This is a genomic window from Sphingobium sp. B2D3C (assembly GCF_025961835.1).
In the GTDB taxonomy this organism is placed as follows: Bacteria; Pseudomonadota; Alphaproteobacteria; order Sphingomonadales; family Sphingomonadaceae; genus Sphingobium.
Genome location: NZ_JAOQOK010000001.1, coordinates 228,265 through 341,659, shown reverse-complemented (window position 1 = coordinate 341,659; position 113,395 = coordinate 228,265). Strand labels below are relative to the sequence as shown.

Sequence of the window (113,395 nt, the reverse complement as noted above, 5' to 3'; positions counted from 1 at the left end):
GCTCGCGATCGCCTGCGCGGAAGTCCAGAACCGCTTCATGTCGGGGCTCAGCCTTTGTCCTTCGGCGTCGCGAACGCGCGCGCCAGCATCCGGGGCACGATGAGAAACTGGATGAAGCCGACGGTGGAGACGATCACGCCCATCCACTTCGCCTTGTCGCCCTGCACCCAATCGAACCGCTCCAGCGAGATTGCCATGCCGAACAGCAGGATGAACGCGCCGGACAGCCGGAACAGGCTGATCGCATAGAAGCGCTGCTTGGCTGCCGCCGCTCGGCGGGTCTGCGCTGCGGCGTCGGACGGGTTCGGACCGGCGCTCTTGGATGTCGTCTCTGTCATGAAAGCCCGATATGGCGCGCCAGCTCGGCACTGTCCATGGCCACGGATGCAGCACCGGCTTCGATCAGCTCTTCGGCGCGATGATAACCCCAGGCCACGCCCAGCGCCTGGACCCCGGCCGCCCGTGCCATCAGCATATCGAAGCTGGTATCGCCGATCATCACGGCACTGGCCCGCTCGACGCCCGCTTCGGCAAGCGCCGCGCCGATCATCGCCGGGTCTGGCTTGGAGGGATTGCGATCCGCCGTCTGCAACGAAACGAAGCGCTTGGCCATGCCATGATGCTCGAGCAGCAACCGCAAGCCCCGCTCCGATTTGCCGGTGGCGATGGCGAGCAGCCAGCCCTGCGCTTCGAGCCGATCCAGCAGCTCGGCGATGCCCGGGTACAGCGGCTCGCGCAGCCCACCAGAGGCGCGCAGATGCTGGAAGCGCAGCTTATAATGGTCGCAAATCTCGTCGCGCAGCGCGTCGGAGCCATCGGGCACCAGCCGGGCAATCGCATAAGGCAAGGAGAGGCCCACGACCGAAAGGCACTGCTGGCGGTCGGGCGGCACCAGCGACACCGCACGAAACGCGCCATCCATGGCCTCGACGATGCTGTGCTGGCTGTCGACCAGCGTTCCATCGCAATCGAAAATGGCAAGACGCAGGCTCATGACAGGCGAGGCATCCGGATCAGGCGGGTGTGGCTGGACGGGCAAACCGTCCAGCCGCCCGTGCCAGACGCGCCCGAGGCACGCAAGGCCAGCGATTGCTGCCCTTGCGGGCACCGCGCACGCTCAACACAGCCGGTCAGTCCGCCTGACGCGGGTCCTTCTCGCCCAGCTCGGGGTAGAACAATGCCCGATTGTGGCGGGATTCGTTGAACACCGCGCGCTTGGAAAACAGCCATTTGCCGTCCTCCTTCACATAGTCCTCGATGACATGGCCGAAGTAGAGCACCTGCACATCGGTTTGCGGCGTATTGTTCGTCAGCGCGAACCAGTAGACCCGGCCCGACGCGGTCTTGCCGTCCGGGTTCACCGTGATGTCGTGGTTGAGCACATAATGCCGCGTGCGTGGCTGCGACTTGGCGTCCGCTGGAATCGTCGCCTTTTTCGCGATCTGGCCGCGCCATTCCTCGATGGCCTTGCGGATCGCTTCGCGCCCATGTTCCACCCCGCCGATCCAGTCCAGCACGCCGTCACTGGCGAAGCTCTCCGCATAGGTCTCGGCATCCCGCGCGTCGGACGCGATCATGAGCCGGTTCGACAGGTTGACGATCTCGGCGCGCGCGACCGCATAGTCCTCCGCCGAAAGGCTCTGCGCCTGGGCATTACCGGTCATGACCAGCCCCATCGCTACGGCCGTCAAAGTCAGGCACCGCAGTCTCGTCATGGCCATATCTCTCTCCTCCTGTTTTTGCAGCCTCAAGGGCCTCGCCCTCATCACGCATCGATGCCTCCTGCTTTTGGAAATGGCGCCAGTTCGTCCGGCCGAACCCAGATGCCGTGAACCTGCGGACCTGCGCGGAACGGCAGGATCACGCGGGCGATGTCGCCCTCCTCCAGCCGCTGCGCATCGGCAATGATCAGCTCGGAGCGCATCTCCGCATAATTGGAAGCCGTGCCGATTAGATAGCCGTCGCCCTCCGGCGCATCGGCACTGCGCGGAATGAAGGTGCATTCCTGCAGGCTGTGCGTATCGCCGGGGAAATAGCGATCGACCTTGTTCGTATGGAGATCGAACCGGGCATAGCTGTTCGTCACGCGCCCGCGCAGATTGCCCGCCCGCGCCTCGTCGAACGGCCGGGTCGGATCGGTGAAGCCCGTGAAGCAATAGCGGTTTTCCTGCGTCAGATAACGCGGATCGATCCGCCCCAGATCGCCGATGGGCAGCGGGAACAGGATCTCCTCCTCCCAGCTATCCTTCCTGGAGTTGAGGTCGAAGGTCAGGCGGCGCACATAGGCCTTGGCCCGCGTCGGGTCCCAGGGGGAGCCATCGACATTGGGGAAGAAGGGGAAGAAATTGGAATCGTAGAAGGGGGCGTAGAGCACGACCTTGTTGCCGATGGTCTGCGCGTTGAACGTGTGCATCATGCACCGCTCCGGGCCCTTGAACCAGCGGATGTCCTTGCCGTTGCCATCGCGCGGCATGATGCCGATGTAGCTGTCCTTGCTGCGGTCCCACCCCCAGTGAACCTTACCTTCGCGCAAGCGCTCCATGCTGGTGACATAACCACCGAACGGGAAGAGGATGTGCTTCTCCGTCAAGGCAATGTCATGCATCACCGAGACATAGGGCACCTCGAACCGCGTCTCGCGCGTCACCCGGCCCGCCTTGTCCATCGCGTAGACGAACACGTCCTTGGAGGCCGGCCCCGTCGCCTCATAACCATAAGCGATCATCTCGCCGGTGAACGGGTCGATCTTCGGGTGCGCCGTGAAGGTCTGGCTCTTATACTTGCCGTCGAAATCCCACGCGCCGATCGTGTCCAGCGTCACCGGATCGATCTGCTGCGGCAGCGAATCCTCCTTGAGCGTGAACAACTTTCCGCCATGGACCAGCGGCGTGGTGTTGGAGACGGTGCCGTCGATGCCCTGCACGCTGGGATCGTCGGTAAAGCGATTGCGATAATAGCCAAAGAGCTGCCGACCCGCCTTGAGATTGGCTTGGAAGCGCGGCGTGCGGACGAACTTGCCCTTGTAAGAGACGCGCCCATCCTTGAACCGGAAGGTGCTGACATAACCGTCGGTATGCAGCATCGCATCGTCCGGCTTGCTCGGCGGATAATACCATTCACCGCCCAAGCGCACGAAGGTGCCGACCAGATCGGCGGGCAGTGTGCCCTGCACTTCGCATTCGAGAATCTCGGCATCGTAGCGCTGCGGGGAAAAGAAGCCGCGCTTGGCCGGATCAGAAGAAAAATCGACCACTTGAACCTCCGGTCAAGGGCAGCCGCACATCTCGGCAGACCCGTTCAGACATAACAATTCACTCTGCGCAGCATCTCGTCCGACAGCGGCTCCACGCCCTCGCCGCTGCGGCACCCGCGCGGCGGATGCCAGGGCGCGGCGCGGCCGGTGCGGTCCAGCCACGGTTCGTTGGAATGGAAGGACAGCACGGCATCCATCCGGGTTGGTCCAGCCGCACGCGCCAGCACGGCGGAGCCGCCCGCGCCGATCAGCAAGGCGCCGACGCAGGCCCCGCGCAACATCTGGCGGCGGCTGGCCAGAAGCCCCAGTTCATGCGCCAACCGGGGACGATGCGCCCGATTGTCCGACTCCACCGACACGTGCTGCTCTCCTGCAATTGCACATGATCGTTAGAAGGGCCGGCCCCGCGGGGCTTTACTGGCGACGCATCGTGCTTTGCATTGCCGGGAACAAGCCGCCGGTGGGCAAACCGCCTTGCGCCACGTCCGGCAGCGGGCGGTCAGCCGAACCGGCGCAAGAGCTCGCAAAGCTGGGCGATCCGCTCCGGCCCGATCCGCGAATCGAAATGCGCTTCATAGGCATCGTGGCAACGCCGCAGCTCGGCCAGAAAATCCGTGCCCGCCGCTGTCATCCGCAGCAGGCGCACGCGACGATCCGCTTCGCACACCTCCCGCGCCACGAAGCCGCGCTTGACCAGATCGTCGAGAAGGCGCGTCATATTGTTGGAGGTGATGCCCATGATCTCAGAGAGGTCGCCGGGCGCGCAACCGGGATTGCTGTGGATCAGCAGGAGGACGGAATAAGCGCTCGGCGTCATGTCCGTGCCGGCGAAGAAGCGGTTGAACGTCGTCGAGGCATCGCGCCAGGCCGCATGGAGCAAAAAGCCGAAGGTGTGCTCCAGCCCGGCCAACTGGAAGCCCCTTTCTTTCAGCTGCTCTGTTCGTTCCACCGCCGCCTCGCTCATGTCCGCTCCAGCCTTGGCGCGGGCGATGCGCCCTGTCGACCCTCATGCGCGCGCGCCGGCCATCTTCGGCAGCCCAGTTCACCGGCAGACGAACAAGAGTTCCCTGTCCGCAAATTGCGAGCGGACCGGACTTCCTAGAATGAGGCGAACCAGAGGAGCCTGCCATGCCCGCTCACCCCGGCGTCAGCAGACGAACGGCATTGAAAGCCGTCTTTGCTGCGACGACCGCTCCCGCCATCATTCTGCCAAGGGCTTTTGCGATGACATCATCCGAACCGATTGCCGACACGCAATATGGGCGCCTGCGCGGCCGCCTCGAAGGCGATGTGATGGCGTTTCGCGGCATTCGCTATGCGCGGGCCGAGCGCTTCCGCCCGCCCGTCGCGCCGGAGGCCTGGACAGGCATTACCGATGCGCTCGCATTCGGGGCCAGCGCGCCGCAATCCAACCCCAATCCGCCGCCCGGCCCGCCTTATGTCATCCTTGCGCAACTGCCGCGCCCGGCCAATGCGCCGCCCCCACCCCCGCCGCTCCCGGAATCGGAGGACTGCCTGTTCCTGAACATCTGGACCAGCGGGTTGCGCGATGGCCGCAAGCGCCCGGTGCTGGTCTCGCTGCATGGCGGCTTCTTCTATGGCGGCTCAGGCTCGGCGGTGGACGGCAGCAAGCTCGCTGCGGGCGGCGATGTCGTATTCGTCAGTCTCAACCATCGCCTCAATGCCTTTGGCTACACCCACCTCGCCGGCCTGACGGAGAGCGACGAATTCGCGCATGCCGGCAATGCAGGGATGCAGGACATTATCGCCGCGCTCGGCTGGATCCGCGACAATATCGAGAATTTCGGCGGCGACCCGGCGCGCATCATGGTGTTCGGCACCTCCGGCGGCGGAATGAAGACCAGCTTCCTGATGAGCAGCCCCGCCGCACAGGGCCTCATCCACCGTGCCGGCGTGCAGAGCGGCCCGGCGCTGCGCTTCATGGAGCGGGACGGTGCGGCGGCCGCGACGGACCGGCTCCTGCACCGGCTGAACATCCCGCGCGACAACTGGCAGAGCCTGCTCACCCTGCCCGTGCAGACCCTGCTTGCAGGCTATCATGCGGTGGCGGACGATTTGAAGCCGCGCAACTTCACGCATCTGCCCTGTTTCGCGCCGGTGCTCGATCCGCTGTTGCTCCCGCAACACCCCTTCTCGCCCCGCGCGGCGCCGCTCACCAACGCCATCCCGATGCTCATCGGCTGCAACGCGCAGGAAATGAGCTTCTTCTGGGGCAATGATCCCGGCGCCTTCACGCTGGACGAGGCCGGCCTCGAGGCCCGCTCCCAGGCGTTTCTCGGCGACCGCACCGGCAGAGTCCTCAGCCGCTACCGGCAGGCCTATCCCGAGGCCACGCCGAGCCGGCTCTTCCTCCAGTTGTTCAGCGACTATTCCATCCAGGCACCGATCATCGCGCAGGCCGAGCGCAAGGAAGGCGCGCCGGCCTTCATGTACCGGCTCGATTATCAGAGCCCCGCGCTCGGCGGGAAGCTGGGCGCCCTTCACACCATGGAAACGCCGTTCATTCTGAATACGCCGCAGTCCGCCCGAGCCCTGCTGGGTGAAGGCGACGCCCCGCTCACGCTCGCGGCGACGATGAGCAGCGCCTGGGTCGCTTTCGCCACCAATGGCGATCCCAACGATCGGGCGAGCGGATTGCCGCACTGGCCCGCCTATCAGCGGAGCACCCGCGCGACGATGCTGTTCGATCAGTCCTGCCGCGTGGAGCCCGACGCAGGCCAGCTCGCGCGCGAGATCATGGGCGATCTGGTGGAAGGCTAGGCGCGCGGGGACCGCAAGGACATTCCCTCCGTTCGTCCTGAGTAGCCGCTGAGCTTGTCGAAGCGGCGTATCGAAGGGTCGGCCCTTCGATACGATGCTTCGATACGCCTCTTCGGTCCGCGCCTACTTCCCGTTGTCCGGCCCCCAGGGCGAGGTCGCATTATAGGGCGCCGTGATGAACGTGGCTTCCACCCCGGTAATCATGCCGCCCTGGATCTTGAACATTTCCAGCAGCGCCCAGCTATGCGGCTCACGGAAGATGGATCGACGCGGCGTGCCGTCGGTCAGGGTGTAATCGGCCAGAACGCCCTTGTGATCGATGAAGCCGCGGAACAAGGAAATGCCCCGCTCCTCATCGACGAGGATCGGCACCCGCCTGACCTTATTGTTGAAGGCATAGCGACCCAGTCGGAAATCCTTCTCGATGTCGCCGAAGATCATGCCGTTTTCGTAGCGGATCGCATCGGGCGCAAAGCGCGTGTTGCGGATTTCGCCGATGTTATTCTCCAGCGTCTGGAAATAGCCATCGCCCAGGCTCAGCAATTCCTCACGGCTGTTGCGGCGCGCCTGAGGCACCGGCGTTGCACGGTCGGCGGGGCGCACAAAATCCTTGGGCTCCGCAAACGGCGTCGGCGGCGAGCTCAGGTTGCGCTTGGTCGAGAGCATATGCTCGACCTCGGTAATCTTCCGGTTCTCGATCTTCAGCCGGACGGCGAGATAGCCGGGAATTTCGCTCTGGTTGATGGCCATGAACGCCGCGGCCTGCCCGGTCTGCGGGTCGGAGAGCGTCAGCGCCGTGCCGACTTCCTCCGTCACAGTATCCCAACTCGCATCGGGAAACGCCATCTCGATATTGTTTTCCGTGAAGCGCACATGATCGGCAAAGGGCGCAGCCGAGACATCATGGGCGAGATAGGCCGCCCGATATTGCCCCATAATCTCTTCCAGGCAGGCTTTGTCGCAGCCAGCCTCGGCCTGCACCGCGCCACTCGACATCGCCATCATCATCAATGCTCCCACACGCGCCAGAACCAACCGCATCACACCCTCCACTCGATCGGCTGTCAGCCTAGCATCGTCACGTCCCCGCGCTTGTCGGGGCGGACCTGCGCGTTTTGTCCGTGCGTGAACCGGCATCCAGCATCTGCGCGCGGTACGCCTTGGGGGCGGTGCCGAATTTTTCCCGGAAGGCGCGGCTGAAATGCGCGGAACTGCTAAAGCCGTTCTCGAAGGCGATCTGCGTCAGCGTCGTCTGCGCCGCCTTGGGCGACGCCAGCGCGGCGCGGCAGCTTTCAAGCCGCGTTCCCCAGATATACTCGCTGATCGTCTCATCGCCATTGAAGACCTTGTGCACATAGCGCTTCGAGCACTTCATCGCCTGGGCGATCATATCCACGGACAAAGCGGGATTGCCGACGTTCCGCCGCACAAACGCACGGATGCGGTCCTGGGTGAGTTCGCGCATCGGCGCCACGTCGCTGCCCAGCCGCTGCTCGTGCAGCAGCATGCGCATGAAATCGACCATCGTCTCGCCAAGATCGGCATCGAGCCGGTCGTCCGTCTCGGCGGTGGTGGTAATCGCGCTATGCAGGCAGGCCTGCAGCATCCGTGCGATACCGCCCCCGACCTGCAGCGCACCGGGCAGTCGGGCAATTGCGTCCTGCTCATGGCGCGCCAGCCGGCCGAGCGGTAGTTGCAGCGCCAGCTTGCGCGAGGCTTCCAGATGCGTCGCCACATAGGGATATCGCCCGTCGCTCACAGACCATTGCCCGGCCCGCACGATATGTTCGCCATGGCGGGTCGAGACGATTGTCGAGCCGCGGTGCTGAAACCAGATGCGGACATGCGGATCGCCTTCACCTGCGGCAATCAGGCGCCGCGTCCACGCCGCGCGATGCGGGGATGTGTCGAGCCGAAACACTTTGGTATCGCCGAGCGCCCGCCGGACGACGACGCCCTGAAAAACGTGGTCCTCGATCCGGTCGGCTTCTACCCCGCCGATAGCCGCGGCGCCGGCATTCCAGAACCCCAGCCGGTCGCGGTCTGGGATGTCCTCAGTCGAGACTCTGCGCGCTGCGCCCACTGCCCTCTCCCGTCCTCATGTCCGGGCCGCTCGCATCCTTCTTAGGACCGGCCGCCCGCATTATCTCTTTGCGAGAGATTGTTTCGTGAGACCGCTTCCAAGTCAAGCCGCTTACAGTGCAGCCACTGTTGCTTCCGTGCATCATGAAACAAGTCCGGGTGCACCATTGGAGAAGGCAAATGCCTTTGCCTGCCGTAATTTGGCGGCGGTCTGCCTGATCAGGGCCCTCGACCGGTCGGAAGAAAGAAACGGCCAGTCCCGATTTTGCGCTTCGCATCCTTAGATATCCCAATTATAGTAGGACAAAATAAATTACACACAGGGGAGATGTCATGAGAAAGTTCCGTTTTGCGCTCTTGTCGTCCGCGATCGCGCTGATCTCGTCGACCAATGCTTTTGCTCAGGATGCTGCGCCGCAGGCGGGCAATACGCAGGCCGCGAGCGACGGCGACATCATCGTTACCGCACAGTTTCGCGAGCAAAATCTGCAGGATACGCCTATCGCCATCACCGCGGTGAATGCGGCGATGCTGGAGGCACGCAGCCAGACCGATATCAGCCAGGTCGCCAACCAGGCCCCCTCTGTGACACTGAAGCCACAGGGCGCTGCCTTTGGCCCATCGCTCGGCGCCAATATCCGCGGTGTCGGACAATTCGATTTCAACCCGGCGGTCGAACCGGGCGTCGGTTTCTATGTGGACGACGTCTATTACGCCACGCTGACCGGCTCGATCCTCGATCTGCTCGACCTCGATCGGGTGGAAGTGCTGCGCGGCCCGCAGGGCACGCTGGCCGGCCGTAACTCCATCGGCGGCGCGGTGAAGCTCTATTCGCAGAAGCCGGAAGGCACGAACACCGGCTATGTCGCCGCAGCCTATGGCAGCCGCAACCGCATCGATCTGCGCGGCAGTGCCGACTTCAATCTGGCACAGGGCGTTGACATGCGCATTGCCGGCGTCGCCAAGAAGCAGGAAGGCTATGTCGATCGGCTCGACTTTGGCTGTATGTATCCCGCTGGCGGCACGGCGACCTTCACGCCGGCCTTCGCCACCGCAGCCAATCCCACCCGCGCTCCGCAGCTGATCAATCCCGTCGGCGGTGTGCCCGCGCGCACCAATCGTCCGGACTGCGTGCTCGCCAAGGAAGGAGAGGTCAACTACATCGCAGCGCGCGCGCAACTGCGCCTGCGCCCCAGCGACACGATCGATATCAATATTATCGGCGACTACACCGACGACGATCGCGTCGCGGCCGGCTCGGTGCTGCTGCTGCGCACTTATCCGGATGGCACGGTGGCCTCGCCGCGCTACCCGCTGCCGCTGACCCCGGCGCCCGGCTCCTCACCGGCGCAGAACTATGCGACCGCCTCCGCACAGCGGGACATCAACCCGTTCCCGATCGGCAATACCGCCAATGCCAACCAGTTGGCCTATGACAACCGCTTCATCTGCGGCAATTACTGCAACTTCGCGACCTATGACATGCCCGCGGACACCGCGATCGGTCAGAACGGCCAGCCGATCCTCGTCGGGGGTCAGCCGCTCACCTATCGCGCCGCCTCTGGCGACGGACGCGTGCGTTTCAAGGGTTGGGGTCTCTCCGGACAGATCGACTGGGAAATCTCGCCAAATTTCCAGCTTAACTCGATCACCGCCTATCGCGAATACACGTCCAACTTCTCCAACGACAACGACGTGTCGCCGATGGCCCACAGCCTCGGCTATGGCCCGCTGACTTTCCGCTTCTTCAGCCAGGAACTGCGCCTGAACGGAAAGGTCAACGACCAGATCAACTTCACCCTGGGCGGCTATTACAGCGACCAGAAGTCGGTCTACACATCCTTCCAGGACCTGCGCTCCTCTGGCCTGCAGTTCCAGCAGAGCGATCCGGTAGACGCAGACAGCAAGGCTGTGTTTGCTCACCTATCGTGGAACCCGGTCGAACAGCTGACCCTGACAGGCGGCATTCGCTACACCGAGGAGTCCAAGACCTACACCTATGTCCGCCAGCGGCCTTATCTGGATGCGACCTCGCTTGCGGCGAACGGCGTGTTGCCGCTGAACGGCACCGTGGGCAAGTATAGCGGAAATCGCGTCGACTATCGCGCCAACGTGCAATATGCCTTTACGCCGGACATCATGGCCTACGCCCAGTTCTCGACCGGGTTCAAAGGGGGCGGCGTGAATCCCCGTCCGTTCTTCGTCCAGCAGGCCCTGTCCTTCGGGCCGGAAACGCTGAGCGCGTACGAGCTTGGGTTCAAGACCGATCTTTTCGATCGCATGGTGCGCTTCAACGTGGCGGCTTTCCTTAGCAAGTATAAGGGTATCCAGCTTACCCTCAGCAATTGCACGGCGATCACCGGCGCTGGCTTCGGTGCGCCTTGCGCGCTTCCCGTCAACGCCGGCGATGCCGACATCAAGGGCTTGGAAGCGGAGATCACCATCCGCCCGGTCGAAGGCATGACGCTTGATGGATCGCTGAGCTACATCGACTTCGACTACAAGAAGTTCGGGACCTACACGTCCGGCACCTCCACGGTGGCCGTCGGTGGGCCGACCAACCTCAACGGCCCGCAGTTTGGCGATTATGCGCCTTACACGCCCAAGTGGAAGTGGAGCATCGGCGCGCAGTATCGCATTGATCTGGGTAATTCTGGTTCGCTGACGCCGCGCATCGACGCCTCGTACCAGAGCAAGGTCTATACGGTTTCTGCCAACCGCTCGAGTAACCGCATCGACGCCTATGGCGTGGCAAACGCTCGTCTGACCTGGCGTAATGCGGATGAGGATCTCGATGTCTCGCTCGAAGTGACCAACCTGCTCGACGAATATTATCTGCTGACCATCTATGACCAGACGGTCGGTGGCCAGGGTTACTCCAATGGCCAGCCCGGTCGTCCGCGCGAATGGGCTGTGAGCGTGAAGAAGAAGTTCTGATCTTTCTCACGACGATTTAAACGGAGGCCGCGGCCAGCTCATGCTGGTCGCGGCCTTCTTCATTCCTGAGCGCTGTGTCACCCGGCCCAAGATTCCAGAACAAAAACTGTGGCTTCCGGGCAACGCTGCCGGAGAGTTCCGAGCAACCCTTCAATCTCCAGCGTCAGACTGGTAGGACCGGCCCATCGACGCGCCACGAGCCGTCGACCATGGGAACCATATAGGGACCAGTGCTATGTTCGCGGAGGCCGACGCTCTCCTGCTGGCGCGTATCCAGTTCGCTTTCACGGTGAGCTTTCACTTCATCTTTCCGGCCTTCTCGATCGGCCTGGCCAGCTATCTTGCCGTTCTCGAAGGGCTGTGGCTCAAGACGGGCAAGTCGGTCTACATCGACCTGTTCCGCTACTGGCTGAAGATCTTCGCCATCGTCTTTGCGATGGGCGTCGTCTCGGGCATCGTCATGTCCTACCAGTTCGGCACCAACTGGTCGGTCTTCTCGGATGTCGCCGGGCCGGTCATCGGGCCGCTGATGGCCTATGAAGTCCTCACCGCCTTCTTTCTGGAGGCAGGCTTCCTCGGCGTCATGCTGTTCGGCATGAACCGCGTCGGCAAGAAGCTGCATTTCTTCGCGACGTTGATGGTTGCCATCGGCACGTTCGTCTCGGCCTTCTGGATTCTCTCGGTCAACAGCTGGATGCAGACCCCGCAAGGCCACATCTTGGGCGCGAACGGCCAGTTCCTGCCGGGTGACAGCTGGCTGCCGATCATCTTCAATCCCAGCTTCCCCTATCGCCTCGTCCACACCGTGACCGCTGCCTATCTCACCACGGCGCTGGTCGTCGGCGCGGTCGGCGCCTGGCATCTGCTGCGCGATCGCGCCAACGCCCATGCGCGCAAGATGTTCTCCATGGCCATGTGGATGATCGCGCTGGTCGCGCCCATCCAGATTTTCGTCGGCGACATGCACGGGCTGAACAGCTGGGAGCATCAGCGGCCCAAGGTGCTCGCCATGGAGGGCCATTATGAGAGCTATCCGGATGGCGCGCCGTTCATCCTCTTCGGCGTGCCGAACGCCAAGGAAGAGCGGGTCGATTATGCCGTGAAACTTCCCGGCATAACCTCCCTCATCCTGGAACACGACATCCACGCCCCGATCGAGGGCCTCAAGACCATTCCCGTTGACGAGCGCCCGCCGGTCGGCGTCGTTTTCTGGTCCTTCCGCATCATGGTGGGGCTGGGCATGCTCATGCTCGCGCTGGGCATGACCAGCCTGTTGGCGCGGTGGCGCAAGGGCCTGTACGACTGGTCGCTGCTCCACCGCTTCGCGCTGGTCATGGGGCCGGCGGGCTTCGTCGCCGTCATCGCCGGCTGGGTGACGACCGAAGTCGGCCGCCAGCCTTATGTGATCTATGGCCTGCTCCGCACTGCCGATGCGGCCTCGCCGCTCGCCGCGCCGGCCGTCGCCGCCTCGCTGCTGGCCTTCGTGGTCATTTACTTCGCGGTGTTCGGCGCAGGCACCTGGTATATCCTGCGGCTCATGAACATGCCGCCGCACCCGGGCGAGACAGGCGTGGAGGAGACCGAACGCGGTCCGATCCGCACCGCCGGGATCACACCCGGCCCGGCGCAAGGGGACCCCAGGTCGACGTCGCCAGTTCAGCCGACAGTTGAGGGGAGGGCCGACTCATGATCGATCTCACGGTCATCTGGGCGTTCATCATCGCCTTCGCCGTCTTCGCTTATGTGGTGATGGACGGGTTCGATCTGGGGATCGGCATCCTGTTCCCCACCATCACGGTCGGCCATGGGCGCAATCGCGCGATGAACTCCGTGGCGCCGGTGTGGGATGGCAACGAGACCTGGCTGGTGCTCGGCGGCGGTGGCCTGATGGCCGCCTTCCCGCTGGCTTATGCGATCATTCTGCCGGCCACCTACCCGCTGGTCATCGCCATGCTGCTGGGGCTGGTCTTTCGCGGCGTCGCCTTCGAGTTCCGCTGGCGCGATCCGGGCCACCGCGCCTTGTGGGACATGTGCTTCTTCGGCGGCTCGGTGGTCGCCGCGCTGGCGCAAGGCATGATCCTGGGCGCACTGCTGCAGGGCATCGACGTCACCGGGCGATCCTATGATGGCAGCTGGTGGGACTGGCTGACGCCCTATACCCTGCTCACCGGCGCCGGCGTGGTCGCCGGCTATGCCCTGCTCGGCGCCTGCTGGATGATCTGGAAGCTGGAGGGCGAGGTGCAGGAGCATGCCTATCGGCTCGCCTTCAAGGCGGCGATCGCCACGCTGCTGTTCATGGGTGCGGTGAGCGCCTATAATCTGCTGCTGCTGTCCGATTATCGCGCCCGCTGGCTGGAAATGCCGAACATCCTGTTCGCCAGCCAGGTGCCGCTCCTCACCGCCATCGTCGCCGGCGCGCTGTTCTACGCGCTCAAGACGCGGCGCGAACTGATGCCGTTCCTGCTGGCGCTGGCCCTGTTCCTGCTCGGCATGGCGGGTCTTGGCGTCACCATCTGGCCCTATGTCGTGCCGGATCAGATCACCATCTGGGATGCGGCCGCACCTGAGAAGAGCCAGATCTTCATGCTGGTCGGCGTCGCGATCACCCTCCCCCTCATCCTCGCTTATACCGGCTGGTCCTATTGGGTCTTCCGGGGCAAGGTTGGCCATGAGGGCTATCATTGACCCGCGCACCTGAAGAGGCACCGCTGTGGCAGCGCCTCGGCTGGATGGCGGGCATCTGGCTGGCGAGCGTGTGCGTGCTCGGCGTCGTGGCCTGGGTCCTGCGCCTCTGGATCGCCTGACACGCCGCCACGCCTAACCATCCGGCATGATAATAATCAGCCGGCGCGCCGGGGGCCAATCCGCCTCTCGCTCATTGTGCTCCTGCAACAGGAGCACGCCATGACTGCCAACCCCTTTTCAATGTGGTTCGATTTCGCGCAGACCTGCATTCGGGCGACCGAAACGATGGTGAGCACGCACAATGTCCTGCTCGCCCGCACACCCATCATCATGGCGGCATGGCAGTCCCCCTTCACCGCCGATGGCCGCGAGCTCAGCCTGATGGTGACGGAAAAGACCGACGCCTTCGGCAAGGCGGCCCGGGCGCAGGATCGCGGCGCCCGCCGCTTGCGCCAGACCGGCGCGGCCAACGCCCGCGACATGCAGCGCCTCGCCTCGGGCCAGCCCTTTTGGCCTCACGACTGGATGCGGCTGATGGAGCGCAATGTCGCGACGACCGTCGCCATGATGGCCCTGCCGGGCAAGATGCTGGCGCCTTATCACAGCGCCGTAACGGCCAACGACCGGCGTTTGCGCTAAGCGCTTATCGAGGCAGAGATCGTCGGGGGCAACCTGAGCCCCTCCTCTTCAGAGGAGGGGTTGGGGTGGTGCAACAACCCCGCAGTCATTCACAGCCTTCGCGATGCTCGCGCATCGCCACCACCCCCGCCCCCTCCTCTAAAGAGGAGGGGAGACCGGGTCGCAACGTCCTAAACCAGATCTTCAACCATATAATCGATCGGCCGAAAGCTCCCGCCATTGCTCGCATAAGCCGAGCAGGCCGTCAGGCCGATGATCAGATCCATCTCCGCCTTAAGGACAATCCGGTCGCCCGCCGCGCTCAGCGGCGGCAGAACGCTGATCTTGCCGTCCGCCCCCACCGGCACATTCATGAAGCAATTGAACGCAACCGGGATCATATCGGCCGTGATGCCATAAGGCGCCAACGCCGCTGCCAGATTGCCGAAACAGCCCGGAACGACCGGCTTGTCCGGATAAAAATGCAGGAAGGTATCGGTGCTGCACGGCGTCAGCAGAAAATCATGGCAGCCGACCGTATCCTGCTCTATCGTCAGCAGCACATTGGACCGGTTCGACCACAGGCGGTTGCCCGTCGTCAGCCGAATGGTCTCCTCATAATCGAGCGTGCGCCCATTGCTGAGCACCTCGCCGATGTCCGCGCGATTAAAGGCCAGCAGGTCCGCCACTTGGCACCCTTCCGGGTCGATCACGGTCAGATACTGGCCGGCAAGCATCTCGAACGCCACGCCCGAGCGGGGCGGAATACGCTCTGCCATCACGCGACCTCGCGGGGGTCATGGAACGGGCATTTCCAGTCCTCGCCGACATGCCGCCCGCTATACTGCGCGGCCTCGCTGCTCGTGCCGTGGCGTGCAAGCATCGGATTGGCCTCACCGGCAAGATCGACATCGCGGGCGATGATCGTCTCGCGGATCTTTTCGTAGCGCCCTTCCTGACGCAATTGCTCGAACTGATCGTGCAGGTTGAACACGATCACCGGCCGCTCGAAACGCCGCGCCGGCCGGCTCGCCGCCGGATGCAGGCCCACTGCGAAAAAGGCTTCCCCGCCAAAGCTCAGCGAGAAATGGGGATCGTCCGGATCGCGGCTCACCCGCTCATCATAGGGCAGGCCAAGCCACGCATCCTTGTCAGCCAGCGATTGCAGGCGGTCCCACATCGCCTGCTCATAGGCCTTCTCATCAAGCGGCGCCGCATGCGCGAAAATGATCGCGAGGCTGCGGAACAGCCCCGGATCGCTCGCATAGGATTGCGCCCATGCCATCAATTCGCCGTGCAGGCGCAAATCGTCCCAGCCGCTGTCGATGGACCAGCCCACGAGAATGTTGAGCGTCCCGCGCGAGAGAGCCGATTTTGCCCCCACGCACGGAAAACTCCGATCCATGATAAACGCCTCGAAAGAGGCGCGCAGCCGCGCTTCTTCCTCCTGTGAAATCAGCATCCGTCCTATATCCGCTATCTACTCAGTCTAATTCAGAAATCCTGCCCGGGGCATTCGTTCCAAATTGAGGCGGGTTCCCCGCACTAACAAAAAGCAAATCGCACGGATTGAGGCGGGATTACTGCGCAGGAACAGGGAAGCCCCGCTTGCGCAGCAGCGCATTCACATCCGGGTCGCGGCCGCGGAATGCCCGATAGGCTTCGGCCCGGTCGGTCTCGTTGCCGGTCGAGAGCAGCGCCTTGTTGAAGCGCGCGGCCAGCGCCGGGTCCCAGACGTTGCCGGTCTCCTCAAAGGCAGCCCAGCTGTCCGCATCCATCGTCTCGGACCACAGATAGCTGTAATATCCGGCCGAATAGGCATCGGACGAGAACAGGTGATTAAACTGCGGCAGGCGGTGCCGCATGATCATCTCCTTCGGCATCCCGATTTCCGCCAGCGTCTCGCGCTCGAACGCGTCGATATCGGTCGGCGCGTCGGGGCGATTGTGCAGCTTCATGTCGACGATGGCCGAGGAGAGATATTCGACCGTCGCAAAGCCCTGGTTGAAGGTGTCGCTGGCCTTGATCTTGTCGACCAGAGCCTTGGGGATTGGCGCGCCGGTCTGGAAATGGCGCGCATAGGTCTCGAGAATATAGGGGGTCAGCACCCAATTCTCATGAACCTGGCTCGGATATTCCACGAAGTCGCGCGGCGTCGTGCCCAGCCCCGGCCAGGTGATGTCATAGCTCAGATAATGCAGCGCGTGGCCGAACTCATGGAACAGCGTGGTCGCATCGTCGAGGCTGATCGTCGTCGGCACCCCGGCGCTGCCCTTGGCGAAATTGTTATTGTTGGACGCCAGCACATACTCGTTGCCGTTCAGATGATCCTGCCCCTTATAGGTGGTCATCCACGCCCCTGACCGCTTGCCGCTGCGCGCCCAGGTATCGAGGTAGAACAGCCCGACGACCTTGCCGCCGCGCGTCACCTCGAAGGTCCGCACATCGGGGTGGAAGACCGGCACGGCGCCCGTATTCTCGGTGAAGGTGAAGCCGTAGAGCCGGTTCGCCATGTCGAACATGGCCGAGACCATCTTGTCGAGCTGGAAATAGGGCTTCACCTCGTTCTGATCGAGGTCGTACTTCGCCTTGCGGACCTTCTCGGCGTAGAAGCGGTAGTCCCATGGCTCGATGGTGATCTTCGGCCCCTGCCCAGCCTTCGCCTCGGCATCGGCGATGGCCTGCATGTCCGCCACTTCCTCGCGCACGCGGGCGACGGCCGCCGGCCACACCTTCATCATCAGCGCCATCGCCTTGTCCGGCGTCTGCGCCATGGTGTCGCGCATGCGGTATTCGGCATGTGTCTTGAACCCGAGCAGCTTCGCCCGCTGGGCACGCAGCGCCACGATCCGCGCGATGGTCGCATTGGTGTCATTGGCATCGCCATTGTCGCCGCGATTGGCGAACGCCTCGAACACGCTCTTGCGAAGGTCGCGCCGTGTCGAGCTTTCGAGGAAGGGCTGCACATAGGAGCGGGTGTTGATCAGCAACCAGCCATTCACGCCCTTGTCCTGCGCCACGGACTTCATCGTCGCCACGAAATCGGCCGGCAGGCCTGCCAGATCGGCTTCGCTGGTGAAGGTGATGAACTTCTCCTCATCGGCCAGCACCTTGTTCTGGAAGCTGCTGAACTCCTGCGCCAGCGCCGTCTCGATGCCGATCAGCTCTTTCTTCTGCGCGGCATCCAGCATGGCGCCGTTGGCGACCAGATCCTCATAAGTGCGGGTCAGCAGCCGCATCTGCTTGGCGTCCAGACCCAGCGTCTCGCGTTTGTCGTAGAGCGCCTTCACCCGGGCGAAATAGCGCGGATCGAGCGTCAGTTCGTTGAAAAAGGCGCTGAGCTTCGGGCTCCACTCACCCTGAATGCGGCGGATGTCGTCATTGGAGAGATTGGAGACATACACGCCCCAGATCGGCATGACCCGGTCGGACAGCGTCTCCTTCTGAAGCGCGGTGATCGTATTGTCGAATGTCGGGGCGGCCTTATTGGCCAGCACGCCCTCGAACTGCGCCTTCACCGAGGCCATCACCGCCTCGAACGCGGCAGGGAATGCCGCCGGGTCCACCTTGTCCCATGCGGGCACGCCGCCATAGGGGCCGGTCCATGGCGCGGTGATGGTCTCCGCTTTTTGGGCGGCGAGCGGGGTGGACAGCGCGAGCGCGACGGCGCTCAACGGGGCAAGAACATGCTTTGAAGGCATTTGTCGGAAAACCTCAATCCTTGGGAAAACGCAGTGTCGCGTCACATGAGGCCAAACTTATCGGCTACCCGCTTGGTTTCAACCCCTTGCGGGCGACGCGACATGCACCGTCAGACGCGGACGTTACGGCGCGCGCCTATCCGGTCAGAAAATCGTCGTCACACCGATGTCGAAGCGCGTACGGCGGTAGGCGTAGAGCGCGATATTGCTCTCGTTGATCGTATGCGAGACGCCCACGCGCGGCGCGAACCGGCCAAGCGTCACCTTGCGATTGAGCGCGCTCACCCCAAGACTGTAGCTCGTGTCGCGCCGCGCCGCGCCGAACGCGGCAAACACGCCATCGAAGCGGCTGTAGGAAAAGCCGGGCTGCAGCGAGAGCGAGAAGCCCATCGGCAATTCGCGCGCGTAGATCGCGCCCGCCGTGTAGGAGGTCTGGGCAAAGGCGCGGTTGGCGGCGTCGTGGCGATTGATGCCGACGCGCAGATTGCCGAGGCTCTGTTTGTCCAGCGAGCGCGTGACGCCCAGCGACAGGCCGAGCAGCGCCCCATTTAGATGCGTGGCGCCCTCATGGCGCAGGTCGCTCGCGCTGGCTTGCAGGCTGATCGCCGTGCGGGTGCCCGGATAGTAAGCGACATCCGCCTGACCGCCGAGCATCCGGCTATAGGGCTGCCCCCCATACCAGCGGCGGGAGGCCGTGCCGGCGGTGGCCAGCGCGAACCGGCCCAGCGTCACGCGCGGGCCGAGATAGGCGCTCAGCACCATGTCGTCGAACTGCTGCCCCTGATAATCGCGCCGCGAGAGGAATGCGCCAAATCGCTGCCGAACCCGCGCGGACAGACGTGGCGCCCACTCCGCGCCGATCTGCCCATAGACCCCCACCCCGCTCGACCGGCGGGCTGCTTCCGACAGGTCAAACGGCAGGCCGTAGAGCTCGATCGTTTCCGCCGCCGTCGCCGCATTGATGTTGGTATCCGGCGCGAGCGCGAAGGAGGCGCTGAACGACCAGGATCGCATCTCGCGAATGGACTTGAGGTAGCGATCGACATTGGCGGAGACGATCGCGGGCAGATTGGCCGCGCCGGCCAGACGGAACTGCCGCTCGGCATTGGCATAATCCCGGGCGACATAATAAGCGCGCGCCAGCTCCAGCCGCACGCGCACCGCCTGCGGCTGATCTGCCAGTAAATGTCGGAACTGCCGGATCGCCTCGCGCGTCCGCCCCGCTTCCATCAGCGCCATGCCGAGGCGAAACCGCAGCTCGGGATTGGCCGGATTACGCGCGAGCCGTTCGGCATAGGCCTCTGCCGACACCGACACGACCGCCGCTGGCGCTGCCGCTTCCGGCGCGCTGCTGGCCGCCGCATCGGGATGCGCGGCGATGGCCGTTGGTGTCCCGGCCATCGCCATCGCCCCCACCTGGGACATCAGCATGAATGCTCCCACTGCAGACATGTGCTGCCGTCCCATTCGATCCGCTGCCCCCACCACGCCCTCGGCGCCCCACGCGCGGGCAGCGGATCGCCCCTCGGGTTACTGCTTGATTCCGGCGATCGTGCCGAGCGCCGTGTTCGTGCCGTCAGAGAGCGACCAGATCGCGCCAATCTCATCGGCTGCCGGCCCGTAGAAGCTGCCGCCGATCGTGCCGACCGCGCCGCTCTGCAGGGATGCCGCACCGCTCGGTGCGCTCGTCACCGCCGTGGTGCCCGAGAAGTCATTGCCGGAGAGCGAAGCCGTGAACGAGGCATCGTTCCACGCCGCCTGCTGCCAGTTGCCGTTCTTCTCGTAGCCAACCTGCATGTTGGACGTGGTGCCGGTCAGGCTGTTGGCGGCAAAGTTGACGCTGATCGCGGCATTGCCTTCCAGCTCACCGACATTGCGGGCACTGCCATCGACAAAGCTGACATAGCCCTCCACCTCGCCGGCATAGGTGGCGGTGCCGCTCGTCGGCATGCCGGCGCTCGGCGTTTCGTACCCGCCGATCAGCGGCGCATAAGTTCCAAGCTGGCCGTTCTGTCCAAAGACCGCCCATTCGCCGAAGCGCAGATAGCTCAGATCGCCATTATCCAGCTCGCCATCGAGCACGACCTCCAGCTTGCGACCGTTGGAGATGTTGGCCGAGTAGCAATCGTCGCAATCCTCGACGAGGGCCACATTGGTGATCCCGACCGCGGGGACATTGACGGTGAACTTCAAGCCCGATGAGTCCCGGCTGATCGTGACGCCATTGGCGTTGGCAGTCGCCGCGGCGGTGGGATTCCCCTGTGCGTCGAAATTCACCGCAAGCTGGCTGAGCGGAAAGCTAATCGTTCCCGACGTCTGGGTATCGAACGAGGCGCCATTGGTGGCCTGCACGGCCGGCGTCGCGTTGCTGCCCGGCCCGGCGACGATGTTGGCGATCGGCCCCGCAGCAGGCGTGGGAGTCGGCGTGGGGGTTGGCGTCGGGGTCGGCGTGGGTGTCGGTGATGGCGTGGGTGTCGGCGCAGGCGTGGGCGTGGGGGCAGGCGTGGGCGTCGGCGTCGAGTTCACGCCTTCGTCTCCGCAGGCAGACAGGGTGAGTGACAGCGCCGCTGCCGAAGCGAGCAGCAAGGCCCTGGAATAAGTCCGTGAAACTATCATGATGCACCCCCTGGCAAAGACATGGACCGGCTCGGGATTTCATCCGTTCGCCGCTACAGCCTGCGCCTGCCAGAAGGTGATCAACCCGGCATCTCCCAAACGGGATATGCGCGTGCATCCACAAGAAAGGGGCGCCCGGCCCGTGCCGAACGCCCCTTTCCAATCTTAACCGATACGCCGCGCTCAGGCCGCCTTCGCCTGCTCCTCTGCCGGCGCGAGGCGGATCAGATAATCGAAGGCGGAGAGCGCGGCGGTGGAGCCCTGCCCCATCGCGATCACGATCTGCTTGTAGGGCACGGTGGTGCAGTCGCCCGCCGCGAAAATGCCCTGCTGCGAGGTGTGCGCCCGCGCATCGATCTCGATCTCACCGCGATTGCTCAGCGCCACCGCATCGGTGAGGAATTCGGTGTTGGGCACCAGACCGATCTGGACGAAAATGCCTTCCAGCTCGACCAGATGCGATTCGTCGCTGTTGCGGTCGCGATAGGTCAGGCCCACCACCTTTTCGCCATCGCCATGCACCTGCGTCGTCAGGGCGGAGGTCACCACCGTGACATTGGGCAGGCTGTGCAGCTTGCGCTGGAGCACGGCATCGGCGCGCAACTGGCTGTCGAACTCGACCAGCGTGACATGCTTGACGATGCCGGCCAGATCGATTGCCGCTTCCACACCGCTGTTGCCACCACCGATCACCGCCACGCGCTTGCCCTTGAACAGCGGGCCATCGCAGTGCGGGCAATAGGCCACGCCCTTGTTGCGATACTCATCCTCGCCGGGCACGTTCATCGTCCTCCAGCGGGCGCCAGTGGCGAGGATCACCGCCTTGGCCTTGAGGGTCGCGCCGCTCTCCAGCTGCACTTCGGCGAGGCCGCCCGGCGCCTTGGCCGGAACCAGCTTGCTGGCTTTCTGGAGGTTCATGATGTCGACATCATAATCCTTCACATGCTGCTCCAGCGCGGCAGCCAGCTTCGGCCCCTCGGTGTGCGGCACGGAGATGAAGTTCTCGATGCCCATGGTATCCAGCACCTGCCCGCCGAACCGCTCGGCAACCACGCCCGTGCGGATGCCCTTGCGCGCGGCATAGATGGCCGCGGCGGCACCGGCCGGCCCGCCACCGACCACGAGCACGTCGAACGGCTCCTTGGCGGCGATCTTCTCGGCAGCGCGGGCCACGGCACCCGTATCCAGCTTGGCGAGGATTTGCTCGATATCCATGCGTCCGGAGGCGAACGGCTTGCCATTCAGATAGACGCTGGGAACCGCCATCACCTTGCGCTCATCGACTTCCGCCTTGAACAGCGCGCCATCAATGGAGACGTTGCGGATGCGCGGATTGAGCACGCTCATCAGGTTGAGCGCCTGCACCACGTCCGGGCAGTTCTGGCAGGAGAGCGAGAAATAGGTCTCGAACTGATAGTCGCCCTCCAGCGCCTTGACCTGCTCGATGACCTCATCGCTCACCTTGGGCGGGTGGCCGCCGACCTGCAGCAGGGCCAGCACCAGCGAGGTGAACTCGTGCCCGAGCGGAATGCCGGCGAAACGCACGCCGATATCCGTGCCGACCCGGCGAATGAGGAAGCTGGGCTTGCGCGCATCGCCTTCATCGGCCGCAATGGTCACAAGATCGCTCAACCCGGCAATGTCTTCCAGGAGGCCCCGCAGCTCCGACGCCTTGGCGCTATCGTCCAGCGACGGCACCAGCTCGATCGGCTGCTTGATGTTGGCCATATAGGCCTGCAACTGGCTCTTGATATTGGCTTCCAACATGGGATTTCCTTTGAATTTCTCCTGCTTTCAGCAGGGTGGGGTGGTGGCGATGCGCAGCACCGCGCAAAAGCGAAAGGTCGCAGCGTCGCCGCACCACCCTCTGCCCCTCCTCACATGAAGAGGGGAGAGAACGACGGGATCGCCACGCGACCCCGTCGCGAAGCAGTCTTAGATCTTGCCGACGAGGTCGAGCGAAGGTGCGAGGGTCTTCTCGCCTTCTTCCCACTTGGCGGGGCAGACTTCGCCAGGGTGGCTCGCCCAATATTGCAGCGCCTTGATCTTGCGGAGCAGTTCGGCAGCGTTGCGGCCGACGCCTTCCGGCGTGATCTCGACCAGCTGGATCGTGCCTTCGGGGTCTACGACGAAGGTGCCACGGTCAGCAAGGCCGACGCCTTCGCGCAGGATCTCGAAATTGTTCGAGATGCTGTGGTTCTGGTCGCCCAGCATGTAGTAGCTGATCTTGCCGATGGCCGGCGACGTGTCGTGCCAGGCCTTGTGGCAGAAGTGCGTGTCGGTGGAGACCGAATAGACTTCCACGCCCATGCCCTGGAGCGTCGGGTAGATGTCTGCCAGATCCTCAAGTTCGGTCGGGCAAACGAAGGTGAAGTCAGCCGGGTAGAAGAAGAAGACGGCCCACTTGCCCTTCACGTCCGCCTCAGTCACGTCGACGAACTTGCCTTCCTTGAAGGCCGTGGCGGAAAACGGCTTGATCGGGGTGTTTACGAGACTCATGTCTGCTCCTCTTGGTGAATTGACGCCTTCCACATAGGCATCATTGTTGTTCAGGCAAAATTGATTAATCTCAACGCAAAGATCGATTTTGTCGATCTCTGCGCTGTCGATTGCGCGCCTGTCACACAGTTAGGGAGAAAAAATGTCGGCTAAAGGACAGGCGCGACCATCCAACGCACATCGCACCCTGCCGGTCTCGAACCGGGCAGGGCGTCATGTGGCCAGAGCGGTACCGCGCTAGCCCCTCCCGAGATCAATCCTTGGCGAGATGCTCGGCAAAGAAGGGCAGGACGAAGGCCCGGAAGCGCTCGCGCACGCGATTGCCATGGTCGCCCTCATAGACTGTATAGCTATGCGCAACGCCCATCCGGTCGAGCAGCCTGGCCATATCGCCATTATCCTTGATCAGCGTGTCCTTGTCCCCCACGTCAATCGCGATGGCCTTGAGGCTCTTGAGCGCCGGCAGATATTGCGGGGCCATGGCGAGCGGCGCATTGGCCGCCCATTGCGCGATGATCTGAGGCTGGACGACGCCCTTTTGCGTGCCAAGGTCGAGATAGAAGGGCGCCTTATCCGGCGCGGGCGACCAGGCCGATGCTGCCGCGAAATCGGCCCGCACGCCAAAGTCGCCTTTGAGTGCTTCATCCATGCTCATCGCTTCGAGGCGCTGGCTGCGCTCTGCATCCACCGGCCGGGCGGAGAGGCAGCAGGCGCTCATCGCGTAGATGCTCGAAAACACGCCGGGATATTTCATGGCGATCCGTAGCGTCCCATAGCCGCCCATCGAGTGGCCGCTCAGGCCGCGCGACTCTTGCTTGGCGAGCGTGCGATAGTGCTTGTCGACATAGGCAACGAGATCCTGCGCAATGAAGCGCTCGAAATTGCCCGTGGTCGGTGAGCTGGAATACATCGAGCCGCCATGGCGGGAGTTGGAATCCGGCACGACCAGAATCGCCTGGCGGTTCTTGGCCTCGGCGGTGTTCAGCGCGTCGGCAAAGCCGATATATTTGTCATAGCCCTCGGCCGATCCCATGAAGCCGTGCAGGAAATAGACGACCGGATAGCGCTTGGTGCTCGTCGCATAATCCTCCGGGAGGAAGACGATCACGTCGCGGTCGGCGCTGTTTCCTTCCAGATTGCCTTCCACCGCCTGCGAGTGGACCTTGATGTGCTCCACCTTCACCTCGGCCCGGCTGGCCGTCAGTGGGAGAATCATCAGGGACGCCGCCATCAGGCAGCGGGCAAACAGGGATTTGGGCGGCATCACTCTCTCCTCAACGCGCGATCCGCCCTTGCGGGCGGATCGTTAGACCATAGCGTTAGCAGGAGTTGCACGACCGCCGCCGACCGCGCAACGCATTATGCGGTTGCGCGGTCGGTCTGATCAGCGTGCCTTGGCTTTCTCTTCGGCAAGCAGCGCCTTTGCCTGCTGGTTGAGATAGGCCCGGATGGCCTCGGCTTCCTCGGGCTTGAGATAGGCCGCGAAGCTCGCCATGCCATTCTGCGCCAGCGCGCCGCCGATCACGACCTGCTGCCACAGATCCTTGTCGGCAATCAGCGGTGAGCGCCGCAGGTTGGGGTTGACCGGACCGCCATGGCAGATCTGGCAGAACTGGAAGAAACCCTTCTGGCCGGTCGCGATCTGCGCCGCCGTGAAGGTCTCGTTGCTCGGCGTCGGCTCGGGCTGCGGGATCGGCGTGTAGGGCGGCAGCTTGCCGCTGCCCTTGATCTTGAACGCCAGCACGAGGCCGTTGGGCATCTTGTTCTTCATGAACGGCGTGCCGCTTGCCATACCCATCGAGCCGCCATAGCCGGCCATGACGGCAATATATTGCTCGCCATTGACGCGATAGGTGATCGGCCCGGCCAGCACGCCGCGATGGGTCTGGAAGGACCACAGCTTCTTGCCATTGTCCGCGCTGAACGCCTCAAAGTCGCCATGCGGCGTACCCTGGAAGACGAGGTTGCCGGCAGTCGCCAGCGTGCCGCCGTTCCACGGCCAGTCGCGCTCGACTTCCCAGCGCGGCTTCTGCGTCACCGGATCATAAGCGACCAGCTTACCCTTCACCATGGATTCGAGAGCCTTGCGGCGCCCTTCCACGGTATCGGGCAGACCAGGCATCGCCGGCGGATCGAGGAAGGACACAGCGGTATTCCAGCGCCCCTCATGGATCACGAACGGATCGGCATCGCCATAGACCAGCGGATGCTCCATCGCCGGAATGTAAACGAGGCCGGTCTTGGGCGAATAGCTCATCGGCATCCAGGCATGGGCGCCGATGCCCGAGGGGATGACCAGCGCCGGCCCATTATCATAGCGCACGCCGGGCTTCTCGATCGGCCGCCCCGTCTTGAGGTCGATGCCTTCGGCCCAGTTCTGCCGGGCATAAGGCTTGGCGGAGATCAGCTTGCCGTTCGTCCGGTCGATCACATAGAAAAACGCGTTCTTCGGTGCCTGCATCAGCACCTTGCGGTCACGCCCGTCGATCTTCAGGTCCGCGAGCATGATCTGCTGGGTGGCCGTGTAATCCCAGGTCTCGCCGGGATTGATCTGATAGTGCCACTTATAGGCGCCGGTATCCGGGTCGAGCGCGAGAATGGAGGAGAGGAAGAGATTGTCACCCTTCCCTGCGCTGCGCCATTTGTGGTTCCAGGGCGAGCCATTGCCGACGCCGATGAGAAGCTGGTTCAGCTCCTGATCGTAGACCACGCTGTCCCACACGGTGCCGCCGCCGCCGAGCTTCCAGTAATTCTCGCCATACCAGGTCGGCCGGGCCAGCTTTTCGAGGATCGCGTCGGACGCGGCACCATCGGGGCCGTCCTTCGGATTGCCGGGCACCGTATAGAAGCGCCAGACGAGCTTGCCGGTGTTTGTATCGTAGGCGGAGACATAGCCGCGCACGCCCAGTTCCGCGCCGCTATTGCCGATGATCACCTTGTCGCGCACCACGCGCGGGGCCATGGTGATGGTGTAGGGCTTCTTCTGGTCGACCGTGATGGTCTCCCAGACCTTCTGGCCGGTCTTGGCGTCGATGGCGATCAGCCGGCCGTCGATGGTGCCGACGAAGACGCGGCCCTTCCACACGGCGACGCCGCGATTGACGACGTCGCAACAGGCGTGCGCGGCCTTGGAGCCTTCATTCTCCGGGTCGAACTGCCAGAGCTGCTTGCCGGTCGCGGCATCGATGGCGACGACCTTGGACCAGGCGGTGGACGTGTACATCACGCCATCGACCACGATGGGCGTGCCCTCCTGCCCGCGCGCGGTATCGAGTTCCAGCGCCCAGGCGAGACTCAGCTCGCCGATATTGCCGTCATTGATCTGGGTGAGCCGCGAATAGCGCTGCTCATCATAGGTGCGGCCGTAGGTGAGCCAGTTGTCGTCATCCTTGCCAGCCGCCTCAAGCCGCGCCTGATCGATGGCGGCGGGGCCGAGCGACGTTTCGCTCCCCTCAACGCCGCTGCACGCCGCCAGAAGCATCGTCAGCACCGCAATCGGCACAGGCCCGATCGACCGCAACACCATAATCCACTCTCCTCTTCGCCCGACCCGCTCCGGCCCCGGCTTTTTCCTCAAACAAAGATAAGAGGGGATTGCCCGGCAGGCAGTCCCCTCTTTCCCCCTTTTAGTCCGTCATCCTCAGAATTTGAACGACGCGCCGAGGTAGAAGCGGCGGCCATTCATATCATAGAAGTAGGCGTTGAACGGGCTGGCACCCACGCCATTTCCGAGCGCTGCGCCCGTGTTGTATTCGAGCAACGGCGGCGCCTTGTCGAACAGATTGTCCACACCCCAACGCAGCGTCGCATCCCGTGTCACCGCGAACGAGCCGTTCAGGTTGAACAGATCGTAAGCCGGTGCGCCCACAAAGGTGGTGGCGTTGTTGGAGGTGTAGGTGATCGACTTGGCGGCAGGCAGGTGCTGCCACTGCAGCCCAACCGTGACAGGCCCGACCGCATAGCTGAATGAGTTCAGCATCTTCCAGCGGAAGGAACCGGGGTTGAGGCCGTTTTCGGCAATCGCCGCGCTACCTGCCGGGCCCAGCGTGCCTGCATATTCAACCAATTGTCCGGCCGCACCAGCCGATGCCGGCAACGGCGCCGATTTCAGCGAGAGCAGATAGTTGAATACGGAGTTGATGCTGAACGTGCCTGGCCCCACCGGAACCGACCAGTCGAGTTGGACGTCGATGCCCGAGGTGCGGAAACGTCCGTTGTTCAGGTAGGTGACCTGCACATTGCCCAACGCACCATCGCCGGCCACGCGCCCGATAGCCTGGCAGGCTGCCGTCGCCGCAGCGGCTGTCGGATTGTTGGCGATCGCCGGATTGAAGACCGGATCGAAGCATTGGCGCTGCGCAGTGTCGAGGGTGAGCGGACCAATCGCGTCGTCGACTTTGATGTTATAGTAATCGACCGTCAGCCGCAGACGACGCAGCAACTCGCTGGTCGCAGTGGACCGCAGCACGGCGCCGAGAGTCCAGGTCTTGGCCTTTTCCGGCTGCACAGAAGGGTTGCCAACGAGGGTCGGGAACGCAAAGGCCGGGCCCTGGGCATTGTAGAAAGCCGGGTCCGAGTAGAAAGTGTTAGCCGTGCCCGCAATCGTCTGATCCATCAGGATTCGGCAGACTGCCTGCACATTCGCTGCATTCGAATTCTTCGCAGTATTGGCCGACCATGCTAGGCCGTTATTGAGGCGGCAGACATCGCCGCCACCGGCAGCCGTGAAGGTCTGCTGCGGTGCCAAGAACAATTCGGCGACGTTCGGGGCGCGAACGGCCTTGTTGAAGCCGCCACGAATCGTGAGGAAGTCGGTGACTTCCCAATCGGCCATCGCCTTCCACGTGAAGGCATTGCCTGTCGTGTTGTAGTGCGAGTTACGCGCACCCACGGTCACGTCCAGCTTGCGGATCAGTGGCAGATCGGAAAGCACCGGGACGAGCAACTCGCCGTAGAACTCGTCCACGCGGATGAGCCCCTGCGAGTTGCCGCTCGGGTAGATGCCGATCGCCTGATCCTGGAAGGACGTGCCCTGCGAGGTCAGCGTGTCATTCTGGAACTCATAGCGATTCTGGCGATGGCTCGCGCCGACCGCCGCACGAACCTGACCGGCTGGCAGGTTGAACAGCCCGCCCTGAGCATTCGCTTCAAACACGCTCTGTTGCATGACCGCGCGGTTCTTGAGATCGGCCCGGATCGCGTCGATACAATCCTGCGAAACCTGCGCATTGGGGTCGAACGGATTGAAGCCGCTCGTGCAGGTGGCTGAAGCCGCGCCGAAGCCGCCAAAGGCTGCGTTGCCCTGCGACTTGAAACCGGCGCCCCAGTTCGGTGACTGGATGACAGCGCGGAAGCGGGCGAGCGAGGCCGTGCCCGTGATCAGGGCGTTGGTTTCGGATTCACCTTGGGACGCATAGGCCTCCCAGGTCCAGTCCGTACCGGGGACCTTGCCTTCTAGGCCAGCCACCAGATTGTAGGTAAAGACGTCGGTACGCGCTTCACGATTGGCGTAGTTTAGATAGTAGGTTAGCTGCCACGGCGCCGTGGGGTTCCCGCGAGAAGCCAGCACCTGCGCCAGTTCCGTTGGAATTGCCCGTCCGTCCACCGGGATCAGCGCGGACCATCCGTTCACCGAAGGCGAAGGCTGCTGGACCGTGTGAGTCTGAACGCGCGTGAACGTGCCTTGGGCGAAGGCGCCGATCCAGTCGTTGATTTCGTAATTGCCGCGTGCGTAGAGGTTATAGCGGTTGAGCGGCAGAACCAGCAGTTCGTCCTGGAAGTTCTGGCCGAGCGAGCCATCTCCCTGACGCTTCCATTTGAGACCCGTCAGATCGCCTTTGAAGCGCGACGCGCCGCCAGTGGGGCTTTGGAAGAAGCCGGTGAAGGCCGTGCCGTCGTCATTGAAATAAAGCCGGCTTCCGGCCGCCACATTCGGGACTGTTTGTCCTTGAGTGTTGACGGTGGTTCCGAACCAACTGTTGAGCAGTGCCTGATTGGGGTTGTTGCCGCCAATCGGCTGATAACCCGAAAAGTCGGGGAAGAACTCAGTGCCAGTAAAACGGGGGTCTTTCCAGGCATTGCGGAACCAGGGCCGGTCGCGGCGCAGGGCGCTCTCGCGATCGTTCATGGACAGGCCAATGGTGATGTTGCCTCGGCCGTCGTCGAAGTTCGCGCCCATGATCCCGCTGATCGAGAATTCACGGCCGTCGCCCCGCTGGGAGATGCCCATCTGGGTATCGAACTGAAGACCCTGGAAGTTCTTCTTGAGGATGAAGTTGACGACACCGCCAACGGCGTCGGCACCATAGGTCGCCGAAGCACCGCCGGTGATGATCTCGACCCGCTCGATAGCCGCTGCTGGAATCGTATTGATGTCCACCACACCCAAGGCGTTAGCTGGCGTGGCACGACGGCCATCGACCAGCACGAGGTTGCGGTTGGTGCCTAAGTTACGGAGAGAAACGGTTGCCGCACCCGGCGTGCTGGTTGCCGTCGGCTGAATATCGCTGGCAATTGCCGGCGTCTGCACAGGCGTAAACGCGGGAAGTTTGTTCAGGTTGGTCTCAAGCGCGGCGGTCGAGCTGTTCTGGAGCAGTTCCTGCCCCGCTGTGACGATCGGGCTGCTGGCTTCATAGTCGCGTCGAACGATGCGCGAGCCGGTGACCACGATGGATTGCTCGTCAGCGCCATCGGTCTGCTGCGCGATCGCGCCCGATGGCATGGACAGAACCGTCAGTGCCGTCGTGCACGCCAATGCCGCGCGCACGCAAAACGAGTCCATTTTTACAGACATAGTTCCTCTCCCTTTTCTCAGCCGCCTCCCGACGACTGCACTCCCGCCCACTTTTCGGAGCCCGATTCTGGGTCGTCAGGTCGCTGACACCCCCTTGTCGGCACACTCTCGTAGTAAGCTAACTAATAGGCTAGGCGACGATCCGGGACAAACTCAAGCGGATAATATCATCGATAACGCAATCGAACGGAGTGTTGCCAATTAGGCACAATTTTCAGAATTTATATTTATGCTTCAAAAACAGAGATTTGCAGATCTTTTCAGTCCGAAAATCGCCGATAAACAAGGAGATGTCGCCGGCCAATAAGTGGATGAAGTCAATTTTCACAAAAACGCTTTCGACAATGCTGCCGGATTTCATGCAAATTCCGGGCGGCGATCCGCGTAGCCTCCGTCGCGCGCCGCACGCGTTCGCCAAGGCTTGTGGCGTCGGCCAGCAGAGCTTAGATTGTGAGCATGGCCACCGCTGACCATCATATTCACAACCATGCCGAGCCGACGGGCATTAAGCTCTCCGCTGCGGCCCGCGCCACGCTCGAAGCCAAGGGCGAGCAGTGGACGGACATGCGCAGCGACATTTTCGATGTGCTCGCGGCCGAGGAAAAGCCGGCCTCTGCCTATGACATCGCAGACAAGGTCTCGCAGAAGCGGGGGAAGCGCGTCGCGCCCAACAGCATCTATCGCATTCTCGACCTGTTCGTGGCGACCAACCTCGCCCAGCGGGTGGAAAGCGCCAATGCCTATATCGCCAACGCCCATCCCGGCTGCCTGCACGACTGCATCTTCCTGGTCTGCAAGGCCTGCGGCGAGGCCACGCATATCGACAATGACAGGCTGACCAGCGAAGTCCGCCGCATTGCCGGAGAAGATGGGTTCGCAACCGAACGTCCCGTTATCGAAGTGCTGGGCACCTGCGCCAAATGCGCCTGACCTGAGGCGCTCACAGGCACTGCGACATAGCGCCCTGCCCCTTAGACCAGTTGCCGCGATATGCGATGAGCGTATCATCCCAGGTTGGATGACCGTTCGACAATGGCCGGTTAACGCACTAGATAAGAGCCGATGATGGACCAGCCCGAGACGCCCCTGCTCGATCAGGTGCGCACCCCCGCCGATCTTCGCAAGCTCGCCCCCGAACAACTGCGGCAGTTGGCCGATGAGTTGCGCACAGAAACGATTTCCGCCGTCGGCACGACCGGCGGCCATCTAGGCTCCGGCCTCGGTGTCGTCGAGCTGACGACTGCCATCCATTATGTGTTCAACACGCCGGACGACAAGCTGGTCTGGGATGTCGGGCATCAATGCTATCCGCACAAGATCCTGACCGACCGGCGCGACCGCATCCGCACGCTGCGGCAGGGCGGAGGCCTGTCCGGCTTCACCAAGCGCACGGAAAGCGAATATGATCCGTTCGGGGCGGCGCACAGCTCCACCTCGATCAGCGCAGCGCTCGGCTTTGCCATCGCCAACAAGCTGAGCGGCCAGCCCGGCAAGGGCATCGCGGTCATCGGGGATGGCGCCATGTCGGCCGGCATGGCCTATGAGGCGATGAACAACGCGCGCGAGGCCGGCAACCGGCTCGTCGTCATCCTCAACGATAATGACATGTCCATCGCGCCGCCGGTGGGCGGTCTCTCGGCCTATCTGGCGCGGATCGTCTCCAGCCGCGAGTTCCTCTCGGTGCGCGAAGCGCTGCGCAAGCTGGCGCGCAAGCTGCCCCGCCCGCTCCATCAGGCCGCCCGCAAGACGGACGAGTTCGCCCGCGGTATGGCGATGGGCGGCACGCTCTTCGAGGAACTGGGCTTCTATTATGTCGGCCCCATCGATGGCCACAATCTCGACCAGTTGATCCCTGTGCTGGAGAATGTGCGCGACATGGCGGACGGGCCGGTGCTCGTCCATGTCGTCACGCAAAAGGGCAAGGGCTACGGCCCTGCCGAGGCGGCCGCGGACAAATATCACGGCGTGCAGAAGTTCAACGTCGTCACCGGTGAGCAGGCCAAAGCCCCCGCCGGCCCGCCGAGCTACACCAATGTCTTTGCTCAGGCACTGATGGCCGAGGCCGAGCGCGACGAAAAGATCATTGCGATCACTGCCGCCATGCCCTCGGGCACCGGGCTCGACAAGTTCCAGAAGACCTTCCCGAACCGCTGCTTCGACGTCGGCATCGCCGAGCAGCATGCCGTGACCTTTGCCGCCGGCCTCGCTGCGCAGGGGATGCGCCCGTTCGCGGCGATCTACTCGACCTTCCTGCAGCGCGCCTACGATCAGGTGGTGCACGATGTCGCGATCCAGAACCTGCCGGTCCGCTTCGCGATCGACCGCGCCGGGCTGGTCGGTGCGGATGGCAGCACTCATGCCGGCAGCTTCGACATCACCTATCTCGCCACCCTGCCCAACATGGTAGTGATGGCCGCTGCCGACGAGGCCGAACTGGTCCACATGGTCCACACCGCCGCCTGTCATGACAGCAGCCCCATCGCGCTGCGTTACCCGCGCGGCAATGGCATCGGCATCCCCCTTCCCGCCAAGCCGGAGCGGCTGGAGATCGGCAAGGGCCGCATCGTGCGCGAAGGCAAGCGCGTCGCCATCCTCTCGCTCGGCACGCGGCTGGAGGAAGCGCTCAAGGCCGCCGATGCGCTGGACGCACGCGGCCTCTCCACCACCGTGGCCGACTTGCGCTTTGCCAAGCCGCTGGATGAAGCGCTGATCCGCAAGCTGCTCACCACCCATGATGTGGCGGTGACGGTTGAGGAAGGCAGCATCGGCGGCTTCGGCGCGCATGTGCTTACGCTCGCGAGCGACGAAGGCCTAATCGACGCCGGCCTCAAGCTGCGTACCCTGCGCCTGCCGGACGTGTTCCAGGATCAGGACAAGCCGGAAAAACAGTATGACGACGCCCGGCTGAATGCGCCGCATATCGTCGAGACCGTGCTGACGGCGCTGCGCCATAACAGCACCGGCATCGAGGAGACCGGAGCGCGGGCGTGACCGCCGGCGCCATCCACACCGGGATCGGCGGCTGGACCTATGAGCCGTGGCGCGGCACCTTCTACCCGGCCGATCTGCCCAAGGCGAAGGAACTGGACTACGCCGTCAACCATCTCGCGACAATCGAGATCAACGGCACCTTCTACCGCACCCAGTCGCCGGCGACCTTCGCCAAATGGCGCGACGCGGCGCCGGATGGGTTCGTCTATGCGGTCAAGGCGCTGCAATATTGCGTGGCGAAGAAGAAGCTCGCCGAGGCTGGCGAATCGATTGGCAAATTCCTGAATTCGGGCCTGTCCGAGCTGGGCGACAAGCTCGGGCCGACCCTCTGGCAGTTCCGCCCGACCCGTCAGTTCGATGCCGACGACATGGCCACCTTTTTCGCCATGCTGCCGAATAAGATCGATGGCGTTCGCACCCGCCACGCCGTCGAGGTGCGTCATCAAAGCTTTGCGTGTCCCGAGTTCGTCGCCCTCGCCCGGCAACATGGCGTCGCCATCGTGATCGCGGACCATGACGAGCACCCGCAGATCGCCGATCTGACCGCCGATTTTGTCTATGCGCGCCTGATGAAGAGTGAGGAACAGGTCGAGACCGGCTACGCAGCCGCCGATCTCGATCAATGGGCTGCGATCGCCCAATCATGGGCGGCCGGACAGGCGCCAGAAGCACTGACCTATGTCTCGCCAGACAACGCGCCCGCGCAGTCCCGCGATGTCTTCGCCTACTTCATTTCCGGTGCGAAAGAGCGCAATCCCGCAGCGGCCATGGCGCTCGCCAAGCGCCTGACCGCGCGGGATTGATCCGACCGATCAAACCGGCATCTGCGCGTGATCGCCGGCTTCCTGCGGATCGATGCGGCTGCCCGTCAGCAGCTTGAGACGGCCCTTGATGCCAAGATCGGCCGTCCAGATCTCAATGTCGCCAAGGTCCATCCGCAGCACCAGCAGCTTGGGGTCGTCGCGCCCGTCGAACCACGCTTCGACCGGATTGCTCCAGAAGCGGTCGATCAATCCCTCATCGGTTTCCTCGACAAGCTCACCTGAAACGCAGGCGAACACATCATGCCCCTTGGACATGAACTGCGCCATGGCCGGCCCGCCGGACGCAAGGCGATTGTCGCGCTCGGTAAAGAACCAGACCGCACCGCCATAAGCCGGGCCGAGATCCTTATCCAGGCAGGCATGCATGGGCAGCGCGTGCTCGTCGCTGCCATTGCGGCGGACCATCAGCACAGGGCTGGCGGCCAGCGCCTTCCAGAAATCATCCTTGATATCGTGAGACATGAGTGACTCTCCTTTCCTCCGCTCAACGAGCCGCTGAGGGGAAAGGTTGCAGCGCTGCCCTTCGGGGCGGCGCCGTCACTCATGCTGATAAGCTGCGCCTTATTGCGCAGACGCAACCACGCGCGCGAACTGGCCGTCACCCTCGGGCGCGGCAATGATGTCCTGCGTCACACGGCCCTTTTCGAGCACTTCCGTCTTCGGGTCGCCAACGACCGAGCGGATGCCGACCTCGGCCAGCGAGCGGCCGGCTTCGCGCAGCGCCGAGGTCTCAGCGCCGCTGCGCGCAGCGGTACCGCCGAACATCGCCTCGAGCGCCTGCTGGTTGAGATTCTGCTGGCTGGCCGCTGTACCGGGCGCCGGGGGCGAGAGCGAGAAGTCCGGCGGAATGACCAGCGGCGGCTGGCGAGAAACAGCCATTTCGTCCGGCCGGTCACGGTTGAACAGGCTCGTGCCTCCGCAGGCGGACAGCAGGGTCAGGCCGGCGAGCACAACCGGAAGACGATAAGACAGACGCATGTTAACGGGACTCCTTCGCTGCGGTCTTTTCGCGCAGCAGCAGCGCGCGTGCAAGCAGGATGACGACGCCGATACTGATTGCGGCATCGGCAAGGTTGAAAATGAGGAACGGCCGCCATTCGCCAATGTGGAAATCGGCATAGTCGATGACGTAGCCCAGGCGCACCCGGTCGATGATGTTGCCGATGGCGCCGCCCAGCACCAGGCCGAGCGCCAGCGCATCGTCGCGCTCCTTCTCGCGCCAGATCCACCAGAGCACGAAGGCGGAGACAGCTATGGTCATGGCGACCAGCGCCCAGCGCATCACATCCGTCTCGGCGTGGAAAAAGCCCATCGAAATGCCGCGATTCTCGGCATAGGTCAGCTTGAAGAACGGAATCAGCTCGATGCCGACAAGGCCGCGCTCGTGCAGTTCCAGCACCTGCGTGACGAAAAATTTGACGAGCTGGTCGAGCGCCGTGACCCCGAGCGCAAGCGCCACCGCCGCCTTGCGCCAAGCCCCGGCAAGCGCCGCGGTCATGCCAGCACCTCCGCGCAACGCCCGCACAGGTCGCCATCCGCGTCCACCTCGGGCAGATGGCGCCAGCAGCGGCCGCATTTGTGCTTGTCCGTCGCGGTGATCGCCGGGGCGGCCAGATCGGCATCCTGCGTCACGCTGGCCACGATGCACATCTCCGCAAAATCCACGTCCTCGGGCACATCGGCCATCCGCACATCCGCCGCGAGGCTGGAGCGCACGACCTTCTCGCGCCGCAGCGGCTCAATGGCTTCGTTCACCTGATCGCGCGATGAACGGATTGCCGCCCAGCGCACGCCGAGCGACGGATCGCGCCAGAGCCGATCCACCTCGGGCCATTCGAGCAGATGCACCGAGCCATCCTCGCTTGGATAGCGCGCCTGCCAGACTTCCTCGGCGGTGAAGGGGATGATCGGCGCGGCATAGCGCACCAGCGCGTGGAAGAGATGGTCCAGCACGGTGCGATAAGCGCGGCGCTTGTCCGTCTCCGCGCCCGTCGCCGGGTTCACATCGCAATAGAGGCAATCCTTGCGGATATCGAAGAAGAAGGCCGAGAGATCGTTGTTGGCGAAGTCGTTGAGCGCGCGGGTGTAGCGGCCGAACTCCAGCCAGATGTCCCGTTCCTCGCCCTTGTCGACCACCGCGCGCAGCTCCGCATCCAGCTCGGCGAGGCGATGGAGCATGTAGCGCTCCAGCTCCGGCATGGCGGAGACCGCCACCCGATCCGCCGCCTCGAAGCCGGCGAGAGCGCCCAGCAGATAGCGGAAGGTGTTGCGCAGCTTGCGATAGGCATCGGATGCACCAGCCAGCACTTCCTTGCCGATGCGCACATCGTCAAAATAATCGGTGGAGGCCGCCCACATGCGCAAGATGTCCGCGCCGCTCTCGTCCATCACCTTGAGCGGATCGACCGTGTTGCCCAGGCTCTTGGACATCTTGCGGCCCTGCCCGTCCAGCGCGAAGCCGTGGGTGAGCACCGCGCCATAAGGCGCATGACCACGTGTGCCGCAGCTCTCCAGCAGCGAGGACTGGAACCAGCCGCGATGCTGGTCCGAGCCTTCGAGATACAGGTCGGCGCGGGCACCCTCGCCATAGCGCGCCTCGACCACGAAGGCGTGAGTCGAGCCGCTGTCGAACCACACGTCGAGAATGTCGTTCACGACCTCATAGTCCGCCAGCGCATAGTCCGGGCCGAGCAGCGCCTGATGATCCGCGCCGAACCAGGCATCCGCCCCGCCCTGCTTGAACGCCTCGACAATGCGGGCATTGACGGCGGGATCGTTGAGATACTGGCCGGTCTGGCGGTTCACATAGAGCGCAATGGGCACGCCCCAGGCGCGCTGGCGCGAGATCACCCAGTCCGGGCGGTCGCTGACCATGGCGTGGATGCGGTTGCGTGAGCGGGCCGGCACCCAGCGCGTCGCCTCGATGGCATCGAGCGCCACTTCGCGCAGCGTCGGGCCGTTGCTGAGCGGCGCAGCGGCGTTGACGCCCAGCGCGATGCCCGCACCAATGCCAGCGAGCGGCGCGATCTCGACGTCGGACGTTGTGCTCGCCTTGTCCATCGGAATGAACCACTGCGGCGTGCAGCGATAGATGATCCGCGCCTTGGAGCGCCAGCTATGCGGGTAGCTATGCTGGAAATCACCGGCGGACAGCAGCGCCCCGGCCTCGCGCAGATCGGTCAGGATGGGGCCATCGGGACCGTTGAACTTCGTATTGATGACACTGCCCTGCCCACCGAGCCACGCCCAGTCGTCACGGTAGCGGCCATCATCGGTGACGGCGAACACGGGATCGATGCCGACCGCCTTGCAGGCAACGAAATCTTCCTCGCCATGATCAGGCGCCATGTGAACGAGGCCGGTGCCGGCATCGGTGGTAACATGATCGGCGGCAATGAACGGGCGGGGACGGTCGAAGAAACCGATCTTGCCACTTCCAGCACCCCCGTCACCCCGGACTTGATCCGGGGTCCAGCTGCCTTCGGCGCCGGTTGAAGAAGAAGCGGGATCCCCGCTTTCGCGGGGATGACGAAGGAGATTGGCCATCGGGTGGCGCGCGATGGCGCCGGCGAGCTGCGAGCCTTTTCCGCTCCAGACAATATCGTGGGAGGTCAAGCCGATCCGTGCCGCGACCTGCTCGATCAAAAGCGTCGCAACAAGAAGATGGGAAACGCGGCCCCAATGTGATCCGAGCACAGGATCGACCCGGTTTATGTGGAGCATCGAGTACTCAATATCCTCCCCATAAGCGATCGCCTGGTTCACAGGGATCGTCCACGGAGTCGTGGTCCAGATCACCGCATGCGCGCCGACCAGATCGGGCGCATTCGGCGCCTCGACAATCTCGAACGCCAGATCGATCTGCGTCGAGGTGACATCCTCATATTCCACCTCCGCCTCGGCCAGCGCGGTCTTTTCGACCGGGGACCACATCACCGGCTTGGCGCCGCGATAGAGCTGGCCGCTCTCGGCGAACTTCAAAAGCTCGCCGACAATCGCCGCCTCGGCCTCGAACTTCATGGTGAGATAGGGGTCTTCCCAATCGCCCATGATGCCGAGGCGCTTGAACTGCTCCTTCTGCACGCCCACCCACTTGTCCGCATAAGCGCGGCACTGGGCGCGGAATTCCTGCGGGGGAACCTCGTCCTTGTTCAGCTTCTTCTTGCGATATTCCTCCTCGATCTTCCACTCGATGGGGAGACCGTGGCAATCCCAGCCGGGCACATAGGGCGCATCCTTGCCGAGCAGGCTCTGGCTGCGCACGATGATATCCTTCAACACCTTGTTCATCGCATGGCCCATGTGAATGTCCCCATTCGCATAAGGCGGGCCATCATGGAGGATGAAGCGGGTGCGGCCCTTCCGCTCCGCGCGCAGCTTGCCGTAAAGATCCTGCGCCTGCCAGCGCGCGAGGATGCCCGGCTCCTTCTGGGCGAGACCGGCCTTCATCGGAAAGTCGGTCTGCGGCAGGAAGACGGTGCTCTTGAAGTCTTCGCTCTTCTGGCTTGGCTGGTCAGTCATGGGCTTCCGGCAATCGCTATGGCGTCCGCATCGGGCGAGGCGCGGCGTCCGCCCCTGGCTGCCCTGCGCAGACGAACAGGAAATCAGCGCCCGCCCCTACGCGAGGGCGCGCGCGGGCGCAAGCGACGGGCGGCTCCACCGGCGCCAGCAAGGGCACATCGCGCCGCCCGCCGTGGAACTACACGCCGGGCCGGACGTTCCTTTGAGCAGCATCTGGGATGCGCGCGCGGGACACAGCCTGGGAGATCGCTGTCGTCCAGCCGTTTAAAAAGACCGGGAGGGTTGCATGTCGCTTCTCAACATCATCATCATCTTGATCGTCGTCGGCGTGTTGCTGTGGCTCATCAACACGTACATTCCGATGGACGGCAAGATCAAAAGCATCCTCAACATCGTCGTGGTGATCGCGGTGGTGCTCTGGCTGCTGCAGGCCTTTGGCGTGCTCGGCTCGCTTGGCGGCGTCCACGTCAACTAGCTGACGTCGATCAGCCCTATCAAATCCCCATTTCAGCGGCGCGCAAGTCCGCCGCGCAATAATCGAACGAGGTTATCCATGAAACTTCCCGCCACTCTCGCCAGCCTGGCCCTCATCTCGCTGCCCATCGCAGCGTGCAGTGAGAAGGCGCAGCAGGAAACCAGCGAAGCGGCCGACGCCGTCGGCAACGATGTCGAGCACGCCGGTGACCATGCCGCGCAGGAATCTCGCGAGGCGAGCCGCGAGGCGGGCGCCGCCGCAGACCGCATCGGCGACGACATCCAGCAGGGCGCGCGCGAAGCCGGCGCAGCGGCGGACCGGGTCGGCGATGACATCAGCCGTGGCGCGGACGCCGCTGCCGACCGCACCGGCGCCGCGCTGGAAAACACCGGACGCGCAATTCGCGACTGAATCTGAGGGGTAGCGCCTCCCGGCGCTGCTCCCCGCACGTCACAGAAGGGCGGCTCGGTTTACGGGCCGCCCTTTTTGCGTCTGGGCAGCACAGCCCACATTCTCATGCTTTATCAAGATGATCGACGCGCTCTTAGAAGATCGCTTGTCACGCGATCCATAATTCCGTACATCAGGAATTAACGGTCACTGAGAGCCGTCTTGGGAGAGTGAACATGAGAGCTTTGTTGTTGTGCACCGTCGCGTGCGCCGCCTTCACCCCAACCGCCGTCGCCGCACAGGGCGCCGCGGTTTCGCTGGCCGATACGACTAATGATGGCGGCCTGGTCGACATCATCGTCACCGCCCAGCGCGTGGAAGAGAACAGCCAGCGCACCCCCCTCGCCGTCGATGTGATTCGGCCCGAGGAACTGACCCGCCAGAATGTGGTGCGCGCGGAAGATCTCTCCCGCATCTCCCCGTCCCTCTCCGCATCCGGCGGTGGCGGGCCGACGACGGTGTTCTTCGTGCGCGGCGTGGGCAACTCCACCGTCAACGCCTATTCGGACCCGGCGATCTCGTTCAACTATGACGGCGTCTACATCGGTCGCCCCACCTCGACCTCCGGCGTGTTCTACGATCTGCAGCGTGTCGAAGTGCTCAAGGGACCGCAGGGCACGCTCTATGGGCGCAACGCGACCGCAGGCGCCATCAACGTCATCCCCAATCGCCCGAAGCTGGGCGAGACATCCGGCAGCGCGACCCTGGGTTATGGCAATTATAACTGGTTCACCGGCCAGGCGGCGCTCAACGTGCCGCTCGGTGACACGGTGGCGCTGCGTGCCGCCGGCACGTTCTCGCACCGCGATGCCTTCCAGACCGATGGCACCGGCAACCAGCGCGAGCATGGCGGTCGCCTGCAGATCTATGCCGAGCCGACGCCGGATCTCTCGCTTCGTGTCGCTGCCGATTATGCCCACCAGGGCGGCGCGAGCAGCAGCGGCTATTATCTGGGCGCGGTCAACCCGACCTTCGGCCCGAACGGCCCCTCGGGCTACCAGTTCGTGCCCAGCAACTTCTCGACCCAACAGGGCCTGCTCGATCCGGCGTCCAACGCCTATCTGGCGCCGCGCTTCTTCACGCAGGTCGGCCGGGCAGGTGCGGTCGTGGATGGCGTGCCGTTCAACGACAATGACTATTGGGGCATAACCGCCGAGCTGAACTACACCACGCCCGCCGGCACGCTGACGGTCCAGCCCGCCTACCGCGAGGCGGATCTCGAATATGCCTTCAACGGCGTGTTCCGCCAGGGCTACACCAAGGAGAAGGACAAGCAGACCAGCGTCGAAGCGCGCTGGGCCGGCGACTTCGGCCCCTCGGTCGATTATCTGATCGGCGCGATGTATTTCGATGAGGAAATCGCGGCGGTGGCCCGGTACAACCAGCAGAGCCTCTCGCCCTACCAGAACTTCCGGACGAAAACGGAAAGTTGGGCCGGCTTCGGCAAGCTCACTGTGCGCCCCGTCGAGCAACTGAGCCTCACGGCCGGCGCGCGTTACACCTCGGACAAGAAGCGGTTCGACGGCACCTCGAACGTGTACATCCTGTTCTGCGGCAATCCCGCGCCGCCGCAGGATGTTTGCCCGACGTTGCCGTTCATCCCGTTGGCAGAGACGGAAGCCGATTTGCAGGCCTTCTACGCCCAGCGCGGCATCCCGATCACGCCGGTCCCGCTCTTCGCTCTGCCGCCGATCGCCGGCGGTTCTCAGACCGCACCTTTTGTCCTGCGCTCTCAAATCCCGATCAATTCCGGCCTAACCAACAACAAGTTCACTTATCGCTTGGCTGCGCAATATGATTTCTCGCCGCGCAATATGGTCTACGCCAGCTTCGAGACGGGCTACCATGCCGGCGGCTTCAACTTCGCACGCGGCCTTGAAACCTATCGGCCGGAAACGATCGACGCCTATACCATCGGCACCAAAAACCGGTTCCTCGACAATCGCCTGCAGGTGAACCTCGAGGGCTTCCTGTGGAAGTACAAGGACCAGCAGTTCAGCCAGTTCGGCTATGATCTCGGCACGCCGCCTTCGACCGTATTCCTGACGCGCAACATCGGCAACAGCACGATCAAGGGGCTGGATCTCGACGTGGAGTTCATGGCCACGCCGAACACCCTGCTCTCGGCGAATGTGCAGTATCTCGACACGAAATATGACAGCTTCGTCTACTTCGCGCCGAATCAGGGCCTGCCGGCCAACACCACCTGCGCCTCGACGCCAGAGTTGCAGGTCACGCCCGGTGGCACGATCAGCGTGTTCCGTATCGACTGCTCGGGCAACCAGGCGTTCAACTCGCCGAAATGGTCGTTCAATCTCGACGCGCAGCAAACCATTCCGCTCGGCACATACAAGGCTGTGCTGCAGGGCGGGACGCGCTATCGTGGATCGAGCTATTCTACGGCGGACTATTTGCCCTATCTCCGGTCGGAAGCGGCGTTTGTGAGCTATGCGTCGCTGACGCTCGCAACGGAGGATGACCGGTTCTTCGTCACGGCGTACATCAACAATATCGAGAATAATCAGCGCCTCATCACCGGCAACATCACATCGGCCTCGCTGGTCACGGCCAGCGCAGAACAGCCCCGGACCTACGGTCTGCGTATCGGCGGCAAGTTCTGAGCAAGGTCAGGCTCATCCAGGGAGTTATGCATGGTTAGCGTTACCGATCTTCATTATGTCGCCATGGCCGTGCCGGACCTTGCCAAGGAACGCGAGTTCTACGGCAAGACCTGGGGGCTGATTGAGGTCGCGGAGCAGGACGGCCGCGTCTACTTCGCCGCCGAAGGCATGCCCCACCCCTATGTGATCGTGCTGCGGGAAGACGCGGAGAAGAAGACCGATCTTGTCGGCTTCTCCGCCGCCTCCAGGGAGGACGTGCTGGCGATCTTCGAACAGGTGAAGGCAGCCGGCGCGAAGATCATCAGCGAACCCGCCCCGGCCAGCGGCCCGGCCGGGGGCTTCGCCTTCCGCTTCTTCGATCCTGACGGGCGGGCGATGGAGGTGATCTGCGACAGCACCCCGCGTGAGTTCCGCAAGCTCGACAAGGGCGAGGCCATCCCCATCGGCATCAGCCATGTGGTGTTCCACTCGCCTGACCATGTCGCGCTCGCAGACTTCTACCAGAAGGCGCTGGGCTTCCGCCTGTCCGACTGGATCGGCAAGTTCATGGTCTTCCTGCGCTGCAACTCGGCGCACCACCGCCTCGCGATCCTCCCCGGACCGCCGGCACTCAACCACATCGCGTTCGACGTGAGTTCGGTGGACGAGCTGATGCGCGGCCTCGCGCGGATGCACGAAAGCGGCATCAAGCTGAGCTGGGGGCCGGGCCGGCACACTGCGGGCAACAACACCTTCAGCTACTTCGTCACGCCCAACGGCAATGCCGTCGAGTACACTTCCGACCTTGAGGAAGTGGACGAGGACAGCTGGCAGGTCACGCATTATGAGCCGGGGCCAAACACCATCGATCAATGGGGCACCGGTCGCATCATCACCGGCAATGTGCCCCATGCCGAAATGCAGCCCGACAAGGGCCTGTGGCAGGTTCCGGCCTAAGAAAGGCGCTTACAGCATGATCCGTACAGCATTGGTCGTCGGCGGCGGCGTCGGTGGCATGAGCGCGAGCCTGTCGCTCGCCAAACGCGGCGTCGCCGTGGAAATGATCGATATCGACCCGCAATGGCGCGCTTATGGCGCTGGCATCAGCGTCACCGGCCTGTCCTTACGGGCGTTCGATGACCTCGGCATTCTGGATGAAATCCGCGAGCAGGGCTTTGTCGGCACCGGCTTTCGCCTGCGCACGCCGGACGGCGCGGTGGTGATGGAAACGCCGCGCCATGCCGGGCTCGCTCCCATCGATTCGAGCGGCGGCATCATGCGCCCCGTGCTTCATGCCATCTTGCAGAAGCATGTTCGCAAGGCCGACGTCACCGTGACGCTGGGCGTCGAGCCGCGCGGCTTTAGGGAAAGCGGCGACGGGGTGACCGTCGCCCTGTCCGACGGCACAGAGCGCACGATCGATCTGGTCGTCGCGGCCGATGGCATCCAGTCCAAGACGCGCAAGACCCTGTTCCCCGATGCCCCGGCTCCGCAGTTCACCGGGCAGGGCTGCTGGCGCATCGTCGCCGACCGCCCCGAGGGTCTGGACGGCGCCGAAATGTATATCGGCGGCCCGGTCAAGCTCGGCCTCAATCCGATCTCGCAGGACAAGCTCTACGCATTCATCCTCGAGCATGTGCCCGACAACCCCTGGTATGCCGATGAGGACATGCTGCCACGCGTCGCCGAGCTGCTCGCGCCCTATGGCGGCGACATCGTCAAGATCCGGGAAAGCCTCGGCCAAGACTCGCTGGTCAATTACCGCCCGCTCGAATGGCAACTCCTGCCCCTGCCCTGGCACAAGGGGCGCGTGGTGGTGATCGGCGATGCCGCCCATGCGACCACGCCGCATATGGCCTCGGGCGCCGGCCTCGCTGCCGAGGATGGCCTCGTACTCGCCGATGAGCTGGCGAAGACCGACGATGTCGAAGCCGCACTGACCGCCTTTGGCGTGCGCCGGTTCGAGCGCGCCCGCATGGTCGTGGAAAACTCGGTGCGGATCGGCGAAATCGAGATGGCCGGCGGCAATCAGGTAGATGCCAACAAGATGCTCGGCGGAACGATGCAGAAACTCAAGGAGCCCTATTGATGACTGTTGGTTTGGCGACAGTGGGCACGGCTGCCGTGCTCGTCCGCGACGATCGCTTCGTCCCGCTGGCCCATTGGGGCGAGCAGCGCGACCTGCCCGGCCTTCTGGCGGCGTGGGACGAGATCCTGCCGCAGATCGAGCGCTGGGCCGCTGACGAGGCGGCCTTTGCCGGCGCGCAGAGCTTTGCCGAGGCGGATGTGCGGGCGCCCTATCGCCCCGGGCAGGTGTTCTGCACCGGCGCCAACTACAAGAAGCATGTCGTCGGCCTGGTCATGGGCGACCCCTCGATGCGCACGGCCGATGCCGAGGCGATGAGCGACGACGAGCGCCGCCGCAAGGTCGAGGAGATGATGGACGCCCGCGCGCAGGCGGAACCCTATTGCTTCATCAAGCTGCCCTCCTGCGTGGTCGGTCCGCGCGATGCCGTGGTGCTGCCGCGCAACGTCATAAAGCCGGACTGGGAGCTGGAACTGGGCGTGGTGATCGGCAAGCCGGCCCGCCATGTCTCCGCCGCGCAGGCCATGGACCATGTCGCCGGCTTCGTGGTGGTCAACGACGTCACCGCGCGCGAGCAGATTTTTCGCCGCGATGCCGGCGGGCTGGGCGCCGACTGGCTCTCGGGCAAATGCTTCCCGACCTTCCTGCCCTTCGGCCCGATGATCGTGCCCCGGCAGTATGTCGCCGATCCCTATGATCTGACGATCACCCTGTCGGTCAACGGCAAGGTCTATCAGAACGAGTCGACACGCGACATGATGGTCAGCATCGAGCGGCAGATCGCCTATCTCTCCGATCGCGTGGAGTTGATGCCGGGCGACGTGATCTGCACCGGCTCGCCTTATGGCAATGGCTCCGCCTTTGGCGTGTTTCTGCAGCCGGACGACGAGATGGAAGGCATGATCACTGGCCTCGGCACCCAGCGCAACCGCTGCGTGGCGGAAGGCGCCAGCTAGGTGCGGGGCCGCAGGCCGTTCATCAGCAGGTCGACGACGAATTCCTCATATCGGCTGATCAGCTCCTCGGCAGCGATATCTGCCGGGAAGAGCTGCCTGACCACGGGCTCGGCAGTCGCAAAGAAGTCGAACAGTCCGAGGACCGCGACGTGAAGCAGGGCAGGATCGACGTCCCTGATCGAACTGGAGTCCCGCGCGAGCACTTCGCCCAGCCAGGCGACAGCCTCGCGGTTCATCTCGCCGAGGCGCTCGCCCACGTCGGACGATTTCGCGTCCGCCAGCTCGTCGACCATCAGCCGGTGGATATGGCGGTTGGAGCGGGTGAACCGCGCCGTGCGGCGAATATTATCTTCCACCACTTCATGCGCCGGGCGCGGATCGCGGGCGCTATAGGGCACCCGGTCCATCATCGAAGTCGCAACCGCCAGCAGCAGGTTGCTGCGGTCCTTGAAGTAATAGCGCACCAGCGCCGGGTCCACGCCCGCTTCCCGCGCGATCATGGCAATCGAGATGCGCTCGGGCGGATGCTCCTTCACAAGGCGTTCCGCCGTTTGCAGTACGACCTCGCGCCCAACCCCATTTTCGGCCGGCCGGCCCTGCCCCCGTTTGCGCGGTTTTTTCGCTTCACCCATGATGCTACGCTTGGCGCGAAAAATATATTCCTGCAAATAGGAATTGCTGGACCGCGCGCAATCGCTAAGCTTTGACGGATATCGACAGGAGAGCAGGATGGCCAACTGGCCTTTCACCCAAGGCATTCATGACATTGGCAATGGCCTCTATGGCTATGTCCAGCCGGACGGCACATGGGGCTGGTCCAATGCGGGCCTGATCGCCAGCGACGGCGAGACACTGCTGGTCGATACGCTGATGAGCGTGCCGCTGACGCGCGAGATGCTGGACCGGTTCAAGGCCAAGGTGCCGGAAGCCGCGAAGATCGACCGGCTGGTCAACACCCATGCCAACCCTGATCATTTCTTCGGCAATGGCCTGGTGGCGGATGCGGAGATCATCGGCACCAACGAAGCCAAGAAGGAAATGGCCGGCTTCAACCCAAAGATGCTCGCCAACCTGAAGAACGTCTACACCGAGATGGGCGATACCGGCGCGTTTCTTTATGAAACGATGGGTCGCAAGTTCGATTTCTCCGGCGTGGATGAGTTGACGCTGCCCAACCGCACGTTCGACGGGCGGCTCGATCTCAATGTCGGCTCGAAGGCGGTCTCGCTGATCGACCTGGGCCCGGCACACACGGATTCCGACACGATCGTGTGGGTGCCTCAGGATCGTGTGGTGTTCACCGGCGACCTGCTGTTTAACGAGGGGCATCCGATCATGTGGGCCGGTCCGGTCGAAAACTGGATTGCCGCCTGCCAATATATCGTCGATCTCGATCCGCAGGTGGTGGTGCCCGGCCACGGCCCGATCACGGACACGACAGCCGTCCGCAACATGCAGGCTTATTTCGAATATGTCCGCGATGAATCGCGCGAGCGGTTCGAGGCTGGCCTTTCCTATGAGGAAGCCGCGCGCGACATCAACATGCAGGAGTTCCGCGGCTGGAGCGACCCCGAGCGGATCGTCGCCAACGTCTTCTCGCTCTACAAGCAATGGGGGGCGCAGTTCACGCCGGAGCAGCAGCGCGATCTGTTCGGCGCGATGGGCCGCTACCATCATGAAATGCAAAGCCATGCAGAAGGGTGCGACCATGCCCATTGAGATCAACGCGACGCACGACCCGCAGCGCAAGAGCTGGGTCGAAAGCGCAAACGCGGCGGACAGCGATTTCCCGATCCAGAATTTGCCCTTTGGCCTGTTCCGTCACCGGGGGGTGACGCGCGGCGGTGTGGCGCTGGGTGCGTACATCATCGATGTACCCCAGCTCCACGCCGCCGCCCTGCTGGATGGCGACGCGGCGGAGGCTGCGGCGGCCATGGCCGGCCCATCGCTCGCGCCCCTTCTGGCCGCCAGCCCGGCATCAGTCAGCGCCCTGCGCGCCCGCCTCTCCGACCTGTTCCGCGCCGATGGGCCGGGCGACCGGCAGCAACTCCAGACCATGCTGGTGCCGATGGCCGAGGCGGAGCTGCTGATGCCGCTCAAGCCCACGGCCTTCACGGATTTCTGCACATCCTACGATCATATCGCGCGGATGGCGCAGAAGGCGCCGCCGCTGGCCGCGCTCTCGCTGCCGGTTGCCTATAACGGACGCGCCAGCTCCGTGCGCGAAGATGGCACGCCGGTCGTCCGACCGCAGGGCCAGTTCGAAGCCCCGCCCGGCAGCGGCAACGTCCAGTTCGCGCCGGAGCCGATGCTCGACTTCGAGCTGGAGTTCGGCGTGTGGCTGCGCGGCGGCAATCCGCTCGGGCAGCGCATTAGTGTGGCGCAGGCGGAAGACCTCATGTTCGGCTGCTGTCTCGTCAACGACTGGTCAGCGCGCGGAATCCAGTTCTTCGAATCCATTCTGGGGCCGCATCTGGGCAAGAGCTTCCTCACCACGATCAGCCCGTGGATCGTGACGATGGAAGCGCTCGCGCCCTTCCGCGTGGCCGCGCGCGGTCGGCCGGGCGACGAGCCGGCGGTCGCCGCCCATCTGCTCGATGCGCAGGATCGCGCGGCAGGCGGCATCAACATCGAACTCACCGCCGACTTCGCCAATGCGGCAGGATCGAGCGCCCGCATCGTGCGCAGCAATCTCGCCGAACTCTATTGGACGCTGGCACAGATGGTCGCGCATCAGGCCTCCAACGGGGCACCGCTGGAAGCGGGCGACCTGATCGCGACCGGCACCGTCTCGGGCGCCGCGCAGGAAGCACGCGGCTGCCTCGCCGAGATCGTGCTGCGCGATGGCGAGACCATCGACCTGCCCGACGGCACGACCCGCCGCTGGCTGGAGGATGGCGACACCCTCACCCTCAAAGGCCGCGCAATGGCGGAGGGCTATGTGCCCATCGGCTTCGGCCCGTGCAGCGGCACCATCCACCCGGCAGGAGCAAAGGCATGACCATCACCACCTGTGGCGACCGCCAGCCGATCAAGGTCGCCGCGCGCGGCAAGCATCTGGTGGTGGACATCCATTGCCACCTCGGCATTCCCGCTGCCGACGCCATCGTGCAGGCGCGCCACCCCGGCCCGCCGCCCGGCATCAACGATTTCACCAGTGCCAAGACGAGCGAGGTCAACCGCGCCCAGTTCGCGACGATGGGCCGCACCCTCAACACGCTCGACCGGCGGCTGGCCGATATGGACCGGCTCGGAATCGACGTGCAGGCAATCAGCCCCAGCCCCGGCCAGTATTTCTATTATGCCGATGCCGATGTCGCACGGGAAGCGGCGCGCACCGTCAACGACGGCATGGCGGCCGCGGTCGCACAGCACCCTGACAGGCTGGTCGGCATGGGCACGGTGCCGCTGCAGGATGTCGGCCTTGCCGTCGAAGAAATGCGCCGCTGCGTGCGCGATCTGGATCTGCGCGGCATCGAGATCAGCTCCAACGTCAACGGCCGCGACTTTCATGCCGAGGAGTTTCGGCCGTTCTTCGCGGCCGCCGAAGAACTGGGCATCCTGCTCTTCATCCACCCGCTGGGCTTCACCCATGCCAACCGGATGAGCGAATATTATTTCAACAACCTCATCGGCAATCCGCTCGAATCGACGCTGGCCGTGGGTCATCTGATCTTCGGTGGCGTGCTGGATCGCTACCCCGGCCTGCGCATCTGCGTGGCCCATGGCGGCGGCTATATGCCCGGCTATTGGGGCCGGATGGACCATGGCTGGCGCGCGCGTGGCGATTGCAGCGAGCATTGCCAGCACGAGCCCTCCAGCTATCTGCGCAAGCTGTGGCTGGATACGCTGGTGTTCGATCAGGACCAGCTCGACAGCCTCGTGCGCACTCATGGCGCGGACAAGCTGTGCCTGGGGACCGACTATCCCTTCGACATGTCCGAGCCCGATCCGGTGGGCTTCCATGCCCGCCTGAGCGACGAGGAGCAGCGCAAGATCCTCGGCCTCAACGCCGCTGAACTGCTTGGACTGGAGACTGCCGACAAGAGCTGACCCAGCCACACACGACCACCACCACCAAGGCCGCCGCACGAAGCAGACCTCCCATAAGAGGCAGGGCCGATCAGGAGAGAAGACGGTGACGAAGACGCAGCACGGCGGGGCCTGGGTGCCCGGCTATACTCTGTTCCTGCTCTTCGTGAGCAATGTGTTCAATTATGCCGACCGGGCCTTGCTCGGCATCGTCGTCGATCCGGTGAAGGCCGATCTGCAGCTGAGCGACACGGCGATGAGCCTTGTGTCCGGCACGGCCTTCGTGCTGTTCAACCTGATCGTGGGCATCTTCATCGCCCGCTGGGTGGACCATGGCAATCGCAAGAAAATCTTGCTGCTCGGCGTCGCCATCTGGTCCGGCGCCACGGCGCTGACCGGCCTTGCCGAAGGCTTTGTGTCGCTGGCGCTCACCCGGGTTCTGGTCGGTGTCGGCGAGGCCACGGCCTTTCCGGTCGCCATCTCCGTCATTGCCGACCTGTATCCCAAGGATCGGCGGCCGCGCGCGCTGGGCATCTATCAGTCGAGCGCCTTCGTCGGCATCGTCGGCGGGTCGATCGCGGCGGGGATATTGGCCGCGATATTCGGCTGGCGGACGATGTTCTTCATCTGCGGCGGCGCGGGCCTCGCCTTCGTGCTGCTGCTCGCGCTGACCATGAAGGAACCACAGCGTGGCGTGCATGACGAGCCGGACGCGGCGGATATGGGCATGCGCAACCTCCCCCAATCCATCCGCTTCCTGCTCAACGTGCCAGGCTTCCGCATGCTCGCGGTCGGCATGGGGATCTCGGCGATGGGCGCGGGCGTGCTGCCGGTCTGGGCGCCGGCGTTCCTGCTGCGCAGCCATGGCGTCAGCCTTGCCGAGGTGGGCGCCCTGATTGCGCCTTCCGTCGGCCTTGGCGGCATTGCCGGCGCCATTGCATCGGGTTTCATGGCCAGCTACTTCACCAAGCGAAACGGGCGGGAAATCGATAGCCTCATGGTGCCCCTGATTGCGCTTCCGCTCTCCATCCCCTTCTTCATCGCCTTCTGCTTCGCGCCGTCTCTGGCCCTGACGCTGGGCGCGGCGGCGATCATGAACTTCCTGCTCTCCAGCGGCATCACCCCCTGCTTCTCCGCCGCCATGGGGCTGGCCACGCCGCAGACCCGCGCGGTGGCGTCGATGTTGCTGCTGGCCTCCTCCGGGATCATCGGCTCGGCGCTGGCGCCGCTCGTGGTCGGCGCGGCCAGTGATGCGCTGACGCCGCAGTTCGGCACCGAATCGCTGCGCTATGCCATGTCTGCCGTGACGGTGGCTCCGCTGCTGGGCTGCGCCTTCCTCTGGCTCGCTTATCGCCGCGCCCGCGCGACGGCCATGGCTGAGACCGCCACCGCGTGAGCACGCCAGCATCCCCGTCCGAGTTCCGCCATGGCTGGCCGGTGGTCCTCGCCGCCGCTTGCGGCTCGGGACTGGGGATTGCCGGATTGCTGACCTACTCGGCGGGCATCTTTGCGAAAGACCTTGAGAGCGCGATCGGCCTCAGCCGCACGACGCTGGGCGCAGCCTTCTTCCTGGCGACGGTAGCGCTTGCCGTCGCCCTGCCCATCGCCGGCTGGCTGATCGACCGCGTCGGCCCGCGCTGGCCTGCCGTCGCCGGCTCTCTGGCGCTGAGCGGCGGATTCGCGCTGCTCGGGGCCGTCGTCCATTCGGTCGCCGGCTATATGAGCGTGATGGCAGGTATAGGCCTGCTGGCCGCCTGTTCGTCACCCGTTGCCTACACGCGCGCGGTCAATGCCGTCTTCGATCGGGCCCGCGGACTGGCGCTCGGCCTCACGCAGGTGGGCATCGGCATTTCCGCTGCCGTGGTGCCGCCTGTTCTGGCCATCATTGTGGCAGAGCGGGGTTGGCAGGCCGGCTATTTGGCGCTCGCCGCCATTGCCGCGATGGGCGTCATCCCGGCGCTCAGCCTGCCCTACCTCCGCAGCCCCCGGACGCCCGATCGCGCAGGCGGCATGGCCCGCGCCCAGATGCGCTCGCCCCTCTACCTGCTGGTGCTGGCATCCTTCGGCATGATGGCGCTCTCCTTTGCCGGCTTGCTGCCCCATTTCGTCCCGATGCTGCGGGAATCCGGCCTGGATGCCCGCACCGCCGGATCGCTGGCGGGGCTCATCGGCGGCTCCGTGATCGTCAGCCGGATCGTTGTCGGCTGGCTGGCAGATCGGGTGCCGGCGCCACGCATTGCCGCGGCCTGCTGCGCTTTGTGCGCGCTGGGATGCATCGCGCTGGCGACCGGCGGCGCGACACTCGCCTGGGTCGGCGCCATCGCGCTGGGTACAGCCATGGGCGCGGAAGCCGACCTCATCGGCTATCTCACCGCCCGCTACTTTGGCATCACCCATTATGGCGCGCTGTACGCCGTGCAATATGCCAGCTTCATGCTGCTGGCGGGGCTTGGCCCACTCTGGGTCGGCGCGCTGGCCGACGCCACCGGCGGATATAATGCCCCGCTCTGGGTGGCCGCTGCCGGCCTTGGCGTTTCCATCTTGCTGTTCCTGCGCTTGCCCAACCCACAGACGAGCCGCTAGAGCCAGCGACAAGGCAAGTCGCAACCAAACGACCGCCGCGACCACTCACCCGAGGTCGAAACGGCTTTGATCCGGCGCATGGCCGGGCCAGACTGACCGTCACCCCAAAACCGGAGGCCTGCGCCCGATGCCTTTCTGCCCGCCATCTGCTCCCTTCGCCCGTCCTGTCGCGCTGGCGCTGACGCTCGGGCTCACGCTCGGCGCCTTCGCGTCGACCGCCTCCGCAAAGGAAAAGGAACCGCGCCGCGTGCGCATCGCCATCGGGCCGGAAATCCAGCCCAGCTTTCCGGGTGCGGACAGCCTGTCCGTCCGGCCCTTTCTGGAAGGCGACATTGCGCGCGGCGATGAACCTTTCGAGTTCGAGGCGCCGGACGAGAGCTTCGGCATCCCGGTCGTGAGCGTCGGCGGTTTCGAGGTCGGCCCGTCCATGGCCGTGGAAGGCAAGCGAAAGGCGGACGAGGTTCCCGGCTTCGTCAAGGTCAATCGCTCGCTGGAACTCGGCGGGTTCGTGCAGATGTTTCTCGCCCCTTCCTTCCGCCTGCGCGCCGATCTGCGCCAGGGCGTGACCGGCCATGAGGCGCTCGTCGGATCGGTCAGCGCCGACTGGATCATGCGCGACGGCGACCGTTGGCTGGTGTCGGTCGGCCCGCGCGTCACGCTGGGCAGCGGCAAGCACCAGCGCACATGGTTCGGCGTGTCGCCCGCGCAAGCCGCCGCCTCGGGCTTGCCGGTGTTCGAGGCGAAAGGCGGCGTTCAGTCCGTCGGTGCCGCTGCCGGCCTGATCCGCCAGCTCGATGCCCGCTGGAGCCTCCATGGCTATGCCCGTTACGACCGGCTAGTCGGCGATGCCGCCGATTCGCCGGTCGTCCGGGCCTATGGCGCACGCGACCAGTTTTCCGGCGGACTGGCGCTGGGCTACACCTTCTGGTGGGGCAAACGCTAAGCCGCGCGGGGCGCCCTATCGCCCCTCCAGCTGCGCGTAGGCCGGCGACCGGGTAAAAGCCTCCCAGCGCGTGCACCATTGGCGCACCGGCTTGGCATCCGGCCAGAAAGGCGTCCAGATCTCACCCGGCTCGGCGCCCAGGGCCTGGGCGACCTTCTGGCTCGGCACATTGTCATCGGCGATCATGTGCAGCGTCTCACTCTGGCCAAGGGCCTCGTGTGACCAGCGGAAGGCGGCGGCTGCCGCCTCCGCTGCATAGCCCTTGCCTTGTGCGGACGGAAAGATGCACCAGCCGATCTCGAACGCCGGCCAGCCGGGCGGGTTCATCGGCCCGACATGGCCGATGAATGCTCCGCTCGCTTTCTCTTCGACCGCGAAATTGCCATAGCCGCGCGCGACCCAATGGCCGGCAAGACTGCAGAAGCGCTGCCAGCTTTCGCCATAGCTAAGGCCGCGCCCTTCCTTGGTGATGAACCGCGCGAAGTCATCGTCCGCCATGGCCGCGCACAAGGGCTCGGCATCAGACGCACGGAACGCCCGCACGATCAGCCTGGGCGTTTCGATAGTCGGTGCGCGGTCGATGGTCGGGGCAGTGCTGTTCTGTTGGGTCATCCGTGGCCTCTCCTTGTCAGCGCAAGTCTTGCCGGAGACCTGCGCGGTGACAAGGCATGATTAGGCCCCGAGGATGATCCGCGCCCGCACGACGTCGGCGCTCATCTGCTCGACCAGCGCATCCAGGCTGTCGAACTTGCGCTCGCCCCGCAGCCGTTCGATGAGGGCGATCTCCAGCGTCTGGCCGTAAAGGCTGCCGGAGAAATCGAACAAATAGGTCTCCAGCAGCTCGCGCGGCGGCACGAAGGTCGGGCGGATGCCGAGATTGGCGGCGCCGCAGACGATTCGGCCATCGGGCAATCGCGCGCGCACGGCATAGATGCCGTAAGCCGGGCGCAGATAATGGCCCATCTCCATATTGGCGGTCGGGAAGCCGATGGTGCGGCCGCGCTTGTCTCCATCGATGACTTCACCGGCAATCGCGAAAGGCCGGGTGAGGAGGCCCGTCGCCGTGGCGCAATCGCCGGCCAGCAAGGCCTCGCGCACGCGGCTGGAGGAGATGATCTCGCCCTGCTCGTCGCGCACCGGCGCCACGGCCTCGGCGGCCAGGCCGTGCACCGCGCCAAGCGTGCGCAGAGCCGCGACAGTGCCCGAGCGCCCGCGCCCGAAGGTGAAGTCCTCGCCGGTCACCACCCCCGCCGCGCCAAGTTCCGTCGCCAGCATGGCCACGAAGTCCTCCGCGCTGTGCGAGGCCAGCTCAGCCGTGAAGTGGAAGACCAGCATGGCATCCGCGCCCGCCTCGCCGAACAGGCGCTCGCGCTGATCGAGCGTGGTCAGGCGGAAGAAGGGCGCATCCGGACGGAAGAGGCGCATGGGATGCGGATCGAAGGTCGCGACAATGGCCGGACGGCCCTGCGCATGGGCCAGCTCCACGGCCCGGCCGACCACGGCCTGGTGGCCGCGGTGAAAACCGTCGAAATTGCCGAGGGCAATGATGGCACCGCGCAAATGTGCCGGTATCGGCTGATCGCTGCTGATCCGTTCCATGGCGGGCGCCTATAGGGGGAGCGACGCGCGGGCGCCAGCCCCGATGGCGGCTCGCATGCGCACCGCGATCAGGCTCCGCGCCGCAGGAATGTGCGGTAGCTGAAGGCAGCGACTGCGCCCTCCGCCGGGTGATCCTCGCGCATCGTCTCTTCCCACCGAGCGGGATCGGGCGCATCGATGCGCGCATCGCCGGGCGGCGAGAGATGTACCTGCGTGATCTCCAGCCGGTCGGCCAGCGGTTCGAACAGCCGATAGACTTCCGCACCGCCAATCACCGACAGCACCGGCGCCTGCGCGGCGGCAAGGGCTTCATCGACGCTGTGGACCACCTCTGCGCCGTCCGCCTGCCACGTGCGGTCGCGGGTCAGCACGATGTGGCGGCGGCCCGGCAGCAGCCCGGGCAGGCTGTCGAAGGTCTTGCGGCCCATCAGCATTGGCGTGCCCATGGTCATGGCCTTGAAGCGCTTGAGATCGCCGGGAATCCGCCAGGGAATGTCGCCCTCGCTGCCAATCACGCCATTGTCGGCGCGGGCGAGCAGCAGCACGATCTCTGGACGCGCGTCCATCGTCATGCCGCGCTATCGCTTGTCTGCACGCGCGTCACATGGCCCATTTTGCGGCCGGGGCGTGCTTCGTTCTTGCCGTAGAGATGGAGATGCGCGGTCTCGTCAGCGAGAATCGCCTGCCACTCGTTGGCCTCGTCCCCGATCAGGTTCTGCATGGAGACGGCCGGCGCGGCGAGCGCCGTCGATCCGAGCGGCAGGCCGCAGACGGCGCGGACGTGATTCTCGAACTGGCTGGTGACAGCGCCCTCAATGGTCCAGTGCCCGCTATTGTGGACACGCGGCGCCATCTCGTTGAAGATCGGCCCGGCGGCCCCGGCAAAGAACTCCAGCGTAAGCACGCCAACATATTCCAGAGCCTGAGCGACGCGCGCGGCAATGGCCCGCGCTTCGGGCACCTGCGCCAGCACGACCGCCGGAGCCGGCAGCGTGGATGTCGCGAGAATGCCGTCGACATGCACATTATGCGGCGAATCCCAGAAGCGCACGGTGCCATCCTGTCCGCGCACGAGCACCACCGAAAACTCGTGGTCGAAGGTGACGAACCCTTCCAGCACCGCCGGATTGCAGCCGATTGCGTTCCAGGCGCTGTCCAGTGTCTCGGGCGCCGCATTCATCAGGCGGACCTGGCCCTTTCCGTCATAGCCAAAGCGCGTCGTCTTGAGGATGGCGGGCGCGCCGATCCGCGCGATTGCATCCTGCAGCACCGCGCCACTGGAGACGGGCGCATAGGGCGCCGTCCGTCCGCCAAGGCCGGCGACGAAGCTCTTTTCCAGCAACCTGTCCTGCGCGACCGCCAGTGCGCGGGCATTGGGCCGGACGTGCCCGAGCTTGGCGAGCAAGGCGACGGCGTTGCTCGGCACATTCTCGAATTCATAGGTGATGATATCGACCGCGTCTGCAAAGGCCGTGAGCGCGGCATCGTCCTCATAGGGCGCCTGCGTCCACGCACTTGCAATGTCCGACGCGGGGCCGCTCTCTTCGGGCGCGAAAATATGGACCCGATAGCCAAGCTGGATCGCGGCCATGCCGATCATCCGGCCAAGCTGGCCGCCGCCGACGATGCCGATGGTCGACCCGGGCGCAATCGTCATGGGGGAGGTCATTGCGGGCTGCCTGCCACCGAATCCGTTTGCGCCGCGCGCCATGCATCCAGTCGATCGGCGAGCGCCGCGTCGCTGTTCGCTAATATTGCAGCTGCGAGCAGACCCGCGTTCTTGGCGCCTGCTTTGCCGATGGCCAGCGTACCGACCGGGATGCCCCCCGGCATCTGCACGATCGAAAGCAGGCTATCGAGGCCGGAGAGGGTCGCCGACTGCACCGGAACCCCTAGCACCGGCACGCGAGTCATGGCCGCGACCATCCCCGGCAAATGGGCCGCTCCGCCGGCTCCGGCGATGATGACGTGCAGACCTCGGCCGGCTGCCGTCTTGGCATAATCGACGAGTCGATCCGGTGTGCGGTGAGCCGAAACAATCCGCGTTTCACATTCAATTTCAAGGTCTTGCAGAACATCGACGGCATGGCGCATCGTGTCCCAGTCGGACTGCGAGCCCATGATCACACCGATTTTCGCCATTCTTTGCCGCCCCGTCCTCGTGCTGCCTGGCGTCAACGGGAACGCCGGCCGGAAACTTCTCTTTAAGTCTCAGCCCATAGACACCAGCGCCATGGCGCACAACCGGTCAAAACGCTCTGATCATACGGCGGAACGCGGGTTCCGCAGTGCACAAAGGCAAAGCTTGGAACTATACCCAGCTCACAGGGTTACATGCTGCGGTCGCGCACAGGAGATAGAGCTTTGATGGAAGCCACTGCGCGGACGGTCGCACTCGATCTTCCCGCACCTGACATTTCAGCGCTTGAGCAGGAGTTGGATATACTCCGCCGGGAGCTGTCCCTTCTTAAAACCGCCAACAAGGAACTTGAACGACTCGTCATTCGCGATACGCTCACCCCGCTCTACAATCGGCGGCATTTCATGAACTGCCTTCGGGATCGGTTGGACCGGCTCGAACGGCATGAAGGCAAATGCGCACTGGTGTTCATCGATGTGAACTCGATGAAGCGGATCAACGATCGCTTTGGCCATGGCGCCGGCGATGCCGCTCTGGTGCATATGGCGCGCCTTCTCGCGAATGGACTGCGGTCCACCGACGTCGCGGCCCGCATGGGCGGCGATGAGTTCGCGTTGTTGCTGGACGATCTTGACCCTGAGGCCGTGGAGGAAACCACCCGGCGGCTCCAGCGCATGATCGCGGAATCGGCCTGCTTGCACGAGGGCGTGATGCTGCCGCTGTCTATTTCCGTCGGCTGGACGGCCCTCGAACAAGGTGACACGGAGTTTTCCGCCCTTACTCGCGCGGATATGGCGATGTATGCTGCCAAAAGACCCGGCAGCACCTTTGCCGAGGCAGCAGAATAAGGAGCAGGTCATGGCCCACGCGGTTCAGGACAATGCCGAGCGCAACCGATACGAGATCATAGTGGACGGCGAGATCGCTTTCGCTACCTATGAGCGCGATGGCGACACGCTGGCGATCACGCACACCTTCACCCCACCGGCTTTGCGGGGGAAGGGCGTCGCGGCCGATCTGGTCGCCGGGCTGCTTGACGATGCGCGCGCACGCGGCCTCAAGATCCGGCCGGTGTGCAGCTACGTCGTCACCTATTTCGAGCGCCACCCCGATCAGCGCGACCTGCTCGCCGCCTGACGCGCGCGCCGTCCGCTCACGGTTAGGCTCCCTCTAGCTCGGCCTTCTCGCGGTCCATCATCGCCTGGAGGATACGCCGCCCCTGCACCGCCGTTCCGTCGCTTTTGAGCATCAGCTCGGGCGGGAGGACGTCCAGCGTGGAAATGATCTTCTCGATTTCCTCGGTCGCGAACTTGTCCTCATCCAGCACCGGCTCGAGACGGCGGCGAGCGTCGTCCACCCGCGCCTGTGACGGCGCGCTCATCGCAAAGAAGTAGTTGCAGCTGGTCTTCTTCGCCGGGGTGACGGCATGCCAGACCCGGCTGGTGTGGAGCACCTCGCCGGCCTTCTCATGACCCTGCGGATAGCGGGATTCACCAATCCCCGCGTGAAAGCCGGGGAAGAAGAAATCCATGCCGGAAATGCGATCGACCAGCCCGTCATGCACGCTGCGATCATGATAAGGCGGCATCGGCGTATCGCGCATGATCCGCCGGCTCGACAGGCGACGGTCATTGAGGTCGCGCACTTCGGGCGTCGCGGCATCATCGGGCGTGCCGATCGATGTAGCATGGAGATAGCCAAGATGGCTCAGGTCCAGCAGGTTATCGTTGAGCAGTTGATAGCGCCCATCGACATGCATGGAATAAAAGGCATCCGGGATCATGCCGGGAATGTTGAAACCGATCTCGTCCAGCGTCGGGATGAGCGACTCATCCGCCTTGTCGGGATCGCCAGGCCAGATCCACGCCCATAGCCCGCGCTCGACCAACGGGTAGCTCTTGATCCTGTAGACACCGGGAATGGTGCTCTGGCTCGGCACCATCGTGCAGGCCCCCGAAGAATCGAAGGTGATGCCGTGATAGCCGCACTGGATCGCATCGCCGACGCGCTTGCTCGCGCCCAGGGGATAATGCCGGTGCGGACAGCGCCCCTCCACCGCCACGGCCGTGCCATCTTCCTTGCGGTAGAGAACGACCGGCTCGTTGAGGATCCACCGGCTGAGCAAATCCTCGCCGATTTCGCGCACAAATGCGGCGACGTACCAGCCGTTGCGCGGCGCGTAGCTGCCAGGGGTGAAAGGATACATAGGGTCCGCTCCTAATCGAACATCGTTCGTTTAGCGATTGATGCTTTTTCACCGGCAAACTGTCAAGGGAGCAGCATGTCATTCGCGAAGCTGGATCAGGACGGGATCGTCGAAGAAGCCATTGCGCTGCTGAAGGAAGAAGGGCTGGCGGCGGTGAGCCTGCGAAAAATCGCCACCCGGCTCAGCGTCAGCGTCTCATCGCTTTACTGGCATGTGGAGGACAAGCAGGCCCTCCACGCACTCATGTCCATCTCCATTTTCAAGGCCTGCCTCGACTCGGTGCCGCCGGCAGAAAGCTGGTGGGCATGGCTGCATGATTTTGGCATCGCCTTATGGGACGCGCAGACATCCATACGCGATGCGCGTCAGCTCATTGCCGTCACCCGCGCACACCGCGGAGCTGGCAACCATTTGATCGGGCAGATCGTGAAGGAGTTGACCGCGCTCGGCCTGAGCGCGGAGATGGCCGCCGTCGCACAGCGGTCTGTCCAGGCGCTCGTCACGGGCTGGACGACGCTGCGCGCGGTTCAGGTCGAGGCGGACCGGGACAGCTTCATTCTGGCGCTGGATGTTCTCATCGACGGCTGGCGAACACGCGCAGCTGCGGATCAGCCGTGACGGACACGCCAAAACGCCCGGCCAGCAGCTGACCGGGCGCCTGATCGGCAGAGGCAGGGCGAAAGCGCCCCGCCGCGCGTCTTCAGCCCTGGCGGGCCTTGAAGCGACGCTGCGTCTTGTTGATGACGTAGGTGCGCCCACGACGGCGGATCACGCGGTTGTCCCGGTGACGGTCCTTGAGCGACTTGAGCGAGTTGCGGATCTTCATGATCGGGTCCAAATGATTCTTGCGTGACGGAAAATTCGAAGCCGCGCCTCTATGGGTCAGCCTCCGGAAAGTCAAGGCGGCGGTGCAAGTTTTGCGCAGCCCCGTCCCCTCATGTCGGCAACCGCTTTCCTGAACAACCGTTAAGCCATCATGCAGCATTTCCGGTGCAAACTCGACCGATGAGAGGCCATTTCAGAGAGATGGCCAGATGATAAGGGATGCAAGGCCATGACGAGCAGTTTTTCCATGCCGCCGCTCCATGGGCGGGCGACTCCCCACATCGAGGGTCGTCGGCGATTCGGCGGACGCAAGGCCGGCGTCGCGGCCATTTTGCTCGGCGCGCTCGCCCTGGGTGGCTGCGCGACATCCACCGGGCCTGTCGACGTCACCCGATTTCATCAGCCCGACGTCGCCCGGCAGGGCACCGTGCTCATCGTGCCCGGCAATCCGGACGATAGCGCCAGCCTCGAATTCCGCACCGCCGCCAATGCCGTGAGCGCGGCGCTGGCGCGGACGGGCTTCTCTCCCCTCCAGCCCGGCGCATCCGGTGCTGGGGCAGCGCAATATGAGGCGGTTGTGGACATGGGGCGGGAAACGATCGCGCCCCTGCCCGCACGCTCCCCGGTGAGCGTCGGCGTGGGCGGATCGACCGGTTCTTATGGCAGCGGCGTCGGCCTTGGCATCGGGATCAATCTCTCCGGCAAACCCAAGCCCGTGGTCGTGAACCGGATGCGCGTGCAGTTGCGCCGCGCGAGCGACAAGGTGGTTGTGTGGGAAGGTCGCGCTGAGACGCAGGCCAAGGAAGGCACGCCGGCCGCCCAGCCCGGCCTCGTGGTCGGTCGCCTCGCCGATGCGCTGTTCAAGGGCTTTCCCGGCACGTCGGGCGAGACTATCACGGTGCCATGACCGCACAGCAGACAAGCAGCACCCCGCCCCTTCGCATCAATAGTAGCTTCGATAGCGGCAACATCCGCGTCGAAGCCATCGACGGCACCACCGCGACTCTCTCCATCCACAAGGATCATGAGAGCGATTTCTTCCAGTGGTTCCACTTTCGCGCTGCCGCGCCGGCGGGCACGCGCCTGACCTTGCGCATCACCGGACTTGCGCAATCCGCTTACCCCGATGGCTGGCCAGGCTATGCCGCCTGCGTGTCGGAAGATCGCGAGCGCTGGGGCCGTGCCGCCAGCCGCTACGATCCGGGCGTCGATGGCGGCACTCTCACCATCGACTACACGCTCGCCGGCGATGCCGCCTGGTTCGCCTATTTCGCGCCTTACTCGCAAGAGCGGCATCACGATCTCGTGGCGCAGGCGGCAGCCTGCGAGGCCGTGACGGTGCGCCAGCTGGGCGAGAGTCTGGACGGGCGCCCGGTCGACTGCCTAGAACTGGGCAGCGGCCACAAGCCCGTCTGGCTGATCGCGCGCCAGCATCCGGGCGAGACGATGGCGGAATGGTGGATGGAAGGGGCGCTCGACATGCTGACCGACCCCACCAACGCCCATGCCCGCGCTCTGCTTGCCGCCTGTCGCTTCTACATCGTGCCTAACATGAACCCGGATGGCGCCTTTCGCGGCCATCTGCGCACCAATGCCCGGGGCATCAATCTCAATCGCGAATGGCACGAGCCGCAGGCCGACCGCGCGCCGGAAGTGCTCTGCGTGCGCAATCGCATGGACGAGACCGGCGTCGCCTTCGCCATGGACGTGCATGGCGACGAGGCAATCCCGGCCGTCTTTCTCGCCGGGTTCGAGGGCATTCCCTCGATCAAGGACACGCAGCTCGCACTGTTCCGTCGTTATCGCGACACGCTGGCCATCCGCACGCCCGACTTCCAGACTCGCCTTGGCTATCCCGAGGCGCGGCCGGGCAAGGCCAATCTCTCCATGGCAACCGCCCAGATCGCAGAGCGCTACGGCGCGGTGGCGATGACGCTGGAAATGCCGTTCAAGGACAATGACGACCTGCCGGACACTGCCCAGGGCTGGAGCCCGGAGCGCTCCATGCAACTCGCGCGCGACTGCCTCGCCACGCTGGCGGAGATGGTCGGGGATATTTGAAAGCGGTCGGGACAAGGGCGCCCGGACTGTGCCTTCCTCCACCGTCGCCCCGGGCTTGACCCGGGGTCCAGCTCACTCTTCCTAGGACGTTCGCCTGACGGGATGAGGCGTGAAAGGAAGCTGGCCCCCGGGTCAAGCCCGGGGTGACGGAAAATTGGGAGCGATCAGCGCTCTCGCTTCACCCCAGTTCATCGCCCAAAAACGCCATCGCAGCGCGCCAGCTGCGCCGGTTGGTCTCCGGCTCGAAGCCGAAGCTGCGGTCCGCATTCAGCGGCACATCGTCTGCGGTGAAGGCGTGGCCGGTGCGACTATAGGTGGTGAACTGGAAGTCCACGTCCGCCGCCGCCAGCTCCTTGCACAGGGCCAGCTTGGCATCGGGCGGGCAGAGATTGTCGTTCCAACCGTCGCAGATCATCAGTTTGGCTGTGATCGGCGCGTTGGGGAACGGCGGCGCGTCGTAGACGCCGTGGAAGGAGACACCGGCCTTGATGTCCGCCCCGGCGCGCGCAAGATCGAGCACGCATTTGCCGCCCGCGCAAAAGCCGATGGCGCCGATCCGGCTGCCATCCACGCCCGGCAACGCACGAAGCTCCGCAAGGGCATCGAGCAGCCGGGCCTTCACCGCCTGGCGATCCGCCATGAAATCATGCAGCAGCTTACCCGCGCTCTCCATGTCCGTGCCGCGCTTGCCCTGGCCGTAATAGTCGACGACCAGCACCTTGTAGCCCTGTGCCGCCAGCGTCTCGGCCTTGGCGAAATCCCATTCCTTGGTGCCCATGAAGTTGGGGAACAGCAGCACACCTGGCTGATCGCCTGCATCCGCATCGCCGACGAACATCGATTCAAAGGGACCGCCGGGGCCTTCATGAAGGTGGACAGTGCGGGTGATCGCCATGGTTCCTGCTCCTTTGCTGCAATGGGATGATGCGCTCATCCATGGCGAATTGTGCTCGGGCGGACAAGGGCGCTTGCGGCAGTGATCCCGGCCGAAAAGACAGCCCGCGCCGGTGGTTTCTCAACATTTAACGCAGCCGGTCGCTTTTGCCGGAACCAACCGGCCCCGGCGCAGTTTTCTGCCAGCAATATGGGAGTTTACGAGATGAAGACGTTGTGGGATCCGGGCTTTCTCCAGAGCCAGATCCAGCAATTCGAAGCGCAGGCCACAACGGCGATGCACCCGGATGAGAAAGCCGCCTATCAGAGCTATGTGCAGCATTATCAGACGATGCTGAAAGCGCTTCAAGCGCGTGGCCACGCCGCGACCCTCGAGCACGCCTGAAGCGTCTCTGCGCGTCTTCAAGACCCGCCCGAACGGATTGCGCTCACACCAAATCCCGCTATCAGGCCCGATAACGGTAAAACCGCCGAAGATCGGGAGATAAGACCTCATGCCCACCCTCGTCCTCATCCGCCATGGCCAGTCGGCCTGGAACCTGGAGAACCGATTCACCGGCTGGTGGGATGTCGACGTGACCGAGAAAGGCGCAGCCGAAGCCAAGGCGGCCGGCGCGCTGATGCGGGACAAGGGCCTCGATTTCGACCAGTGCTTCACCTCCCTGCAGACCCGCGCGATCAAGACGCTCAATCTGGCGCTTGAGGAAATGCAGCGGCTCTGGCTGCCGGTGGAAAAGGACTGGCGGCTCAACGAGCGGCATTATGGTGGCCTCACCGGCCTCGACAAGGCCGAGACGGCTGCCAAGCATGGCGATGAGCAGGTGAAGATCTGGCGCCGCAGCTTCGACGTGCCGCCGCCGCCACTGGAGGCGGGCAGCGAATTCGACCTGAGCAAGGACCGGCGCTATGCCGGCATCGCCATCCCGGCGACGGAGAGCCTTAAGGATACCATCGCGCGCGTGCTGCCCTATTGGGAGGGCCGGATCGCTCCCGAGCTGAAGGCCGGCAAGCGCGTGCTCATTTCAGCGCATGGCAATTCGCTGCGCGCGCTGGTCAAGCACCTCTCGAACATCCCCGACGACGAGATTACGGGCCTCGAAATCCCGACCGGCCAGCCCATTGTCTATGAACTGGCCGACGATCTTTCCGCGAAGGACCGTTATTATCTGTCGGAGCGGTAAGGGTTAGGCGGCCGGTCAGGCCGCCACCTTCACCTCAAGCTGATCGACGGCGGCGAGCGCCGCCTCGATGCCGGCAGCGCGATGCTCGGGACCGACGGCAGCGCCTTCTGCCACGATGAACTCGGGCACAATGCCGATGAAGCCGAAGACGGCGCGCAAATAGCTCTCCGCATGTTCGACAGCGGCGGCAGGCGTGCCCGCACCGTAAAAGCCGCCGCGCGAGAGGGCGACGATCACGCGCTTGTCGCCTGCCAGACCGATGGCATTGCCGGTCTCATCATAGCGGAAGGTCTTGCCGGCCACCGCGATATGGTCGATCCACGCCTTGAGCTGGGTGGAAATGGTGAAATTGTACATCGGTGCGCCGATTACGACCGTGTCCGCATCCAGGAATTCAGCCAGCACAGCCGCCGCCTCGTCCGTGCCGAAGCCGGGCAGCGTCAGGTGGGGCAGCGGCTGAGCCGCGAGATCGCGATAGCGCACGTCCGCACCGGGCTGCTCCGCCGTGAGGCGCTCGACAATGCCTGCCGAAATCTGGCGGGTGATGGAGTTTTCGCCCTGAATGCTGGAATCGATATGCAACACGGTCATGGTCGGCCCTTTCGTAAAATTGCTCTTGAGAGGTGGATCGGGAAGATCAGTTTCTGTTTGCAACCAGCTAGGGTGGACCTCTAGAACCAACAAGAACGCATTTTTTCGAGACCTAGTCACATGGATATGACCACCACCCGCCTCACCGTGACATCACACAAGGAGTGTATGCGGATCACGCAGACCCTCGCGCGCTTCGGCGACCGGTGGACGCTGCCCGTGGTTGCGGCCCTGGGTGACGGGACGATGCGCTTCAATCAGATCCGGCGGGAGGTGAGCAGTATTTCGCAGCAGATGCTGACCCGCACGCTGCGTGCGCTGGAGCGAGACGGCATGGTCAACCGCACGGTGCACCCGACGACCCCGCCGCAGGTGGATTACGCCCTCACCCCGCTCGGCCATTCGTTGGCCCGCGAAGCGATCCGGCTCGGCAAATGGGCGCAGATGCATCGCGAGGAGATCGACGCGCATCGGGAGCGGTTCGATCGCCTGCAAGAAGGCTGAGACGCTCCAGCTTTATGCCGTGCTCCTGCGAAGGCAGGAGCCTAGGGCGGCAGGGCCCCGCATCTGAGCCTTGGGCTCCTGCTTTCGCAGGAGCACTGTGGTGGTCCTATGCCTTGCTGCGGACGAACGCCACGGCGATGCCGGCGATGAACAGCGGCAGCCCGAAGGCCAGCGCCACGCCGAACGGCCCAACACCCTGCGCCAGCAGCCAGCCCCCGGTCGCCGGCCCGATGATCGCGAGCAGTCGCCCCGCCCCGGCCGTCCAGCCAAGCGCCGTGGAGCGGATCTGCGTGGGATAGGCCGCAGAGATGAAAGCATAAAGCCCGCTGATCGAGCCGACCACGAAGGCGCCGAACGCAATCGCCATGAACGCGGCCAGTGCCGGCGTGAACGGCTGGACCATGTAGACGAGCATCGAAATGCCGCCCGCGAAATAGCAGAAGAGCAGGGTGCGCTTGACGCCGATCCAGCCGACCAGCGCGATCATGATGAACGGCCACACGATCGCGCCGACGGAGGAAAGGGCAAACAACGCTGCCGCATCCGCCATCGGGAAGCCGGCCTGCATGTGCCAGAAGGTCGGCGCCCAAGAGGCCACGGCATTGCCGACGAACATCATCATGCCGCCCGCCAGCATGAACAAGAGCGTCATGGCCAGCCGCCCCTCGGCAAAGACGGACTTAAGTGACGCCCGGCCGGCTGGCGGTTCATCGAGAAAATAATGGGCCGTGTCGCTGACGTGGCGCGTGATGTGCCGCAGGACGCGGTTGACTTGTGCAGTGCTGCGCCCGGCGGTGACGAGAAAGCGTGGAGATTCAGGCAGAGTGAAGATCAGCACCGGCAGGAGCAGCAGCGGTGCGGCGCCACCCGCCAGAAACGCGCCCCACCAATCGAGCCGATGAACGATCAAAGGCGCAAGCGCACTGCCCATCGCCGAGCCGAATGCAAAGCAGGCCGTGACCAGAATGATCTGGCGGGGCCGGATGCGGCGCGGCGAAATCTCCGCCACCATCGCAATGATGTTGGGTGTGATACCGCCGAAAAACGCAAAGGCGACCAGCCGCAGCAGTGAGACGGTCGTCAGGGTCGATGCCAGGGCCGTGACAAGCGTGACGAGGCCGAAACCGAGCACGCACAGAATGACGATCGGCTTGCGTCCAAGCCGATCTGCCAGCGGTGCGATGAAGGCGTAGCCCAGGGCCAGGCCGACGCCCTGCGCCACGAACACGGCGGAAATCGCGGCCGGCTCCACGGCAAGACCCGCAGCAAGAGCCGGCACGATGGCCCCGAGCATGTACATGTCGAAACCCTCCATCGCCATGGCGATGCCGCAGAGCGCAAAGATGTACCACCGCCAGGCCCCGTAAGGCCGGTCCAGAATGGTCTCGATGTCGATCCGCTGCCCGTCTGCATGGGACTGCGCCATGTATCTCTCCCCCGAAGGCTGGTCGGTCTGTCTTCGAGGGTCGAATGGTGAGAACCGCCCCCGGCATGTGCGCTCCTGCGGAACCGCTGCCCGTCTGGCAAGACGGAATTCACCGTGACCAACCGCGCGCGAGGCAAGATTTTGCGCCGGCGAACAATGCCTTGCGGCTGCCTCCCATAGAGCCGGTTGAAGGAATTCTGGCCCTGCGCGATCACGTAAAGGTAGAGCGCGCCCCTGCGCTTTCATCGAAAACGGGTCCGATTGTGCGGTTGCACCAAAGTCGTGCGCCTGTAATGTCCCGCTCAGGTGCGCAATTCATCAGGCCACGAAGGGTCCCCAGTCTTGTTCGAAAAGTCCGCGACACTCATCCTGTTCGGCGCCACCGGCGATCTGGCGCACCGGATGCTGTTTCCTTCGCTCTACCATCTGCTGTGTGACGGGCTGCTGCCCGAGCCGTTCAACATCCTCGCCTCCGGTCGGTCCGAGATGGATGACGCGGCCTTTCGTGACACCATCCGCAAGGCGCTGGCGACCTATCTCGCCGACGAGCATCATGATGAGGCGCGCGTTACCGCTTTTCTCGAAAAGATCAGCTATTGCGCCGTGTCGGCCGGCGAACAGGCGCATTTCGATGCGCTGGCGAAACGGGCGAAGGCGCTCGGCGATGGTCCCATCGCAGTCTATCTGTCCACCCCGCCCTCGCTCTTTGCGCCCACCGCTCAGGGCCTCGCAGCTGCGGGTCTGGTCGATGCGCACACCCGCATTGCCATGGAAAAACCCATCGGCAAGGATCTCGCCTCGTCCAAGGTGGTAAACGACGCCATTGGCGACCTGTTCGATGAAGAGCAGATTTTCCGCGTCGACCATTATCTGGGCAAGGAAACGGTGCAGAACCTGATGGCGCTGCGCTTTGGCAACCGCCTGTTCGAGCCGCTGTGGAACGGGGGCGCGATCGATCATGTCCAGATCACCGTCGCCGAGACGGTCGGGCTGGAGGGTCGCGTCTCTTATTATGACGGTGTCGGTGCGCTCAAGGACATGGTGCAGAACCACATGCTCCAGATCCTCTCGATCATCGCCATGGAGCCGCCCGCGCGGATGGATTCCACCTCGGTGCGCGACGAGAAGGTGAAGGCGCTGCGCTCGCTGCGGCCGATGACGCCCGAAACCGTCCGCACCCACAGCGTGCGCGGCCAGTATCGCGACGGCGCGGTGAAGGGCAAGATCATCGCCGGCTATGCCGAGGAACTGGGCAAGGAGAGCGATACCGAGACCTTCGTGGCGTTGAAGGCCCATATCGACAATTGGCGCTGGACGGGCGTGCCGTTCTACCTGCGCACCGGCAAGTGTATGCCCAACCGCCAGTCGGAAATTCTCATCCAGTTCAAGCCGGTGACGCACAGCATTTTCCGCCGCAACGGCTATGATCGCGCGCTGGAACCCAATTCGCTGATCATCCGCCTGCAGCCGGACGAGAACATCCGCCTGTGCATCATGGCCAAGCGGCCGGGGCTGGATCGCGATGGGGTAAAGCTGCAGGAGGTCGGCCTCGACGTCTCGCTCACCCACGCCTTTGCCGGCGAGCGTCGCCGGATCGCCTATGAGCGGCTGCTGTTGGATCTGCTGGAGGGCGACACCACATTGTTCGTGCGCCGCGACGAGGTGGAAGCGCAGTGGACATGGATCGATTCCATCACCCAGAGCTGGCAGGAATCCGGTCAGCAAGTCGTGCATTATGCCGCCGGCACCTGGGGGCCATCCGCCGGCATTGCCTTGATCGAGCGCGATGGAGCAAGCTGGTATGACTGATCTCAATTCCACCGTCGCCGCCGTCACGCAGCGCATCGTCCAGCGCAGCGCGGTCAGTCGCCGCAAATATCTCGACCTCATCGAACGCGGGCCCGATGCCGGCACCAACCGGGATCGACTCTCCTGCGGCAATCTGGCCCATGGCTTTGCCGCGAGCGGTGAGGACAAGCCGGCGATCCGCGCCGGCAATGCCATGAACATCGGCATCGTCACGGCGTACAACGACATGCTCTCGGCGCATCAGCCCTATGGCCGCTACCCGGAGGCGATCAAGATCGCGGCGCGGGAAGTCGGCGCCACGGCGCAGGTCGCGGGCGGCGTACCCGCGATGTGCGACGGCGTGACGCAGGGCCTGGCCGGCATGGAGCTCTCGCTGTTTTCGCGGGACACCATCGCGCTCGCGACCGCCGTGGCGCTCAGCCATGCGATGTTCGAGGGCGCGCTGATGCTCGGCATCTGCGACAAGATCGTGCCCGGCCTGCTGATGGGCGCGCTGCGCTTTGGCCATCTGCCGACGATCTTCGTCCCCGCCGGGCCGATGCCCTCGGGCCTCGCCAACAAGGAGAAGCAGCGCATCCGCCAGCTCTATGCCGAGGGCAAGGTGGGGCGCGAGGAGCTGCTGGAGAGCGAGAGCGCCAGCTATCATGGCGCGGGCACCTGCACCTTCTACGGCACGGCCAACACCAACCAGATGATGATGGAAGTAATGGGCCTGCACATGCCCGGCGCTGCCTTCGTCAATCCGGGCACCAAGCTGCGCAGCGAGCTGACCCGCGCCGCTGTGCATCGTGTCGCCTCCATAGGGTGGGATGGCGATGATTATCGCCCGCTCGGCAAGTGCATCGATGAGAAGGCGATCGTGAATGCCGCCGTGGGCCTGCTGGCGACCGGCGGATCGACCAATCATGCCATCCACCTGCCCGCCATCGCGCGGGCGGCGGGGATCGTCATCGACTGGACGGATCTCGCCGATCTCTCCGCCGCGGTGCCCTTGCTGGCGCGCGTCTACCCCAATGGCGCGGATGACGTGAACAACTTCCATGCCGCAGGCGGCATGGCCTGGATCATCACCGAATTGCTGCGCGGCGGCCTGCTGCACCGGGACGTGATGACCGTCGCCCGCGCCGACCTCACCGATTACGGCCGGATGCCGACGCTGGAGAATGACGCGCTCGTCTGGGACGAACCGCCAACCGCGCCCGGCAACGAGGCGATCCTGCGCCCACTCTCCAATCCGTTCAGCGCGGATGGCGGAATGCGGCTGCTCGCCGGCAATCTCGGCCGCTGCATCATGAAGACCAGCGCCGTGGACCGCGAACGCTGGACCATCGAGGCGCCGTGCCGTGTGTTCTCCGATCAGGATCAGGTCATGGCCGCATTCAAGGCGGGCGAGCTGGATCGGGACGTCGTGGTTGTCGTGCGCTTCCAGGGGCCGCGCGCCAATGGAATGCCAGAGCTGCACAAGCTCACCCCGCCGCTGGGCGTGTTGCAGGACAAGGGCTTCAAGGTCGCTCTGGTGACCGACGGGCGCATGTCCGGCGCGAGCGGCAAGGTGCCGGCGGCCATTCACCTCTCGCCCGAGGCGCTGGGCGGTGGCCCCATCGGCAAGCTGCGCGATGGCGACATCGTCCGCGTCTGCGCCGAGAGCGGCACGCTGGAAGCAAAGGTGGATGCCGCGGAATGGGATGCGCGCGATCAGGCCGATGCGCCACCGCCGCCCTATGACACCGGTCGGGAACTGTTCGCCCTGTTCCGCCATAATAGCGATCTGGCGGAAGCCGGCGCCTCGCCGCTGCTGGCAGCCATGGATGCGGAACTATGACCGATCTCGTCGCCGCCGATATTGGTGGCACCAATGCCCGCTTCGCCCGTGCCACGCTCGATGCGCGCGGCGTGCCCACGCTGGGCACCGTGCGCAAATACAAGGTCGCGGATCATGCCAGCCTGCAAAGCTGCTGGCAGGCCTTTCTGGCCGATGACGATGGGCCAGCACCGGAGAGGGTCTCCATCGCCTTCGCCACGGCCATCGGGCGGGAGGTCATCAAGCTCACCAACTCAAGCTGGATCATCCGTCCCGCCCAGCTGGCCGATGATCTCGGCGTTGCGGCGGTGCGGCTGGTCAATGACTTCGAGGCGGTGGCCCACGCCATTGCGCGGCTGCCGCTCAACGATCTGCCGTTGCTCTTCGGGCCCGACGAGGCCTTTCCTGAAAATGGCTCGGTGACCATTCTTGGCCCCGGGACCGGTCTTGGCGTGGCGATGATCGCCTTTGACGAGGGCATGCCGCATATCGTCGCGACCGAGGGCGGCCATGTGGACTTTGCGCCGCTCGACGCGCTGGAGGGCCGCATTCTCGCGCAGTTGCGCACCGATCTCGTGCGGGTCTCGACGGAGCGGATCGTCTCCGGACCGGGGCTCAATACACTCTACCGGGCGCTGGCGACGATCAGCCAGGCGCCGGTCACGCTGATGAACGACGCGGACCTGTGGGCCGCCGCTCTGGATGGCAGCAATCCCCTCGCCCGCACGGCGCTGGAGCGGCTGTGCATGAGCTATGGCGCCACGGCCGGCGACCTCGCACTGGCGCAAGGGCCGCATCATGTGGTGCTGGCCGGCGGACTGACGCAGCGGATGCGCGACTTCCTCGTGAACAATAGCGCCTTCCATGACCGCTTTACCGCAAAGGGTCGCTTCGAAGCCTTGATGAGAACCATTCCGGTTCGCTTGGCAACCCATCCTGAAATTGGCCTTTATGGCGCCGCCGCTGCATGGCGGGAGAAGAAAGCATGAGCATGACTGTCGATGACGTAATGGCGCTGGCACCGGTGATCCCGGTACTGATCGTGGAGTCCGTGGCGGATGCCGTCCCGCTGGCGCAGGCGCTGGTCGCCGGAGGTCTGCCGGCCCTCGAGGTCACCATGCGCACCCCCGTCGCGCTCGAGGTGATGCGCGAAATGGCACAAGTGCCCGGCGCCGTGGTCGGGGCCGGCACCGTGCTCAACCCCCGCCAGCTCGATCAGGCGCTGGAGGCGGGCGCGCAGTTCATCGTGTCGCCCGGCCTCACCGAGCCGCTTGGCAAGGCCGCGATCGCCAATGGCGCCACCCTGCTCCCGGGCGTCGCCACGGCGGCGGACATCATGCGCGGACTGGATCTGGGACTTGAGCGCTTCAAATTCTTCCCGGCCTCGACTAGCGGCGGCCTGCCCGCGCTCAAAGCCTTGGCGGCGCCGTTCGGCGGCGTGCGCTTCTGCCCCACCGGCGGCATCACGGCGGCCAATGCGCCGGAATGGCTGGCCCAGCCGTTCGTCGGGTGCGTGGGCGGAAGCTGGGTCGTGCCCAAGGGGCCGCTTGACCCCGCAGCCGTAGAAGCGCTGGCGAGGGAAGCTGCGACGCTTCCGCGATAATCGGAGAGGCGCCGCTGGCGTGCCTTGATGGGCACGCCCACGCCGAGGCTTCCGTCAGTCCAGCGCGCCCCACAAGCTCGCGGCCTGCACATAGCCGCGCCGGCCGTTCACCTCCATCGCGCACCAGCCATCCGAACAGCCCGAGAGCCGCCCCACGACGCCCGGCGCCAGCCGGAACAGAAGGCGGGCGCTCTCGGAGGGGCCGTCGCGCATCTGGGCGATATTATCCTTCACGATCGCGGTCGCTTCATCCTTGAGCAGCCGCACGTGCATCCAGCCCTGCGTGCCGTCCGGATCCTCGATCTTGCGCCAATTGGTATAGACCTCGACCACCTTCACCGGCAGGTCGCGCTGGCGGTAGATCCAGCTCGCCGGATAGTCGGCGCTCGGCCCCACGCGCATCTTGGCCTCCCCCTTGGAGAGTGAGGCCCAATAGGGCGTTGGGCGACCGGTTTGCGCCTGCGCGTCGGCAGCGCCCAGCCCGAGCCCCACTCCCAGGGCCAGCGCCGCAAAAGCCGTAAATAGCCCGCGCGCGTTCATGCCATCGATCTCCCGGAAAATGCCCACACCATAAGGCCCGCTTCTGCCACGGCCACCGCATGGCATCAACCGGAAGCAGCCGCATGCGAATTGCCGCTTGCCTTTCCGCGCTCGGCTGAGCATTCCCGCCCCATGTCCAGGCGTCCCCGGCCCGCTTCGCCCCGCGTGATCGTGACGCGGCGTCTGCCGCAAGCGGTGGAAGCCCGGCTGGGCGAACTGTTCGACGCCCGCTTCAATGTCGACGATCATCCTATGACCCGCGCCGAGTTGCATGAGGCCATGCAGCAATGCGACGTGCTGGTGCCCACCGTGACGGACGATCTCGATGCCGATCTGATCGCCGGCGCAGGCGATGCGCTGCAGCTGATCGCCAATTATGGCGCCGGCGTGAACCACATCGCCCTGCCCGCCGCCCGCGCGAAGAACATCATCGTCACCAACACGCCCGGCGTGCTGACCGAGGACACGGCGGACATGACCATGGCGCTCATCGTCTCGGTGCCGCGCCGCCTGGCCGAGGGCGAGAAGCTGGTGCGCTCCGGCGAGTGGACCGGCTGGAGCCCCAGCAACATGCTCGGTCACCGCATCGGCGGCAAGGCGCTCGGCATCGCCGGCATGGGCCGCATCGGCCGCGCCGTCGCCCGCCGTGCCCGCGCCTTTGGCCTCTCCATCCACTACCATAATCGCCACCGCCTGCCCGAGGTGGCGGAGCAGGAAGTGGATGCGATCTGGCACCCCGACCTCGACGAGATGCTGCGCAGCATCGACATCCTGACGATCCACACGCCGCGCAATGCGCAGAGCGAGAACCTGATCGACCGGCGCCGCATCGGGCTATTGCGTCCCCATGTCTATCTTATCAACGCCTCGCGCGGCGGCATCGTGGACGAGGAAGCGTTGATCGAAGCGCTGGAGGCCGGGCAGCTTGCCGGCGCCGGCCTCGATGTGTGGGAGTTCGAGCCGCAGATCGACCCGCGCCTGCTCGCTCTCCCCAATGTGGTGATGACCCCGCATATGGGCTCGGCGACCTTCGAGGGCCGCATCGCCTCGGGCGAACGAGTGATCGCCAACATCCGCATGTGGGTCGGCGGCGACCGGCCGCCGGATCAGATTCTCGAAGGCTGGGTTTGAGCGAACAGCTCGCTCCTAACCTCACGTCATCCCGGACTTGATCCGGGACCCCGCTTCTTCTTCGCTCACCGCAAATGGCTGCGAGACCCCGGATCAAGTCCGGAGTGACGAGAAAGGGATAAGGTGGGGCTGGCTTCCGCTCTTTAACCCGCCAGCGCCTTCGTCGCCTCAATCGCGCTGCGATACGCTTCCTGCCGCGCTTCGCTCCAGTAAGCGAGTTCGCCGAGCGGGATTTCCACCCCGCTCACGGCGCAGATCACGAAACGGCCCGAGCGGACCACCTGATAATCCGCCGCACGATATTTGAGGATAGCGAGGCCCGGCATGTCCGGCGTGCGCATCATGCTCATCAATCCCCGGTGAGGATGCGGTCGACCAGTTGCTTCACGGTCGGCACGAACCCGTTGGAGTAGAAGGGGTCCTGCTTGAAGCGATAGGCGCCATGGCCGGCGAACAGCAGGTTCTTGTCGACATCGCCGCCATGCACCGCATCCTGCAGGGTCTTCTGGATGCAGAAGCTGCGCGGATCGGCGAGGCGACCGGTCGAATAATCGTCATGGTCCTTCCACGACGAAAAACCGCAGTGCGAGAGGCAGCCCATGCAATCGGCCTGATCCTTGCGGATGACAGCCCGGTCCTCGTCGGTCACGAAGACCAGCGTGTTGTCGGGCGTCTTGAGCGCAGTCTCATAGCCCTGCAGCACCCACTCGCGGGCGCGCAGCAGATCGTTGCGGGTCACCCAGTAATTGCGGCCTTTGATGCCGACATCGAGCTGATGGTTGTGGTCGCCCGCTTCCTCCATGGAGAAGGCGATCTGCCGCTCCGAGCGCGCCTCGAGATCGCGCAGGAAGGGATTGCGGATCGCGGAGGAATAGAAGCCGGTCGGCGAGAAGCGGTGGAGGAGGATGTCGCCTTCCTCCAGCGTCATCAGCTTCTCCTTCCACGCCTGCGGAATCGGGCTTTCCTGCGTGAGCAGCGGACGGGTGCCGAACTGGAAGGCAATCGCTCCCAGCTCCGGATTGTCGATCCAGTCGCTCCAGTCCCGCAGATACCAGACGCCACCGGCCATCACGATCGGCACTTCGTCGCTGATGCCGCCCTCGCGCATCGTGTCGCGCAGCGCCTTCACGCGGGGATAGGGATCTTCCGGCTTGGTCGGGTCTTCCGCATTGGAAAGGCCATTATGGCCACCGGCCAGCCACGGATCTTCATAGACAACCGCGCCCAGCCATTCCGCAGCCTTGTGATAGGCCCGCTTCCACAGCGCGCGGAAAGCGCGACCGGAGCTGACGATCGGCAGGTAGCTGACCTGATGCTGCGCAGCAATTTCGCTGAGCTTGTAGGGCATGCCGGCCCCGCAGGTCACGCCTGCGACCATGCCCTTGGTGCGCTCCAGCACGCCTTGCAGCACGGCCTGCGCGCCGCCCATTTCCCAGAGCACGTTGATGTTGATGGCGCCCTTGCCACCGGCCATCTCATAAGCGCGCTTCACCTGCTCCACACCACCTTCGATGGCGTAGGCGATCAGCTCTTCATGGCGCTGCTGGCGCGTGCGGCCATGGTAGATTTGTGGAATGACATTGCCGTCGGCATCATAGCTGTCCGCATTCACGGCCGACACGGTGCCGATGCCGCCAGCGGCAGCCCATGCCCCGGAGCTCATGTGATTGGAGACCGCAACGCCCTTGCCGCCTTCGATAACCGGCCACACCTCGCGACCGCCATAGACGATCGGCTTCAAGCCCTTGAACAAATGAAACTCCTCAGTGCCCCATCGGCCAGCTTCGCAAGCCAGCCACGAGCGCCTTTACCAGCATTTTCCTCAAACCAAGTGCTAAAATGCCACAAAACTCAAAATAACGCCAGTTCGTTACCGACCCCCTCACCATAGAGCCGGGCGTAGAGCTGGATCATCACGGCTTCATCGAAACAGCGCCTCGCTCTGTCGCGATTGGCTGCGCCGATGGTCCGACGCAGATCGGCATTCCCGGCCAGTTCTGCAAGGGCAGCCTGAAAATCATCGATCGCATCGGGGGCCACGATGAAGGGCCGGTTGTCCGGCGCGACCATGCCGAGCGTATCGCCGACGTCGGTCGCGACCACTGGCAGGCCGGCCGCCATCGCCTCCATCAGGGCAGTGGGGAACTGCTCGCTATCGGAGGACAATGCGAAAATATCGAAGGCGCCGACATAATCCTGCGGGCGCGGCAGGGCTCCGGGCATCAGCAGATCGTGCATCCCCTGCCGCTCCGCCTCCGCCAGGATCGCGTCTAGCTCCTCCCCGTCACCCACGATGACCAGACGCAGCCGGTCGCGCAGCGGCGCCACGGCCCGGACGAGCCGGGGCAGATTCTTGACCGCCCGCAGATTTGCGACGGTGCCCACGATCAGCCGGCCGTCCGGTACCAGCCCGGGAATCGCAGTGACCGGCCGGGTGCCCTCATAGGCGGCGACATCCAGCCCGTTGGGGATCTGGTGGACCTTCTCGGCGGGCTGCCGCCACTCCGCTTGAGCGATATGCGCCAACTGCGCCGACGGGACGACGAGCGCCCGCGCACCTTGCAAGGCGATCTGGCGATAGCGGTTGCGAGCGGCCTGGCGGACGAACGCCTCGTCCACATCGAAGCCCTCTTCGTGGTGGATCAACGCCGGCAGGCAGCGCAGCCGGCGGAAGAGACGGTGCGCCATGACGCCATCGATCGCGCCCCAATTGAAGCTCAGGATGAGGTCATAGCCGCGCATCGCCTTGGCCAGCGCGTTGAACCGGGCGAAGGTCGCTGGCCCCTCCAACGCGGGCGAATCGAGAAAGCGCACCTTCAGCGCAGGGTCGAGCAAAGCTTGCGCCGCAGTGGCGCCCGGCTCGCCCAGTAGGATGTCGTGCTGCATCCGCGCGCCCCAATGATTCATCAGCCGGGCAAGGCGCACTTCCTTGCCGCCCAGATCGAAGGTGCGGTGAATTTGCAGCACGCGCAGCGGCTCGCGGGAGAGATCGCGCCGGGCCGCCCGCCGCGTCATGGCTTCCCACTGATCCGGTCGAGCAGCCTGTCGAGCGCCGCCACCGCTTCTGGCTCTTCCAGCGTGGGTGCATGACCCACGCGCGGCACCGTCACCAGATCGAGCTGCGGCAGGCGCGCTTGCATCGCCTGCGCCGTCTGGACGGTCAGCAGATCGCTGAGCGCGCCGCGCACCAAGGTGAGCGGGATGTCGCCGATCGCCTCGAACGCCGGCCACAGGTCGACGCCCGCCGCACCGCCGGGCGCCCGAAACGGCTCGGCGAGGCGCTGGTCATAATCCAGCACGATGCGCCCCTGGCTCGTCAGTCGATATAGCCGCTTGGCGATGCGCAGCCAGTCGGTCAGCTTGTAATCGGGGTAGATCACCCCCTGCACATCCGCCACCGCCCGCGCCGCGTGAACCCAGGTCGGCTGCGCGCTACCGGTACCGACCCCTTGCCGGATGCGCTCCAGCCCTTCCTCGGCAATCTCCGGCCCGATATCGTTGAGCAGCGCGCCCGCGAGGCTCCCGCGCCGCGTCGCCGCGATCAACATGAGCATGATCCCGCCGAGCGACGTGCCGACTCCCACGAAGCGCGGCAGGGCCAGCTCATCGATCAGCTTGAGCAGATCCTGCAGATAGACCAGCGGCACATAGCTCATCGGGTCCTTGGCGTAAGCGCTCTCGCCGCGCCCGCGCAGTTCCACCACGATAACGCGCCATTCGCCCGCCAGCCGCTCTGCCACCGGCTCGAAGTCGCGGACGTTGCGCGTCAGGCCTGGCAGGCACAGGATCGGCGGCCCATCGTCGCGCCCGGGATAGTCCCGGTAATGCAGCCGTAAATTGTCCTGCGACCACCAATATTTGTCTTCATAGCCCGACAAGCTTGATCCTTTCCCGGGGCGCCCCCCATATCAGAGCATGGACGCAGCGCTTAAGACAGACATATTTCATCCGGAACGCGCAATAGCTTCAATTGCGGATTTTCTGGCCGATCCCGTGCAACCGGCGGATTTCCCGCAGACGATCCTCCGCTTCCGCAATGATCGCGCGGCCAGCACGGTGGGGCTGGCGGCGCTCGACGATGCGCAATGGATCAGCCATTTCGGCCGCTTCACGCCCCTGCCCGGCGCGCAGCCGACACCCTTGGCGCTGCGCTATCACGGCCACCAATTCCGCACCTACAATCCCGATCTTGGCGATGGACGCGGATTTCTGTTCGCCCAGATGCGCGAGGCCGCGCCGGCCGGAGGCCGATTGCTGGATCTCGGGACAAAGGGCTCGGGCCGCACGCCCTGGAGCCGCACCGCGGACGGCCGCCTGACCCTCAAGGGCGGCGTGCGAGAAATCCTCGCGACCGAAATGCTGGAGGCGCTGGGCGTCACCACCTCGCGCACTTTCTCGATCATCGAAACCGGCGAGCCGCTGGTGCGCGGCGACGAGCCTTCCCCCACGCGCTCGGCGGTAATGGTGCGGCTCAGTCACTGCCACATCCGCATCGGTAGCTTCCAACGGCTCGCCTATCTCGGCCAGCGCGAGGAGAGCGCACGGCTGATCGACTATTGCCTGCGCCATCTGCTGGCGGTGGAGCCGGGCGAGGTGCCCGCGCTCACGCTGCTGGAGGCGGTCGTCGCGCGCACGGCCGACCTCGCCGCGAGCTATATGGTCGCCGGGTTCGTCCATGGCGTCCTCAACAGCGACAACATCGCGGTCACGGGCGAGAGCTTCGACTATGGGCCATGGCGCTTCACCCCGCGCTGGGAGCCGGGCTTTACGGCCGCCTATTTCGATCAGACCGGTCTCTATGCCTTCGCCCGTCAGGCTGAGGCGATCCACTGGGATGTCGCGCAACTGGCGCAGTCGCTGGTGGAGCATGCGGAGACGGAGGCGCTGGTCGAGGTGCTTCGGCGTTTTCCGGCTATTTATGAGAATCGCCTGATCGAGCGGTTCCTCTGGCGGCTGGGCCTCGAAGTGCCGGACCCGGACGCCGGCCGCGCGTTCGTGGTCGCCGCCGTCGAAGCCTTGCGCGGCAGCGATGTGCTGATCGACCGCTTCTTCTTCGATTGGCGGCGTGGCGATCACGCCGAATCGCGTTATTCGGGCGCAGCGTGGGACAAGGTGCGGGCCACGCGCGAATCCCTCACCCCACGGCTCGGCGCCGGTGACCACCCGTATTGGCACGGCGATGCGCCCTGCTCGATGCACATCGAAGAAGTCGAGGCGCTCTGGACGCCCATCGCCGAGCGCGATGATTGGGCTCCGCTTTACGGAAAGGTCGAGGCAATCCGCGCCATGGGGGCGGCGCACGGCCCGGTGCCCGGCCAGCCGCTCGCCTCGCGCAGCGCATAAGCCGATGCGCGCTCCGGAGCGCGCGTCGTAAATCCGCTGGAAACTAATTGCGCCGCATAGCCGCTGCATGTTGCACGCCCCGCTTCATGCCACCGAGGCTCCGCACGAGCCTGCCGTCCTCGAATCGCTCGATCCGGCGACGGGCGAGGTCGTCTGGCAGGGGCAGGAGGCCGACCCCGCCGCGCAGATCGCGCTGGTGGCGCACCAATGGACCGCATGGGCAGGCCTCTCCTCCGCTGTCCGCATCGAGACCATGCGCCGCTTCGCCAATGCCGTGCGCGCCAGTGAGGAGGCCTTCGCGACCCTGATCTCGCGCGAAACCGGGCGACCGCTTTGGTCCACGCGGCAAGAGGTGATCAGCCTGTTCGAGCGGGTCGAGAAGGCCGTGCAGGCCTATTCTGAACGCACGGGCCAGCGGCAGAGCGAAGGCGCGATGGGCGCCCGCACCGCCCTGCGCCACAAGCCCCATGGCGTGCTCGCCATCATCACGCCGCATTGCCTGCCCGCGCGCATCCCCGTCGATCATATCGTGCCGGCGTTGCTTGCGGGCAATGGCGTGCTCTTCAAGCCCTCCGAGAAGGTGCCCGCCACCGGCGAAATGCTGGTGCGCCTGCTGCATGAGGCCGGTGTGCCGCACGATCAGGTGCAATGCGTGATTGGTGGCCCGGCGATCGGCGAAGCGCTGGCCGCCGCGCCGGACGTTCACGGTGTGCTCTTCACCGGATCGACCCGCACCGGCCGCGCCATCAACCGCGCCTGCGCCGACCAGCCCGGCAAGCTGCTGGCCCTGGAAATGAGCGGCAATAATCCGATCATCGCCTGGGACACGCCGGACATCGCCAGCGCCGCCGCGCTCATCGTCCAGTCCGCCTTCGACATGAGCGGGCAGCATTGCCTGTCCGCCCGCCGCCTCATCGTGGGCGATACCCTCGCCGAGCCCTTGCTGGGGGCGGTGAAGGCGCTGACGGACCGCCTGATCGTCGGTCCGCCGACCGGCGATCCGCTCCCCTTCATGGGGCCGGTGATCGACATGGATGCTGCCGACGGCCTCACCGAGAGCTTCCTGTATCTGATGAGCCATGGCGGCCGCCCGATCCGGCACATGCAGCGCCCGATCGAAGGCCTGCCCTTCGTCACGCCCGGCATCATCGATGTGACGGCCATGGCACCGCGCAGCGACGTGGAACTGTTCGGCCCGATCCTGCAGGTCATATGCGTTACCAGCTTCGACGATGCGATCATCGAAGCCAACAGCACCCGCCACGGCCTGTGCGCGACACTGATCGGCGGCGGCCCCGAACATTATGATCGCTTCTGGGCCAATAGCCGCGCCGGCATCGTCAACTGGAACCGACCCACCTATGCGCTCGCGCCCAATGCACCGGTCGGCGGTACCGGCCTGTCAGGCAATCACCGCCCCGGCGGCCATTATATGGCCGACCATTGCGCCTACCCCGTCGCCTCATCCGAAATGCCCCAGCCCCGCGCGACAATCGGCGTGGGGCTGCGCGCGATTGTGGCGGATCGGTGAGGTGAAGGCTCGCGAGGGGTAAAGGCAGGACTAAAGGGCCGGGCTGTCGAGGGAGCCAGCCTTAGCCCCTCCTCTTCAGAGGAGGGGTTGGGGTGGTGCACCGACACAAGCGCTTTTCGCTGAACGCGCGATGCTGACGCATCGCCACCACCCCCGACCCCTCCTCTGAAGAGGAGGGGAGACGTCTCGGCAATGCTTATGCGCGGCCGTATATGGGGAAACCAGTTGAGCTGCCGGGCAGCTTCAGTTCGCTCAGGGCGGCAGAAGTCCGCGCCAACCCTCACCGTTCGTGCTAAGTAGGATCTGAGTAGCGCCGCAGGCGCGTATCGAAGAGCCGTATCGAAGCATCGCAGCCGCACAGCCAGTCCTTCGATACGCCGCTTCGACGGGCTCAGCAGCTACTCAGGACGAACGGGGCGCGATCCGCAATGGCGTGCTGTCCGGGTAACCAGCTTCAACTATCCCCAAGGACGGAGCAACACCCTCACGCCGCCCGCAGATGCTCATCCCGCCGCAGCGTCAGCACCTCGACGCCGGTCGCCGTCACCGCCACAGTGTGCTCGAACTGCGCCGAAAGCTTGCGGTCCTTCGTCACCACCGTCCAGCCGTCGCCCTTGGTCATCACGCCGCGCGTGCCCTGGTTGACCATCGGTTCGATGGTGAACACCATGCCCTCGCGCAGTGTGAGGCCAGTGCCCGGACGGCCGAAGTTCATCACCTGCGGCTCCTCGTGCATCTCGCGCCCGATGCCATGGCCGCAATATTCCCGCACCACCGAGTAGCCATGCTTCTTGGCGTGGCGCTCGATGGCAAAGCCGATGTCGCCGAGGCGCGCGCCGGGGCGCACCTGGCGGATGCCCTGCCACATCGCTTGCTGGGCAACACGCACAAGCCGGCGCGCGGCGGGCGAGACCGTGCCGACGAGATAGGTCTTGCTGCTGTCGGCAATGAAGCCGTTCTTCTCCAGCGTGATATCGAGATTGATGATGTCGCCATCCGCAATGATCCGGTCGGCATCCGGCACGCCATGGCAGACGACCTCGTTGATCGAACAATTGAGCACATACGCAAAGCCATATTGCCCCTTGCTCGCCGGACGCGCCGCCAGATCATCGACGATGAAGCGCTCGACCAGATCGTTGACCGCCATGGTGGAGCGCCCGACGAGATCCTCCCCGTCCAGCATCTCGAAGACCGATGCGAGCAAGCGACCAGAGATACGCATGAGGGCGAGTTCATCCGGCGTCTTGACCATCTCAGGCGGCCTGCGCGGTGGCCAGATCCTGCCGGTCCTTTTCCATCTTCACGATCTCGTTGAACGACAAGGTGGGATGGGCCTCGGCCAGCATCCCGATCTTCATCCAGAACTCGGCCTGAGCATTGATGGAGCGGCACATGACGGCGCTGGTGCGGCGCGCTTCCTCATGCAACCCATCCTCGATCTTGACCAAACCCATGAACCGCTCCGCATATAGATGATATGCGAATCATATATGGTTCATATCTTCAGTCGTCAAATAGCGCGGCTTAGCCGGTGAGGCCTGCCAGCGTGGCCAGGCCCAGGAAGGAGAGGAAGCCCATCGAATCGGTGACCGTCGTCACGAAAATCGAGGAGGCAACTGCAGGATCGACGTTGAACCGCTCGAACAGGATAGGCACCGCGACTCCGGCAAAGCCGGCCGTGACGATATTCAGCACCATCGCGGAGCCGATCACCCCGCCCAGCAAGGGGTCCTGAAAGAACAGGCCAACGCCAATGCCGAGCACCACCGCGACCGTCGCCCCGTTAAGCACCGCCACGCGCAATTCGCGCATGATCATGCGCCAGGTGTTGGAGGCGGTGATCTGGTTGGTGGCAAGGGCGCGGACGGTGACCGCCATGGTCTGGCTGCCGGCATTGCCACCCACGCTGGCGACGATGGGCATCAGTACGGCCAGCACGACCATCTTCGCGATTGCATCCTCAAAGGCAGCGATGATCGCGGTGGCGAACAACGCGGTGATGAGATTGGCGAGCAGCCAGCGCACGCGCGCCTTGTAGCTCTCCCGCACCGGCTCGTTGATGTCACCTTCACCGGCGCCGGAGAGGCGGAGAATGTCCTCGCCAGCCTCTTCCTGAATGATGTGGACCACATCGTCCACGGTGATCATGCCGACGAGGCGCCCACCCGGATCGACCACCGCCGCCGAGATCAGCGCATATTTCTGGAAGCGCAGCGCGACCTCTTCCTGATCCATATCGACCGGGATCAGCGTCTGCTCGCGCTTCATTACATCGCTCATCGCGATTTCGCGCGGGCAGCGCAGCACCCAGGAGAGCTGGCAGGAGCCGATGGGCCGATGGGCCGCGTCGACAACGAAAATCTCCCAGAAATCCGATGTCAGGTCGCGGGTATCGCGCAAAAAGTCGATGGTCTGGCCGACGGTCCAATGCTCAGGCACCGCGACCAGATCGCGCTGCATGAGTCGGCCCGCGGATTCCTCGGGATAGCCCAGCGCGCTCTCGATGGCGGCGCGGTCTTCCGGCTCCATCGCATCGAGGACGGTCTGCTGGTCCTCCTCATTGAGATCCTCGATGATGGCGACGGCATCGTCGGTATCCAGTTCGCCGGCCAGTTCCGCGAGCTGCTCAAGCTCCAGCGCCTCGACGACGGTATCGCGCACATAATCGTTCAGCTCGGACAGCACTTCCGCGCCGACCAGCGAGCCCAGCGCATGAACCAGCCCGGCCCGGCGATCCTCGGGCGTCAGCTCGAGAAGATCGGCGATGTCGGCGGGGTGCAGCGTCTCGACCAACGCCTGCGCTGCATCGTCCTTGCCCTCCTCGACGGCGGACAGAACGGCAGAGACGAACTCCGGCCGAAGACGATCGTCCTCGTCCAGATTGGTATCGACGAGCGCGTCTTCCTCCTCGGGAGGGATCGCGCCGGGCTGCGATGCGGCCTCGGTCTCGCTCATGCGGCGCCTCCCTTTCCGGCTGCGGCCGCCACTGGCCACGCCTGCTCTCGATAATCGCTCCTTTTGCCCATGCCCGGGGCAAATGCAACGTCATGCAGCCTTCCCTTGACGAAAGCAGTCACTATAGAGGCGGCTCCATTCCCCCGCCCGCTTCCGCTCCGCATTGCGACCCGAGGCCGGTAGAGACAAGGAGACTGCCCCCATGGCCGACCAGACCCTTACCCTGACGCTCGACACCGGCGACGTCGTGATCCAGTTGCGCCCCGATCTGGCCCCCAAGCATGTCGAGCGCATCAGCGCGCTTGCCAAGGACGGCTTTTATGATGGCGTGGTGTTCCACCGCGTGATCCCCGGCTTCATGGCGCAGGGCGGCGACCCGACCGGCACCGGCATGGGCGGCTCGAAGCTTCCCGATCTGCCGGCCGAGTTCAACAGCGAGCCGCATGTGCGCGGCGTGTGCTCTATGGCACGCAGCTCCAACCCGAACAGCGCCAACAGCCAGTTCTTCATCTGCTTCGACGATGCGACGTTCCTCGATCGTCAATATACCGTCTGGGGCGTTGTGACCGAAGGCATGGAGCATGTCGACGCGCTGCCCAAGGGCGAGCCGCCGGCAAAGCCGGGCAAGATCGTGAAGGCTACGGTGAGTGAAGCCTAAGGCAAGATTGCCTGCGCGATTGTAATACTATCGCGAAGTCTTCAAGTAAAACTGAACGCCAAGTGAATGGCCCCGTTGTGTAGCACATGTGCAACAGCGGGGCCTTTCCACAATTGCTCCACAATTCATTCGGGAACGGTTCATCTGGCTGAGCCATTTTAGGGACAGTGATCGACGCAGGTCGGTCGCGAAACGAGGACCTAAACAGTCCTGTTCTGTTAATAGAAGGTTCAGTGTTATGAAAGCTTTTCCCCTCACCCTCGCCGTTGCTCTGGCAGCGGGTCTCTCGGCCCCGGCTCTGGCACAGGACGCGCAGGGCCTGCAGCCCTATGTCGGCGTGATGGGCGGCCTGCATGACTTCGACAACCAGCAGCCCGCAGGTGGACCGCCGAGCGGCTATCGCGGCTGGGTCGCTGAAGGCGTGGCCGGTCTGAACTACGACCTCGGCCCCGTCGTGGTCGGTGCCGAAGGTAGCGTCGCCAAGGGCTTCGACAAGGACATCGACTGGGAATATGGCGCCGCAGGCCGTCTGGGCCTCAAGGCCGGTAAGGACAGCATGTTCTTCGCCAAGGTCGGTTATCAGTGGACCCAGTTCAATGACAAGACCGTGCCGCTGGCCGACACCGATCGCCACTATCACGGCGTAACCTATGGCGGTGGCGTCGAGCTCTCGCTGGCCGACATGGGCAGCACGGCCGAAACCAGCAACATCCGCCTGCGTGCGCAGGTCGATACGCGCGGTAACTTCAACAGCTTCCGCCCGATGGTCGGTGTTGTTGCCAAGTTCTGATGACGGATCGATGCGGCCCGCTCGCGAGGAGCGGATCGTATGAAAATAAGCGGCCGGGAGTTATCTCTCGGCCGTTTTTTTAATGCATTACCCTCCCGTTCGCCCTGAGCTTGTCGAAGGGCAAACGGGACGAGTGAGAGGGGGCGGCAACGCCTACCCGCCAGCCGTTCCTTAGCCGCTGTTGCGCAGGGCCGTGGCAATGGCGTTGATGGAGAGTTCAATGCCCTCCCGTATACGAGGATCGGTCTCCCCGGCGCGGTGGCGCTTGAGCAGTTCCACCTGCAGCAGATTGAGCGGCTCGATATAGGGCAGCCGCAACCGGATGGAGGCATCCAGCGCCGGGCTGTCCGCCAGCAGATGGGTCTGCCCGGTGGAAGCGAGCAGTTGGTCATGCGCCAGATGCCAGCCCTCGCGGATGCGCTCGAAGATCGGATCGCCCACCGCGCGGTCCGAGACCAGCGGCAGATATTTGGCGGCAATCTCCAGATCCGACTTGGCGAGCACCATTTCCATATTCGCCATGCTCGCGCGGAAGAAGGGCCAGGCCTGTGCCATGTCCTTGAGTAGCGCGTCGTCCCCGAAATCCCGCAGCGCTTGTCCGACGCCATACCAGCCCGGCAGCATCACACGGGCCTGCGCCCAGGAGAAGACCCACGGGATCGCGCGCAGATCCTCGATGCGATTGCTCTTAGTGCGGCTGGCCGGACGCGAGCCGATCTTGAGGCCGCTGATCTCCTGAATGGGGGTCAGCTCGCGGAAGAACTCACGAAAGCCCTTGGTCTCGTAAACCAGCCCGCGATAGGCTTCAAACGCGAGGCCGGAAATGCGCGTCATCGCCTGAGTGAAGCGTTCGTTGTCAGCGGGGGAGAGCCGCTCGGGCTCCAGACTGGCCAGCAAGGCCGCGCTGGTGACGGCCTCGAGATTGGTCCGCGCGCTCTCCAGCGTGCCATATTTGGCGGCGATGACCTCGCCCTGTTCGGTGATGCGGATGCGGCCCTGCACCGTGCCGGGCGGCTGCGCCTGAATGGCTGCGAAGGACGAGCCGCCCCCCCGCCCGACCGCACCGCCGCGCCCATGGAAGAGCTGCATCGCAACGCCGGCTTCCTCAAACACCGGTGTCAGCGCAAGGCTGGCTTCGTACAGGCCCCAGGTCGAGGTGAGATAGCCGCCATCCTTGTTGGAATCGGAATAGCCGATCATCACTTCCTGATGGCCGCGCGCCCGCACCAGCGCGCCGATCTCCGGCAGGGCGAAATAATCGCGCATGATGGCAGGCGCCTTTTCGAGGTCCGCGATCGTCTCGAACAAGGGCACAGCCATGATCGGGGCATGCGGCGCGCCCTCGTCCTGCGCCGCGCGCCACAGGCCGGCTTCCTTGAGGAGGATGTTAACCTCCAGCATGTCCGAGACGCTCTCCGCCTTGGAGATGAGGTAATGGCGAATGCAGGCCGCGCCATAGCGGCGATGCGCCTCTGCGGCGGCCTCCACGATGCCGAGTTCGGTGGCGGTTTCCTCGCTCCAGTCGGCAAAGCGGGAGCCGAGCGGGCGGTCGGTGGCCAATTCGCGGCGAAGCAGAGCCACGCGCGCCTCTTCATCGAGCGCGAGATAATCCGGCTCGACACCGGCAACCTTGAGCAGTTCCGCGACGACGCGCTCATGCACCGCGCTGTTCTGGCGCATGTCCAGCGTGGCGAGGTGGAAGCCGAACAGCTCGACCGCCCGGATCAGCCGGGCGAGGCCGCCGCCGCTGCCGAGCGCGCCATTGCCTTCGACAGCGAGGCCTCGCCCAAGCGTCGCGAGATCGGCGCGCAGCTCGCCCGCATCGGCATAGGGCTCGCCCGCCAGGCGGGAGGGCCGCGGCGGCGGGGTACCGATAAGCTGTTCATAGGTCGCTGCGACGCGCGCATAGATACCAGCGACGGCCCGGCGATAGGGCTCGTCGCGCCGGCTGGCAGCCTCGTCACCACTGGCCGCTGCCAGATCGCGCACGCCGGCGGGAATGGCCGCAAGTTCGCTGGAGATGGAGAGCTGCGCGCCCAGCTCGTGCAGCGCATCCATGTAGAAGCGCAGGGTCGATCCGCTCGCCCGGCCCAGCGCCGTGCGCAACTGCTCGGCCTGCACGAAGGGATTGCCGTCCCGGTCCCCACCGATCCAAGTGCCGAGCCGCAGGAAATTGGGGACGCGCTGCCCCAGCACCCGGTCCCAGCGGGCGTAAAGGCTCGGAAGCACCGGCATGAAGATGTCGCGAAAATAAGAGAGCGCGTTGTCGATCTCGTCGCGCACGAACAGCCGCTCACGGCGCAGCGGGCGCGTCTGCCAAAGCAGCGCGATCTGGCGGCTGATCGCCTCGTCGATCGGCTCGCCATGGTCCGTCTCGCTCGCGCCGGTATCGCGCAGGGCCATGAGATCGGAGATCACGTTGCGGTGGTCGATCATCGACTTGCGGCGCACTTCCGTCGGGTGCGCGGTCAGCACCGGCACCACCAGCGCCGTTTCCAGTAGCTTGACGATATCGGAGGGGCTGACGCCATGCTCGCTCAGCTTGGCGGTCGCACTGGCAACGTCCGCGCCCGGTTCGGCGGCGACGCCCTGGCGGTCCTCCGCGAGATTGGCGAGCATGGAGAACAGCATGAAGCCGCGCACGAAGGCGAGCGTATCGTCCAGCGTTAGCGCATCCAGACCACTGTCCACGCCCTCGGCCGGGGCGACGCCGCGCGCCCGGTCGACGGAGGCAGACCGGATATATTCAGTCTGTTTGAACAGGCGCTCGCCGCCGTAGACGCGAATGACATCCCCGAGCAGGCGCCCGAGATAGCGAATGTCAGGATTTTGGGTGATGGCGGGGCGCATGGGTGACATGCACACCATGCTGCATTGCAGCGATCAACGGGTCAAGAACGGATTGGACCGGCGAACTCCAAGTTCAGCCGCCCGATCAGTCGGTCAGGCGTGCTCCAGCGTGCACTGGAGCGGATGCTGGTTCTGGCGGGCGTAATCCATCACCTGATTGACCTTGGTTTCGGCCACTTCATAACTGAACACACCGCACACACCGACACCGCGCTGGTGGACGTGGAGCATCACGCGGGTCGCCTGCTCGATGTCCATGCGGAAGAAGCGCTGCAGCACATCGACGACGAACTCCATCGGCGTGTAGTCGTCGTTGAGCATCAACACCTTGTAAGGCGTGGGCTTGCGGGTGCGCGCGCGGGTCCGGGTGGCAACGCCAAGACCGGGATCGCCCGGCCCTTCCTCATCGGGCCGCCCAGCCATGAGCGGCTGATTCATGATCGCGCTTCTGTCTTGCATGGCCCAAAAATAGGGCATCGCCCCCCTTGGTTGCAAGGGCACAGAGACGGACTGCCCAAAAAAGCAAAGGCGGCCCGCCGGAGCGAGCCGCCTTTTCTGAATTAGATCGGCCTGATCAGGCTGCGATCGACTTCACCTTTTCCGTTACAACCGACACGCGGTTGCTGATCGGCTGGGAAATGTCGCTCACCAGCTTGAGCATCTTTTCGCTGTTCTTGGCAGCCTCGGATGCGAAGCTGTCCATCGTCTGGCTGAGCAGCTCGCTCTGGAGCTGGAAGAACTCGGCCGGCGACTTGATCGACGCAAAGCTCTTCATCGTGGCGCTCGACTTCTCGAAGGACTTGCGGCCGAATTCGGCGGCGTCCTGGCCCAGCGTTTCCATGCCCTTGGCAGCGATCTTGGAGGATTCGACCATCGCTTCGAGATTGCCGCGCGTCAGTTCGCCCAGCTCTTCGAAAGCCCTGCCGGACTTCTCCATGGCCGCCTTGGTCTTCTCGTTCATTTCAGTGAAGGCACTCTGCATACGGGTCTTGGCCTCCTCGGCATAGGTTTTCGCGGTGTCCATCATATCGGTCATGGTCGGTTCGCCTTTCGCTGCGGCGGATTTCCCGGTGTCGGGAAGGGGGAATGCATCCGCCAATTCTGGGTTCGAGACAGGTGAGAGGGGCGCCGGACTGGCATCAACGGCTTCAGCCTTGGGGGCAGCGCTGACGGGCCATTCCACCGGCGTTCTGACGGCCGGCTTCTCCACAATCGCCGCAGTCGCAGGTGCGGCTTTAGGAGCCGCTGCAACAGCAGGCTTGGGCGCGGCGGAAGCCTCCGGCGTCACCGGCGCCTTGACCGGCATCGGAGCGGCGGCCGCGACCTTCTCACCCGTGGGCTTGGCCACAGGCTTGGAAACGTCGTTCTTGGCCGGGCTCCGTGCAACGGACGTCGCGGGCCGGGGACCGGCTTTGGACGAACGGGACTTGCGCGGGGTTGCCAACAGACTCACTCCTCGAACTTTGCTGCGATGCAACATAAGCGAATCGGATCGAATCTGCAAGCAAAATGATGCAGTGCAACAAAACTGTCTTACAGGCGGTGAATCAACGCAAAAGCGCCGGTCAACGCTGCGTGACGTAGCGTCCGGGCGCATCCTCGATCGCGGGAAGTTTGCCTTCTCCCGGCATCCGCGCACCGCTGGCACTGACAGTCTCTGGCGACAGCTCTGCCAGCCACGCCCGCCAATCCGGCCACCAGCTCCCCTTCGTTTCCTGCGCGGCTTTGCGGAACGCGGCAAAGTCAGGCTGTGGCGCCGCGCTGGTCCAATATTGATATTTGCCTGCTGCGGGTGGATTGACCACGCCGGCGATGTGCCCCGAGCCCGCCAGCACGAACCGCCGGGCCCCGGAGAACTGGTCCATCAGCTTCCATACGCTGCAGGGCGGCGCGATATGATCCTCGACACCGGCCTGAATATAGGAAGGCGTCTCCACCTTGCGCAGGTCGATATGGATGCCATCAACCTCAAGGCCGCCCGGCACGACCAGCCGGTTATCGCGATATAATTGGGTGAGATAGGCCCGGTGCCATTTCGCCGGCAGGTTGGTGGTATCACCGTTCCAGTAGAGCAGATCGAACTGCGGATAATCCTTCCCCAGCAGATAGTTGTTGACCACATAATTCCAGATCAAATCTTGCCCACGTAGCAGGTTGAACGTCGCCGCAAGATAGCGCCCATCCAGATAGCCGTCCTTCACGAAGCCATCGATCAGCGCCAGTTGCTCGTCGTCGACGAAAAGAGCGAGATCGCCGGCCTCGGAGAAATCGACCTGGGTGGTGAAGAAAGTGGCGCTGGCGACCTTGTCACCCTGCCCCCGCGCGGCCAGCCATGCGAGCGTCGCGGCCAGGAAGGTTCCGGCCACGCAATAGCCGATGGTGTGGACGCTCGGCACGTCGAGCAGATCGCGCACCACGTCGATCGCGTCCACCTGCCCCTTGAGCATGTAATCGCCCAAGTCGAAATCGGCCATGCTGGCATCGGCGGATTTCCAGCTGACCATGAACACGGTCAGCCCCTGATCCACCGCCCATTTGACGAAGCTCTTCTCCGGATTGAGGTCCAGAATGTAGAAGCGGTTGATCCACGGCGGGAAGATCAGCAGCGGGGTCTTCATCACCTGCGGCGTGGTCGGCTCATACTGGATGAGCTGGTAGAGCGGGGTCTCGTAGACCACTTTGCCCGGCGTGGTGGCGATGTTGCGCCCCAGCTCGAAGGCGGAGCCGTCCGTATGGGTGAGCTGGCCGCGATCGAGGTCGGCGAGCATATGCTCCAGCCCGGTCAGCAAGCTCTCGCCCTTGGTTTCGATCAGCCGCTGAAGCGCGGCGGGGTTGGTGAACAGGAAGTTCGCCGGGCTGGCCGCCTCGACAAACCGCTCGGTCACGAAGCGCAGCTTCTCCTTGTCTCGCACATCGAGACCATCGACGCTATCGGCCAGTTGCATGAAATAATCGGAGGCCAGCAGATACATCTGGCGAATGAGGTCGAACACCGGATTGTCGTGCCAGCTCGGATCGGCAAAGCGCCGATCACGACTGGTAGGCGCAGGTTTCGCATCGCCATCAGGTCCTGCACCGATGCCGTCCATTGCTCGCGCCAGCACCTGCTGCCACACCGCCATGCTGCGTTCCGCCGCCTGCGACTGGATGCGCGCGATCTTCTCCAGATTGGGCCGCGCCTCATGCCCGGGAAAGCGCGTCGCCTGCTCCGCCAGCTCGGCGCTGCGCTCCAATATCGCCTGCTGGGCAAGCCCCACCACCCGCGTCCAGTGCTGCAGCTGAGCAAGGCCGGTCGAGTCTTTCAGGTCCTGATCCATGGGAGATGCCTCGCTCGATTGTCCGGACGGTCTGTTTTCCAGACTCGCCGCCCGTTGTTTTGGTGGCACGACTGGCTGGCGCAAGCTATATGCAGCATTGGCCGGTCCTTACCACTTGCAGTGTGACACGGCCATTTCAACCCAAATGGAGATCGACATCCCAATGTCCGACGAATTCTACCGCATCAAGCGACTGCCGCCTTATGTCATCGCCGAAGTGAATGCGATGCGGGCAGCGGCGCGCGCGGCGGGCGAGGACATTATCGATCTCGGCATGGGCAATCCCGACCTGCCGCCGCCCGATCATGTGATCGCGAAGCTGGTCGAAGTGGCGCAAAAGCCGGATGCGCATGGATATTCGCAGTCCAAGGGCATTCCCGGCCTGCGCCGTGCCCAGGCGAATTATTATGCCCGCCGCTTTGGCGTGGAGGTGGACCCGGAGACCGAAGTCGTGGTGACGATGGGTTCCAAGGAAGGTCTTGCCAGCCTCGCCACCGCGATCACCGCGCCGGGCGACGTCGTGCTGGCGCCCAATCCGAGCTACCCGATCCACACCTTCGGCTTCATCATTGCCGGCGCGACCATCCGCTCGGTGCCTACGACGCCGGACGAAAATTATTTCCGCGCGCTGGAGCGGGCGATGCACTTCACCGTGCCGCGCCCCAGCATCCTCGTGGTCAATTATCCGGGCAATCCCACGGCGGAGACGGTCGACCTGGCGTTCTACGAGCGGCTGGTCGCCTGGGCGAAGGAGAACCAGGTCTGGATCCTCTCCGACCTTGCCTATTCCGAACTTTATTTCGACGGCAACCCGACGCCTTCCATCCTGCAGGTGCCGGGTGCCAAGGACATCGCGATCGAGTTCACGTCCATGTCCAAGACCTATTCCATGGCCGGCTGGCGCATGGGCTTTGCGGTCGGCAACCAGAAGCTGATCGCGGCGATGACGCGGGTAAAGTCCTATCTCGATTATGGCGCCTTCACGCCCATTCAGGCCGCGGCCTGCGCGGCGCTGAATGGCCCGCAGGATATCGTCGAGAAGAACCGCCAGCTCTACCAGAAGCGCCGCGACGTGATGGTGGAGAGCTTCGCGCGGGCGGGCTGGGACATTCCGTCCCCGCGCGCATCCATGTTCGCCTGGGCGCCCCTGCCCCCGGCCCTCAAGGAGATGGGCAGCCTGGAATTTTCCAAGCAGCTCCTCACCCATGCCAAGGTCGCGGTCGCGCCGGGCGTCGGCTATGGCGAGGATGGCGAGGGCTTCGTGCGCATCGCCATGGTCGAGAATGAGCAGCGCCTGCGCCAGGCAGCGCGGAACGTGAAGAAATATCTGCAATCCATGGGCGTCAATACACCGGTGACCAAAGGCGCGGCCTGATGCCGGTGCCGGTGCTGGAAGCGCCCGAGGTCAGCCTCGTCGCGCACACGATCCAGTTGGCGGTGGCGCCGGTGTTCCTGCTCGCAGGCATCGGCGGCTTCCTCAACGTCTGCGCCAGCCGCCTCGCCCGCGTCATCGACCGGGCGCGGGCGGTGGAAGCGCAGGTGATGCGCACGACGGGCGCGGAACATGACCGGCTGATCGACGAGATCCGCATTCTCGACCGGCGCATCACGGTGGTGAATGCGGCGATCTTCCTCTCGGTGCTTGCCGCGTTGACGATCAGCGCGGTGGTCATCCTGCTGTTCGCGTCCAATCTTATCGAAGTGAATCTGGGCACGGTCATTTCGCTGCTGTTCGTGGGATCGATGACCTCCATCGCGGCAGCGTTCGCCATCTTTCTCTACGAGACCCGGCTCGGCTCGCGGGTCACGCACATCCGCAATGAGGTGCTGTATCACAAGGTGGAGAGTGAGCAGCTGAGCGAAGGGCCACGCCCAAGCAAGCCGGCTATTCCCGCGCCCGAGGTCAGGCAGTCGCACTAAGCCCGATGCCCGAGCCGCTTCGCCTCGTCATGCCGGCGCCCATCTACCTGCCTGCCTATCGCGCGGCGCTGGAAGCGGGCTGGTCGCCGGACACCGTGATGGGCAATCTGGCGACCCAGCGCGAGCTGGACCGGATCGACCGCGGCGCCATTGCCTTCCTTCTGTCACTGGATGATCCCAAGGCCAAGGGGCCGCCGGTGCTGATGAAGGATGGGACGCCCCGGCCACGTCTACCGGGCTATCGCCGCTGGATGTGGGATGGCGAGTTCTGCGGCAGCATCAGCCTGCGCTGGCAGGAGGGCACGGCCGCGATGCCGGACTACTGCCCCGGCCATATCGGCTTTTCCGTCGTGCCCTGGAAGCGCGGGCACGGCTATGCGGCGCAGGCCCTGGGCGCCTTGCTCCCTGAGGCACGTGGACGCGGCCTCCCCCATGTCGACCTGACGACGAACATCGACAACGACGCGGCGCGCCGGACGATCGAGCGATGCGGCGGGATTCTGGTCGACCATGTCGAGAAGGACGCCAGCGACGGCGGTGGCCGCGCGGCGCGCTATCGGATCATTCTGGGATAGTCGGCTCGGCGGCCGGCAACTGCTTATTGCTGGAAATATACAAGCCCAAATGAGAGGGGCCGCCGGAACCTCCCATCGGAGGTGCCGAGCGGCCCATCAGCATGGTCAGCGGCCGGAAGTGCCGCCACCCGGGGATTTACGCCGCGGTCCGGTTTCCCTCAGGAGACCCTCGCGCGACCCGCCACCAATGCCTTAGCGGCAGGCTCCCCGAACGGACTTGACCGACCCCATTGCTGAACCATGAGACATCGGATCACCTCCTTTCGCTTGCGTTGAAACTCTCTCGCCGGGTTGGCTGGAAGCCGTGCGTCCCTGCGATGGCTTAGATGTGAGTCATTCCGCGCCTGCGAACAAGACTTGTAATTATCTTTTTTCGAATCATAATCATGCGCTCGCCGATTTTAGGGCGACGCAGCCGGAAGGGCCTAGCTCCGGCAGTCCTCTACGACGCGCCCGATTTCTGAGACCACCGGCAGAATGATCCGTTGCCCGCCTGCGGGCTCGATGGACACGCGACCGCGCGAAAAGGCCATCCAGTCCAGCCCGGGATCGCTGGCGGGGCGCGTGATGACCAGCGCGCTGGTGCCGGCCATCGGCTGTGTGGCCCCGCTCCAGTCGAGCACGCCCTTGCTGGTGCGCAGGGTGACGCGCGGACTGGCGCTCCCCGCCAGCGTCATCGACACTTGCCGGCTGCTCTTCTGACAGCGCAGGATCACCAGCGGCGCGACAGGCGAGGCGCCGAAGCTGGCGACACTCTCGCCAGTGCGGCTTTCATAACCCCAGCTACCGGACGTCACCGGCGCCACTTCCCAGGCATCGCTCGACTGCGACGGGGCAGGGACGGGCGCGGGAGCCGGAGCAGTTGGCGCAGGCGTGGGCGCAGGCGAGGGCTGCCGGCCGCCCGTTTCCGGCACAACCTGACAGCCAGCCAGCGCGATAATAACGAGGGAAGCCGCCATATGCGGCGCGATGCTTCTACCGATGCGCATGATCAGGGCCGGACCTGACCGGTGCCGCGCACGACCCATTTGTACGTCGTCAGCCCTTCCAGCGCCACCGGCCCGCGTGCGTGCATCCGCCCCGTCGAGATACCGATCTCGGCGCCGAGGCCGAATTCGCCGCCATCGGCAAATTGTGTGGACGCGTTCCACATGCAGATCGCGCTGTCGCAGCGGGCAAGGAACTGCTCGGCAGTCGCCGCGTCCTGCGTGATGATCGCGTCGGTATGGTGGCTGCCATGCACGGCGATGTGATCGAGCGCCTCATCGACGCCATCCACGAAGCGCGCCGCGATGATGGAATCGAGATACTCGGTGTTCCAGTCGCCATCCTGCGCCGGCTCGATGCGGGGGTCGAGCTTGGTGACGGCCTTGTCACCGCGCACCTCACATTGCGCATCCAGCAGCGCCGCCACCAGCGCTTGCGGCTCGGCATAGCCATTGTCGATCAGCAGCGTCTCTGTGGCGCCGCAGATGCCGGTGCGCCGCATCTTGGCATTGACCACGATCTCGCGGGCCATTTTGGGGTCGGCGGCGGCATGGACATAGGTGTGGCAGATGCCATCGAGATGGGCGAGCACGGGCACCCGCGCCTCGTCCTGCACGCGCGCGACGAGGCTCTTGCCGCCGCGCGGCACGATGATGTCGATCAGACCCACCGCGCGCAGCATCGCGCCCACCAGCGCACGATCGGTGCTGGGAACATATTGCACCGCATCGGCGGGCAGGCCGGCCTCGGTAATGCCGCGCACCATGGCAGCGTGGATCGCCCGGTTGCTCTCCACCGCTTCCGATCCGCCCCGCAGGATCACCGCATTGCCGGAGCGCAGGCCGAGCGCAGCCGCATCAGCGGTGACATTGGGTCGGCTCTCATAGATGATGCCGATGACGCCGAGCGGTACCCGCACACGGCTGAGGCGCAGGCCATTGGGCCGCTCGGATTCATCGATGACCTGCCCCACCGGATCGGCAAGATTGGCGACCTGTTCGACCGCGTCGGCAATGCCATTGATCCGCGCCTCGTCCAGCCGCAGCCGGTCCAGCATCGCCGAGGAGAGGCCATTGGCGGCGCCGCGCTCCATATCGGTGCGATTGGCTCGGATGATCTTCGGCATCGCCTCCCGCAATGAACGGGCCGCGGCAACCAGCGCCTGCGCCTTCAGCTCGCTCGGCGCCTGCGCCATGTCCGCAGCGGCGCGGCGGGCACGCGCGCCCATCTGGGCAATGAGCATTTCAGGCGTCTGCGTGAGATCATTCATGGTAAGAGTCGTCCTGTCCGGCGGAGGGCACTCCCATAGCATGGGGAGAGAGTCGCGCAAATGGCGGCAACCCGACGCATGGCGGAGCGTTTGCCCTTTCAGCCGAAGGGAACCGCGAGCGATACCCAAAGGGAGACGAGCATGAACCGACTGAGCCAGATTTCCTCGATTGCCGCGCTCACCCTCATCCTTGCGGGATGCCAGGTGTCGCCTGATGCGGACAATCAGGCCAATGGCATGAACGCGGCGCAGGCAGACGAAGCCCTCGATAACGCGCTCAATGCCAATGACAGCGGCACCACTTCGGTACAGCCGGAATTTCTCGGCACGCTCGTTCCCCCTGCCCCTGGCGAGCAGGGCGGCCTGCCCGATGACCGCACCCCGCTCAACGAGGCGGCCGCGCGCGTGCCGACCAGCGTCGAGGCTTCCGGCGCGACCATCCAGCTCTGGGGCCTTGCGCTGGCGCAGGGGCGCTTTGGCGATGCCTATAGGCTCTACGCCGAGTCCGGGCGCGGCAGCGGCATGACAGAGGCGCAGTTTTCGAGCGCCTATAACCGTTATAACGATGTGCAGGTTCTGGTCGGCCGGCCGCAGTCGACCAGCAACCAGCGCGTGAAGGTGCCGGTGCAGATGTATGGCCGCATGCGCGAGGATGGTCGCCCGTTCAACATGATCGGCACCATGACGCTGGCGCGCAACCCGGGCGGACAGAAAGGTGAGAGCGGCCAGATGGCCTGGCTGATCGCGGAATCGGACCTCTCGCCGCGCGGCACGGTGAAGATCATCCCGCCAGGCGGCGAGACAGGCGCGGGTGCGATTCCGCAGGCCTTCCGGGGCAACTGGTCCTCCAGCGCGGCGGCATGCGGCAAGCCCGGCGACAATATGCGGCTGGCGGTGGGCGCGGACGACCTCACCTTTTACGAGAGCGTCGGCAAGGTGACGCAAGCCCGCCCGCTTTCGCCCAATCGCCTGAGCGTCACCGCCAGTTATTCCGGCGAGGGCGAAAGCTGGACGGATACGGCCGCGCTGACTCTCTCCGGCGGGGGCGACGTGCTGACCATCGGGTCCGTCAAGCGCGTGCGCTGCCCGAGCTGATGCCCGGCACGAGGCCGGTGCAATAGCAGGACATTTAGCGGCCAACGTTTGAATAGCCGGGCAGAGAAATGTCCAGATTGATAGCCTTGCGTGTGTCTACGATCCGCTTTACGCCCGCCACCGCCGCCCTGTTTGTCAGACAGTATTCGCCTCCGAAGGGCAGACATACAGCGCCGGCGGGGAGAGGCGCGATGAGTCAAACCACGAGGCTGTTGGCAGGCCGGCTTCGCTGGGGCGTCCTCGCCGTGCTGTTTGGCGTCACCGTCATCAATTATGCGGACCGGGCGATCCTCTCGCTGGCGGCGCCCCTGATGACGCGCGATCTCGATATCGATCCGCTACAACTCGGTATCGTCTTCTCGGCCTTTGGCTGGTCCTATGTCGCAGCGCAGCTGCCGGGCGGGTGGTTGCTCGACCGGTTTGGCGTTCGGCGCGTCTATCTCGTTGCCATTGTGGGCTGGTCGCTGTTCACGGCCGCGCAGGGCCTGGTGGTGTTCCTCTCCGGCGCCGCCGCCATCACGACGCTCTTCCTGCTCCGGCTCCTCGTCGGTCTGACCGAAGCCCCGTCCTTCCCCGGCAATGCGCGGATCGTCGCCAGCTGGTTTCCGGCCAGCGAACGCGGCCGCGCCACCGCCATTTTCACCTCCGCGCAATATTGCGCGACGATCCTGTTCGCGCCCATCATGGCCTGGATAATCGGGGTCATTGGCTGGCCGGAGGTCTTCCTGTTCATGGGCGGGGTCGGGCTGGTCGCGGCTCTGGCCTGGGCGCGCACGGTCCACGAGCCGCATCGTCACCCGCGCATCCAGCCCGCAGAGCTGGCACTGATCGTCGATGGCGGCGCCTTGATCGAAAAGGCCGAACCGGCAGGCCGGCCGGATGGCGAGACGGCGCGGCACGTGCGGGCCCTCATTCTCGCCCCGTCGCTCTGGGGACTCTATCTCCACCAGTTCTGCGTGAACGCCCTCACCTATTTCTTCATCACCTGGTTCCCAGTCTATCTCGTGCAGGAGCGTGGCCTCTCGATCATCGAGACCGGGCTGATGACCGCCATTCCGTCGATCTGCGGCTTTCTTGGCGGCTTGCTGGGCGGCCTGTGGTCCGACTGGCTGCTCAAGCGCGGGCATAGCCTCACGCTGGCCCGCAAACTCCCCATCGTCACCGGCATGATGGGCTCACTCGCCATTCTCGGCTGCAATTACACCAGCGCGCAGACAATGATCATGATCTTCATGAGCCTGGCCTTTTTCGGCAAGGGCTTCGGCGCGCTGGGGTGGGCGGTCATGTCCGATATCGCGCCACCTGGTGCGGCGGGCTTGAGCGGCGGCATCTTCAACATGTTCGGCAACATGTCATCCATCGTGACGCCGATCGTGATCGGCTTCATCCTGCAGCAGACGCAATCTTTCGAGCTGGTGCTGATCTTCCTCGCCGGCTGCGGCTTCACGGCCGCCTTCAGCCTGCTCTTCCTGTTCGGCAAGGTCGAGCGCATGAAAGCGCTCGCCCCTACCGCTGGATAAATCAAAGCAATTTAGTCAGAGTTATTCCTCGATCGGCTGTGGCTCGGGCAAGGCGTTGGTCGGCTTCGCCCCCCACAACGCATAGAACAGCACGTAGAGTTCGCACGCCGCCGTCAGCAGGAAGGACATTTGCAGGCCATAGCCGTCCGCCAGCCAGCCCTGCACGATGACCAGCGCGCCGCCGGCAATTGCCATGATCAGCAAGCCCGAGCCTTCCTCAGTCAACGGCCCCAGCCCCTTGATGCCGAGCGTGAAGATGGTCGGGAACATGATCGAGTGGAAGAAGCCCACAAGGATCAAGGCCCACATCGCCGCCGGGCCGGTGGTGAAGACCGTCACCAGCATCACCACAAAGGCACCGATGGAGAAGGCCGCCAGCACTGTCTCCGCCGGAATCTTCTGCATGATCGCCGAGCCGACGAAGCGGCCGACCATCATCCCGCCCCACAGGAAGGTGAGGTAGCGACCGGCCTGCTCATGGGTGAGGTTGGCGATGTGCGGCTGACTGACGAAGTTGACGAACAGATTGGCGACGCCGATCTCGGCAATCAAATAAATGAAGATCGCCGGCACGCCGAACACCAGATTGCGGTGCCGCCAGAGCGAGTGGTTGCGGCGCTCCTCCTTGCTCGCGCGATTGGCGGCCGACCCCATGGCGGGCAACGGAAAGCGCGCAATGACGATGGCGAGCACGATCAGCACCACCGCGACGAGGCCATAAGGCAGGATCACCGATTGCGCATCGGCAAGGCGCTCCGCCTGGGTGAGCACGACGCCCGCTTCCGCCGTGCCGCCCTTGGAGCGACCGAGGATCAGATAGGCCCCGAACAAGGGCGCGAACATCGTGCCCGCCGAGTTCATGGCCTGCACGAGATTGAGGCGGGAAGATGCCGTTTCCGGCGATCCGACCACCGCAACATAGGGATTGGCAGCCACCTGGAGCAGCGTGATGCCGCTCGCGATCACAAAGAGCATGACGAGGGTGACGCCATAAGACGGCAGGCTGGCGGCGAGCATCATGCCCAGCGACCCCGCCGCCATCACCAGCAAACCGACGACCAGCGATTTCTGATAACCGATCCGCTTGATCAGCCAGGCTGATGGGATCGACGCGACGAAATAGGCAATGAACCAGACCGATTCGATTAGCGTCGTCTGCGTATAATTGAGATCGAACACGCTGCGCAGATGCGGCAGCAGCGTGTTGTTGATGACGGTGATGAAACCCCACATGAAAAACAGGCTGGCCAACAGCACCAGGGCCGGGGTGTAATTGACCCCGCCGCTGTCCCTGCTCACCCCATTTGCAACCCCTGCCGGTCCGGCCATCGGCTCCATCCCCTCATCAATTTTGCCGGGGCGTTTTCGCCGGAATGTCGGCTTGCGTCAATGTCATTTGTCTGACTATAAACCCGCACAGCGCGGACAGAGATAAAAGGATTGGGGCAGGGATGCGAAGTGCATATTGGATAGCGATCATCTCCGGAACGCTGGCGATGGCGATGCCGGTTTCCGTGGTTCAGGCCGCCGAGGCGCACCGCGCAGCTGCCGGCACCCTCGCCGATGGCACCGCCATTGAGGCGATCACGCTCAAGAACGCGCAAGGCGTGGAAGCGAAGATCATCACTTATGGCGCCACGCTGCAGTCGCTGCTCGTCCCCGGGCGAGACGGCAAGCGGGCCGATGTCGTGCTCGGATTCGACAGTGCGGCCCAATATGAAGCGCACCCCAACTATCTTGGCGTTACCGTCGGGCGCTTCGCCAACCGCATCGCCAATGGCCGGTTCGCGCTGGATGGCAAGACCTACCAGCTGACGCAAAATGACGGCACCAATTCGCTGCATGGCGGCGGCAAGGGCTTCGATCGCGCCGTGTGGAAGGTCGTCTCGGTGGAGAGCGGCCCGACCGCGCGTGTCGTGCTCGCCCATGTCAGCCCGGATGGCGATGCCGGCTACCCCGGCAAGCTGGACGTTACCACCACTTACACGCTGGATGAGAGCGGCGCGCTCGGCATTGCCTTCGAGGCCAGGACGGACAAGCCGACCATCGTGAACATGACCAACCATGCGCTGTTCAACATGGCCGGCGAGGAGTCACCCGGCGGCGCGCTCGACCAGTTGCTGACCATACCCGCCAAGGCCTTCACGCCCGTTGATGCCAAGCTGATCCCCACCGGCGAGTTGCGCCCGGTGGCCGGCACGCCTTTCGATTTTCGCAAGCCGCGCCGCATCGCGCAGGACATTCGCGATGGCCGGGACGATCAGATCCGCGCAGGCCGGGGCTATGATCATAATTTCGCGCTCGACAAGGGCGTGACGGCCAAGCCCGAACTAGCCGCCCGCCTTGAAGACCCCGCCTCCGGGCGCGTCCTCGAAGTGCTGACGACCGAGCCGGGCGTGCAATTCTACGCCGGGAATTTCTTGGATGGCACGGTCCCCGGCAAGAGCAGCCGCCTGTATCGCATGGGGGATGGCATCGCGCTCGAACCGCAGAAATTCCCGGATGCGCCGAACCATCCCGATTTCATTTCCGCCCGCGTCGATCCAGGCAAGCCCTATCGGCACGCCATGATCTACCGCGTTTCAATTCAGCAGGGCACGCACCACAAATGACAGACCCCAAGGGCTCGCGCCTGCGCTCGCGCGCATGGTTCGACAATGACGACAATATCGACATGACGGCGCTCTATCTGGAGCGTTACCTGAATTTCGGGCTCAGCCTCGAGGAACTGCGCTCGGGCAAGCCGATCATCGGCATCGCCCAGACCGGCAGCGACCTCTCGCCCTGCAACCGCCACCATCTCGTGCTGGCCGAGCGGGTGCGCGAGGGCATTCGCGAGGCCGGCGGCATCGCCATCGAATTCCCGGTCCACCCCATTCAGGAGACGGGCAAGCGCCCCACCGCCGGGCTGGACCGCAACCTCGCCTATCTCGGTCTGGTGGAGGCGCTGTATGGCTACCCGTTCGATGGCGTGGTGCTGACCACCGGCTGCGACAAGACCACGCCCGCCGCGTTGATGGCCGCCGCCACGGTGAACATTCCCGCGATTGCGCTCTCCGTCGGCCCGATGCTGAACGGCTGGCATGAGGGCGAGCGCACCGGATCGGGCACCATCGTATGGAAAGCGCGGCAGATGCTCGCCGCCGGCGAGATCGATGATGAAGGCTTTATCAAGCTGGTCGCCTCCTCGGCCCCCTCAACCGGCTATTGCAACACCATGGGCACGGCGACGACCATGAACAGCCTGGCCGAGGCGCTGGGCATGATGCTGCCGGGCTCCGCCGCCATTCCGGCGCCCTATCGCGACCGGCAGGAAGTGGCTTGGCGCACCGGCAAGCGCATTGTCGAGATGGTGGCGGAAGACCTCAAGCCGTCCGACATTCTGACGCTCGACGCCTTCCACAATGCCATCGTGGTGAATTCGGCCATCGGCGGCTCGACCAATGCGCCCATCCACCTCGCGGCGATTGCGCGCCATATCGGCGTCGATCTGCCGCTCAAGGATTGGGAGCGGCTCGGCCACAAGGTGCCGCTGCTGGTCAACCTCCAGCCGGCCGGCGAATATCTGGGCGAGGATTATTATCGCGCCGGCGGCGTGCCCGCCGTGGTCGCGCAGCTCATCCGCCACGGCCTGATCCGCGAAGGCGCGCTGACCGTGAACGGCGCCAGCATGGGCGACAATTGCCGGGATGCGCGCATCATGGACGAGCGCGTCATCCATCCGTTCGAGCAGCCGCTGGTCGAGGACGCCGGCTTTCTGGTGATGAGCGGCAATCTGTTCGATGCCGCCATCATGAAGACCAGCGTGATCAGCCAGGAATTCCGCGACCGCTACCTCTCCAACCCGGACGCGCCGGGCGTGTTCGAAGGCCCCGCCATCGTGTTCGACGGCCCGGAGGATTATCACAAGCGCATCGATGATCCGGCCACCGGCATCACCGAGAACACCCTGCTCTTCATGCGCGGCGCCGGCCCCATCGGCTATCCCGGCGCGGCGGAGGTGGTGAACATGCGGCCGCCGGCCTATCTCATTACGGAAGGAATCAGCGCCCTGCCCTGCATCGGCGACGGGCGCCAGTCCGGCACCAGTGCCAGCCCGTCGATCCTCAATGCCAGCCCGGAAGCGGCGGCCATGGGCGGTCTCGCCCTGTTGCGCGACGGTGACCGGGTGCGCATGGACCTGAATGCCTGCACGGTGGATGTGCTGATCGCCGACGCGGAGCTTGCCGAGCGCCGTGAAGCCCTGATAGCCAAGGGTGGCTATGCCTATCCCGCGTCCCAGACCCCATGGCAGGACATCCAGCGTTCGCTTGTCGGGCAGCTGGACAAGGGCGCGATTCTGGAAGGCAGCGAGCAGTTCCAGCGCATCGCGCAAACCCAGGGCCTGCCGCGCGACAATCACTAAGGCCGAAAGGGCAGCAGGATGACGGGCTGGCGGATCGTCGAGCGCGACGTGCGCGACGAGCTTGGCGAGGGGACGCTGTGGAGCGGGCGCGACAACGCGCTCTACTGGACGGACATTCTCGCGCCGGCTCTCAACCGGCTCTCGCTCGCCGATGGCACGGTCGACCGCTGGGCGATGCCTGAGCGGCTGGGCTGGGTGGTGGAGCGTGATCAGGGCGGTTTCATTGCCGGGTTCGCGAGCGGCTTTGCGCGGCTCTCGCTCGATCCGCTGATCATCGAGCCGATCGGCAACCCCGAGCCGTATCTGCCGGACAATCGCATGAACGACGGCAAGGCCGATGCCAGCGGGACGATCTGGTGCGGCACCATGCACAGCCGGATCGAGGGTGAAAGCGGCACGCTCTACCGGTTCACACCGGATGGTCGCTGGACGCCGATGGACAGCGGCTACACCGTCACCAACGGCCCCGCCTTCTCAACCTGCGGCCGCTGGCTCTACCACACCGATACCATGCGCGGGCTCATCTACCGGTTCGCGCGCACGCCCGATGGCGGCATTACCGACCGCGAGGTCTTCGTCCGCTTTGGCGAGGGAGACGGCGGGCCGGACGGCATGACTGTCGATGCCGAGGACGGGCTGTGGGTCGCTCATTGGGGCGCCGGCCGGGTGAGCCGCTTCCGCCCCGATGGCACGCTGGATCACAGCATTGCGCTACCCGCATCCCAGATCACCAATATCGCCTTTGCCGGTGAGAAGCTCGACCGGCTTTTCGTGACCTCTGCGGCGACCGGCCTGCCTCCGTCCGACTATGATGGCGCCCTGTTCGAGATCGAGACGCGGTTCAAGGGTGTCGCGCCGGGCCTCTTTCCGGCCTGACATCGACGCCAAGCCTCATCCGTCCTGCCCTGATCCTATTAGCGAGTAGCTATAACTTATAGCCTCACAGGCCGTTGCTTCTACCTGCCTCTCCGCATGACAAGGTGGTTCAAAATAGGGAGAGGAACGATGAGCTATTCAAGGAAGATGGCGTCCAAAGCCGCGTGGCATGGCGCCAGCCGGCTGATTATCGCGGCATGTGCGGGCCTTGGGCTTTCCGCCGCGATGGCACAACAAGGCGCGAATTCGCAGCAGGCGTCGCCGCCGGTCGGCCCTGACTGGACCTATTATCCGCAGCCGACCAAGGCCCCCAAGGGTGCCCCCAATATCATCCTCGTCCTTATGGACGATGTGGGCTTCAGCGCCTCCACCTCTTATGGCGGCCCCATTCCGACGCCGGTGTTCGACAGTCTCGCTGCCTCCGGCCTGCGCTACACGCGCTTCCACACCACCGCCATGTGCTCGCCGACGCGCGCCGCATTGCTCACCGGCCGCAACCACCATGCCGTCGGCAATGCATCGATCTCCAACGTGTCGATCGATGCCCCGGGCTATACCTCCGTGATGCCGGACAGCGCCGCGACGATAGGCCGTGTGCTGCGCGATAATGGCTATGACACGTCGTGGTTCGGCAAGAACCACAATATCCCCGACTGGGAAACCGGGCCGATGGGTCCGTTCAAGCGCTGGCCGATTGGCCTGGGCTTCGATTATTTCTACGGGTTCAACGGCGCGGGTGCCGATCAGTTCAACCCGACCATTGTCGAGAATATCAACCCCGTGCGGCGCGACCGGACGGACGATAATTATATCTTCGACCGCGATATGACCGACAAGATGCTGGGCTGGCTGGGCGCGCAGCAGGCGCAGGACCCGAACAAGCCCTTCTTCCTGTATGTCGCGCCCGGCGCCATGCACGGTCCGCAGCAGGCCCCGGCCGATTGGGTGGCCAAGTTCAAGGGCAAGTTCGACATGGGCTGGGACAAGATGCGCGACCAGATTTTCGCGCGTCAGAAAGCCATGGGCATCATCCCCAAGGACGCCCGCATGGCGCCGCCCCTGCCCGGCGTGCCGCGCTGGGATAGCCTGCCTGCCGATCAGAAGGCGCTCTACGCGCATATGATGGAAGTGGCCGCCGCGCAGCTTGCCTTCTTCGACAATCAACTGGGTCGCGTGATCGAGCGGGTGCGCCAGGATGGCGAGCTGGACAACACGCTGGTGATCTTCATCAACGGCGACAACGGCGCGGCGCTGCACAATATGTACGGCTCGATCAACGCTTACTCGCAGTTCGCCGGCATCAAGGAAACGCCCGAGACGCTTCTGCCGCAAAAGGACAAGTTCGGTACGGAGGAGAGCTTCGGCAACTATCCGGTCGGCTGGGGCTATGCGCTCAACACGCCCTACCCATGGGGCAAGACGGTCGCCTCCCAGCTCGGCGGGCTGCGTGTGGGGATGGTCGTCTCCTGGCCTGACAAGATCAAGGACAAAGGCGGCATCCGCACCCAGTTCAGCCATGTCATCGACATCGCGCCGACCATCTATGACGTGGTGGGGATCACCCCGCCGGCCACGGTGGACGGTGTGGCCCAGCAGCCGATCGACGGCATTTCGATGAAGTACAGTTTCGATGCCCCCAAAGCCCCGTCGCAACGGCGTGAGCAGTATTTCGAGATGCTGGGGAGCCGCGGCTATTACAAGGATGGCTGGTTCGCCGGCACCGAGGTCAATTGGGAACCATGGGGACCGAACAAGACCGACCCGACCAAGGCCGGCTGGGAGTTGTATAATCTCAACGAGGACTGGTCGCAGACCCGCAATGTCGCCGCGCAATATCCCGACAAGCTGGCCGAACTGAAGGCGGACTTCGAGGCGGCGGCCCAGAAGTTCCATGTCTATCCGCTCTCGGCCGACTTCTTCGAGCGGCTGAACTACAAATATCGCCCCAACGCCCTCGCGCCGGAGCGGACACGCACTTATTATACGAGCGACATCCGCTATCCGGCCGTGACCTTCCCGGAACTCAACCCCAACTGGACCGCCGAAGCCCGTGTCAAACTCACCGGCTCAGCGGTCAGCGGGCCGATTCTGACCCAGGGCGCGAAGTTCGCGGGTTATACGCTCGCGATGGAGAACGGCGTGCCGGTCTTTACCTACAACCCCTCGGGCCGCGCACAGGAACGCAAGATCCTGCGTGGCACCCAAGCACTCGGGGCCGGCGACCATGTGATCACCGCCCAGATCGCCCCGGCGAGCGAAGGACTGACGATCTCGCTGCTGGTCGACGGCAAGTCGCAAGCAACAGCTTCGATCCCCCGCGTCATCAAGATCGTGACCGGCGAAGCGATGATCGGCCACGCGCTGATCGATGATCGCACGGGGCCGCTGAACTTCCCCGATACGATCGAGAAGGTGACGATCACCAGCTACTGAGACCAGCACTTGCCCATGGCCGCCTGCCTATCGGTGGGCGGCCATGTCATTTGGGGTATGCAGGCCGCTTAGCGGCCGCTGTTGACCAGCAGCAAAATGGCCACGATCAGGATCGCGAGTGCCTGGAAGGTCACGCGGCCCATCATCGCCTTGTTCTGGCGCAGGCTGGACTGGCTCGGGCCGGTGCCATCGCCTTTCAGCTCCGCCTCGGTCGTGCGCAGGAACGTCACAATGCCGCGAACGAGCATGAAAAGTGCGCCTAGCATGGCGAGCACCAGCAGGATGATCATGAGGGCATTGCCCATAGCTTGTCTCCTTGTGGCCCCGATTTAGGAGGCTTCGACCCTGATTCCAACCGGAAAGCGGCCAGCCTGCAAATCTTCGGCGAGCGCCGGGCCGGAAAGGCCCTGATCGCGCAGCTCCGCAAGGCTCAGGCCATCGGCGCGCTTGGCAAGGCGCTTGCCCGCCGCATCCACGATCAGCCGGTGATGCCGGTAGCGCGGACTGGGGAGGCCGAGCAGCGCCTGCAGGGTGCGATGGGCGTGGGTGGAGGCGAACACGTCCCGCCCCCGAATGACATGCGTGACGCCCTGTGCCGCATCATCGACCACCACCGCGAGATGATAGCTGGCTGGCCGGTCCCGCCCCTTGATGATCAGATCGCCCAACGCATCCGGCTCGACCGGGACGGTGCCGGCAAAATCGTCCTGCCAGACCAGCGGACCAGTGCGCGCCAGCGCCGCGCCCATATCCAGCCGCCAGCTATGCGGATTGCCCGCCGCGATCCGTGCCGCGCGCTCCTCCAGCGCCAGCGCGCGGCAGGTGCCGGGATAGAGCGGCCCGTCGGCGCCATGGGGGGCGTGAAGGCTCGCGGCCAGTTCTCGCGCGATATCGCCGCGCGTGCAGAAGCAGGGATAGACGACGCCCGATGCTTTGAGTCGGTCCAGAGCCTGCTCATAGGCATCGAAGCGCGTCGACTGGATCATCAGCCCGTCCCAGCCGATGCCGAGCCAGCGCAAGTCTTCGTAAATGCCCTCGGTAAATTCGGGCCGGCAGCGGGTGACGTCGGTATCCTCGATGCGCAGCAGGAAGGTGCCGGCATTTTCCCGCGCGAAGTCATGAGCCTGCAACGCCGACCAGCCATGGCCGATGTGCAGGCGCCCGGTCGGGCTCGGCGCGAAACGGGTCACCACATGTCGTGGAGAGTCGTTTTCCATCATACAAGGCCTTGACGAAGACTCATCGTCTCTGCTGTCATATGCACGTCACGCTTCTCTTGGAGAGAGTGCGGCGAAACGAAAGGGGCAAGAGCGCGCATGTATCATCCCGATCGAATACGCCATCCAGAAAATTGCCCGGCGCTCGTGTTGAACGCCGACTACACCCCGCTTTCTTATTATCCGCTGAGCCTCTGGCCCTGGCAAACCGCCATCAAGGCGGTTTTTTTGGATCGGGTGGACATCGTCTCCAGCTATGAGCAGGAAGTTCATTCGCCGAGTTTCCAGATGCAAATCCCCTCGGTGATCGCGCTCAAGCAATATGTGCGGCCGAGCGAGCATCCCGCCTTCACCCGCTTCAACCTCTTCCTGCGCGACAAATTCTCCTGCCAGTATTGCGGATCAACCAAGGATCTCACTTTCGATCATGTCGTGCCGCGCCGCGCGGGTGGCCGCACGACCTGGGAGAATGTCGCCACCGCCTGCTCGCCGTGCAACCTCAGGAAAGGTGGACGCACCCCGCGCGAGGCGCATATGCCGCTGCGCCAAATGCCGATCCGGCCGACGACCTGGCAGTTGCAGGACCATGGCCGCGCCTTCCCGCCCAACCATCTGCACGAGAGCTGGCACGACTGGCTCTACTGGGATGTGGAACTGCTGGCCTGAGCCAGGACCCCGTCTCCGCCTGCCCCTTGCACGCGGCTCTGGAGCCGCTAAGAAGCCGCGATGGACCGTATCCTCATCCGCGGCGGCAAGCCGCTCTCCGGCAAACTCCCCATCTCCGGCGCGAAGAACGCCGCGCTGACGCTGCTGCCTTGCGCGCTGCTGACCGAGGAGCCGGTGACCCTGCGCAACCTGCCCCGTCTGGCGGACGTGGACAGCTTCGGCCATCTGCTCAACCAGCTTGGCGTATCGACCACCATCGAGGGATCCCGGCAGGAAGATTTCGGCCGGGTGATGACGCTCAAGGCCGCGCGCGTCACCTCATCGGTCGCGCCCTATGACATCGTGCGCAAGATGCGCGCCTCCATCGTTGTGCTGGGGCCACTGCTGGCGCGCACCGGCGAGGCGACCGTGTCGTTGCCCGGCGGCTGCGCCATCGGCAACCGCCCCATCGACTTCCACCTGCGCGCCTTTGAGACGCTGGGCGCGACGATCGAGATGGCCAATGGCTATGTCCGCGCCATTGCGCCGGATGGTGGCCTTAAGGGCGCGCTCGTTACCCTGCCCTTCCCCTCGGTCGGCGCGACCGAGAACACGCTGATGGCGGCGGCGCTCGCCAATGGCGAAACGATCATCGAGAATGCCGCGCGCGAGCCTGAGATTGTCGACTTGTGCGGCCTGCTTGTCGCCATGGGTTGCGAGATCGAGGGCATCGGTACGGACCGGATCGTCATCCACGGCAAGCAGCGCCTCTATGGCACCACCTATCGGGTGATGGCAGACCGTATCGAGGCGGGAAGCTATGCCTGCGCCGCTGCGATCACCGGCGGGGAGCTGGATCTGATCGGTGCCAATGCCGATGACATGCACGCGATCCTCAAGGGCCTGCGCGATGCCGGCGTCCACATTGAGGAAAGCAAGACCGGCATCAAGGTCGCGGCCGACGGCCCGCTGAAGCCCCTGACGCTGACAACGGCGCCGCACCCCGGCTTTCCCACCGACATGCAGGCTCAATTCATGGCGATGCTGACGCTGGCCGGTGGCGCGAGCGTGCTCACAGAGACGATCTTCGAGAACCGCTACATGCACGTGCCCGAGCTGGCTCGCATGGGCGCGGATATCACCGTGAACGGCCGCACCGCCGTGGTGCGCGGCGTGGAAAAGCTGACCGGCGCCCCCGTGATGGCGACCGACCTGCGCGCCTCGATGAGCCTGATCCTCGCCGGCCTCGCCGCACAGGGCGAAACCGTAGTGAGCCGCGTCTACCATCTCGACCGGGGCTATGAGCGGCTGGAAGAGAAACTGAGCGCGGTCGGCGCCGACATCGAGCGCGACAGCGACGGGTAAGCCCCCGCCGCAGGTCTGATGGGGCGGTCTGCACGGCGTTTTAATCGCTAATCTTTCGTCATTCCCGCGAACGCGGGAATGACGGTCATAGAAATCGGCGGATGACTCTGCCGCCGATCTTACCGGCAAAGGGGTAAGAGCGGCCCTCTCAGGCCGCCGTATCGATGCCCAGTTCCGCCAGCTTGCGGTAGAGCGTCGAGCGGCCGATGCCGAGGCGACGCGCCACTTCCGTCATGCGGCCGCGATAATGGCCGATGGCGAGGCGAATGACATCGGCCTCGATATCGGCCAACGCGCGCAGATGGCCGTTCGGCTCGTAGAGCGTGACGCCAATGCCGCTCTCCTGCGCGTTGCGGACCATGGGCGTGACCTGCCCGTTCTCGCGCCGCACCGGCTCGCTCTGGTTGAGTTTGCCGGAGAGTTGCGGGAAATCCGCGGCTGTAAGAGCATCCCCCTCGCACAGCACAGCCGCGCGGAAGAGCGTGTTGTGCAACTGGCGGACATTGCCCGGCCAATCGTGCAGGGCGAGCAGGTTGATCGCCTCATTGGTGATGCCGAGGCTGCGCATCCCCGGCTGCGCCACGACGCGCTCCAGCAGATGACGCGCCAGCGCAGGAATATCGCCGCGACGATCCCGCAGCGGCGGAATGGTCAACTGGACGACGTTGAGGCGGTAATAGAGGTCTTCGCGGAAGCGCCCTGCCTCCACCTCGTCAAGCAGACGCTTGTTGGTGGCGGCGATCACACGGACGTCGACCTGACTGGGCAAGCGCGCGCCGACCGGCTGGATCTCGCCATCCTGCAACACCCGCAACAGCTTGACCTGCGCATCAAGCGGCAATTCGCTGATCTCGTCGAGAAAGATCGTGCCGCCATTGGCGGTGCTGAACTTGCCGACATGCCGATCGAACGCGCCAGTAAAGGCGCCGCGTTCGTGGCCAAACAGGTCCGATTCGACCAGATTCGACGGAATCGCACCGCAATTCACCGTGACCATCGGCGCGCGGGCGCGCGGACTGGCGGCGTGGATGGCATGGGCGATAACTTCCTTGCCGACACCGCTTTCCCCCTCGATGAGGATGGGCACGCGGGCACGCGCCGCCTTGGCGGCGATGGCCAGGGCAGAGCGGAAGGTGGGCGAGGAGCCGACAATCTCGTCGAAGCCGAGCGGTGCCCGGTTCTTCTCGGTGAGCGGACGCAGTTCCCCTGCGCTGCCGGCATGGTTGAGCGCAGCCTGCAGGGCGCTCAGGAAACTGTCCGGCGCGATCGGCTTGATGAGGAAATCATGCGCGCCGGCCCGCATCGCATCCACCGCCCGCTCGGCAGAGCCATTGGCGGTGATAACCAGAACCGGCAATTGCGGGCGACGGACCCCGATGGCGCGGATGAGGTCGCTGGCCTCGCCTTCCTGCGTCCAGTCGTCGATCATCACGGCATTGATGCGCGCGCCTTCACGGGAATCGAGCAGCTCGAGTGCATCCTCCGCCGTGCTCGCGCTCATCGCGCGCCAGCCCGCCCGATGGGCCATGGCAATATTGAGTCGGCGCTGCGCCGGCTCATCATCGACCAGCAGCAGAACAGGATTTTCGGGTTCGGTCATGCTCTCTTCCGCTCGTTGCAGCCGACGGAATTAAAGAGAGGGGGTAAAGAGGCTGTTAAGCCGACCTGTCTTTGCGGCAAGCTGCTTGAGGCCGCCAAATAATGCCGCTAGGACATTGCGAAGACGACAATCTGGAACAGGATAGCCATGGCGCACGAACAGGACATGAATCAGGCAACCGGCAGCTACAGCGGCTTCGTGACGCTGATGAAGTGGGGCACGATTCTCAGCGCAATCGCCGCGCTCATCGTCATCATGATCATCGCCTGATCCCTCCGAACGGGGGGATGTTCATGAAAATCGCCGTTATTCGCGAGACCGCCGCTGGCGAGCGGCGCGTGGCCGCGTCGCCCGAAACCGTCCGCAAATTCAAGGCGCTCGGTGCAGAGCTGGCGGTAGAAACGGGCGCCGGCCTTTCTGCCAGCGTCTCCGATGCCGAGTATGAGGCCGCGGGGGCGACGGTGACCGACCGCGCCGCCGCCGTGCAAAGCGCGGGCATTATCCTGTGCGTGCAGGGGCCGGAGCCCGAGAGCATTGCAGGCGCGGCGCCCGGCGCATGGCTGGTCGGATCGCTCAACCCATTTGGCGAGCGCGCACGGATCGATCGTTATGCGGCCGCCGGGCTGGAAGCGCTGGCCATGGAGTTCATGCCGCGCATCACCCGCGCGCAGAGCATGGACATTCTCTCCTCCCAGTCCAACCTCTCGGGCTACAAGGCGGTGCTGGACGCCGCTGCGGAATATGGCCGCGCCTTCCCGATGATGATGACGGCTGCGGGCACCGTTTCCGCCGCCCGTGTCTTCGTGATGGGCGTGGGCGTCGCGGGACTGCAGGCCATCGCCACCGCCCGCCGGCTCGGCGCGCAGGTGAGCGCGACGGACGTGCGCGCGGCGACCAAGGAACAGATCGAATCGCTCGGCGCCAAGCCGATCTTCGTGGATGCGGTGAAGGGCATCGAAGGCGAAGGCAGCGGCGGCTATGCCACCGAAATGTCGCCGGAATATCAGAAAGCGCAGGCCGATCTGGTCTCCAGCCATATCGCCAAGCAGGACATCGTGATCACCACCGCGCTGATCCCTGGCCGCGCGGCGCCGCGCCTGATCTCGGACGCGCAGATCGCGACGATGAAGCCGGGCAGCGTGATCGTGGATCTGGCTGTCGAGCAGGGCGGTAATGTCGAGGGCGCGGTGCCAGGCGAAATCGTCGAGCGCCATGGGGTGAAGATCGTCGGCCACCGCAACATGCCCTCGCGCCTCGCGGCGGACACCTCGGCGCTGTTCGCGCGCAATCTCTATAATTTCCTGTCTGCCTATTGGGACAAGGACGCCAATGCGCCGGTGCTGCCGGATGACGACGAGATCGTGAAAGGCATCCGCATCACCCAGGGCGGCAAGGTGGTGAACGAGAGGCTGCAGACAAGCAGCACCTAGTCTCCATGGGAGGGGACCAGAATCATGGACTTCATTGCGATTCTTTCGATCTTCGTGCTGGCCTGCTTCGTCGGCTATTATGTCGTGTGGTCGGTCACGCCTGCACTGCATACGCCGCTGATGGCGGTGACCAACGCGATTTCCTCGGTCATCATCGTCGGCGCGCTCATCGCGGCGGCGGAGGCTGGCAATCCGCTGGCTGAGTGGCTGGGGCTGATCGGTGTGGTGCTGGCCTCGATCAACATCTTCGGCGGCTTTGCCGTGACCGAGCGGATGCTCGCGATGTACAAGAAGAAGGAGCGCAAGTGATGCTGGCGTTCCTGCCTGTCGGGCCGCTGGCGGCCCTCGCCTATCTCATTTCCGGCGTGCTGTTCATTCTGGCGCTGCGCGGCCTTTCCAACCCGGAGAGCAGCCGGCGCGGCAATCGCTTCGGCATGCTCGGCATGTTCATCGCGGTGGGCACCACCGTGGCGACGCATGATGCGGTGGCAATGCCGCGCATCGGCATCGCGATCATCATCGGCGGCGTGCTCGGCTTCGTGATCGCGCGGCGGATTGCCATGACGGCGATGCCGCAGCTCGTCGCGGCCTTTCACAGCCTTGTCGGCCTTGCCGCCGTGCTGGTCGGCGTCGCCGCCTTCCTCAGCCCGGTGTCCTTCGGCATTGCTGACGAGCTGACCGGGGCGATCCATGCCGCCAGCCGCATCGAGATGGCGCTGGGCGTCGCGATCGGCGCGATCACCTTCTCGGGCTCGGTCATCGCCTTCCTCAAGCTCAACGGCAATATGAGCGGCAAGCCGATCCTGCTGCCGGGGCGCCACATCATCAACATCGGCACGCTGCTGGCGATCCTCTTCTTCACCTACGGCTTCTGGCACAGCCAGGCGCCGATGGACTTCTGGATCATCCTCGTCCTCGCCTTCGTCATCGGCTTCCTGCTCATCATCCCCATTGGCGGAGCCGACATGCCGGTCGTGGTCTCGATGCTGAACAGCTATTCGGGCTGGGCCGCCGCCGCCATGGGCTTCACGCTCGGCAACAGCGCGATGATTATCACCGGGGCGCTGGTCGGCTCTTCCGGTGCGATCCTCAGCTACATCATGTGCAAGGCGATGAACCGCAGCTTCATTTCCGTGATCGCTGGCGGGTTCGGCGCGGAAGCGGCAAGCGGTGACGGCGAGGCGAAGGAGCAGCGCCCGTGGAAGCGCGGCAGCGCGGAAGACGCGGCCTTCCTGATGAAGCAGGCGGACAGCGTCATCATCGTGCCGGGCTATGGCATGGCCGTCTCCCAGGCGCAGCACGCGCTCCGCGAGATGGGCGACATGCTCAAGGCAGCGGGCGTGAGCGTCAAATATGCCATCCACCCGGTCGCGGGGCGCATGCCCGGCCATATGAACGTGCTGCTGGCCGAAGCCAATGTGCCCTATGACGAGGTGTTCGAGCTGGAGGACATCAACAGCGAGTTTGCCCAGACCGACGTCGCCTTCGTCATCGGCGCCAATGACGTGACCAATCCGGCGGCCAAGACGGACAAGTCCTCGCCGATCTACGGGATGCCGATCCTCGATGTGGCCAACGCCAAGACCGTGCTGTTCGTGAAGCGCTCCATGGGCGGCGTGGGCTATGCGGGGGTGGACAATGACGTCTTCTACATGGACAACACGATGATGCTGCTCGCAGATGCCAAGAAGATGGTCGAAGAGATCGTCAAATCGCTCGGGCACTGACACGCAAGATGGAGTTTTGATGCGCAAGCTTGGACTGATCGGTGGCATCTCCTGGACGTCCACGGCCCGCTATTACGACCTCATCAACCGCTCCGTGCAGCGCGAGCTGGGCGGGCTGCACAGCGCGACCCTGCTGATCGACAGCC

At 64.5% G+C, this 113,395-nt stretch carries 106 protein-coding genes (2 of these 106 running past the window's edge); 54 read left to right on the top strand and 52 right to left on the bottom strand.

The features are described from left to right. From M2339_RS01520 to M2339_RS01490, 7 genes are all read right to left on the bottom strand, one after another. Nucleotides 1-39 carry the beginning of an ATP12 family chaperone protein gene (locus M2339_RS01520; RefSeq protein ID WP_264587726.1) on the bottom strand. The gene continues 660 nt to the left of window position 1, outside the view, so 39 of the gene's 699 nt are visible here — the first part of the coding sequence; it begins with the start codon at nt 37-39; its stop codon lies beyond the left edge, outside the window. A gap of 8 nt (nt 40-47) precedes the next feature. Further along, the gene (locus M2339_RS01515) at nt 48-338 is read right to left on the bottom strand and encodes a purine permease (RefSeq protein ID WP_264587727.1); all 291 of its coding nucleotides are present in this window, start codon (nt 336-338) and stop codon (nt 48-50) included. Further along, on the bottom strand, nt 335-994 hold the full coding sequence (locus M2339_RS01510; RefSeq protein WP_264587728.1) for an HAD-IA family hydrolase: 660 nt from the start codon (nt 992-994) through the stop codon (nt 335-337). Before M2339_RS01510 ends, M2339_RS01515 begins: the two co-directional genes overlap by 4 nt. A gap of 136 nt (nt 995-1,130) precedes the next feature. After that, nucleotides 1,131-1,721, bottom strand: a complete 591-nt coding sequence (locus tag M2339_RS01505) for a nuclear transport factor 2 family protein (RefSeq protein WP_264587729.1) — start codon at nt 1,719-1,721, stop codon at nt 1,131-1,133. Nucleotides 1,722-1,765: 44 nt separating this feature from the next. Continuing rightward, nucleotides 1,766-3,253: a carotenoid oxygenase family protein gene (locus M2339_RS01500; protein WP_264587730.1), complete on the bottom strand. Its 1,488-nt coding sequence runs from the start codon at nt 3,251-3,253 to the stop codon at nt 1,766-1,768. Between the two features lie 44 nt (nt 3,254-3,297). Continuing rightward, nucleotides 3,298-3,612: a hypothetical protein gene (locus M2339_RS01495; protein WP_264579624.1), complete on the bottom strand. Its 315-nt coding sequence runs from the start codon at nt 3,610-3,612 to the stop codon at nt 3,298-3,300. Between the two features lie 140 nt (nt 3,613-3,752). Further along, on the bottom strand, nt 3,753-4,217 hold the full coding sequence (locus M2339_RS01490; protein ID WP_264587731.1) for a MarR family winged helix-turn-helix transcriptional regulator: 465 nt from the start codon (nt 4,215-4,217) through the stop codon (nt 3,753-3,755). Nucleotides 4,218-4,477: 260 nt separating this feature from the next. On the opposite strand from M2339_RS01490, the gene M2339_RS01485 reads away from it, so the two are divergent. Continuing rightward, nucleotides 4,478-6,034 carry a carboxylesterase/lipase family protein gene (locus tag M2339_RS01485; protein ID WP_264587732.1) on the top strand — a complete coding sequence of 519 codons (1,557 nt, stop codon included), beginning with the start codon at nt 4,478-4,480 and terminating at the stop codon, nt 6,032-6,034. 123 nt (nt 6,035-6,157) lie between these two features. On the opposite strand, the gene M2339_RS01480 is transcribed toward M2339_RS01485, so the two are convergent. Next, the gene (locus tag M2339_RS01480) at nt 6,158-7,075 is read right to left on the bottom strand and encodes a hypothetical protein (RefSeq protein WP_264587733.1); all 918 of its coding nucleotides are present in this window, start codon (nt 7,073-7,075) and stop codon (nt 6,158-6,160) included. A gap of 37 nt (nt 7,076-7,112) precedes the next feature. After that, the gene (locus M2339_RS01475; protein ID WP_264587734.1) at nt 7,113-8,117 is read right to left on the bottom strand and encodes a helix-turn-helix domain-containing protein; all 1,005 of its coding nucleotides are present in this window, start codon (nt 8,115-8,117) and stop codon (nt 7,113-7,115) included. 332 nt (nt 8,118-8,449) lie between these two features. Here M2339_RS01475 and M2339_RS01470 point away from each other — a divergent pair, with 332 nt between their 5' ends. The 5 genes from M2339_RS01470 to M2339_RS01450 all read left to right on the top strand — a co-directional run bounded on the left by M2339_RS01470 (nt 8,450) and on the right by M2339_RS01450 (nt 14,377). Then, nucleotides 8,450-11,053, top strand: coding sequence for a TonB-dependent receptor (locus M2339_RS01470; protein ID WP_181560454.1), 2,604 nt, complete (start codon nt 8,450-8,452; stop codon nt 11,051-11,053). 235 nt (nt 11,054-11,288) lie between these two features. After that, entirely contained in the window at nt 11,289-12,743 is a 1,455-nt protein-coding gene (locus M2339_RS01465; protein ID WP_264587735.1) for a cytochrome ubiquinol oxidase subunit I, read from the top strand. After that, a complete protein-coding gene (gene cydB / locus M2339_RS01460) occupies nt 12,740-13,738 on the top strand; it encodes a cytochrome d ubiquinol oxidase subunit II (RefSeq protein ID WP_264587736.1) in 999 nt (332 codons plus the stop codon). The genes M2339_RS01465 and cydB overlap by 4 nt, the downstream gene beginning before the upstream one ends. Next, complete coding sequence (locus tag M2339_RS01455; protein WP_264587737.1) at nt 13,735-13,857, top strand: DUF2474 domain-containing protein; 123 nt, start codon at nt 13,735-13,737, stop codon at nt 13,855-13,857. The genes cydB and M2339_RS01455 overlap by 4 nt, the downstream gene beginning before the upstream one ends. Nucleotides 13,858-13,957: 100 nt before the next feature. Then, complete coding sequence (locus M2339_RS01450; protein ID WP_181560458.1) at nt 13,958-14,377, top strand: hypothetical protein; 420 nt, start codon at nt 13,958-13,960, stop codon at nt 14,375-14,377. 170 nt (nt 14,378-14,547) lie between these two features. On the opposite strand, the gene M2339_RS01445 is transcribed toward M2339_RS01450, so the two are convergent. The 10 genes from M2339_RS01445 to M2339_RS01400 all read right to left on the bottom strand — a co-directional run bounded on the left by M2339_RS01445 (nt 14,548) and on the right by M2339_RS01400 (nt 30,016). Then, nucleotides 14,548-15,135, bottom strand: coding sequence for an urea carboxylase-associated family protein (locus M2339_RS01445; protein WP_264587738.1), 588 nt, complete (start codon nt 15,133-15,135; stop codon nt 14,548-14,550). Then, entirely contained in the window at nt 15,135-15,818 is a 684-nt protein-coding gene (gntA, locus tag M2339_RS01440) for a guanitoxin biosynthesis heme-dependent pre-guanitoxin N-hydroxylase GntA (RefSeq protein ID WP_264573468.1), read from the bottom strand. Before gntA ends, M2339_RS01445 begins: the two co-directional genes overlap by 1 nt. Nucleotides 15,819-15,936: 118 nt before the next feature. Further along, nucleotides 15,937-18,030 (bottom strand): M3 family metallopeptidase, encoded by a 2,094-nt coding sequence (locus tag M2339_RS01435; protein ID WP_264587739.1) that lies wholly within the window; start codon nt 18,028-18,030, stop codon nt 15,937-15,939. Between the two features lie 171 nt (nt 18,031-18,201). Then, nucleotides 18,202-19,488 carry a porin family protein gene (locus tag M2339_RS01430; RefSeq protein WP_264587740.1) on the bottom strand — a complete coding sequence of 429 codons (1,287 nt, stop codon included), beginning with the start codon at nt 19,486-19,488 and terminating at the stop codon, nt 18,202-18,204. A 99-nt stretch (nt 19,489-19,587) separates the two neighbouring features. Continuing rightward, a complete protein-coding gene (locus tag M2339_RS01425; RefSeq protein WP_264606128.1) occupies nt 19,588-20,673 on the bottom strand; it encodes a transferrin-binding protein-like solute binding protein in 1,086 nt (361 codons plus the stop codon). A gap of 183 nt (nt 20,674-20,856) precedes the next feature. After that, nucleotides 20,857-22,440 carry an alkyl hydroperoxide reductase subunit F gene (ahpF, locus tag M2339_RS01420; protein ID WP_264587742.1) on the bottom strand — a complete coding sequence of 528 codons (1,584 nt, stop codon included), beginning with the start codon at nt 22,438-22,440 and terminating at the stop codon, nt 20,857-20,859. Between the two features lie 168 nt (nt 22,441-22,608). Further along, nucleotides 22,609-23,172: an alkyl hydroperoxide reductase subunit C gene (gene ahpC / locus M2339_RS01415; RefSeq protein ID WP_181560465.1), complete on the bottom strand. Its 564-nt coding sequence runs from the start codon at nt 23,170-23,172 to the stop codon at nt 22,609-22,611. A gap of 253 nt (nt 23,173-23,425) precedes the next feature. After that, complete coding sequence (locus M2339_RS01410; protein ID WP_264587743.1) at nt 23,426-24,436, bottom strand: alpha/beta hydrolase; 1,011 nt, start codon at nt 24,434-24,436, stop codon at nt 23,426-23,428. A gap of 120 nt (nt 24,437-24,556) precedes the next feature. Next, nucleotides 24,557-26,698, bottom strand: coding sequence for a PQQ-dependent dehydrogenase, methanol/ethanol family (locus M2339_RS01405; protein WP_264587744.1), 2,142 nt, complete (start codon nt 26,696-26,698; stop codon nt 24,557-24,559). A gap of 114 nt (nt 26,699-26,812) precedes the next feature. Beyond that, nucleotides 26,813-30,016: a TonB-dependent receptor domain-containing protein gene (locus M2339_RS01400; RefSeq protein WP_319801017.1), complete on the bottom strand. Its 3,204-nt coding sequence runs from the start codon at nt 30,014-30,016 to the stop codon at nt 26,813-26,815. A gap of 405 nt (nt 30,017-30,421) precedes the next feature. On the opposite strand from M2339_RS01400, the gene M2339_RS01390 reads away from it, so the two are divergent. From M2339_RS01390 to M2339_RS01380, 3 genes are all read left to right on the top strand, one after another. Further along, nucleotides 30,422-30,895 (top strand): Fur family transcriptional regulator, encoded by a 474-nt coding sequence (locus M2339_RS01390; RefSeq protein ID WP_264571155.1) that lies wholly within the window; start codon nt 30,422-30,424, stop codon nt 30,893-30,895. A gap of 132 nt (nt 30,896-31,027) precedes the next feature. After that, nucleotides 31,028-32,956 (top strand): 1-deoxy-D-xylulose-5-phosphate synthase, encoded by a 1,929-nt coding sequence (dxs, locus tag M2339_RS01385; RefSeq protein ID WP_264606127.1) that lies wholly within the window; start codon nt 31,028-31,030, stop codon nt 32,954-32,956. Then, nucleotides 32,953-33,759, top strand: coding sequence for a DUF72 domain-containing protein (locus tag M2339_RS01380; protein WP_264587746.1), 807 nt, complete (start codon nt 32,953-32,955; stop codon nt 33,757-33,759). The genes dxs and M2339_RS01380 overlap by 4 nt, the downstream gene beginning before the upstream one ends. Nucleotides 33,760-33,768: 9 nt before the next feature. Here M2339_RS01380 and M2339_RS01375 read toward each other — a convergent pair whose 3' ends face one another. The 4 genes from M2339_RS01375 to ileS form a co-directional block, all read right to left on the bottom strand. Next, on the bottom strand, nt 33,769-34,242 hold the full coding sequence (locus M2339_RS01375; RefSeq protein ID WP_181560471.1) for a pyridoxamine 5'-phosphate oxidase family protein: 474 nt from the start codon (nt 34,240-34,242) through the stop codon (nt 33,769-33,771). A gap of 99 nt (nt 34,243-34,341) precedes the next feature. Continuing rightward, entirely contained in the window at nt 34,342-34,758 is a 417-nt protein-coding gene (locus M2339_RS01370) for a DUF3035 domain-containing protein (protein ID WP_181560472.1), read from the bottom strand. Between the two features lies 1 nt (nt 34,759). Beyond that, nucleotides 34,760-35,278, bottom strand: coding sequence for a signal peptidase II (gene lspA, locus M2339_RS01365; RefSeq protein ID WP_264587747.1), 519 nt, complete (start codon nt 35,276-35,278; stop codon nt 34,760-34,762). Then, nucleotides 35,275-38,301 carry an isoleucine--tRNA ligase gene (gene ileS / locus M2339_RS01360; RefSeq protein ID WP_264606126.1) on the bottom strand — a complete coding sequence of 1,009 codons (3,027 nt, stop codon included), beginning with the start codon at nt 38,299-38,301 and terminating at the stop codon, nt 35,275-35,277. Before ileS ends, lspA begins: the two co-directional genes overlap by 4 nt. Nucleotides 38,302-38,587: 286 nt before the next feature. Here ileS and M2339_RS01355 point away from each other — a divergent pair, with 286 nt between their 5' ends. The 6 genes from M2339_RS01355 (at nt 38,588) to M2339_RS01330 (ending at nt 44,868) form a co-directional block, all read left to right on the top strand. Then, the gene (locus M2339_RS01355) at nt 38,588-38,776 is read left to right on the top strand and encodes a Thivi_2564 family membrane protein (RefSeq protein ID WP_181560474.1); all 189 of its coding nucleotides are present in this window, start codon (nt 38,588-38,590) and stop codon (nt 38,774-38,776) included. 78 nt (nt 38,777-38,854) lie between these two features. Then, nucleotides 38,855-39,187: an entericidin EcnAB gene (locus M2339_RS01350; protein WP_181560475.1), complete on the top strand. Its 333-nt coding sequence runs from the start codon at nt 38,855-38,857 to the stop codon at nt 39,185-39,187. A gap of 215 nt (nt 39,188-39,402) precedes the next feature. Next, nucleotides 39,403-41,847, top strand: a complete 2,445-nt coding sequence (locus tag M2339_RS01345) for a TonB-dependent receptor (protein WP_264587749.1) — start codon at nt 39,403-39,405, stop codon at nt 41,845-41,847. Between the two features lie 30 nt (nt 41,848-41,877). Continuing rightward, nucleotides 41,878-42,783, top strand: coding sequence for a VOC family protein (locus M2339_RS01340; protein ID WP_264587750.1), 906 nt, complete (start codon nt 41,878-41,880; stop codon nt 42,781-42,783). A 16-nt stretch (nt 42,784-42,799) separates the two neighbouring features. Further along, the gene (locus tag M2339_RS01335) at nt 42,800-43,915 is read left to right on the top strand and encodes an FAD-dependent oxidoreductase (RefSeq protein WP_264587751.1); all 1,116 of its coding nucleotides are present in this window, start codon (nt 42,800-42,802) and stop codon (nt 43,913-43,915) included. Then, the gene (locus M2339_RS01330; protein ID WP_264587752.1) at nt 43,915-44,868 is read left to right on the top strand and encodes a fumarylacetoacetate hydrolase family protein; all 954 of its coding nucleotides are present in this window, start codon (nt 43,915-43,917) and stop codon (nt 44,866-44,868) included. Before M2339_RS01335 ends, M2339_RS01330 begins: the two co-directional genes overlap by 1 nt. Here M2339_RS01330 and M2339_RS01325 read toward each other — a convergent pair. Beyond that, a complete protein-coding gene (locus M2339_RS01325) occupies nt 44,865-45,500 on the bottom strand; it encodes a TetR/AcrR family transcriptional regulator (protein ID WP_264587753.1) in 636 nt (211 codons plus the stop codon). The genes M2339_RS01330 and M2339_RS01325 overlap by 4 nt on opposite strands. 97 nt (nt 45,501-45,597) lie before the next feature. Here M2339_RS01325 and M2339_RS01320 point away from each other — a divergent pair, with 97 nt between their 5' ends. From M2339_RS01320 to M2339_RS01295, 6 genes are all read left to right on the top strand, one after another. Further along, the gene (locus tag M2339_RS01320; RefSeq protein WP_264587754.1) at nt 45,598-46,587 is read left to right on the top strand and encodes an MBL fold metallo-hydrolase; all 990 of its coding nucleotides are present in this window, start codon (nt 45,598-45,600) and stop codon (nt 46,585-46,587) included. Further along, nucleotides 46,559-47,869, top strand: a complete 1,311-nt coding sequence (locus M2339_RS01315; protein ID WP_264587755.1) for a fumarylacetoacetate hydrolase family protein — start codon at nt 46,559-46,561, stop codon at nt 47,867-47,869. The genes M2339_RS01320 and M2339_RS01315 overlap by 29 nt, the downstream gene beginning before the upstream one ends. Then, on the top strand, nt 47,866-48,921 hold the full coding sequence (locus tag M2339_RS01310) for an amidohydrolase family protein (protein ID WP_264606125.1): 1,056 nt from the start codon (nt 47,866-47,868) through the stop codon (nt 48,919-48,921). The genes M2339_RS01315 and M2339_RS01310 overlap by 4 nt, the downstream gene beginning before the upstream one ends. Before the next feature lie 85 nt (nt 48,922-49,006). Next, nucleotides 49,007-50,296, top strand: coding sequence for a spinster family MFS transporter (locus M2339_RS01305; RefSeq protein WP_264587757.1), 1,290 nt, complete (start codon nt 49,007-49,009; stop codon nt 50,294-50,296). Further along, nucleotides 50,293-51,483 carry an MFS transporter gene (locus M2339_RS01300; RefSeq protein ID WP_264587758.1) on the top strand — a complete coding sequence of 397 codons (1,191 nt, stop codon included), beginning with the start codon at nt 50,293-50,295 and terminating at the stop codon, nt 51,481-51,483. The genes M2339_RS01305 and M2339_RS01300 overlap by 4 nt, the downstream gene beginning before the upstream one ends. 127 nt (nt 51,484-51,610) lie before the next feature. Further along, nucleotides 51,611-52,426, top strand: a complete 816-nt coding sequence (locus M2339_RS01295) for a MipA/OmpV family protein (protein WP_264587759.1) — start codon at nt 51,611-51,613, stop codon at nt 52,424-52,426. Nucleotides 52,427-52,441: 15 nt separating this feature from the next. On the opposite strand, the gene M2339_RS01290 is transcribed toward M2339_RS01295, so the two are convergent. The 5 genes from M2339_RS01290 to purE form a co-directional block, all read right to left on the bottom strand. Further along, nucleotides 52,442-53,038 carry a GNAT family N-acetyltransferase gene (locus tag M2339_RS01290; protein ID WP_264587760.1) on the bottom strand — a complete coding sequence of 199 codons (597 nt, stop codon included), beginning with the start codon at nt 53,036-53,038 and terminating at the stop codon, nt 52,442-52,444. Between the two features lie 60 nt (nt 53,039-53,098). Then, entirely contained in the window at nt 53,099-54,025 is a 927-nt protein-coding gene (locus M2339_RS01285; RefSeq protein WP_264587761.1) for a bifunctional riboflavin kinase/FAD synthetase, read from the bottom strand. 68 nt (nt 54,026-54,093) lie between these two features. Next, complete coding sequence (locus M2339_RS01280; protein WP_264588388.1) at nt 54,094-54,591, bottom strand: dihydrofolate reductase; 498 nt, start codon at nt 54,589-54,591, stop codon at nt 54,094-54,096. A gap of 2 nt (nt 54,592-54,593) precedes the next feature. Continuing rightward, nucleotides 54,594-55,682 carry a 5-(carboxyamino)imidazole ribonucleotide synthase gene (locus M2339_RS01275; protein ID WP_264587762.1) on the bottom strand — a complete coding sequence of 363 codons (1,089 nt, stop codon included), beginning with the start codon at nt 55,680-55,682 and terminating at the stop codon, nt 54,594-54,596. Between the two features lie 8 nt (nt 55,683-55,690). Beyond that, nucleotides 55,691-56,167, bottom strand: a complete 477-nt coding sequence (gene purE, locus M2339_RS01270) for a 5-(carboxyamino)imidazole ribonucleotide mutase (protein ID WP_264586054.1) — start codon at nt 56,165-56,167, stop codon at nt 55,691-55,693. 225 nt (nt 56,168-56,392) lie between these two features. On the opposite strand from purE, the gene M2339_RS01265 reads away from it, so the two are divergent. Both M2339_RS01265 and M2339_RS01260 read left to right on the top strand, forming a co-directional pair. Beyond that, nucleotides 56,393-57,013, top strand: a complete 621-nt coding sequence (locus M2339_RS01265; protein ID WP_264585657.1) for a GGDEF domain-containing protein — start codon at nt 56,393-56,395, stop codon at nt 57,011-57,013. 10 nt (nt 57,014-57,023) lie between these two features. Next, nucleotides 57,024-57,302, top strand: coding sequence for a GNAT family N-acetyltransferase (locus M2339_RS01260; RefSeq protein WP_264573493.1), 279 nt, complete (start codon nt 57,024-57,026; stop codon nt 57,300-57,302). Nucleotides 57,303-57,324: 22 nt separating this feature from the next. Here M2339_RS01260 and M2339_RS01255 read toward each other — a convergent pair whose 3' ends face one another. Beyond that, nucleotides 57,325-58,371 carry an aromatic ring-hydroxylating dioxygenase subunit alpha gene (locus M2339_RS01255; RefSeq protein WP_181560494.1) on the bottom strand — a complete coding sequence of 349 codons (1,047 nt, stop codon included), beginning with the start codon at nt 58,369-58,371 and terminating at the stop codon, nt 57,325-57,327. A gap of 75 nt (nt 58,372-58,446) precedes the next feature. Here M2339_RS01255 and M2339_RS01250 point away from each other — a divergent pair, with 75 nt between their 5' ends. Continuing rightward, entirely contained in the window at nt 58,447-58,989 is a 543-nt protein-coding gene (locus M2339_RS01250) for a TetR family transcriptional regulator (RefSeq protein WP_264587763.1), read from the top strand. Nucleotides 58,990-59,071: 82 nt separating this feature from the next. Here the strand turns inward: M2339_RS01250 and ykgO are convergent, their stop codons facing one another. Next, a complete protein-coding gene (gene ykgO, locus M2339_RS01245) occupies nt 59,072-59,197 on the bottom strand; it encodes a type B 50S ribosomal protein L36 (protein WP_008069451.1) in 126 nt (41 codons plus the stop codon). A 228-nt stretch (nt 59,198-59,425) separates the two neighbouring features. Here ykgO and M2339_RS01240 point away from each other — a divergent pair, with 228 nt between their 5' ends. Both M2339_RS01240 and M2339_RS01235 read left to right on the top strand, forming a co-directional pair. Further along, nucleotides 59,426-60,103: a DUF4136 domain-containing protein gene (locus M2339_RS01240; protein ID WP_264587764.1), complete on the top strand. Its 678-nt coding sequence runs from the start codon at nt 59,426-59,428 to the stop codon at nt 60,101-60,103. After that, entirely contained in the window at nt 60,100-61,257 is a 1,158-nt protein-coding gene (locus M2339_RS01235; RefSeq protein ID WP_264587765.1) for a M14-type cytosolic carboxypeptidase, read from the top strand. Before M2339_RS01240 ends, M2339_RS01235 begins: the two co-directional genes overlap by 4 nt. A 178-nt stretch (nt 61,258-61,435) precedes the next feature. Here M2339_RS01235 and M2339_RS01230 read toward each other — a convergent pair whose 3' ends face one another. Continuing rightward, nucleotides 61,436-62,152 carry a dienelactone hydrolase family protein gene (locus M2339_RS01230; RefSeq protein WP_264585662.1) on the bottom strand — a complete coding sequence of 239 codons (717 nt, stop codon included), beginning with the start codon at nt 62,150-62,152 and terminating at the stop codon, nt 61,436-61,438. Nucleotides 62,153-62,233: 81 nt separating this feature from the next. On the opposite strand from M2339_RS01230, the gene M2339_RS01225 reads away from it, so the two are divergent. Both M2339_RS01225 and gpmA read left to right on the top strand, forming a co-directional pair. After that, nucleotides 62,234-62,536 carry a hypothetical protein gene (locus M2339_RS01225; protein ID WP_264571182.1) on the top strand — a complete coding sequence of 101 codons (303 nt, stop codon included), beginning with the start codon at nt 62,234-62,236 and terminating at the stop codon, nt 62,534-62,536. 109 nt (nt 62,537-62,645) lie between these two features. Then, nucleotides 62,646-63,332, top strand: coding sequence for a 2,3-diphosphoglycerate-dependent phosphoglycerate mutase (gene gpmA, locus M2339_RS01220; RefSeq protein WP_264573500.1), 687 nt, complete (start codon nt 62,646-62,648; stop codon nt 63,330-63,332). Between the two features lie 15 nt (nt 63,333-63,347). Here gpmA and M2339_RS01215 read toward each other — a convergent pair whose 3' ends face one another. Continuing rightward, the gene (locus M2339_RS01215; protein ID WP_264587766.1) at nt 63,348-63,923 is read right to left on the bottom strand and encodes an FMN-dependent NADH-azoreductase; all 576 of its coding nucleotides are present in this window, start codon (nt 63,921-63,923) and stop codon (nt 63,348-63,350) included. Between the two features lie 126 nt (nt 63,924-64,049). Between M2339_RS01215 and M2339_RS01210 the strand changes: the two genes are divergently transcribed. Beyond that, complete coding sequence (locus tag M2339_RS01210; protein ID WP_319801104.1) at nt 64,050-64,427, top strand: helix-turn-helix domain-containing protein; 378 nt, start codon at nt 64,050-64,052, stop codon at nt 64,425-64,427. A gap of 106 nt (nt 64,428-64,533) precedes the next feature. On the opposite strand, the gene M2339_RS01205 is transcribed toward M2339_RS01210, so the two are convergent. Next, nucleotides 64,534-65,853, bottom strand: a complete 1,320-nt coding sequence (locus M2339_RS01205; protein ID WP_264587767.1) for an MFS transporter — start codon at nt 65,851-65,853, stop codon at nt 64,534-64,536. 342 nt (nt 65,854-66,195) lie between these two features. Here M2339_RS01205 and zwf point away from each other — a divergent pair, with 342 nt between their 5' ends. Genes zwf through eda form a run of 4 tightly spaced genes read left to right on the top strand, consistent with a single transcriptional unit; the run spans nt 66,196 to nt 71,066 of the window. Next, nucleotides 66,196-67,662, top strand: a complete 1,467-nt coding sequence (gene zwf, locus M2339_RS01200; protein WP_264587768.1) for a glucose-6-phosphate dehydrogenase — start codon at nt 66,196-66,198, stop codon at nt 67,660-67,662. Further along, on the top strand, nt 67,655-69,484 hold the full coding sequence (gene edd / locus M2339_RS01195; RefSeq protein WP_264587769.1) for a phosphogluconate dehydratase: 1,830 nt from the start codon (nt 67,655-67,657) through the stop codon (nt 69,482-69,484). Before zwf ends, edd begins: the two co-directional genes overlap by 8 nt. After that, a complete protein-coding gene (locus M2339_RS01190) occupies nt 69,481-70,452 on the top strand; it encodes a glucokinase (RefSeq protein WP_264587770.1) in 972 nt (323 codons plus the stop codon). Before edd ends, M2339_RS01190 begins: the two co-directional genes overlap by 4 nt. Then, nucleotides 70,449-71,066, top strand: coding sequence for a bifunctional 4-hydroxy-2-oxoglutarate aldolase/2-dehydro-3-deoxy-phosphogluconate aldolase (gene eda / locus M2339_RS01185; protein WP_264587771.1), 618 nt, complete (start codon nt 70,449-70,451; stop codon nt 71,064-71,066). The genes M2339_RS01190 and eda overlap by 4 nt, the downstream gene beginning before the upstream one ends. A gap of 54 nt (nt 71,067-71,120) precedes the next feature. On the opposite strand, the gene M2339_RS01180 is transcribed toward eda, so the two are convergent. Then, entirely contained in the window at nt 71,121-71,606 is a 486-nt protein-coding gene (locus tag M2339_RS01180) for an SH3 domain-containing protein (protein ID WP_264587772.1), read from the bottom strand. Nucleotides 71,607-71,738: 132 nt separating this feature from the next. On the opposite strand from M2339_RS01180, the gene M2339_RS01175 reads away from it, so the two are divergent. Next, on the top strand, nt 71,739-72,737 hold the full coding sequence (locus tag M2339_RS01175) for a 2-hydroxyacid dehydrogenase (RefSeq protein ID WP_264587773.1): 999 nt from the start codon (nt 71,739-71,741) through the stop codon (nt 72,735-72,737). Nucleotides 72,738-72,880: 143 nt separating this feature from the next. On the opposite strand, the gene M2339_RS01170 is transcribed toward M2339_RS01175, so the two are convergent. The 4 genes from M2339_RS01170 to M2339_RS01155 all read right to left on the bottom strand — a co-directional run bounded on the left by M2339_RS01170 (nt 72,881) and on the right by M2339_RS01155 (nt 76,615). Beyond that, nucleotides 72,881-73,087, bottom strand: a complete 207-nt coding sequence (locus M2339_RS01170) for a DUF2093 domain-containing protein (RefSeq protein ID WP_264571193.1) — start codon at nt 73,085-73,087, stop codon at nt 72,881-72,883. Next, entirely contained in the window at nt 73,087-74,490 is a 1,404-nt protein-coding gene (locus M2339_RS01165; RefSeq protein ID WP_264571194.1) for an NAD(P)H-dependent flavin oxidoreductase, read from the bottom strand. The genes M2339_RS01170 and M2339_RS01165 overlap by 1 nt, the downstream gene beginning before the upstream one ends. A 98-nt stretch (nt 74,491-74,588) precedes the next feature. Next, nucleotides 74,589-75,752 (bottom strand): glycosyltransferase family 4 protein, encoded by a 1,164-nt coding sequence (locus M2339_RS01160; RefSeq protein ID WP_264587774.1) that lies wholly within the window; start codon nt 75,750-75,752, stop codon nt 74,589-74,591. Then, nucleotides 75,749-76,615 carry an alpha/beta fold hydrolase gene (locus M2339_RS01155; RefSeq protein WP_264587775.1) on the bottom strand — a complete coding sequence of 289 codons (867 nt, stop codon included), beginning with the start codon at nt 76,613-76,615 and terminating at the stop codon, nt 75,749-75,751. The genes M2339_RS01160 and M2339_RS01155 overlap by 4 nt, the downstream gene beginning before the upstream one ends. Before the next feature lie 37 nt (nt 76,616-76,652). Between M2339_RS01155 and M2339_RS01150 the strand changes: the two genes are divergently transcribed. Together M2339_RS01150 and M2339_RS01145 are read left to right on the top strand one after the other, a co-directional pair. After that, a complete protein-coding gene (locus tag M2339_RS01150; RefSeq protein WP_264587776.1) occupies nt 76,653-78,080 on the top strand; it encodes a protein adenylyltransferase SelO family protein in 1,428 nt (475 codons plus the stop codon). Between the two features lie 67 nt (nt 78,081-78,147). Continuing rightward, nucleotides 78,148-79,611, top strand: coding sequence for a succinylglutamate-semialdehyde dehydrogenase (locus M2339_RS01145; protein WP_264606124.1), 1,464 nt, complete (start codon nt 78,148-78,150; stop codon nt 79,609-79,611). Between the two features lie 484 nt (nt 79,612-80,095). On the opposite strand, the gene map is transcribed toward M2339_RS01145, so the two are convergent. From map to mgtE, 3 genes are all read right to left on the bottom strand, one after another. Then, nucleotides 80,096-80,866, bottom strand: a complete 771-nt coding sequence (gene map / locus M2339_RS01140) for a type I methionyl aminopeptidase (protein ID WP_264587778.1) — start codon at nt 80,864-80,866, stop codon at nt 80,096-80,098. A 1-nt stretch (nt 80,867) separates the two neighbouring features. Further along, on the bottom strand, nt 80,868-81,068 hold the full coding sequence (locus M2339_RS01135) for a ParD-like family protein (RefSeq protein WP_181560517.1): 201 nt from the start codon (nt 81,066-81,068) through the stop codon (nt 80,868-80,870). Between the two features lie 70 nt (nt 81,069-81,138). Continuing rightward, entirely contained in the window at nt 81,139-82,569 is a 1,431-nt protein-coding gene (mgtE, locus tag M2339_RS01130) for a magnesium transporter (protein WP_264579674.1), read from the bottom strand. Nucleotides 82,570-82,771: 202 nt separating this feature from the next. On the opposite strand from mgtE, the gene M2339_RS01125 reads away from it, so the two are divergent. Together M2339_RS01125 and M2339_RS01120 are read left to right on the top strand one after the other, a co-directional pair. Continuing rightward, nucleotides 82,772-83,227, top strand: a complete 456-nt coding sequence (locus M2339_RS01125) for a peptidylprolyl isomerase (RefSeq protein WP_181560519.1) — start codon at nt 82,772-82,774, stop codon at nt 83,225-83,227. A 238-nt stretch (nt 83,228-83,465) separates the two neighbouring features. After that, nucleotides 83,466-84,017, top strand: coding sequence for an outer membrane beta-barrel protein (locus M2339_RS01120; RefSeq protein ID WP_181560520.1), 552 nt, complete (start codon nt 83,466-83,468; stop codon nt 84,015-84,017). 171 nt (nt 84,018-84,188) lie between these two features. Here M2339_RS01120 and ppc read toward each other — a convergent pair whose 3' ends face one another. The 4 genes from ppc to M2339_RS01100 all read right to left on the bottom strand — a co-directional run bounded on the left by ppc (nt 84,189) and on the right by M2339_RS01100 (nt 90,184). Further along, nucleotides 84,189-86,876: a phosphoenolpyruvate carboxylase gene (gene ppc, locus M2339_RS01115; RefSeq protein ID WP_413714711.1), complete on the bottom strand. Its 2,688-nt coding sequence runs from the start codon at nt 86,874-86,876 to the stop codon at nt 84,189-84,191. Between the two features lie 84 nt (nt 86,877-86,960). After that, nucleotides 86,961-87,326 (bottom strand): ATP-dependent Clp protease adapter ClpS, encoded by a 366-nt coding sequence (gene clpS / locus M2339_RS01110; RefSeq protein ID WP_264588459.1) that lies wholly within the window; start codon nt 87,324-87,326, stop codon nt 86,961-86,963. Nucleotides 87,327-87,441: 115 nt separating this feature from the next. Further along, nucleotides 87,442-88,347 carry a phasin family protein gene (locus tag M2339_RS01105; protein ID WP_264587780.1) on the bottom strand — a complete coding sequence of 302 codons (906 nt, stop codon included), beginning with the start codon at nt 88,345-88,347 and terminating at the stop codon, nt 87,442-87,444. Between the two features lie 85 nt (nt 88,348-88,432). Further along, on the bottom strand, nt 88,433-90,184 hold the full coding sequence (locus M2339_RS01100; protein WP_264587781.1) for a PHA/PHB synthase family protein: 1,752 nt from the start codon (nt 90,182-90,184) through the stop codon (nt 88,433-88,435). Nucleotides 90,185-90,347: 163 nt separating this feature from the next. Between M2339_RS01100 and M2339_RS01095 the strand changes: the two genes are divergently transcribed. From M2339_RS01095 to M2339_RS01085, 3 genes are read left to right on the top strand one after another with little or no spacing between them, the layout of a single operon-like run. After that, entirely contained in the window at nt 90,348-91,559 is a 1,212-nt protein-coding gene (locus M2339_RS01095) for an LL-diaminopimelate aminotransferase (protein WP_264573517.1), read from the top strand. After that, nucleotides 91,559-92,104: a DUF2721 domain-containing protein gene (locus tag M2339_RS01090; protein WP_181560524.1), complete on the top strand. Its 546-nt coding sequence runs from the start codon at nt 91,559-91,561 to the stop codon at nt 92,102-92,104. Before M2339_RS01095 ends, M2339_RS01090 begins: the two co-directional genes overlap by 1 nt. Before the next feature lie 5 nt (nt 92,105-92,109). Beyond that, the gene (locus M2339_RS01085; protein ID WP_264606123.1) at nt 92,110-92,679 is read left to right on the top strand and encodes a GNAT family N-acetyltransferase; all 570 of its coding nucleotides are present in this window, start codon (nt 92,110-92,112) and stop codon (nt 92,677-92,679) included. A 425-nt stretch (nt 92,680-93,104) separates the two neighbouring features. Here the strand turns inward: M2339_RS01085 and M2339_RS01080 are convergent, their stop codons facing one another. Together M2339_RS01080 and M2339_RS01075 are read right to left on the bottom strand one after the other, a co-directional pair. After that, entirely contained in the window at nt 93,105-93,638 is a 534-nt protein-coding gene (locus M2339_RS01080; protein WP_264587783.1) for a hypothetical protein, read from the bottom strand. A gap of 32 nt (nt 93,639-93,670) precedes the next feature. After that, nucleotides 93,671-94,936, bottom strand: a complete 1,266-nt coding sequence (locus tag M2339_RS01075) for a glutamate-5-semialdehyde dehydrogenase (RefSeq protein WP_264587784.1) — start codon at nt 94,934-94,936, stop codon at nt 93,671-93,673. 141 nt (nt 94,937-95,077) lie between these two features. Here M2339_RS01075 and M2339_RS01070 point away from each other — a divergent pair, with 141 nt between their 5' ends. Both M2339_RS01070 and M2339_RS01065 read left to right on the top strand, forming a co-directional pair. Beyond that, nucleotides 95,078-96,031 (top strand): hypothetical protein, encoded by a 954-nt coding sequence (locus M2339_RS01070; protein ID WP_264587785.1) that lies wholly within the window; start codon nt 95,078-95,080, stop codon nt 96,029-96,031. A 191-nt stretch (nt 96,032-96,222) separates the two neighbouring features. Next, nucleotides 96,223-97,551, top strand: coding sequence for an MFS transporter (locus M2339_RS01065; RefSeq protein WP_264587786.1), 1,329 nt, complete (start codon nt 96,223-96,225; stop codon nt 97,549-97,551). A gap of 21 nt (nt 97,552-97,572) precedes the next feature. Here the strand turns inward: M2339_RS01065 and M2339_RS01060 are convergent, their stop codons facing one another. Next, nucleotides 97,573-98,880: a sugar MFS transporter gene (locus M2339_RS01060; protein WP_264587787.1), complete on the bottom strand. Its 1,308-nt coding sequence runs from the start codon at nt 98,878-98,880 to the stop codon at nt 97,573-97,575. Between the two features lie 173 nt (nt 98,881-99,053). On the opposite strand from M2339_RS01060, the gene M2339_RS01055 reads away from it, so the two are divergent. From M2339_RS01055 to M2339_RS01040, 4 genes are all read left to right on the top strand, one after another. Beyond that, nucleotides 99,054-100,163: an aldose epimerase family protein gene (locus M2339_RS01055; protein WP_264572300.1), complete on the top strand. Its 1,110-nt coding sequence runs from the start codon at nt 99,054-99,056 to the stop codon at nt 100,161-100,163. Continuing rightward, the gene (locus M2339_RS01050) at nt 100,160-101,956 is read left to right on the top strand and encodes an IlvD/Edd family dehydratase (protein ID WP_264587788.1); all 1,797 of its coding nucleotides are present in this window, start codon (nt 100,160-100,162) and stop codon (nt 101,954-101,956) included. The genes M2339_RS01055 and M2339_RS01050 overlap by 4 nt, the downstream gene beginning before the upstream one ends. 18 nt (nt 101,957-101,974) lie before the next feature. After that, on the top strand, nt 101,975-102,832 hold the full coding sequence (locus tag M2339_RS01045) for an SMP-30/gluconolactonase/LRE family protein (protein WP_264587789.1): 858 nt from the start codon (nt 101,975-101,977) through the stop codon (nt 102,830-102,832). 129 nt (nt 102,833-102,961) lie between these two features. Continuing rightward, complete coding sequence (locus M2339_RS01040; RefSeq protein WP_264587790.1) at nt 102,962-105,265, top strand: arylsulfatase; 2,304 nt, start codon at nt 102,962-102,964, stop codon at nt 105,263-105,265. 68 nt (nt 105,266-105,333) lie between these two features. Here the strand turns inward: M2339_RS01040 and M2339_RS01035 are convergent, their stop codons facing one another. Next, a complete protein-coding gene (locus M2339_RS01035) occupies nt 105,334-105,570 on the bottom strand; it encodes a twin transmembrane helix small protein (RefSeq protein ID WP_181560534.1) in 237 nt (78 codons plus the stop codon). Nucleotides 105,571-105,594: 24 nt separating this feature from the next. Continuing rightward, nucleotides 105,595-106,485, bottom strand: coding sequence for a tRNA glutamyl-Q(34) synthetase GluQRS (gene gluQRS / locus M2339_RS01030; protein WP_264571215.1), 891 nt, complete (start codon nt 106,483-106,485; stop codon nt 105,595-105,597). Nucleotides 106,486-106,581: 96 nt separating this feature from the next. Here gluQRS and M2339_RS01025 point away from each other — a divergent pair, with 96 nt between their 5' ends. Then, entirely contained in the window at nt 106,582-107,148 is a 567-nt protein-coding gene (locus tag M2339_RS01025) for an HNH endonuclease (RefSeq protein ID WP_264573529.1), read from the top strand. A gap of 60 nt (nt 107,149-107,208) precedes the next feature. Continuing rightward, complete coding sequence (gene murA, locus M2339_RS01020; protein ID WP_264573530.1) at nt 107,209-108,492, top strand: UDP-N-acetylglucosamine 1-carboxyvinyltransferase; 1,284 nt, start codon at nt 107,209-107,211, stop codon at nt 108,490-108,492. A 148-nt stretch (nt 108,493-108,640) separates the two neighbouring features. Here the strand turns inward: murA and M2339_RS01015 are convergent, their stop codons facing one another. Beyond that, a complete protein-coding gene (locus M2339_RS01015; protein ID WP_264587791.1) occupies nt 108,641-110,092 on the bottom strand; it encodes a sigma-54-dependent transcriptional regulator in 1,452 nt (483 codons plus the stop codon). Between the two features lie 147 nt (nt 110,093-110,239). On the opposite strand from M2339_RS01015, the gene M2339_RS01010 reads away from it, so the two are divergent. The 5 genes in view from M2339_RS01010 to M2339_RS00990 are tightly spaced (at most 24 nt apart) and all read left to right on the top strand, a layout consistent with a single transcriptional unit that may run on beyond the window. Continuing rightward, nucleotides 110,240-110,362, top strand: coding sequence for an aa3-type cytochrome c oxidase subunit IV (locus M2339_RS01010; RefSeq protein WP_181560539.1), 123 nt, complete (start codon nt 110,240-110,242; stop codon nt 110,360-110,362). 23 nt (nt 110,363-110,385) lie between these two features. Next, nucleotides 110,386-111,522 (top strand): Re/Si-specific NAD(P)(+) transhydrogenase subunit alpha, encoded by a 1,137-nt coding sequence (locus M2339_RS01005; protein ID WP_264587792.1) that lies wholly within the window; start codon nt 110,386-110,388, stop codon nt 111,520-111,522. 24 nt (nt 111,523-111,546) lie between these two features. Continuing rightward, nucleotides 111,547-111,831 carry an NAD(P) transhydrogenase subunit alpha gene (locus tag M2339_RS01000; protein WP_264573533.1) on the top strand — a complete coding sequence of 95 codons (285 nt, stop codon included), beginning with the start codon at nt 111,547-111,549 and terminating at the stop codon, nt 111,829-111,831. Then, the gene (locus M2339_RS00995; protein ID WP_264587793.1) at nt 111,831-113,249 is read left to right on the top strand and encodes an NAD(P)(+) transhydrogenase (Re/Si-specific) subunit beta; all 1,419 of its coding nucleotides are present in this window, start codon (nt 111,831-111,833) and stop codon (nt 113,247-113,249) included. Before M2339_RS01000 ends, M2339_RS00995 begins: the two co-directional genes overlap by 1 nt. Nucleotides 113,250-113,268: 19 nt before the next feature. After that, a protein-coding gene (locus M2339_RS00990) for an aspartate/glutamate racemase family protein (RefSeq protein WP_264571221.1) crosses the window boundary here: on the top strand, nt 113,269-113,395 show its start. The gene runs 569 nt beyond the window's last position; the window shows 127 of its 696 coding nt (coding positions 1-127); it begins with the start codon at nt 113,269-113,271; its stop codon lies beyond the right edge, outside the window.

Excerpts from the sequence above, each read along its gene's own strand:
- M2339_RS00995 (WP_264587793.1), top strand. The coding sequence starts at position 111,831 with ATGCTGGCGTTCCTGCCTGTCGGGCCGCTGGCGGCCCTCGCCTATCTC.
- ileS (WP_264606126.1), bottom strand. The coding sequence starts at position 38,301 with ATGACTGACCAGCCAAGCCAGAAGAGCGAAGACTTCAAGAGCACCGTC.
- M2339_RS01260 (WP_264573493.1), top strand. The coding sequence starts at position 57,024 with ATGGCCCACGCGGTTCAGGACAATGCCGAGCGCAACCGATACGAGATC.
- M2339_RS01180 (WP_264587772.1), bottom strand. The coding sequence starts at position 71,606 with ATGAACGCGCGCGGGCTATTTACGGCTTTTGCGGCGCTGGCCCTGGGA.
- dxs (WP_264606127.1), top strand. The coding sequence starts at position 31,028 with ATGATGGACCAGCCCGAGACGCCCCTGCTCGATCAGGTGCGCACCCCC.
- M2339_RS01145 (WP_264606124.1), top strand. The coding sequence starts at position 78,148 with ATGTTGCACGCCCCGCTTCATGCCACCGAGGCTCCGCACGAGCCTGCC.
- M2339_RS01325 (WP_264587753.1), bottom strand. The coding sequence starts at position 45,500 with ATGGGTGAAGCGAAAAAACCGCGCAAACGGGGGCAGGGCCGGCCGGCC.
- M2339_RS01105 (WP_264587780.1), bottom strand. The coding sequence starts at position 88,347 with ATGTTGCATCGCAGCAAAGTTCGAGGAGTGAGTCTGTTGGCAACCCCG.
- edd (WP_264587769.1), top strand. The coding sequence starts at position 67,655 with ATGACTGATCTCAATTCCACCGTCGCCGCCGTCACGCAGCGCATCGTC.
- M2339_RS01315 (WP_264587755.1), top strand. The coding sequence starts at position 46,559 with ATGCAGAAGGGTGCGACCATGCCCATTGAGATCAACGCGACGCACGAC.
- M2339_RS01450 (WP_181560458.1), top strand. The coding sequence starts at position 13,958 with ATGACTGCCAACCCCTTTTCAATGTGGTTCGATTTCGCGCAGACCTGC.
- M2339_RS01425 (WP_264606128.1), bottom strand. The coding sequence starts at position 20,673 with ATGATAGTTTCACGGACTTATTCCAGGGCCTTGCTGCTCGCTTCGGCA.
- M2339_RS01170 (WP_264571193.1), bottom strand. The coding sequence starts at position 73,087 with ATGAGCATGATGCGCACGCCGGACATGCCGGGCCTCGCTATCCTCAAA.
- M2339_RS01310 (WP_264606125.1), top strand. The coding sequence starts at position 47,866 with ATGACCATCACCACCTGTGGCGACCGCCAGCCGATCAAGGTCGCCGCG.
- M2339_RS01320 (WP_264587754.1), top strand. The coding sequence starts at position 45,598 with ATGGCCAACTGGCCTTTCACCCAAGGCATTCATGACATTGGCAATGGC.
- M2339_RS01290 (WP_264587760.1), bottom strand. The coding sequence starts at position 53,038 with ATGACCCAACAGAACAGCACTGCCCCGACCATCGACCGCGCACCGACT.
- M2339_RS01255 (WP_181560494.1), bottom strand. The coding sequence starts at position 58,371 with ATGTATCCTTTCACCCCTGGCAGCTACGCGCCGCGCAACGGCTGGTAC.
- M2339_RS01205 (WP_264587767.1), bottom strand. The coding sequence starts at position 65,853 with ATGGCGCAGTCCCATGCAGACGGGCAGCGGATCGACATCGAGACCATT.
- clpS (WP_264588459.1), bottom strand. The coding sequence starts at position 87,326 with ATGCAAGACAGAAGCGCGATCATGAATCAGCCGCTCATGGCTGGGCGG.
- eda (WP_264587771.1), top strand. The coding sequence starts at position 70,449 with ATGAGCATGACTGTCGATGACGTAATGGCGCTGGCACCGGTGATCCCG.
- M2339_RS01335 (WP_264587751.1), top strand. The coding sequence starts at position 42,800 with ATGATCCGTACAGCATTGGTCGTCGGCGGCGGCGTCGGTGGCATGAGC.
- M2339_RS01125 (WP_181560519.1), top strand. The coding sequence starts at position 82,772 with ATGGCCGACCAGACCCTTACCCTGACGCTCGACACCGGCGACGTCGTG.
- M2339_RS01390 (WP_264571155.1), top strand. The coding sequence starts at position 30,422 with ATGGCCACCGCTGACCATCATATTCACAACCATGCCGAGCCGACGGGC.
- M2339_RS01330 (WP_264587752.1), top strand. The coding sequence starts at position 43,915 with ATGACTGTTGGTTTGGCGACAGTGGGCACGGCTGCCGTGCTCGTCCGC.
- M2339_RS01470 (WP_181560454.1), top strand. The coding sequence starts at position 8,450 with ATGAGAAAGTTCCGTTTTGCGCTCTTGTCGTCCGCGATCGCGCTGATC.
- purE (WP_264586054.1), bottom strand. The coding sequence starts at position 56,167 with ATGGCGAAAATCGGTGTGATCATGGGCTCGCAGTCCGACTGGGACACG.
- M2339_RS01160 (WP_264587774.1), bottom strand. The coding sequence starts at position 75,752 with ATGACGCGGCGGGCGGCCCGGCGCGATCTCTCCCGCGAGCCGCTGCGC.
- M2339_RS01445 (WP_264587738.1), bottom strand. The coding sequence starts at position 15,135 with ATGGCAGAGCGTATTCCGCCCCGCTCGGGCGTGGCGTTCGAGATGCTT.
- M2339_RS01405 (WP_264587744.1), bottom strand. The coding sequence starts at position 26,698 with ATGGTGTTGCGGTCGATCGGGCCTGTGCCGATTGCGGTGCTGACGATG.
- cydB (WP_264587736.1), top strand. The coding sequence starts at position 12,740 with ATGATCGATCTCACGGTCATCTGGGCGTTCATCATCGCCTTCGCCGTC.
- murA (WP_264573530.1), top strand. The coding sequence starts at position 107,209 with ATGGACCGTATCCTCATCCGCGGCGGCAAGCCGCTCTCCGGCAAACTC.
- ahpC (WP_181560465.1), bottom strand. The coding sequence starts at position 23,172 with ATGAGTCTCGTAAACACCCCGATCAAGCCGTTTTCCGCCACGGCCTTC.
- M2339_RS01060 (WP_264587787.1), bottom strand. The coding sequence starts at position 98,880 with ATGGCCGGACCGGCAGGGGTTGCAAATGGGGTGAGCAGGGACAGCGGC.
- M2339_RS01215 (WP_264587766.1), bottom strand. The coding sequence starts at position 63,923 with ATGACCGTGTTGCATATCGATTCCAGCATTCAGGGCGAAAACTCCATC.
- M2339_RS01050 (WP_264587788.1), top strand. The coding sequence starts at position 100,160 with ATGACAGACCCCAAGGGCTCGCGCCTGCGCTCGCGCGCATGGTTCGAC.
- M2339_RS01035 (WP_181560534.1), bottom strand. The coding sequence starts at position 105,570 with ATGGGCAATGCCCTCATGATCATCCTGCTGGTGCTCGCCATGCTAGGC.
- M2339_RS01465 (WP_264587735.1), top strand. The coding sequence starts at position 11,289 with ATGTTCGCGGAGGCCGACGCTCTCCTGCTGGCGCGTATCCAGTTCGCT.
- M2339_RS01340 (WP_264587750.1), top strand. The coding sequence starts at position 41,878 with ATGGTTAGCGTTACCGATCTTCATTATGTCGCCATGGCCGTGCCGGAC.
- M2339_RS01120 (WP_181560520.1), top strand. The coding sequence starts at position 83,466 with ATGAAAGCTTTTCCCCTCACCCTCGCCGTTGCTCTGGCAGCGGGTCTC.
- gpmA (WP_264573500.1), top strand. The coding sequence starts at position 62,646 with ATGCCCACCCTCGTCCTCATCCGCCATGGCCAGTCGGCCTGGAACCTG.
- M2339_RS01010 (WP_181560539.1), top strand. The coding sequence starts at position 110,240 with ATGGCGCACGAACAGGACATGAATCAGGCAACCGGCAGCTACAGCGGC.
- M2339_RS01295 (WP_264587759.1), top strand. The coding sequence starts at position 51,611 with ATGCCTTTCTGCCCGCCATCTGCTCCCTTCGCCCGTCCTGTCGCGCTG.
- M2339_RS01410 (WP_264587743.1), bottom strand. The coding sequence starts at position 24,436 with ATGCCGCCCAAATCCCTGTTTGCCCGCTGCCTGATGGCGGCGTCCCTG.
- M2339_RS01285 (WP_264587761.1), bottom strand. The coding sequence starts at position 54,025 with ATGGAACGGATCAGCAGCGATCAGCCGATACCGGCACATTTGCGCGGT.
- M2339_RS01210 (WP_319801104.1), top strand. The coding sequence starts at position 64,050 with ATGACCACCACCCGCCTCACCGTGACATCACACAAGGAGTGTATGCGG.
- M2339_RS01005 (WP_264587792.1), top strand. The coding sequence starts at position 110,386 with ATGAAAATCGCCGTTATTCGCGAGACCGCCGCTGGCGAGCGGCGCGTG.
- M2339_RS01280 (WP_264588388.1), bottom strand. The coding sequence starts at position 54,591 with ATGGACGCGCGTCCAGAGATCGTGCTGCTGCTCGCCCGCGCCGACAAT.
- M2339_RS01175 (WP_264587773.1), top strand. The coding sequence starts at position 71,739 with ATGTCCAGGCGTCCCCGGCCCGCTTCGCCCCGCGTGATCGTGACGCGG.
- M2339_RS01515 (WP_264587727.1), bottom strand. The coding sequence starts at position 338 with ATGACAGAGACGACATCCAAGAGCGCCGGTCCGAACCCGTCCGACGCC.
- M2339_RS01375 (WP_181560471.1), bottom strand. The coding sequence starts at position 34,242 with ATGTCTCACGATATCAAGGATGATTTCTGGAAGGCGCTGGCCGCCAGC.
- M2339_RS01055 (WP_264572300.1), top strand. The coding sequence starts at position 99,054 with ATGCCGGTTTCCGTGGTTCAGGCCGCCGAGGCGCACCGCGCAGCTGCC.
- M2339_RS01065 (WP_264587786.1), top strand. The coding sequence starts at position 96,223 with ATGAGTCAAACCACGAGGCTGTTGGCAGGCCGGCTTCGCTGGGGCGTC.
- M2339_RS01045 (WP_264587789.1), top strand. The coding sequence starts at position 101,975 with ATGACGGGCTGGCGGATCGTCGAGCGCGACGTGCGCGACGAGCTTGGC.
- M2339_RS01040 (WP_264587790.1), top strand. The coding sequence starts at position 102,962 with ATGAGCTATTCAAGGAAGATGGCGTCCAAAGCCGCGTGGCATGGCGCC.
- M2339_RS01485 (WP_264587732.1), top strand. The coding sequence starts at position 4,478 with ATGACATCATCCGAACCGATTGCCGACACGCAATATGGGCGCCTGCGC.
- map (WP_264587778.1), bottom strand. The coding sequence starts at position 80,866 with ATGGTCAAGACGCCGGATGAACTCGCCCTCATGCGTATCTCTGGTCGC.
- M2339_RS01350 (WP_181560475.1), top strand. The coding sequence starts at position 38,855 with ATGAAACTTCCCGCCACTCTCGCCAGCCTGGCCCTCATCTCGCTGCCC.
- M2339_RS01355 (WP_181560474.1), top strand. The coding sequence starts at position 38,588 with ATGTCGCTTCTCAACATCATCATCATCTTGATCGTCGTCGGCGTGTTG.
- M2339_RS01235 (WP_264587765.1), top strand. The coding sequence starts at position 60,100 with ATGACCGCACAGCAGACAAGCAGCACCCCGCCCCTTCGCATCAATAGT.
- ahpF (WP_264587742.1), bottom strand. The coding sequence starts at position 22,440 with ATGTTGGAAGCCAATATCAAGAGCCAGTTGCAGGCCTATATGGCCAAC.
- mgtE (WP_264579674.1), bottom strand. The coding sequence starts at position 82,569 with ATGAGCGAGACCGAGGCCGCATCGCAGCCCGGCGCGATCCCTCCCGAG.
- M2339_RS01430 (WP_264587740.1), bottom strand. The coding sequence starts at position 19,488 with ATGCTGATGTCCCAGGTGGGGGCGATGGCGATGGCCGGGACACCAACG.
- M2339_RS01345 (WP_264587749.1), top strand. The coding sequence starts at position 39,403 with ATGAGAGCTTTGTTGTTGTGCACCGTCGCGTGCGCCGCCTTCACCCCA.
- gntA (WP_264573468.1), bottom strand. The coding sequence starts at position 15,818 with ATGCTGATTTCACAGGAGGAAGAAGCGCGGCTGCGCGCCTCTTTCGAG.
- M2339_RS01015 (WP_264587791.1), bottom strand. The coding sequence starts at position 110,092 with ATGACCGAACCCGAAAATCCTGTTCTGCTGCTGGTCGATGATGAGCCG.
- M2339_RS01370 (WP_181560472.1), bottom strand. The coding sequence starts at position 34,758 with ATGCGTCTGTCTTATCGTCTTCCGGTTGTGCTCGCCGGCCTGACCCTG.
- M2339_RS01095 (WP_264573517.1), top strand. The coding sequence starts at position 90,348 with ATGTCCGACGAATTCTACCGCATCAAGCGACTGCCGCCTTATGTCATC.
- M2339_RS01265 (WP_264585657.1), top strand. The coding sequence starts at position 56,393 with ATGGAAGCCACTGCGCGGACGGTCGCACTCGATCTTCCCGCACCTGAC.
- ppc (WP_413714711.1), bottom strand. The coding sequence starts at position 86,876 with ATGTCACCCATGCGCCCCGCCATCACCCAAAATCCTGACATTCGCTAT.
- M2339_RS01490 (WP_264587731.1), bottom strand. The coding sequence starts at position 4,217 with ATGAGCGAGGCGGCGGTGGAACGAACAGAGCAGCTGAAAGAAAGGGGC.
- M2339_RS01275 (WP_264587762.1), bottom strand. The coding sequence starts at position 55,682 with ATGACGATTGCGCCCGGGTCGACCATCGGCATCGTCGGCGGCGGCCAG.
- M2339_RS01510 (WP_264587728.1), bottom strand. The coding sequence starts at position 994 with ATGAGCCTGCGTCTTGCCATTTTCGATTGCGATGGAACGCTGGTCGAC.
- lspA (WP_264587747.1), bottom strand. The coding sequence starts at position 35,278 with ATGACCGCGGCGCTTGCCGGGGCTTGGCGCAAGGCGGCGGTGGCGCTT.
- M2339_RS01090 (WP_181560524.1), top strand. The coding sequence starts at position 91,559 with ATGCCGGTGCCGGTGCTGGAAGCGCCCGAGGTCAGCCTCGTCGCGCAC.
- M2339_RS01070 (WP_264587785.1), top strand. The coding sequence starts at position 95,078 with ATGAACCGACTGAGCCAGATTTCCTCGATTGCCGCGCTCACCCTCATC.
- M2339_RS01075 (WP_264587784.1), bottom strand. The coding sequence starts at position 94,936 with ATGAATGATCTCACGCAGACGCCTGAAATGCTCATTGCCCAGATGGGC.
- M2339_RS01505 (WP_264587729.1), bottom strand. The coding sequence starts at position 1,721 with ATGGCCATGACGAGACTGCGGTGCCTGACTTTGACGGCCGTAGCGATG.
- M2339_RS01250 (WP_264587763.1), top strand. The coding sequence starts at position 58,447 with ATGTCATTCGCGAAGCTGGATCAGGACGGGATCGTCGAAGAAGCCATT.
- M2339_RS01230 (WP_264585662.1), bottom strand. The coding sequence starts at position 62,152 with ATGGCGATCACCCGCACTGTCCACCTTCATGAAGGCCCCGGCGGTCCC.
- ykgO (WP_008069451.1), bottom strand. The coding sequence starts at position 59,197 with ATGAAGATCCGCAACTCGCTCAAGTCGCTCAAGGACCGTCACCGGGAC.
- M2339_RS01080 (WP_264587783.1), bottom strand. The coding sequence starts at position 93,638 with ATGGCGGCTTCCCTCGTTATTATCGCGCTGGCTGGCTGTCAGGTTGTG.
- M2339_RS01240 (WP_264587764.1), top strand. The coding sequence starts at position 59,426 with ATGACGAGCAGTTTTTCCATGCCGCCGCTCCATGGGCGGGCGACTCCC.
- M2339_RS01150 (WP_264587776.1), top strand. The coding sequence starts at position 76,653 with ATGGACGCAGCGCTTAAGACAGACATATTTCATCCGGAACGCGCAATA.
- gluQRS (WP_264571215.1), bottom strand. The coding sequence starts at position 106,485 with ATGATGGAAAACGACTCTCCACGACATGTGGTGACCCGTTTCGCGCCG.
- M2339_RS01000 (WP_264573533.1), top strand. The coding sequence starts at position 111,547 with ATGGACTTCATTGCGATTCTTTCGATCTTCGTGCTGGCCTGCTTCGTC.
- M2339_RS01025 (WP_264573529.1), top strand. The coding sequence starts at position 106,582 with ATGTATCATCCCGATCGAATACGCCATCCAGAAAATTGCCCGGCGCTC.
- M2339_RS01085 (WP_264606123.1), top strand. The coding sequence starts at position 92,110 with ATGCCCGAGCCGCTTCGCCTCGTCATGCCGGCGCCCATCTACCTGCCT.
- M2339_RS01480 (WP_264587733.1), bottom strand. The coding sequence starts at position 7,075 with ATGCGGTTGGTTCTGGCGCGTGTGGGAGCATTGATGATGATGGCGATG.
- M2339_RS01135 (WP_181560517.1), bottom strand. The coding sequence starts at position 81,068 with ATGGGTTTGGTCAAGATCGAGGATGGGTTGCATGAGGAAGCGCGCCGC.
- M2339_RS01100 (WP_264587781.1), bottom strand. The coding sequence starts at position 90,184 with ATGGATCAGGACCTGAAAGACTCGACCGGCCTTGCTCAGCTGCAGCAC.
- M2339_RS01190 (WP_264587770.1), top strand. The coding sequence starts at position 69,481 with ATGACCGATCTCGTCGCCGCCGATATTGGTGGCACCAATGCCCGCTTC.